This is a genomic window from Chitinophaga sp., from assembly GCF_019236475.1.
Classification (GTDB): domain Bacteria; phylum Bacteroidota; class Bacteroidia; order Chitinophagales; family Chitinophagaceae; genus Chitinophaga.
In genome coordinates, this window is the sequence record NZ_JAFAIX010000004.1 from 403,700 (window position 1) to 519,042 (window position 115,343).

At 45.3% G+C, this 115,343-nt stretch carries 102 protein-coding genes (2 of these 102 running past the window's edge); 60 read left to right on the top strand and 42 right to left on the bottom strand.

What is annotated here, in order from left to right; translation table 11 throughout:
* From JO154_RS05665 to JO154_RS05685, 5 genes are all read left to right on the top strand, one after another.
* Positions 1–1,208, top strand: partial view of a fibronectin type III domain-containing protein gene (locus tag JO154_RS05665; RefSeq protein ID WP_291942706.1) — the final stretch only. It extends 3,667 nt beyond the left edge of the window; the window shows 1,208 of its 4,875 coding nt (coding positions 3,668–4,875); its start codon lies off the left edge, out of view; it ends in the stop codon at positions 1,206–1,208.
* Positions 1,209–1,212: 4 nt separating this feature from the next.
* Positions 1,213–1,971, top strand: a complete 759-nt coding sequence (locus JO154_RS05670; RefSeq protein ID WP_291942707.1) for an Imm49 family immunity protein — start codon at positions 1,213–1,215, stop codon at positions 1,969–1,971.
* A 194-nt stretch (positions 1,972–2,165) separates the two neighbouring features.
* Complete coding sequence (locus JO154_RS05675) at positions 2,166–6,602, top strand: hypothetical protein (protein ID WP_291942708.1); 4,437 nt, start codon at positions 2,166–2,168, stop codon at positions 6,600–6,602.
* Positions 6,603–6,611: 9 nt separating this feature from the next.
* A complete protein-coding gene (locus JO154_RS05680) occupies positions 6,612–8,708 on the top strand; it encodes a hypothetical protein (RefSeq protein WP_291942710.1) in 2,097 nt (698 codons plus the stop codon).
* A gap of 21 nt (positions 8,709–8,729) precedes the next feature.
* Positions 8,730–12,479, top strand: a complete 3,750-nt coding sequence (locus tag JO154_RS05685; RefSeq protein ID WP_291942711.1) for a SprB repeat-containing protein — start codon at positions 8,730–8,732, stop codon at positions 12,477–12,479.
* A 49-nt stretch (positions 12,480–12,528) separates the two neighbouring features.
* On the opposite strand, the gene JO154_RS05690 is transcribed toward JO154_RS05685, so the two are convergent.
* From JO154_RS05690 to JO154_RS05700, 3 genes are all read right to left on the bottom strand, one after another.
* Positions 12,529–14,013, bottom strand: coding sequence for an FAD-binding oxidoreductase (locus tag JO154_RS05690; protein ID WP_291942712.1), 1,485 nt, complete (start codon positions 14,011–14,013; stop codon positions 12,529–12,531).
* Between the two features lie 95 nt (positions 14,014–14,108).
* Positions 14,109–16,385, bottom strand: a complete 2,277-nt coding sequence (katG, locus tag JO154_RS05695) for a catalase/peroxidase HPI (RefSeq protein ID WP_291942713.1) — start codon at positions 16,383–16,385, stop codon at positions 14,109–14,111.
* Between the two features lie 331 nt (positions 16,386–16,716).
* Positions 16,717–17,166 carry a DUF1569 domain-containing protein gene (locus JO154_RS05700; RefSeq protein ID WP_291942715.1) on the bottom strand — a complete coding sequence of 150 codons (450 nt, stop codon included), beginning with the start codon at positions 17,164–17,166 and terminating at the stop codon, positions 16,717–16,719.
* Between the two features lie 205 nt (positions 17,167–17,371).
* On the opposite strand from JO154_RS05700, the gene JO154_RS05705 reads away from it, so the two are divergent.
* Positions 17,372–17,926: an SMI1/KNR4 family protein gene (locus JO154_RS05705; protein ID WP_291942717.1), complete on the top strand. Its 555-nt coding sequence runs from the start codon at positions 17,372–17,374 to the stop codon at positions 17,924–17,926.
* A gap of 70 nt (positions 17,927–17,996) precedes the next feature.
* Here the strand turns inward: JO154_RS05705 and JO154_RS05710 are convergent, their stop codons facing one another.
* From JO154_RS05710 to JO154_RS05720, 3 genes are all read right to left on the bottom strand, one after another.
* Positions 17,997–18,452, bottom strand: coding sequence for a GNAT family N-acetyltransferase (locus JO154_RS05710; protein WP_291942719.1), 456 nt, complete (start codon positions 18,450–18,452; stop codon positions 17,997–17,999).
* A gap of 158 nt (positions 18,453–18,610) precedes the next feature.
* Entirely contained in the window at positions 18,611–19,342 is a 732-nt protein-coding gene (locus tag JO154_RS05715) for a J domain-containing protein (RefSeq protein ID WP_291942721.1), read from the bottom strand.
* Between the two features lie 85 nt (positions 19,343–19,427).
* Complete coding sequence (locus JO154_RS05720) at positions 19,428–20,558, bottom strand: RtcB family protein (protein ID WP_291942722.1); 1,131 nt, start codon at positions 20,556–20,558, stop codon at positions 19,428–19,430.
* 197 nt (positions 20,559–20,755) lie between these two features.
* Here JO154_RS05720 and JO154_RS05725 point away from each other — a divergent pair, with 197 nt between their 5' ends.
* Together JO154_RS05725 and JO154_RS05730 are read left to right on the top strand one after the other, a co-directional pair.
* Positions 20,756–21,667, top strand: a complete 912-nt coding sequence (locus tag JO154_RS05725; RefSeq protein WP_291942723.1) for a DJ-1/PfpI family protein — start codon at positions 20,756–20,758, stop codon at positions 21,665–21,667.
* 12 nt (positions 21,668–21,679) lie between these two features.
* Entirely contained in the window at positions 21,680–22,867 is a 1,188-nt protein-coding gene (locus JO154_RS05730) for a DJ-1/PfpI family protein (protein WP_291942725.1), read from the top strand.
* A 71-nt stretch (positions 22,868–22,938) separates the two neighbouring features.
* Here the strand turns inward: JO154_RS05730 and JO154_RS05735 are convergent, their stop codons facing one another.
* The 3 genes from JO154_RS05735 to JO154_RS05745 form a co-directional block, all read right to left on the bottom strand.
* Entirely contained in the window at positions 22,939–23,547 is a 609-nt protein-coding gene (locus JO154_RS05735) for a hypothetical protein (protein ID WP_291942726.1), read from the bottom strand.
* Between the two features lie 119 nt (positions 23,548–23,666).
* On the bottom strand, positions 23,667–24,392 hold the full coding sequence (locus JO154_RS05740) for a hypothetical protein (RefSeq protein WP_291942727.1): 726 nt from the start codon (positions 24,390–24,392) through the stop codon (positions 23,667–23,669).
* A 166-nt stretch (positions 24,393–24,558) separates the two neighbouring features.
* Positions 24,559–24,816, bottom strand: coding sequence for a hypothetical protein (locus tag JO154_RS05745; protein ID WP_291942728.1), 258 nt, complete (start codon positions 24,814–24,816; stop codon positions 24,559–24,561).
* Between the two features lie 317 nt (positions 24,817–25,133).
* On the opposite strand from JO154_RS05745, the gene JO154_RS05750 reads away from it, so the two are divergent.
* From JO154_RS05750 to JO154_RS05770, 5 genes are all read left to right on the top strand, one after another.
* Positions 25,134–25,772: a PIG-L family deacetylase gene (locus tag JO154_RS05750; protein WP_291942730.1), complete on the top strand. Its 639-nt coding sequence runs from the start codon at positions 25,134–25,136 to the stop codon at positions 25,770–25,772.
* The gene (locus JO154_RS05755) at positions 25,769–26,911 is read left to right on the top strand and encodes a glycosyltransferase family 4 protein (RefSeq protein WP_291942731.1); all 1,143 of its coding nucleotides are present in this window, start codon (positions 25,769–25,771) and stop codon (positions 26,909–26,911) included. The genes JO154_RS05750 and JO154_RS05755 overlap by 4 nt, the downstream gene beginning before the upstream one ends.
* 12 nt (positions 26,912–26,923) lie before the next feature.
* The gene (locus JO154_RS05760; RefSeq protein WP_291942732.1) at positions 26,924–28,111 is read left to right on the top strand and encodes a glycoside hydrolase 100 family protein; all 1,188 of its coding nucleotides are present in this window, start codon (positions 26,924–26,926) and stop codon (positions 28,109–28,111) included.
* A gap of 46 nt (positions 28,112–28,157) precedes the next feature.
* A complete protein-coding gene (locus JO154_RS05765; protein ID WP_291942733.1) occupies positions 28,158–28,535 on the top strand; it encodes a DoxX family protein in 378 nt (125 codons plus the stop codon).
* A 262-nt stretch (positions 28,536–28,797) separates the two neighbouring features.
* Positions 28,798–29,625: a hypothetical protein gene (locus tag JO154_RS05770; protein ID WP_291942735.1), complete on the top strand. Its 828-nt coding sequence runs from the start codon at positions 28,798–28,800 to the stop codon at positions 29,623–29,625.
* Between the two features lie 135 nt (positions 29,626–29,760).
* Here JO154_RS05770 and JO154_RS05775 read toward each other — a convergent pair whose 3' ends face one another.
* On the bottom strand, positions 29,761–30,876 hold the full coding sequence (locus JO154_RS05775) for a TlpA disulfide reductase family protein (protein WP_291942737.1): 1,116 nt from the start codon (positions 30,874–30,876) through the stop codon (positions 29,761–29,763).
* Between the two features lie 116 nt (positions 30,877–30,992).
* Between JO154_RS05775 and JO154_RS05780 the strand changes: the two genes are divergently transcribed.
* The 5 genes from JO154_RS05780 to JO154_RS05800 all read left to right on the top strand — a co-directional run bounded on the left by JO154_RS05780 (position 30,993) and on the right by JO154_RS05800 (position 34,972).
* A complete protein-coding gene (locus JO154_RS05780; RefSeq protein ID WP_291942738.1) occupies positions 30,993–31,616 on the top strand; it encodes a hypothetical protein in 624 nt (207 codons plus the stop codon).
* A 104-nt stretch (positions 31,617–31,720) separates the two neighbouring features.
* Positions 31,721–32,002, top strand: a complete 282-nt coding sequence (locus tag JO154_RS05785) for a hypothetical protein (protein WP_291942740.1) — start codon at positions 31,721–31,723, stop codon at positions 32,000–32,002.
* A 15-nt stretch (positions 32,003–32,017) separates the two neighbouring features.
* On the top strand, positions 32,018–32,956 hold the full coding sequence (locus tag JO154_RS05790) for a hypothetical protein (protein WP_291942741.1): 939 nt from the start codon (positions 32,018–32,020) through the stop codon (positions 32,954–32,956).
* Positions 32,956–33,627, top strand: a complete 672-nt coding sequence (locus tag JO154_RS05795) for a response regulator transcription factor (RefSeq protein WP_291942742.1) — start codon at positions 32,956–32,958, stop codon at positions 33,625–33,627. Before JO154_RS05790 ends, JO154_RS05795 begins: the two co-directional genes overlap by 1 nt.
* A gap of 10 nt (positions 33,628–33,637) precedes the next feature.
* Complete coding sequence (locus tag JO154_RS05800) at positions 33,638–34,972, top strand: HAMP domain-containing sensor histidine kinase (protein ID WP_291942743.1); 1,335 nt, start codon at positions 33,638–33,640, stop codon at positions 34,970–34,972.
* Positions 34,973–35,059: 87 nt separating this feature from the next.
* Here the strand turns inward: JO154_RS05800 and JO154_RS05805 are convergent, their stop codons facing one another.
* Positions 35,060–36,172, bottom strand: coding sequence for an acyltransferase (locus JO154_RS05805; RefSeq protein WP_291942745.1), 1,113 nt, complete (start codon positions 36,170–36,172; stop codon positions 35,060–35,062).
* Positions 36,173–36,312: 140 nt separating this feature from the next.
* Here JO154_RS05805 and JO154_RS05810 point away from each other — a divergent pair, with 140 nt between their 5' ends.
* Complete coding sequence (locus JO154_RS05810; protein ID WP_291942746.1) at positions 36,313–36,846, top strand: hypothetical protein; 534 nt, start codon at positions 36,313–36,315, stop codon at positions 36,844–36,846.
* Positions 36,847–36,925: 79 nt separating this feature from the next.
* On the opposite strand, the gene JO154_RS05815 is transcribed toward JO154_RS05810, so the two are convergent.
* On the bottom strand, positions 36,926–37,684 hold the full coding sequence (locus tag JO154_RS05815) for a M57 family metalloprotease (protein WP_291942748.1): 759 nt from the start codon (positions 37,682–37,684) through the stop codon (positions 36,926–36,928).
* 574 nt (positions 37,685–38,258) lie between these two features.
* Between JO154_RS05815 and JO154_RS05820 the strand changes: the two genes are divergently transcribed.
* Positions 38,259–38,840, top strand: coding sequence for an RNA polymerase sigma factor (locus tag JO154_RS05820; RefSeq protein WP_291942751.1), 582 nt, complete (start codon positions 38,259–38,261; stop codon positions 38,838–38,840).
* 29 nt (positions 38,841–38,869) lie between these two features.
* Here JO154_RS05820 and JO154_RS05825 read toward each other — a convergent pair whose 3' ends face one another.
* Together JO154_RS05825 and JO154_RS05830 are read right to left on the bottom strand one after the other, a co-directional pair.
* A complete protein-coding gene (locus JO154_RS05825) occupies positions 38,870–39,568 on the bottom strand; it encodes a hypothetical protein (protein ID WP_291942753.1) in 699 nt (232 codons plus the stop codon).
* A gap of 103 nt (positions 39,569–39,671) precedes the next feature.
* Positions 39,672–40,490 carry a hypothetical protein gene (locus tag JO154_RS05830; RefSeq protein ID WP_291942754.1) on the bottom strand — a complete coding sequence of 273 codons (819 nt, stop codon included), beginning with the start codon at positions 40,488–40,490 and terminating at the stop codon, positions 39,672–39,674.
* A gap of 180 nt (positions 40,491–40,670) precedes the next feature.
* On the opposite strand from JO154_RS05830, the gene JO154_RS05835 reads away from it, so the two are divergent.
* Together JO154_RS05835 and JO154_RS05840 are read left to right on the top strand one after the other, a co-directional pair.
* Positions 40,671–41,846, top strand: coding sequence for an acyltransferase (locus tag JO154_RS05835; protein WP_291942755.1), 1,176 nt, complete (start codon positions 40,671–40,673; stop codon positions 41,844–41,846).
* 52 nt (positions 41,847–41,898) lie between these two features.
* Positions 41,899–43,080, top strand: coding sequence for an acyltransferase (locus tag JO154_RS05840; protein WP_291942756.1), 1,182 nt, complete (start codon positions 41,899–41,901; stop codon positions 43,078–43,080).
* Here JO154_RS05840 and JO154_RS05845 read toward each other — a convergent pair.
* The gene (locus JO154_RS05845) at positions 43,062–44,030 is read right to left on the bottom strand and encodes an alpha/beta hydrolase (RefSeq protein ID WP_291942757.1); all 969 of its coding nucleotides are present in this window, start codon (positions 44,028–44,030) and stop codon (positions 43,062–43,064) included. The genes JO154_RS05840 and JO154_RS05845 overlap by 19 nt on opposite strands.
* A gap of 120 nt (positions 44,031–44,150) precedes the next feature.
* Between JO154_RS05845 and JO154_RS05850 the strand changes: the two genes are divergently transcribed.
* A complete protein-coding gene (locus tag JO154_RS05850; protein WP_291942759.1) occupies positions 44,151–45,686 on the top strand; it encodes a M20/M25/M40 family metallo-hydrolase in 1,536 nt (511 codons plus the stop codon).
* 2 nt (positions 45,687–45,688) lie between these two features.
* On the opposite strand, the gene JO154_RS05855 is transcribed toward JO154_RS05850, so the two are convergent.
* Positions 45,689–46,450 (bottom strand): DUF2490 domain-containing protein, encoded by a 762-nt coding sequence (locus tag JO154_RS05855; RefSeq protein WP_291942761.1) that lies wholly within the window; start codon positions 46,448–46,450, stop codon positions 45,689–45,691.
* 137 nt (positions 46,451–46,587) lie between these two features.
* Here JO154_RS05855 and JO154_RS05860 point away from each other — a divergent pair, with 137 nt between their 5' ends.
* Positions 46,588–48,117, top strand: a complete 1,530-nt coding sequence (locus JO154_RS05860) for a glycosyltransferase family 39 protein (protein WP_291942763.1) — start codon at positions 46,588–46,590, stop codon at positions 48,115–48,117.
* An 83-nt stretch (positions 48,118–48,200) separates the two neighbouring features.
* Here the strand turns inward: JO154_RS05860 and JO154_RS05865 are convergent, their stop codons facing one another.
* From JO154_RS05865 to JO154_RS05890, 6 genes are all read right to left on the bottom strand, one after another.
* A complete protein-coding gene (locus tag JO154_RS05865) occupies positions 48,201–48,935 on the bottom strand; it encodes an SDR family NAD(P)-dependent oxidoreductase (RefSeq protein ID WP_291942765.1) in 735 nt (244 codons plus the stop codon).
* Positions 48,936–48,969: 34 nt separating this feature from the next.
* A complete protein-coding gene (locus JO154_RS05870) occupies positions 48,970–50,520 on the bottom strand; it encodes a DHA2 family efflux MFS transporter permease subunit (protein ID WP_291942768.1) in 1,551 nt (516 codons plus the stop codon).
* A 72-nt stretch (positions 50,521–50,592) separates the two neighbouring features.
* Complete coding sequence (locus JO154_RS05875) at positions 50,593–51,183, bottom strand: TetR/AcrR family transcriptional regulator (protein ID WP_291942771.1); 591 nt, start codon at positions 51,181–51,183, stop codon at positions 50,593–50,595.
* Positions 51,184–51,486: 303 nt separating this feature from the next.
* Positions 51,487–51,885, bottom strand: coding sequence for a hypothetical protein (locus tag JO154_RS05880; RefSeq protein ID WP_291942773.1), 399 nt, complete (start codon positions 51,883–51,885; stop codon positions 51,487–51,489).
* A gap of 13 nt (positions 51,886–51,898) precedes the next feature.
* Positions 51,899–52,756, bottom strand: coding sequence for a sigma-70 family RNA polymerase sigma factor (locus tag JO154_RS05885; RefSeq protein ID WP_291942775.1), 858 nt, complete (start codon positions 52,754–52,756; stop codon positions 51,899–51,901).
* Positions 52,757–52,779: 23 nt separating this feature from the next.
* The gene (locus tag JO154_RS05890) at positions 52,780–53,232 is read right to left on the bottom strand and encodes a carboxymuconolactone decarboxylase family protein (protein WP_291942777.1); all 453 of its coding nucleotides are present in this window, start codon (positions 53,230–53,232) and stop codon (positions 52,780–52,782) included.
* Positions 53,233–53,553: 321 nt separating this feature from the next.
* On the opposite strand from JO154_RS05890, the gene JO154_RS05895 reads away from it, so the two are divergent.
* Positions 53,554–54,870: a DUF5077 domain-containing protein gene (locus JO154_RS05895; protein ID WP_291942778.1), complete on the top strand. Its 1,317-nt coding sequence runs from the start codon at positions 53,554–53,556 to the stop codon at positions 54,868–54,870.
* A 183-nt stretch (positions 54,871–55,053) separates the two neighbouring features.
* Here the strand turns inward: JO154_RS05895 and pth2 are convergent, their stop codons facing one another.
* The 3 genes from pth2 to JO154_RS05910 are packed head-to-tail and all read right to left on the bottom strand — an operon-like array spanning position 55,054 to position 56,754.
* Entirely contained in the window at positions 55,054–55,449 is a 396-nt protein-coding gene (gene pth2, locus JO154_RS05900; RefSeq protein WP_291942780.1) for an aminoacyl-tRNA hydrolase, read from the bottom strand.
* A gap of 36 nt (positions 55,450–55,485) precedes the next feature.
* Entirely contained in the window at positions 55,486–56,304 is an 819-nt protein-coding gene (locus JO154_RS05905) for an alpha/beta hydrolase-fold protein (protein WP_291942783.1), read from the bottom strand.
* Between the two features lie 6 nt (positions 56,305–56,310).
* Entirely contained in the window at positions 56,311–56,754 is a 444-nt protein-coding gene (locus JO154_RS05910) for a DinB family protein (RefSeq protein WP_291942785.1), read from the bottom strand.
* Positions 56,755–56,867: 113 nt separating this feature from the next.
* Between JO154_RS05910 and JO154_RS05915 the strand changes: the two genes are divergently transcribed.
* Together JO154_RS05915 and JO154_RS05920 are read left to right on the top strand one after the other, a co-directional pair.
* Positions 56,868–57,740 (top strand): hypothetical protein, encoded by an 873-nt coding sequence (locus JO154_RS05915; RefSeq protein ID WP_291942787.1) that lies wholly within the window; start codon positions 56,868–56,870, stop codon positions 57,738–57,740.
* 461 nt (positions 57,741–58,201) lie between these two features.
* Positions 58,202–59,149 carry a hypothetical protein gene (locus JO154_RS05920; protein WP_291942789.1) on the top strand — a complete coding sequence of 316 codons (948 nt, stop codon included), beginning with the start codon at positions 58,202–58,204 and terminating at the stop codon, positions 59,147–59,149.
* Here JO154_RS05920 and JO154_RS05925 read toward each other — a convergent pair.
* The gene (locus JO154_RS05925; protein ID WP_291942791.1) at positions 59,140–60,912 is read right to left on the bottom strand and encodes a hybrid sensor histidine kinase/response regulator; all 1,773 of its coding nucleotides are present in this window, start codon (positions 60,910–60,912) and stop codon (positions 59,140–59,142) included. The two genes, JO154_RS05920 and JO154_RS05925, sit on opposite strands and share 10 nt — an antisense overlap.
* A 316-nt stretch (positions 60,913–61,228) precedes the next feature.
* On the opposite strand from JO154_RS05925, the gene JO154_RS05930 reads away from it, so the two are divergent.
* Positions 61,229–64,456 (top strand): S41 family peptidase, encoded by a 3,228-nt coding sequence (locus JO154_RS05930; protein ID WP_291942793.1) that lies wholly within the window; start codon positions 61,229–61,231, stop codon positions 64,454–64,456.
* A 155-nt stretch (positions 64,457–64,611) separates the two neighbouring features.
* On the opposite strand, the gene JO154_RS05935 is transcribed toward JO154_RS05930, so the two are convergent.
* Positions 64,612–65,343 (bottom strand): DUF92 domain-containing protein, encoded by a 732-nt coding sequence (locus JO154_RS05935; RefSeq protein WP_291942795.1) that lies wholly within the window; start codon positions 65,341–65,343, stop codon positions 64,612–64,614.
* Between the two features lie 185 nt (positions 65,344–65,528).
* Here JO154_RS05935 and JO154_RS05940 point away from each other — a divergent pair, with 185 nt between their 5' ends.
* The 4 genes from JO154_RS05940 to JO154_RS05955 are packed head-to-tail and all read left to right on the top strand — an operon-like array spanning position 65,529 to position 70,122.
* The gene (locus tag JO154_RS05940) at positions 65,529–66,893 is read left to right on the top strand and encodes a TolC family protein (RefSeq protein ID WP_291942797.1); all 1,365 of its coding nucleotides are present in this window, start codon (positions 65,529–65,531) and stop codon (positions 66,891–66,893) included.
* 13 nt (positions 66,894–66,906) lie between these two features.
* Positions 66,907–68,148 carry an efflux RND transporter periplasmic adaptor subunit gene (locus JO154_RS05945; RefSeq protein ID WP_291942800.1) on the top strand — a complete coding sequence of 414 codons (1,242 nt, stop codon included), beginning with the start codon at positions 66,907–66,909 and terminating at the stop codon, positions 68,146–68,148.
* Positions 68,145–68,891 (top strand): ABC transporter ATP-binding protein, encoded by a 747-nt coding sequence (locus JO154_RS05950; RefSeq protein WP_291942802.1) that lies wholly within the window; start codon positions 68,145–68,147, stop codon positions 68,889–68,891. The genes JO154_RS05945 and JO154_RS05950 overlap by 4 nt, the downstream gene beginning before the upstream one ends.
* Before the next feature lie 10 nt (positions 68,892–68,901).
* Positions 68,902–70,122, top strand: coding sequence for an ABC transporter permease (locus JO154_RS05955; RefSeq protein ID WP_291942804.1), 1,221 nt, complete (start codon positions 68,902–68,904; stop codon positions 70,120–70,122).
* 3 nt (positions 70,123–70,125) lie between these two features.
* Here the strand turns inward: JO154_RS05955 and JO154_RS05960 are convergent, their stop codons facing one another.
* Positions 70,126–71,055, bottom strand: a complete 930-nt coding sequence (locus JO154_RS05960; RefSeq protein ID WP_291942806.1) for a DUF6268 family outer membrane beta-barrel protein — start codon at positions 71,053–71,055, stop codon at positions 70,126–70,128.
* A 147-nt stretch (positions 71,056–71,202) separates the two neighbouring features.
* On the opposite strand from JO154_RS05960, the gene JO154_RS05965 reads away from it, so the two are divergent.
* Positions 71,203–71,724, top strand: a complete 522-nt coding sequence (locus JO154_RS05965; protein ID WP_291942807.1) for a hypothetical protein — start codon at positions 71,203–71,205, stop codon at positions 71,722–71,724.
* A 58-nt stretch (positions 71,725–71,782) separates the two neighbouring features.
* On the opposite strand, the gene JO154_RS05970 is transcribed toward JO154_RS05965, so the two are convergent.
* Both JO154_RS05970 and JO154_RS05975 read right to left on the bottom strand, forming a co-directional pair.
* Positions 71,783–72,202 carry a VOC family protein gene (locus JO154_RS05970; protein ID WP_291942809.1) on the bottom strand — a complete coding sequence of 140 codons (420 nt, stop codon included), beginning with the start codon at positions 72,200–72,202 and terminating at the stop codon, positions 71,783–71,785.
* 102 nt (positions 72,203–72,304) lie between these two features.
* The gene (locus JO154_RS05975) at positions 72,305–72,745 is read right to left on the bottom strand and encodes a hypothetical protein (RefSeq protein ID WP_291942811.1); all 441 of its coding nucleotides are present in this window, start codon (positions 72,743–72,745) and stop codon (positions 72,305–72,307) included.
* Positions 72,746–72,767: 22 nt separating this feature from the next.
* On the opposite strand from JO154_RS05975, the gene JO154_RS05980 reads away from it, so the two are divergent.
* The 4 genes from JO154_RS05980 to JO154_RS05995 all read left to right on the top strand — a co-directional run bounded on the left by JO154_RS05980 (position 72,768) and on the right by JO154_RS05995 (position 75,307).
* Positions 72,768–73,259, top strand: coding sequence for a 2'-5' RNA ligase family protein (locus JO154_RS05980; RefSeq protein WP_291942812.1), 492 nt, complete (start codon positions 72,768–72,770; stop codon positions 73,257–73,259).
* Between the two features lie 78 nt (positions 73,260–73,337).
* Positions 73,338–73,925: a Crp/Fnr family transcriptional regulator gene (locus JO154_RS05985; RefSeq protein ID WP_291942813.1), complete on the top strand. Its 588-nt coding sequence runs from the start codon at positions 73,338–73,340 to the stop codon at positions 73,923–73,925.
* 117 nt (positions 73,926–74,042) lie between these two features.
* Positions 74,043–74,825, top strand: coding sequence for an alpha/beta hydrolase (locus tag JO154_RS05990; protein WP_291942815.1), 783 nt, complete (start codon positions 74,043–74,045; stop codon positions 74,823–74,825).
* Positions 74,826–74,827: 2 nt separating this feature from the next.
* Complete coding sequence (locus JO154_RS05995) at positions 74,828–75,307, top strand: DinB family protein (RefSeq protein ID WP_291942816.1); 480 nt, start codon at positions 74,828–74,830, stop codon at positions 75,305–75,307.
* Here the strand turns inward: JO154_RS05995 and JO154_RS06000 are convergent, their stop codons facing one another.
* Both JO154_RS06000 and JO154_RS06005 read right to left on the bottom strand, forming a co-directional pair.
* Positions 75,308–76,051, bottom strand: a complete 744-nt coding sequence (locus JO154_RS06000; protein ID WP_291942818.1) for a LexA family transcriptional regulator — start codon at positions 76,049–76,051, stop codon at positions 75,308–75,310.
* 56 nt (positions 76,052–76,107) lie between these two features.
* Entirely contained in the window at positions 76,108–76,323 is a 216-nt protein-coding gene (locus tag JO154_RS06005; protein ID WP_366935562.1) for a YwbE family protein, read from the bottom strand.
* A 43-nt stretch (positions 76,324–76,366) separates the two neighbouring features.
* On the opposite strand from JO154_RS06005, the gene JO154_RS06010 reads away from it, so the two are divergent.
* The 8 genes from JO154_RS06010 to dinB all read left to right on the top strand — a co-directional run bounded on the left by JO154_RS06010 (position 76,367) and on the right by dinB (position 84,687).
* Entirely contained in the window at positions 76,367–76,972 is a 606-nt protein-coding gene (locus tag JO154_RS06010) for a pseudouridine synthase (protein ID WP_291942820.1), read from the top strand.
* A gap of 24 nt (positions 76,973–76,996) precedes the next feature.
* Entirely contained in the window at positions 76,997–78,355 is a 1,359-nt protein-coding gene (gene xseA, locus JO154_RS06015; protein WP_291942821.1) for an exodeoxyribonuclease VII large subunit, read from the top strand.
* Entirely contained in the window at positions 78,348–78,551 is a 204-nt protein-coding gene (gene xseB, locus JO154_RS06020) for an exodeoxyribonuclease VII small subunit (protein ID WP_291942824.1), read from the top strand. Before xseA ends, xseB begins: the two co-directional genes overlap by 8 nt.
* A gap of 231 nt (positions 78,552–78,782) precedes the next feature.
* Entirely contained in the window at positions 78,783–79,175 is a 393-nt protein-coding gene (locus JO154_RS06025) for a DoxX family membrane protein (protein ID WP_291942826.1), read from the top strand.
* A gap of 179 nt (positions 79,176–79,354) precedes the next feature.
* Positions 79,355–79,705: a hypothetical protein gene (locus tag JO154_RS06030; RefSeq protein WP_291942828.1), complete on the top strand. Its 351-nt coding sequence runs from the start codon at positions 79,355–79,357 to the stop codon at positions 79,703–79,705.
* Between the two features lie 12 nt (positions 79,706–79,717).
* Positions 79,718–80,113 carry a hypothetical protein gene (locus JO154_RS06035; RefSeq protein ID WP_291942830.1) on the top strand — a complete coding sequence of 132 codons (396 nt, stop codon included), beginning with the start codon at positions 79,718–79,720 and terminating at the stop codon, positions 80,111–80,113.
* A 217-nt stretch (positions 80,114–80,330) separates the two neighbouring features.
* Entirely contained in the window at positions 80,331–83,477 is a 3,147-nt protein-coding gene (locus JO154_RS06040) for a glycoside hydrolase family 2 TIM barrel-domain containing protein (RefSeq protein ID WP_291942831.1), read from the top strand.
* An 88-nt stretch (positions 83,478–83,565) separates the two neighbouring features.
* Positions 83,566–84,687, top strand: a complete 1,122-nt coding sequence (gene dinB, locus JO154_RS06045) for a DNA polymerase IV (protein ID WP_291942832.1) — start codon at positions 83,566–83,568, stop codon at positions 84,685–84,687.
* A gap of 43 nt (positions 84,688–84,730) precedes the next feature.
* Here dinB and JO154_RS06050 read toward each other — a convergent pair whose 3' ends face one another.
* Together JO154_RS06050 and JO154_RS06055 are read right to left on the bottom strand one after the other, a co-directional pair.
* On the bottom strand, positions 84,731–85,036 hold the full coding sequence (locus tag JO154_RS06050; protein ID WP_291942833.1) for a hypothetical protein: 306 nt from the start codon (positions 85,034–85,036) through the stop codon (positions 84,731–84,733).
* Positions 85,037–85,114: 78 nt separating this feature from the next.
* Positions 85,115–85,951 (bottom strand): ankyrin repeat domain-containing protein, encoded by an 837-nt coding sequence (locus tag JO154_RS06055; protein ID WP_291942834.1) that lies wholly within the window; start codon positions 85,949–85,951, stop codon positions 85,115–85,117.
* 169 nt (positions 85,952–86,120) lie between these two features.
* On the opposite strand from JO154_RS06055, the gene JO154_RS06060 reads away from it, so the two are divergent.
* Both JO154_RS06060 and JO154_RS06065 read left to right on the top strand, forming a co-directional pair.
* A complete protein-coding gene (locus JO154_RS06060) occupies positions 86,121–86,651 on the top strand; it encodes a DUF4251 domain-containing protein (RefSeq protein WP_291942835.1) in 531 nt (176 codons plus the stop codon).
* A gap of 64 nt (positions 86,652–86,715) precedes the next feature.
* Entirely contained in the window at positions 86,716–87,336 is a 621-nt protein-coding gene (locus JO154_RS06065; protein WP_291942836.1) for an HAD family phosphatase, read from the top strand.
* A 104-nt stretch (positions 87,337–87,440) separates the two neighbouring features.
* On the opposite strand, the gene JO154_RS06070 is transcribed toward JO154_RS06065, so the two are convergent.
* Positions 87,441–87,926 (bottom strand): hypothetical protein, encoded by a 486-nt coding sequence (locus JO154_RS06070; protein WP_291942837.1) that lies wholly within the window; start codon positions 87,924–87,926, stop codon positions 87,441–87,443.
* Positions 87,927–88,143: 217 nt separating this feature from the next.
* Here JO154_RS06070 and JO154_RS06075 point away from each other — a divergent pair, with 217 nt between their 5' ends.
* The 4 genes from JO154_RS06075 to JO154_RS06090 all read left to right on the top strand — a co-directional run bounded on the left by JO154_RS06075 (position 88,144) and on the right by JO154_RS06090 (position 93,048).
* Complete coding sequence (locus tag JO154_RS06075) at positions 88,144–88,776, top strand: TetR family transcriptional regulator (protein ID WP_291942838.1); 633 nt, start codon at positions 88,144–88,146, stop codon at positions 88,774–88,776.
* Complete coding sequence (locus JO154_RS06080) at positions 88,766–90,133, top strand: TolC family protein (RefSeq protein WP_291942839.1); 1,368 nt, start codon at positions 88,766–88,768, stop codon at positions 90,131–90,133. The genes JO154_RS06075 and JO154_RS06080 overlap by 11 nt, the downstream gene beginning before the upstream one ends.
* Before the next feature lie 22 nt (positions 90,134–90,155).
* Positions 90,156–91,289 carry an HlyD family secretion protein gene (locus tag JO154_RS06085; RefSeq protein WP_366935564.1) on the top strand — a complete coding sequence of 378 codons (1,134 nt, stop codon included), beginning with the start codon at positions 90,156–90,158 and terminating at the stop codon, positions 91,287–91,289.
* Positions 91,290–91,464: 175 nt separating this feature from the next.
* A complete protein-coding gene (locus tag JO154_RS06090) occupies positions 91,465–93,048 on the top strand; it encodes a DHA2 family efflux MFS transporter permease subunit (RefSeq protein ID WP_291942840.1) in 1,584 nt (527 codons plus the stop codon).
* Between the two features lie 96 nt (positions 93,049–93,144).
* Here the strand turns inward: JO154_RS06090 and JO154_RS06095 are convergent, their stop codons facing one another.
* Both JO154_RS06095 and JO154_RS06100 read right to left on the bottom strand, forming a co-directional pair.
* Positions 93,145–93,606 carry an Mpo1-like protein gene (locus JO154_RS06095; protein WP_291942841.1) on the bottom strand — a complete coding sequence of 154 codons (462 nt, stop codon included), beginning with the start codon at positions 93,604–93,606 and terminating at the stop codon, positions 93,145–93,147.
* A 223-nt stretch (positions 93,607–93,829) separates the two neighbouring features.
* Positions 93,830–99,604: an alpha-2-macroglobulin family protein gene (locus JO154_RS06100; protein ID WP_291942842.1), complete on the bottom strand. Its 5,775-nt coding sequence runs from the start codon at positions 99,602–99,604 to the stop codon at positions 93,830–93,832.
* A 169-nt stretch (positions 99,605–99,773) separates the two neighbouring features.
* Here JO154_RS06100 and JO154_RS06105 point away from each other — a divergent pair, with 169 nt between their 5' ends.
* Positions 99,774–100,658: an NAD(P)-dependent oxidoreductase gene (locus JO154_RS06105; protein WP_291942843.1), complete on the top strand. Its 885-nt coding sequence runs from the start codon at positions 99,774–99,776 to the stop codon at positions 100,656–100,658.
* Here JO154_RS06105 and JO154_RS06110 read toward each other — a convergent pair whose 3' ends face one another.
* On the bottom strand, positions 100,659–101,030 hold the full coding sequence (locus tag JO154_RS06110; RefSeq protein ID WP_291942845.1) for a helix-turn-helix domain-containing protein: 372 nt from the start codon (positions 101,028–101,030) through the stop codon (positions 100,659–100,661).
* 150 nt (positions 101,031–101,180) lie between these two features.
* On the opposite strand from JO154_RS06110, the gene JO154_RS06115 reads away from it, so the two are divergent.
* The 3 genes from JO154_RS06115 (at position 101,181) to JO154_RS06125 (ending at position 106,952) form a co-directional block, all read left to right on the top strand.
* Entirely contained in the window at positions 101,181–102,062 is an 882-nt protein-coding gene (locus JO154_RS06115) for an ROK family protein (protein WP_291942846.1), read from the top strand.
* A gap of 238 nt (positions 102,063–102,300) precedes the next feature.
* On the top strand, positions 102,301–103,572 hold the full coding sequence (locus JO154_RS06120; protein ID WP_291942847.1) for a Gfo/Idh/MocA family oxidoreductase: 1,272 nt from the start codon (positions 102,301–102,303) through the stop codon (positions 103,570–103,572).
* A gap of 11 nt (positions 103,573–103,583) precedes the next feature.
* Positions 103,584–106,952 (top strand): family 16 glycoside hydrolase, encoded by a 3,369-nt coding sequence (locus JO154_RS06125; RefSeq protein ID WP_291942848.1) that lies wholly within the window; start codon positions 103,584–103,586, stop codon positions 106,950–106,952.
* A gap of 169 nt (positions 106,953–107,121) precedes the next feature.
* On the opposite strand, the gene JO154_RS06130 is transcribed toward JO154_RS06125, so the two are convergent.
* The 3 genes from JO154_RS06130 to JO154_RS06140 all read right to left on the bottom strand — a co-directional run bounded on the left by JO154_RS06130 (position 107,122) and on the right by JO154_RS06140 (position 109,564).
* Positions 107,122–107,922, bottom strand: coding sequence for a M90 family metallopeptidase (locus JO154_RS06130; RefSeq protein WP_291942850.1), 801 nt, complete (start codon positions 107,920–107,922; stop codon positions 107,122–107,124).
* A gap of 22 nt (positions 107,923–107,944) precedes the next feature.
* Positions 107,945–108,865 carry a M28 family metallopeptidase gene (locus JO154_RS06135; RefSeq protein ID WP_291942852.1) on the bottom strand — a complete coding sequence of 307 codons (921 nt, stop codon included), beginning with the start codon at positions 108,863–108,865 and terminating at the stop codon, positions 107,945–107,947.
* A 135-nt stretch (positions 108,866–109,000) separates the two neighbouring features.
* The gene (locus JO154_RS06140; RefSeq protein ID WP_291942853.1) at positions 109,001–109,564 is read right to left on the bottom strand and encodes a hypothetical protein; all 564 of its coding nucleotides are present in this window, start codon (positions 109,562–109,564) and stop codon (positions 109,001–109,003) included.
* A gap of 77 nt (positions 109,565–109,641) precedes the next feature.
* On the opposite strand from JO154_RS06140, the gene rpiA reads away from it, so the two are divergent.
* Entirely contained in the window at positions 109,642–110,325 is a 684-nt protein-coding gene (gene rpiA / locus JO154_RS06145) for a ribose-5-phosphate isomerase RpiA (RefSeq protein WP_291942855.1), read from the top strand.
* Here the strand turns inward: rpiA and JO154_RS06150 are convergent.
* The gene (locus JO154_RS06150) at positions 110,316–111,605 is read right to left on the bottom strand and encodes an MFS transporter (protein WP_291942857.1); all 1,290 of its coding nucleotides are present in this window, start codon (positions 111,603–111,605) and stop codon (positions 110,316–110,318) included. The genes rpiA and JO154_RS06150 overlap by 10 nt on opposite strands.
* Before the next feature lie 247 nt (positions 111,606–111,852).
* Here JO154_RS06150 and JO154_RS06155 point away from each other — a divergent pair, with 247 nt between their 5' ends.
* From JO154_RS06155 to JO154_RS06170, 4 genes are all read left to right on the top strand, one after another.
* The gene (locus tag JO154_RS06155; RefSeq protein ID WP_073086969.1) at positions 111,853–112,044 is read left to right on the top strand and encodes a cold shock domain-containing protein; all 192 of its coding nucleotides are present in this window, start codon (positions 111,853–111,855) and stop codon (positions 112,042–112,044) included.
* 181 nt (positions 112,045–112,225) lie between these two features.
* On the top strand, positions 112,226–113,392 hold the full coding sequence (locus tag JO154_RS06160; protein ID WP_291942859.1) for a sialidase family protein: 1,167 nt from the start codon (positions 112,226–112,228) through the stop codon (positions 113,390–113,392).
* Positions 113,389–114,915 carry a sialate O-acetylesterase gene (locus tag JO154_RS06165; RefSeq protein ID WP_291942861.1) on the top strand — a complete coding sequence of 509 codons (1,527 nt, stop codon included), beginning with the start codon at positions 113,389–113,391 and terminating at the stop codon, positions 114,913–114,915. Before JO154_RS06160 ends, JO154_RS06165 begins: the two co-directional genes overlap by 4 nt.
* A 178-nt stretch (positions 114,916–115,093) precedes the next feature.
* Positions 115,094–115,343 carry the 5' end (the start) of a Na+/H+ antiporter gene (locus JO154_RS06170; RefSeq protein ID WP_291942862.1) on the top strand. 1,328 nt of this gene lie beyond the right edge of the window, so only the first 250 of its 1,578 coding nucleotides appear in the window; it begins with the start codon at positions 115,094–115,096; its stop codon lies off the right edge, out of view.

Genomic DNA, 115,343 nt, shown 5'->3' on the forward strand with positions numbered 1-115,343 from the left:
GCGATCAACTGAGTATCGTTAATGCTTTTGGACGTGTAAACCTTATTCCGCTTACCTATCAAGTAGGGGAGGTGTTGGGCTCCTTCAACTGCGGCCTGTTTGAACCTGTTCGCCTGCACTTCATTAATTCCAGCGAAAGCGTCCTGGCGCCAGGTATATACCTCTATTATTTAGGTGTATCCAAAAACCTGGAAGAAGCAGGGGAGTCCATCATGACGGACCTCAACTTCCTCGGCGCTACCAGTTCCATAAGAATCCTGCTGACGAAAGGCGCGCCTACTTTGTTAAGAGTGGTAGCCGCTATCCAACTGGTGAAAATGCCGGTGGATGCAGCCCTGAATTCGCCTAAAGTGCGCCAGGAACTGATGTCTACGGATGCAGGTAAAAAATTCCTGGATGTATGGCCGGTGATAAGTATCGGAATGGATATCTCCCTGATCTCCACGGATATACTTTATAACTTTGCCAAATCCTCTGCTGCTGCGAAAGCTGCCCTCCGCAACCAAGGCTATGGCGATGCTGCCAATGATCTGGAGCGAGTAGAAGAAGCAGTAACACAACATACCAATACCGTACAGCAGACAGCACAGCAAACTGCCCAACGCGCTATCACGCATATGAATCCAGGAGAGCTGGACAACCTGACGGCAGTGACTTCCGTTGCAAGAGCTGATAGCAGGGCGATTAACAAAGTTCCTTCGCTGGTGAATGAAGGAAAAGCGGTGGTGGTGGCGCCCCAAGCTAATACAGTGCTGAAACAGAAAGTGGATGACTACTTAACGGCCTATACGGCAGGCACCACTGCGCGACAAGGAGAATTGGGTGAGGAAATCGCGGAACTGCTGTCTAGAGAAATGAACCCGAATGCAGGTAGCGTGGTGAATGTAAAAATTAATAACAGCGGCCATGGTTTCGACGTATTATCCCTGGAGCCGGATATAAATAATCCAACAGTAGTCCGGATGTTCGAATGTAAACCAATGACAAATGGATCTGTGGCTTTACCAAGTACGAACAAGGGCATGCAGATGAGCCAAACATGGATCGATGGCAACATAGAGCTAATGGTGAATAGCACAAATACAGAATTGAATACCCTGGGTCATACGCTGGAACGCCTGAGCCTACAAGGACGTATCGAAAAATATGTGGTGACAGTCGACAAAGAACTCGGACAAGTGATTATATTTAAACTGGACAATTTCTAAGCAAATGAAACTAGAACAACTGGAAACTTCGTACAACAGGTTCATGGAGAGCAAACAAATGTGCCTGGATTTCTTTCCCCAGCCAGGGAATGATAAAGAAGCAATCCTGATTAGATTAGGTACTACGGAACTAAACCTGGCGGTATATGAGATGTACGTGAAAAAAGACTTTTCATCTGCAAGATGTCATTTTTATACGGCTGCCCTATTACGCGCCTATCAACATAATCACTTCGAAACAGGCGGCTATACCAGTAGCTATATTTATAGTACCCAACGCAGCTTCTGCTTTGCGGTATTGAGCGATAACAGTAAACTAATCGAATACTATACTAAATACAAAGATACCTTCGATAAGTCCTTCCCAGGCAACTTTTGTACGGCCATTCAAGCAGTGATCACAGGTGATAACGAAGGCCTGAAAACCGCTATAGCAAAGCTGGAAAAGCATGTACAAAAGAAAACCTGGGAAAAAACTTTCGCAGGATGTGTGCCCGCTTTTAAAGGGTTGCTGGAAAATAACAGCACGCTACTACAAACAGGTATCCGCGAATTATTGACGTCCTTTCCTAAACAGGATAACCCGGCGGTATCGCAGGATCTGTTCAGTATAGAAGCAACGGCCCTGGCTAAACTGGGTGTCATTAAAGGCATGACATTGCAGATAGACAGCCCGCTCGTTCCTGCTGAAATGCTGACCACTGTGGCCACCACAGGCTGTGATATACCCGATTTTGTGAAAGAACTGAGCATGTCGATGTAGTAGTCGTCTCCCGAAATCATTACCTGTCGTTGTATGTAGAATAGTTGTTGACCTGTGAAATAGTAATCCCGGAATTGTTTGTGTTGGAGATATAACGAGAGATGAAAGTCAAAATAATCTCGTAGAAATATAAGGCAGATCGGATCAGTGCAACATTCTCACTGGTCTGATCATAGCCTGAAATATATCCGAAAATGAAACGCCTATTTATCCCATTTCTGCTACTACTGTGTAGTCATGCCGCTTTTGGTGTGGTGAAAGACTCTGCTATCCTGAATACGGGGTACGCCCTGAAGGTTTTTGACGACCTGGAAAGCAGCGGCAACTACATCGAAGACCTTACGCCTGAAGGATTAACCCAACTGCCAGTCGGACAGAAAAGAACGCTCAACAACGTACAGTATACCACTGGTATCACTGCGGTTAAATTCACGCCGGAATATGCAGAGTTTACGGCCTTCCTGAGAATTAAAATTCCACAGCAGAGTGGCAAAGTAAAAGACCTGTTCTTTGGGGCCAGTGGTATCAAACTGTCTCGTAGCGGTGGTATCATCGGTGATGTGAAACTGGCCCTGCTAGGCGATTTTCCGATAGATATGGGAAATGGGAAATTGCAGGTAATCCTGAAAGGCTCCTTCGATCAGTCCAATAATATGATCAATGGAGGAGAACCGGTCACCTTTGCTCGCATCGATTGTAAAGGATTTAAAGAACTCAGCATCAATGCGGATGCGGTTTTTTCTCGCGATCTATTACTGCCCACAGATAAAGAAGGCGTGGTGTTGCCACAAGGACAAGTACGCGGGAATTTCAAAACAGTGGCGGGCGATTGGAATGATATTTTGGCTGAAATCAGTCTCCCGGATTTTCAGATCAATGGCGTAAACGATTTCACTTTCAGCGTAGATAAAGCTGTTTTTGATTTTAGTGATATCCGTAATTCTCCCCAGGCGGTATTCCCTTCTAAATACATGGAGCAATACATGCTCCCAGGCAACGATAACCTTTGGAGAGGGGTATATATCAGCAGCGTAAAAGTAACGCTGCCCAAACTGTTCTCTAAAAAATCCGATACCAAAAGAGTCACCCTCGAAGGGCGCAATCTCCTCATCGATAATATGGGATTCTCCGGTCTAGTAACTGCCTCCAATATCATTCCTATCGAGGAGGGAGCTGCCGGTACCTGGCCTATCTCTATCGATCGTTTTTCCTTGGATATAGTGGCTAATAAGTTGACAGGCGCAGGTTTCGGTGGTACGATCAAACTGCCAGTGGATGAAAAAACACAACTGAAATACGATGCACTCATCAGTCCGGGAAATGAATACCTCCTCACGGTACAACCAAAAGATACGGTCAGCTTCAATTTTATTCGTGCTTCTAATGTGACCCTGTATCCTAACTCCAGTATCGAACTGCGAGTAAAGGATGATAAATTCCTGCCGAAAGCAATTCTCCATGGTAAATTGACCATCAATGCGTCCTTGAAGAAAGATGCACCTATGTCGGATGACGGCCTTGGAAAGCTCGCGGATATTGAATTCAGAGGATTAGAATTGCAAACGGTCAGCCCGAAAATTAAGATTGCGAGCTTTGGATATAATGGTGAAATCCGCATTGGTAATTTCCCGGCGAGTATCAACAATATAGAGATCACTGCCAGTAATGATGAAGCGAGATTAAGTTTTGGTATTGATGTGCATTTGTTGGGAGAAGGACAAGGAGGATTTAAGGGAGACGCGCAGCTCGAGATTATTGGTAAGCTCGCTCAAAACAGCGGTTTGGATTCCTGGAAATTTGACAGGATCAAACTGGATAAAATCGGTATCAACTTCGATAAAGGAGGGGTAGAACTGCATGGAAATGTTTTCATCTTCGAAGATGATCCTACCTACGGAAAAGGCTTTGCCGGCGATATTTCCATGAAGCTGAAAAAGCTCAACTTGGAAGTATCCGCGAAAGCATTGTTTGGCCGCACTACTGAATTCAGATATTGGTATGCGGACGCTTTCGCCAAACTAGGTGCGGCGGGCATTCCTATCTTCGCGGGACTGAAAATTAATGGCCTAGGTGGCGGCGCTTATGAAAAGATGAAATTGGCGGGTCGTGTGCCTAAAGGTACAACGGGCATCGGCGTTACACCAACAGGCTATCTCTATGTGCCGGATGCACAAACAAATTTCGCATTCAAAGCGATCGTAGGCTTTGGCTCGCAAGACCCGCAAAGTAAAGTGGTGAATGGCCAGGTTACGCTAGAAATGGCATTTTCAGCGGGTGGCGGATTGCGATACATTCACTTTGAAGGAATGGCGCAATTCATTAAAGAGCTACCCTTGGATAAATTCGATAAGCTGGAGAAAAACCTGGAGAAACTCACCTTCAATGATGAACAAGGTAAAGCGCAGTATGAGGCTGATAGAAAAGCCCTCAGCAATGAATCTGCACTCACTGCTGTTGCCGTACTGGACGTGGATTTTGAAAATAATTCCCTCCATGGGGTGTTCGAACTTTATTTAAGTGCGGGCCCACTGAAAGGGGCCGGACAAGGAAACCTTGCCGGTAGCGTGGTGATGCACTACGAACCAGGCATGTGGTACATCCATATAGGCCGACCGGATTCTCGTATAGGCATTAAGTTTGGTTTAGGTCCTATCCAACTGAAAGTAGGCGCTTACTTGATGGTGGGTAATGAAATCCCTGCGAGTCCGCCGCCACCGGCTATTATCGCTAATATCTTAGGGGTAGAGCTCAGCGAGCTGGATTATATGCGCGACCTCAACGCGCTGGGGAATGGCTCTGGATTTGCCTTTGGGGCAGATTTAAGCTTCACTACCGGTGATCTTACCTTCTTGATTTTCTATGCCCGCTTCGATGCCGGACTTGGTTTTGATATCATGCTGAAAGATTATGGCAAGGATACCCATTGTAAAGGCAGCGATGAACCTATCGGTATCAATGGTTGGTATGCCAACGGTCAGGCGTATGTGTACTTACAAGGGGATGTGGGATTAACGTTTAAATTATTCGGCAAACGCAAGAAGATCAGTATTCTGAAAATAGGAGTGGCGGTATTGATGCAGGCTAAACTGCCAAATCCATTCTGGTTCAGAGGCTACGTAGGCGGCTACTACTCCGTGCTGGGAGGTATGATCAAAGGGCGCTGTAACTTCAAAGTACAGTTAGGCTCTGAATGTGAAATAGTGGATGGCGGTCCCCTGAACGGTCTCAAAGTAATTTCGGATATCGCTCCGGGCGAAGGTAGTACAGAGGTGGATGTGTTTGCGGCGCCACAAGCGGTCTTCAACATGGCGCTGGAAAAAGAAATGGAACTGGACGACGAGTCTGGTAACTATAAAAAATACAGGATCAAACTGGATAAATTCCAAGTATTAAAAGACGGTACTGCGATAGATGGTACGCTGAAGTGGAATGATCGCAAAGATGGCGTGGCATTCTATTCTCACGAAATTCTTCCGCCACACGCTTCCCTCAAAGCAATAGTGGCGGTTACTTTCGAAGAGCTAGTCGGCGGAAGCTGGAGACCTGTCATGGAAAACGGCGCACAAGCAGTGGAAACGAAGGAAATTACCTTTACTACGGGTGTGGCGCCGGAGAGTATCCCATTGTCGAATATACAGTACAGCTATCCGGTGATTGACCAGCAGCATTATTATGTGGATGAATATGCCAATGGCTTCGTGCAATTGAAACGTGGACAATCATACCTCTTCAATGCAAGTACAGGCTGGAAACAGGAACTGCGCTTTAAATCCAACGGACAAACGCAGTTGACAAGTATGAGTTATGATCCTACGAAGAATTTGTTGAGTTGGAAGACGCCAGTCGCCAACCGGAAAGCGTCCTATACGCTGGAACTGGTGAACCTGCCACCAGCGGCTACTGCGGGCGGAAAGGTGAAAGAACAGTATGAAAATACGAATATCGGGGATCAGGATGTACAGGTACGGAATAATAAGGCGGACGGCGTGGCTACCAATGTGGGCGCTGAGGAGAAAATGCTGCTGACATATAACTTCGGTACCAGTGAATTCGGCACTTTCGCCCAGAAAGTGAATGCAGCCACTATCACGAAGATTATCCGCGAACCCATTTATATTCCAGATGTACATGCGTTGCAAGTGTTTACTTCGCCGGTGGAAGTCTACGACCAACAGGAACTGGTAGGTACAGATTATACCGACTCCAAATCCTTGATCCATACGGAAGCTATCCTCGATGGCGAAGCTTACTTCCAGCAGGATGTTAAACCGCTGATATACGATAATTACCCATACAACAATATGGTCACCTTCCAGAGAACGGAAGGACAGCAAACGATACCTGTTTGGGCGATCTATCCGATAGAGTCTTATCTCCTCAATCCAGATGCTAGTCGCTTGCCGTTCAGATATCATCTCCCTAAACAATACAAATCCGATCTGAGCGAGATTCAAAGACAACTGTCGAACGCCGCTATCAGAACGCCTTTGCCAACATCGTATCATACGGTATTGAATGCCTTATTCCCAATCATCCGTCAGGGTACCTATAAAATGAAACTGACGTATGTGTTGCCGAATGGTATGATAGGCAGCAGTGTTACCATTCAAATGTATAATCCAATTCAATAGTTAAAACAGATGAGAGTTAAATGTTTATATAAGATAGGATTGATAGTCGTTTTGCTGGCATGGGTGCTACAGGCCACTGCACAGCAGCGACCTGGCGTGATGATGATCGGTAAGGTGCGTAAAGGTTCCGTGATGTTGCGTTGGGCGCCTACCACTCCGCGTATCTGGAAGCAAGCTAACGTGAATGGATATACGTTAGAGCGATATACGATTATCCGGAATGGAAAGGTACTAGATCATCCGGAGCGAATCGTGTTGACCAACAGTCCTGTCAAACCCTTACCGATGCCTGCCTGGCAAGCGATCTCCGACACCAGTGATTTCGGGGCAATCGTGGCACAGGCGATCTATGGAGAGTCCTTTAAAACAGACTTAAAACAAGGAGATGCGATGAGTGTGGTGAATAGGTCTACAGAATTGGAACAACGCTTCGCCTACTCCTTGTTTGCCTGTGATCGCTCGTTTACAGTAGCTGGATTCGCTGGCCTGGCTTTCACGGATAAAACGATCAAGAAAGAGGAAAAATACCTGTATCGGATTTACGCCAACCTACCAGATAAAATGAAGGCTGATACCGGCTCCGTTTTTATAGGCATGATGGATGAAGCGCCATTGCCCAAACCGCTGGACCTAGGCGCGCTATTCGCAGACAAAGCGGTCATGCTGAGCTGGAACTATGTACTGCTGAAGGAATCCTACAACAGTTATATCCTGGAACGCAGCGAAGGAGAGCATGCGCCGTTCAAACAGATCAATAAAGAGCCTATTGTCAATGCAAACGAAAAAGATTCCAGTATCCCTTCCAGGATTTATTATGTAGATAGCCTCGGTACTAACTTCAAAATGTACTGGTACCGGGTACGCGGACTAGATGCATTCGGTGAAATGGGTCCTCCGTCTGATACGGTAAAAGGAGAGGGACTGCCGTCTCTCCCTTATAATCCTAAAATCACCGCTTCCAACATTAATAAATCAAATAAAGTAGACCTATCCTGGGATTTTCCTGCTGCCGGCGATAGTCTCATTACGGGCTTCAGCATCATCCGTGCTGCTGCGGTAAAAGGGCCTTACGATACACTCCAGCGGAATATACCGGTGCGCACTAGGAAGTGGGAACTGGCCGCCAACCTGCTGCCTAGTAACTATATCGCAGTAGTGGCGGTGGGTAAGAACGGTACGGTTGCGCCATCTTTCCCGGTGTTGGTACAACCGGAAGATACCATTCCCCCAGCAGTGCCTATACAATTGAAAGGTACAGTTGATTCTACTGGCGTGGTACGGATTCACTGGGCCGCCAATACAGAGCCGGATTTGATGGGCTATCGTGTGTTTAGAGGTAGTAAAAAAGAGGCAGAATTTATACAGTTAACTTCCACGCCCATTGCAGATACAATGTTCCGAGATACCATCCAGATGAATAACATCGCAGGTAAGATTTACTATAAAATAACGGCATCGGATAAACGCTATAACCAATCGGATTTTTCTGCCATATTGGAATTACAACGCCCAGACATTATCCCGCCTACTGCACCGGCTTTCAAAAATTATGAAATCAAAGATGGGAAAGTAAAGCTGATATGGGTCAATAGCCAGGATGCCGACGTAGTGAGATACCGACTTTTAAGGAGAGAGAAAGACCCCGGAAACGCCAGTTGGCAACTGGTGAAGGAGTTTATAGGAAAAGGGGCTTTGCTGGATAGTTTACAGGAGACACCGCCTGCTTTTGATAAGTCCTGGCAATATACTCTACAGGCGCAGGACTCGGCCGGATTGAATTCGGATTATGCCACGCCAGTAACGATCCTGATTCCTGCAAATGCGGCCATCATGCCAATTCCACAGTTAAAAGCGCAGGTGGATAGAGAGAACAAACGCATTCAGTTGCATTGGAAACTAGACTACCCCGGCGTTGCACAGTTCTGGATATACAGGGCCGGCGGTAAAACGCCTATGAGTGTATTGCAGGTACTAGATGCTAGTCAACTGGAATTCAATGATACGATCGGTCTTGAAATAAATAATACCTATCAATATACCCTCAAAGCAGTCATGCAAAACGGCCAACAGTCACGTTTCGCGCCTGTATTGATGGTGAACTATTGATGTACATTAAATCCTATGAAAATGAAAAGATTATTACTGCTGATAATCTTACTGGCTGCCCTGGGAACGGTGCATGCACAAACAGGCTCGCCGAATTTATATTTCGTAAAATACCTGATCAAGGTGCCTGTAAGAGCACCAGCGATTAACTATCGGATTGTATTAACCATTGAACCCTATAGCGGCCCTAATACCGTGGTGACGCTGAACAGCAATACCTCCGCGGAAAAAATATTCGATGATGTAATCAATAGCACCTCGTCTATCAGGAACGTATATATCGATGTGTCCAACAATGGCAACAGTCCCTGGCGCTATACCTTTGATGTCAGCGGGTCTTACCTGATTGCATACGATAGAACTGGTACATGGTCCGGCGATAACTTTGGGGGCGATTATACCAAAATACCATATATCAGTCTCCGGGTATATCCCAATATCCTCATTAACAACCAGGATGGAAAAACACCGCCTAATAATATCTATTGTGAAAACGATAAAGTACACTTGGGTGTAAACTATTACGCCGGCAACGGTGGAGGCCCTTGGGTGTATTGGCAATATAGGATTGGCGGTACGGGCAACTTTACGTACCTCCCTAACCCATATGGCTATACGAGTGCATCCGACTTCAGTCTGAAAGATATCTTCGGAGATAATTATAAAGATTACTTGAATACCAGGATAGATTTCCGTGCTGCCTCTTCCAATGGATTGGGCCGGGATATGTACCTGCCCATGTTCCAGCCAGGATACGACCCCAACGTCCCGATTAAGCCCATCCGACCGGATGAGGGCTCGAACTTCTTGACTTACTATTTCTATCCTTCCACCAATATGCCCTCGAATGTAAAAGCCATTCAGCCGGCCTGCTCCAACAGCGCAGGAACGGCCATGACGATCACTTTCCAGCGAGCCATGTTGCCAACAGAACAGATTACTTCCATCACGCTATATAAGGAAGTAAATGGGGTGATGAATGTCTTCGATCAATACCAGACGCCCATCACTACGCTGGATGCCACGAATTGCTTCACCTGGAGTGGTACCAAGCCAATGGATGGCGGTAAATATTCGGTGAAGATAGAAGGTAAGTATGGCGCTACCACGCAATGTAACAATACAGATTATGTGTTCAATGTAGTGCCGCCACCTCCGGTTTCCTTAACAGCTTCCTCCACGAATATCCTTTGTGTAGGGGCCAGTACAGGCACGATCACGGTTACGCCTGGCGGCGGCGCTGGCAACGGAGATATCACCAAATATGATTATTCCATTAACAACGGCGCCACTTGGCAATCTGCGAATAATAGCTTCACGGGCCTACCAAAAGGAACTTATACGGTGCTCGTGCGGGATGGTAATGGTTGTGTAAGTTTATCGCCACAAACGGTTACCTTAACAGAACCTGCAGTGGCCCTCTCTGCGAAAATCAATACAGTAGCTGATCCTAAAGGAGCTACCACCAAAGATGGAAGCATCACTTTAACGATTGCCGGAGGCACGGCGCCTTATACTTACAGTTGGAATAACGGCGCTACTTCCCGTGATATCAGCGGCTTAGATGGAGGTACTTACAGCGTACTGGTAACAGATGCGAATAATTGTACGGCCTCCGTTAGCACCACGCTGGTGGCGCCACCGCCGATCCAGATCCAATTTACGGAAACAGGTATCTCATGTAATGGAGAAAGCGACGGTGGCATCCAAGCAAAAGTAACGGGTGGCGTGCCGCCTTATTCCTATCAATGGTCCACCAACGGCACTTTGGCAAATATCAATAACCTGAAAGCTGGTACTTATTCATTACTGGTAACAGATGATAACGGTATCACGGCTACGCTGTCTTATGTGCTAAAAGAGCCTACAGTATTGACGGCGCAGTTGACGCCTAAAGCAGTTTCCTGCTTCGGTGGCGGTAACGGTACCATCACTACAGTTGTTTCCGGAGGTACTGCGCCTTATTATTACGCCTGGAGTAACGGCGCCTCTACGGCCAATCTTACGGGTTTGTCTGCGGGCAATTTCAATGTAAGTATCACGGATAATAATGGTTGTAATATCAAACAAAGCGCTACTGTCACTACGCCGCAAGCATTGGCAATTACAGGCGCTACTACTCCGCCAACCCGCTATGGTAGCGCCGATGGTAGTATCGATATTACGGTCACCGGTGGCACCACCCCATATACCTACAGTTGGAGCAATGGAAAAAACACGGAAGACCTAACCGCCATTACAGACGGACAATATACCGTTACGGTAATGGATGCTAACGGTTGTTTCAAACAAATGACATTCACTTTAAAACAGCCAGATCCACTAGCTGTAATCCTTTTCCAAACAGGGCAAGTACGCTGTAATAGCGCCGCCACAGGCGCTCTCCAGGTGACGGTTACAGGTGGGGTATGGCCATATACGTTTAACTGGTCTAATGGGGCTACTGACTCTGTCATCACTTCGCTGCAAGCTGGAAATTACACTATAACGGTAACGGATAAATCAGGAGTGACCAGCGTAAAAAGCATGACTATCACAGAGCCACCTGCATTAACCTTATCGCTCTCCGCTACAGAGGTGAGTTGCAGCGGACAATCCGATGGTACCGTCACCGCTACTACTGGTGGTGGTGTAGTACCTTATACTTATCTGTGGAGCAATGGCAGCACGGCAGCAAATCTCCCTGCGGTAAACGGTGGCACCTATTCATTGACGCTGACCGATGCCAACGGCTGTAAAACCAATGCTGCTGCGGTGGTACGTAATCCTAATGCGCTGGATGTACAGGCAGTAGCCAGTGATCCGATTTGTAATAACGGAAGCGATGGTAAGATTGATCTAACGGTTACAGGTGGAAGAACGCCTTATGTGTTTGCCTGGGATAATAATGCTGTTACGGAAGACATTAGCCATCTGCCGGCGGGCGACTATCACGTCTTGATTACAGATAACAGCGGATGTAAAATTGCGCAATCCTGGCATCTCACTAACCCGCCGCCGGTGGTGATCGATCTGGGGCGCGATAGAACACTGTGCAAAGGGCAAACCCTCGTACTAGATGCTACCATTCCAAACGGCGCAAGCTACCAATGGTCTACCGATGCCGGTTTTAAGGCGAGTACACCTATCCTGCAAATAAGTGATCCTGCTGTATATAAACTGATAACTACTAATAACCGCGGATGTACCGGCCAGGGACAGATTAAAGTTTCCTATGAGGATAGGGATATAGCAGCGGACTTCTTAATGAGTACGCAGGTAAATAAAGGAGAACAATTTACGGCAGTAAATATCAGCTATCCTAGCGCAGATAAGATCACCTGGACCTTCCCAGCTAATGCGGTGGTGAAATCTTCCTCTGACCTCCTGGCGGAACTACTCATTAATCAGAGCGGACTATTTCGCGTTATAATGACGGCCTACCGTGGCGGCTGTGAGGCAATTGCGGTGAAAGAAATAATGGTAAATGATGCGGTATCTTTACCCGATCCTGTATCAACGCAGGAAACACTATTCAAGCAAGCAGTACTGCGGCCAAACCCTAATAAAGGCCAGTTCTATGTAGATATAGAAGTCACAGATGATGTAGCTGTCAATTACCGCTTACTGGATATATCCCGCAACCGGATTATATACGAACGCAAAGCGCAGTTGAATAAAGGGGTGAAGCAATCAGAGTATTTCGATGTACCTGGATTACCACCTGGTGTTTATGTATTGCTGATAGAATCGGCTAAAGAGAAGATCATTCTGAAGCTGCTGATCATCTAAATAACGATATAAAAGCACAAAACCTGCGCCCTGCGCAGGTTTTGTGCTTTTAATCTGCCGCCACTATAGACATCGCATGATGAAAAATATTCAACGGGTCCCATTTCGATTTCACCAGTTGGAGTCGCGGGAAATTTTCCTTGTAGTAGAGTAGGGGCCATGCCACACTGGACCGGTTCCACGCTGCATGTGTAAGATCTGTATCTGGGTGATTGATCATACAACCATCTGTTTGTTCATTAGGAACGGGTACGCCGCCTCTATCTTCAAAGAGATCCCCATAAAAATTGCGGATCCATTCCAGGCTGATCCCCTCATCTGCGGGGTCCATCCAGCCGATATTACAGGCCACATCCATGATACTATCCCGCTGCGCGGTGGCGGTAGCATCCGGCGCGATGGCGTTTACCTTCCCGCCATAAGTGGCCATGCCTAACATCCCACCTATAGGCAGGTTCGCCGTGAGATATTGATAGGCGATATCAATTTGATTTTTCGTCAATGGCTGACGGAAATAAGCATCTTTTATTTTAGCTTGTACGTTATCAAATCCAGGCTGAAATAATTCTGGAAATGGATTCAATGCAAAACGTAACCAGGATGTCTGCTCTACTTGTAAGGTTTTGGGCGTATGTAGCCCTTCTTGCATGGCGGCTATATGTGCCATTATTAATCGTGCTGCATTATCTCCAGTACAAAGCCCTTTAAGTTCCACCCTGCCTATGTTCTTGTGGTTCATGAAGAGAATACTGAAGAGAGGCGTATAATCAGAATCAGGACCGCTATGCTGATAACTCCAGTTGCCAAAATTTTGTATCAATCGTGTAAATACGGCCTGGTCGATATCTTTCCAATCCCAGCCTATCCTAAAAGTGGTAATAGTAGCAGGCGCTTTAGGCAATGCCTGAAATGGGTCTGGGGTACTCACATCCGGAGATCGCAGCCAATAACGGGTAACAATGCCAAAATTACCGCCACCAGCGCCAGTATGTGCCCACCATAATTCACGATTTGGATCGGTCGCTTCCCGCGTCGCAACAACGCTGGCCGCTTTGCCGGATGCATCTACTGTCACTACTTCCACGGCATACAGGTAATCCGCCGCTAATCCATATTCCCGACAAAGAAAACCAAAGGCGCCTCCTAATATATGTCCACCTACACCTATCCCTGGATGTTCTCCGGCAGGTAATACCACACCCCATTCTAGAAATAGTCTGCGATACATCTCACCAACCGTCACGCCGGCTTCTACTACAAAGGCGGAGCGCTCGGCATCGAAGGCTACATTCGTCATCAACGACATATCAATGAGTACGCGCACTTTCGGATCTGCTACAAACCCCTCCAAGCAATGTCCGCCACTACGCACCACCACTCGCTTTTTGCTGGAAACGGCTTCCTGTACAGCAGCCACCACTTCCGCCACAGACGTAGGCAAGCAAATATATTCCGGCTGCCCCATGTGACGTTTGTTGAATCGCTTGGATACAAGGTCGGTATAACGTATATCCGTGGATGTGATCTTTTCCATGTACTAAATTTTAAAATTTAAAACACCCCTGTATGTGAAAAACAGAAGATGACGTCGCAGACGTCATCTTCTGTTTTTTATTTTATTCGCCTTTATTAAGCCAGATCAAATCTGTCCAGGTTCATCACTTTTGTCCAAGCGGCAACGAAATCCTGAATGAATTTGCTATGTGCATCCGTGCTAGCGTAAACTTCTGCTACGGCTCTCAACTCAGCATGGGAGCCGAAAACGAGATCTGCACGGGTGGCGGTCCACTTGGCCTTTCCTGTGGCACGGTCTGTACCTTCAAACAGCTCTTTATCTTCCGAAGTAGCTTTCCACGCAGTATTCATATCCAGCAGATTCACAAAGAAGTCGTTAGTCAACTGACCAGGACGATCGGTAAATACACCATGTCTGGAACCATCATAGTTGATATTGATCCCACGCAAACCACCTATCAATACAGTCAGTTCTGGTGCGGTAAGCGTCAGCAAATTGGCTTTATCTATGAGCAGTTCTTCCGTGGAAGCAGGGAAATTAGCCCGACGGTAATTGCGGAAACCATCTCCCAGCGGTTCCAGGTATCCTACTGATTCCACATCGGTTTTTTCCTGGGTGGCATCCATCCTGCCAGCGGTAAACGGAACAGTGATTGTATGTCCTGCATCCTTCGCGGCTTTTTCTACAGCGGCATTACCAGCCAATACAATCAGATCGGCAAGAGAAATTTTCTTGCCATCGGCAGATGCGTCGTTGAATTCTTTTTGAATACCTTCCAGTTTACTCAATACTTTTTGTAACTGTGCTGGATTATTTACTTCCCAGTCTTTTTGTGGAGCTAGGCGGATACGCGCGCCATTGGCGCCTCCGCGCTTGTCTGTTCCACGGAAAGTAGAAGCAGCAGCCCAGGCAGTGGTGGCCAGCTCAGAAACACTCAAACCGGATTTCAATATTTTATTTTTCAGTGATGCTATATCGGTATCATCTACCAATTTATGATTCACTGCTGGAATAGGATCTTGCCAGAGCAGTTCCTCTTTAGGAATATCTGATCCCAAGTAACGGGAACGAGGCCCCATATCACGATGCGTTAATTTGAACCATGCACGTGCAAATGCATCTGCAAACTCATCTGGATGTTCCAAGAATCTCCTGGAAATTTTCTCATACGCAGGGTCCAATCTCAACGAAAGGTCTGTTGTTAACATGGTAGGCAGATGTTTCTTACTACCATCATATGCATCTGGGATGATAGCATCGGTGGTTTTAGCTACCCATTGATGCGCGCCTGCAGGACTCTTCGTCAGTTCCCATTCATATTTAAACAGGTTTTCAAAGAAGTTATGGCTCCATTGCGTAGGCGTTTTGGTCCAGATAACTTCCAGTCCACTGGTGATGGTATCAGCGCCTTTACCGGTGCCATAGCTGTTTTGCCAGCCAAGGCCCTGCATCTCCAGATCGGCGGCTTCTGGTTCTTTGCCTACATGGGAAGCAGGAGCAGCCCCGTGGGTTTTACCGAAGCTGTGACCACCCGCAATGAGTGCCACTGTTTCCTCATCATTCATCGCCATCCTACCGAAGGTATCACGGATATCTTTGGCTGCAGCCACTGGATCAGGATTTCCATCCGGACCTTCCGGATTCACATAGATTAATCCCATCTGTACAGCCGCGAGTGGGTTTTCAAGATCGCGAGAATGTATCGATACATTATTTTTTTCGTCAGCAATGACAACGCCATTTTTCTGTTCTACCCCTGGATCACCATGCGCATAGCGGATATCACCACCGAGCCAGGTTTTTTCTGATCCCCAGTATACGGATTCATCTGCTTCCCAAGCATCCTCACGTCCGCCGGCAAATCCGAATGTTTTAAAGCCCATAGATTCCAATGCCACATTACCTGTAAGAATCAGGAGATCGGCCCAGGAAATCTTACGACCATATTTCTGTTTGATAGGCCAGAGCAATCTGCGCGCTTTATCCAAACTCACATTATCCGGCCAACTGTTCAACGGAGCAAAACGTTGTTGTCCTGCACCTGCGCCACCACGGCCGTCTCCCACGCGATAGGTTCCGGCGCTATGCCATGCCATACGAATAAACAAAGGACCATAATGGCCAAAGTCTGCCGGCCACCAATCCTGTGAATCAGTCATCAATGCGTGCAGGTCTTTTTTCACTGCTTCCAGGTCTAGGCTTTTAAATGCTTCGGCATAATTAAAATCTTCACCCATAGGGTTGGATAAGGGTGAATGCTGGCGCAGGATATTCACTTTTAACTGATTAGGCCACCAATCACGATTCCTGGTGCCACCACCGCCAACATTCTGCTTCATACTGCCATTATGAAAAGGGCATTTACTGATGTCTTTCAATTCTTTTTCCATTAGTTATCAATTTTGGGTATGGAAGGAATATATATGCTTGCACCTGGTTACTGTGCAGGTCAAAATTAAGATTCGATAGATATAATCATAATCAATTGATTCTATAATTTAATAGTTAAAACCTATTGCTATAAAATCCGTTCGGGTTAATCAACTATAGTCTCCCTATAAAAATAGCGGATACACAATATACTAAATTACCGGGAATACAGCCAAAACTCTCCAGCCTGTCGTGCCTGCCCAACGGGCAGGCACGACAAAAAAGAAAAAAGGCTGGAATGGATGTCTGCGTGACGTCCATTCCGGCCTTTTGATACCGCATCTTCAATTCTTATACATTAAATTGCCGCAGATGGTGATCGGCATGTTTGTACATCAAAATACAAACCTCATCTGAAGTCAGCTTCCCGAAAATAGGATGATGCACCTCCGGTGTACCAGCACTCACATGTTCCGCCATGAGTGCAAGCCACTGTTGTTTTTGGGTCTCGACATCCGCTTCTACTACTTCGGTAATTTTCATGGGAGTGATCGTACGAGCATTACGGGGCATAAGGGTTTTTTCTTTCAATAAGCTGCGTAAGGCAAGCCTGCCAAAAATATATCCCAGGAACACACGCGGATAAGTTTTTTTCCCCAACGCCATTTCTTCCCAGAGGATGCAATGCCGTAACATCTGCCGTACATTCATCTGCCCCCATTGGGCAGTGCTGCTTTCCTGGAGTTGATTAATCCGATTAGCCAGTTCATCCCTGGTCGATTTATCAAGAATTGTCTTCATGATGGAACGATTAAATAAAATAAGAGTGTATAGTGATTATTGGAAGTACTACTAATCTTATGGATAGTAAAATTAATATCGGGAAACCAGGTTTAACGGGGTCAAATGCGACTATTCCGGGGTGAAAAACGACGTACCCAGCTCAACAATTGAAAATGAATGGGTTTTTTCTAATTTTGATGTGAATCAATCTTAACCCGAAACCATGACAAACACTATTCTGGAACTGGATCACCATATATCCACATTACGGCCCGACTACTACCCTGATCTCAACAGCGCCTTAACAGATGAAGAAATCGCCAGCTTGGAATTTAAATATAACATATCGCTTCCAACTGATCTAAAGCTGTTATACAAATGGAAAAACGGACAGAAAGAACTCTCTTTCGATTCCTTCGTGAACAATTCCAAATTTATTCCGCTAGATCAGGCACTGGATACCGCCAGCAATAATACCAGCATGATTGGAACCGACTTCGATATCAAAAACTGGTGGAATGAACACTGGATTCCTTTATTTCACAACGGTGCAGGCGACTATATCTGCTATGATGCCGGTGGCTTATTTACTGGCGAAAAAGGCCAACTGATTGAGTTCTGGCATGCAGACAACGACAGGAATGTAATCGCTCCAACCTTGGAGGTGTTCTTATCCCGATTAAACGACTATTATACTTCCACTCCGGAAGACGCATTCGACGAATATTTTGCAGTACCTGCCATCAAAGGTTATCCGAAGAAATTTATAGCCAAATAAAGTTGGAAATTTTTTTTAGGGAGACACGTGTCAAACGACTGGTCATCGTAAACTAAATACCGGTAAGGTTTTACCGGTATTTAGTTTCCTTATGATGTTGCCAATCATCGAAAGTCATTTCAAATTTTATTTCTCCCTTACCATGTGTGCCTATTTCCTTCCATCCAGCTTTACGATAAAAGCTTTCTGCACGTGTATGCGGCGACGTACCTAACCATACCGAGTCTCGTGTCTGCATAAAATACCAGGAAAGCATCACATCATGCAATTTTCTACCAATGCCTTGCTTGTCGAAGTCGGGATGTACAAACAAAGCCCATATGTTTTTGGCTTGCAGATCTACAATAGAAAATCCTGTAATCTGCTCATTGATCTCACAAACCCAGCCTTTCCCTCTCTGCGTGATATACACCTCGCAATCCTTGTCTGTTACTAGCGCAGGATCTGATAGGGTGTTCTCTTTCACGGCATTTCGTACGAATTGAATTTGCGGAATATCTTCCGGCAATGCAGCTCTGATAATCATGGAATTTAATTTTTGGGGTCGAATAAGTAGTTAGTGTTATAAATATAATGAAATAAAAAGACCCGGTAAGCGATCACCAGGACTACTGTTTTATTTGCTGCAAGCATAATACCGCAGCAGAAAAGTATTAAATCCTTTGACTACTTTATGGTAGGAATTTACTTAGAATCTGGCTGCATTTTTTCGAGGTTGGCATAATCTATCACCCAAACTACCTTATGGTGCTGTATCATCACCAATTTATCGCTATAACTCCATAGTTCTATGCCACCACTTTCATATTGCACATTGTCTGGTTTTCCAAACATCTCTGTTACTTGGGAAGCAGGATCGCCAGCAGCAACGCCAGTGGTATTGTCAGGATCGAGATAGTATTTTTCATTATCATGCACCACGCGTATTCTAGTACTTCTAGGATGATATGATTGCTTAGGACCAAAGATGGCTCCCAACAGGATAGTAATGGCAAACGCAGCAACTATCGCCCATCTGATCACAAGATTTCGCTTTCTCTCCTGCGGCGTAAATACCGCTTCTTCCACAGGAGCCGCATTGGACGCATATTGTGTGTAGTATGGAGGAGCCTGATGATAGGTATTCTGGGATTGCGTATGGCTATAGGTATTCTGGGATTGGGAATTGGTATAAGTATTATGCGATTGCGGAGGAGCGTAAAGATTCATCCTCAAAACATCATCATAATAAGATTTCTTGTAAGTATTATTCAACTGCTCATAGGCATGCTGCACCTGCTTAAATTTCTCCTCTGCTACGGGATTGCCAGGATTTAGGTCAGGGTGATATCTCTTAGAAAGCAAACGATGAGCTTTTTTGACTTCCTCACCAGTTGCAAAATTAGAGAGCTCCAAGATGCTATAATAGTTAATCATTCAGTAGACTTACAAATCCAATTCAAGTTAGCAAATATTTTCTATATATGATGAAAAGGGCTGCGTGGTAAACGCAGCCCTGGATTTAAATTTCGGAATACTTGATGGTAACAATAGGCCTGGTAGCCGTTACTTTCCGCAAATATGGCTGATAACGCAAGGTGTCTTCACTGCTTTTGTAAGCAAAATCCATCTCCTGGATATACCCCTGCGGAAATTCTCCTGTTCGGTTCAGCAACTCACTAAACCGATCTTTATACGCCTGGCGCTCTTTGGCTTTCAACACTGTTTTCCAGTGCTTCATGGCATCGAACCGCGACAGTCGCCTGCCCGCACCATGCGCACAGGAATAAAGCGCGTCTGCTGCCTTCGCCTGATCGGCCACTGTTACCAGCAAACTCCCTCTAGACATAGACAGGGGAATAACTACTGTCTTCCCGTACGCCAATGCAGTACTACCTTTTCTATGTACGGTTGTCTGGCCTTCAAATGCCAAATGATTATGCACGGAGTCTTCCAGCAGATAGGGAGTTCCATGCAGTACGCCCTCCTGGGCATAACTGGAGAACTGCTGCCGCAAATAATTCCTGCCTATGGCCGCTTTCTCACAACGGATATAATTGGCCTGCTGTAAAAAGCTCAGCGTTTTAAGGCAGAAATTCTTCCTACGCTGATAGCCATACGAAATGGTCTCTCCGTAATACCTATAGAAATCCGCCGACGCAAAGTCGCGGTGCAGAAAGCTAACATCCGCACCATACTCCCGGGAAAACTCCCGTGTCATATGCAGACATTCCTGGTATAAAGCAATCCCTCTGTCGCGTGTACCGGTATGACAGATAATATAAACGGCTGTCTCATCTTCTTCTAACGATAAAAAATGATTCCCGCCACCAAGACCATCATCCGTCATTTGGGTATGAGCCAGGTACAATGCCCTGTAGTGGGCCGACTTATCAAATGGCTTCAGCCAGTATTCCTTGTTGATTTTCAGATACATGACGCCACAACCTATATCCTTCCCCGTTATTAATGGGTAGAAATAATCGGCAGTAGTAAAGGCGGTGCCTACCGGCAAACCTTTCTCTGAACAGTAATGAATATCAGTAAATGCACAAATTTGCTGTACATACGGCAGTTGTGCATACTGATTTAGTTGCTCCAATGCATTGCTTTCAATGCTGGAAGCATCACAGTAATATGCAATAGTTTGCATGATCCTTAATTGTAGTAAAAAAGCGATTAATTCTGGGGCTTTGGGAAGATCATCCGCCCCTTCAGAGATGCAGCAGCCGATTTTATCGGAAGTGCAAAATTAGACGCTTTTTTCTAATCCAACAATTTTTTCCTGTCCACTAATGTCTGATACATGTCCTTGACTACAAGTATCGGAGCTCCTACCTTTGCACTGTCATGAAAAGGAAAATCGCTTTCTTACTATTGCCACAAGTGGAACTGCTGGACCTCGCCGGACCTGTACAAGTGTTCTCTGAAGCCCAGTACCAAGGACTGGACATCGAGATTGTTTTTTGCAGTTTTCAGCAATCCACGATGAGTGCACCAGGCTTAACACTCAGCGGAGCAATCCCATACACGGATCTGCAACTGACGCAAAATGATTTCCTTTTTATTCCCGGCATCCGGGCTGAAGTGATGGAAAGAGATGCGGCCGCGGAAGTAGATCTCTTCCACTGGCTCCGGCAGCAAGCTGCTGCCGGAGTGGCTCTATGTACCGTCTGCAATGCTGCGTTTATCCTGGGTGAAGCGGGATTGCTGGATGGAAAGGAGTGTACCACTCATTGGCGTTCGGTAGGACTGCTACAACAGCTTTTCCCTACAGCCAAAGTACGCGCTGATGTGCTGTTTGTAAAAAGCGAAAATATCTATACCAGCGCCGGTATAAGTTCTGGTATAGATCTGGCGCTGTTCATCTTGGAAGGACTGAAAGATGCTTATTTTACCCATAAAGTGGCGAGAGGACTAGTACTCTACCATCGTCGGAATCCAGGGCATTCCCAGGAAAGTATCTACCTGAGCTATCGCAATCATATGCGACCGGAAATCCACCAGGTGCAAGACTACCTAATCGAAAATTTAAGTGGCGATTGCAGCATCGATACTTTGGCGGCTATGGCCGCTATGAGCCCTCGTCACCTGAACCGCGTGTTCAGAGAACAAACCGGCATCACTTTACATCAGTATATCAATTCTTTGCGGGTGGAAAAAGCAACATCGCTATTGCATAATCCCGCATATACCATGGAGTATATCGCTGCGCAGTGCGGACTAAAATCTGCCCGCCAACTACAGCGCATTCTCCCCTAAATCACTGTTTTTATGACGATAAATCTGAAAATGACTATCAGCCTCCTGCTGGTAGCGGGTACGCTTGTGTCTATATTGCTGCACGGTTGTAAACCCTTAAAGGAATTCTATCACTTCCCTGGTTACAAGGGCGTGACTATCCTACCAATGAAGCCACCAGCTTATGACCCAGCAAAAAAGACGGTTTTTATTATCGCCGATAATGCGGGTACAGAACTCTTTGATATGATGGCGCCTTTTTACCTTTTTAACCTCACTGGTAAAGCCAACGTATACCTGCTAGCGAAAGACAGTTCGCCCATCATCATGCGGAAAGGAGTGTTTGTGCTTCCTCAACTCACATTTGCGCAGGCTTCCCAGATGCAATTACAACCAGCAGTGGTGATAGTGCCTGCACTATCGCCGATGGATATACGCAAACAGGATCCACAATTGTTGCGCTATATCAGTCATCTCCATACAGATTCTACCTTATTTTTGGCGGTCTGCCAGGGAGCGCTTACTCTCGCGGCTACAGGCCTTTACGACGGGAAACCCATGACTACCCACGCTTCGGAACTAAGCAGTATCCGCAAACAATATCCTAAAACGAATTGGGTCAAGAATGTTACCTATACGACTGCTGGTAATCTGTACAGCACTAGTGGCGTTTCCAATGCAGTGGATGGTAGCCTAATGGTGATAAATAAATTATTCGGCGAGGGCACCATGCAACAAGTGATGTCGGCTATTCATTATCCGCATACAACCGTTCCGCAACACCATGATAGTCGCGTGATCGGCTCGGCCGCCAAATGGAGAATTGCCCGCAAAATCTTCTTTGAAAGCAATAAAAAGATAGGGCTACTACTGGAAAATAACCTGGATGAATTGACGATTGCAGGTATCCTAGATACCTATTACCGCACCTTTCCGGCAGCCGTGAATTCCTATACTATGGACAATCTCCCTATCTGCTCTAAGTTCGGACTTACCATAATACCCACTGGAAATATCGTCAAGGATAAACCAGATGAATTACATATGCCTGGAAACATGCCTGATAGCGTGTTGGCGCAAATTAGAAGTAAAAAGATAACCGTGGTAAGCTACAATAACGGCAACGACTATATTATAAACACTTGCCTGCGAAGAATTCGCTCCCAGTATGGTACCCGGTTTCAAGGCGTAGTAGAGGAGATGTTGGATTATAATAAATAAAAAGGTGGTATCAAAAGTGAATCATGGACGCACTTCGCACGGAACCACTCACTTTTGATACAACCTTTTATCTATTCTGAAATAGTAATCGCAGGTAATTTATAGGCTGCCAATGCATTCAGCAGGTCCATTCTGTGTTCCTTCAATTGTTTCAGAAACGTGGGTACATCTTTGTGGTAAGCCCTTTCACTGACACCCAGTAAGAGTAGGGCAGGCTTCCCGTTTTTGTCCGTAATGGAGGTATACCGATAAATATTCCTTTCTGCAATATTCACCTGTTTGCCATCAGGAGTATTTTCAGTGAGGAGGAAGTCCAGCAACACTTCCCCGTTTTTCTCAAAAACCTGGTAGTTCACCATGGGGTTAGTCGCCTTTAGTTTATTGAGTTCGGCCATTTTTGCGGCAGCAATATCCTTTGGACTATTATTCCCAGTGAGTATTTCCAGCGCCACCAGGTGTTTGAATTGTTGCAGGTTTTCTCCCGGAATAAGGTACTCCTGTTTGTAATAATTGTTGGAAGGATGCGAGGTCCACGCCAGTTGATAGCTTCCTCTCCCAATTTGGAGGGGCCCTGATACGCCAAGTCTGTCTTTCGGAGCGGATGGAGATTGTTGGGCGAATACATTTCCGGTTAACAACATAGCAATCGCTATGGAGGTTAGTCGATGGTTAAATTTCATTTTTCAATATTTCTACTTGAGTTACAATGGTTTCGGGTTGCAAATTAGGATATTTTCATAAAAAAACGGTGATGAGGCTGTATGCCTCATCACCGTTGTAAAATAACGCTATAAATAATTTACTTCACTTCTGTGAGGTTCTGTTGTACTTTGCCATTTTCATCCAGGGTAACAATTTTCGCTTTGTTATCCTTATCGATGTAGATTTTAATCCTCGGTTTACCTTTGTCATCTCTGATAAATAAACCTACTTCATCTTTCGAGGTTTTACCTACAAACATTCTTTCTGTACCCAAATAACCTTTGTTATACAGATCTTCAAATGCTTTGTCGGCCGCTGCTCTGTCTTTCAGTTTCTCCAGGGAATCCGCTGTTGCCAATAATCGGCTAGTGCCGAAATCATCCGGACGATCCCATAATTTCAGACCATAAGTACGTCTTTTAGGGTCGGTAAGCTCTTGGCTATATTGGAGCTGCATAATCTGATCATTGCGGAATTGGTCAACAGAGAATACCATGCCAGCGCCTTCTGCCTTAGTGGCATCGTAAATAAGTCCGCCACATTCGTCGCCAGCACTGTTAAAGAAGATCATACCGGCATTTCTCTTGCGCTTAGGAATCTCTTTGCCTTCCGACAATCCAGAATGCTGGCGCGCTTCATTGGAAATAACCATTTTAAGGGTGCCATCCTTTTCAACAACATTAATGCGTTCTACATCAATTTCTTCAAAACGCTGCTTGCCAAAATCAGTACGAAAGGCCATAAACAGAAATCCTACTAACAGCGTGGTCAGAAATAAAGCGTAAATTTTAAGGAAGCGTACTTCCCGTTGTAACTTTTCCATGGAGCTTTTTATTAAGGGCTTAAAAATTAAAGAAATAAATTAATTTTCATATAGGCGTTCTAGTTATATAGTACTGTGAAACGCTTACTTGGTCAAGCTTTGCTGTACCTGTCCATTTTCATCCAGGGTAACAATCTTCGCTTGGTTGTCTTTGTCTACGCAGATTTTAATTTTTGGTTTGACTTTTACGTGTGGGCAGCATTTTGCCTTCGACTAACCCCGAATGCTGACGTTCGCCATTGGAAATCACCATTTTAAGGGTGCCATCTTTTTCAACTACATTAATTCTCTCTACCACAATCTCTTCAAAACGCTGTTTGCCGAAATCACTGCGGAACCCCATAAACAAAAATACCAGTAGCAGTGGGGAAAGTATCAGGGTATAGATTTTCAGGAAGCATACCTCCCGAGTTAACTTTTCCATGGAGTTATTTATTAAGGGTTTATAATAGATAAAATGAGTCTTGATATAACCATTCCCGTTATTCCCACAGAAAGGGAACCTCCCAGGATGAACTTCTCCTTAAGCATTAGATTTTGATCAGGACGCAAAATTATAAAATGCATGATTTTCAAATAGCCTTCACCGTTATTTTCACCGAAATTTCGCCGAAATTTCACCGACGTTTTTATTTTTTAAGGAGACACGCGTCCGGAGAACTACGTGTCTCCACATAGCAATATTTAGTAAACAATTTACAATTGGCGGCTGTAGTTAATGCGGAAATAAACTCATGAATCATGCTGCCATCAGAAGGCTCAGCCGTAGTGATTGTTGCTCATCCGGATGATGAAACTTTATGGGCTGGGGGCCTGATCCTTGCCAATCCACAACTGGAATGGTATATCGTATCTCTTTGCAGGAAAGAGGATCCAGACAGAGCCCCTAAATTCTTTAAGGTGCTCCATGAATTGGACGCTACCGGCGCCATGGCAAACCTAGACGATGGCCCAAATCAAGATCCACTTCCATCAAATGATTTAAAAAATACGATTCAAGACCTGCTACCCGAAGAACACTTCGATCTCATCCTTACCCATCATCCAAAAGGAGAATATACCCGCCATCGCCGCCACGAAGAAACAGCCCAGGCTGTTATCAACTGTTGGGCCTATGGCAGTATTCAAGCTTCTAATCTATGGACCTTCGCATACGAAGACGGCAATAAAAAATATTTCCCAACGGCCATGGATTCAGCGGATGTCCTATTCCCACTACCGGAAGATATCAAGAACAAAAAATATCAACTGATAACGGAAGTCTATGGTTTTGATAAAAATAGCTGGGAGGCGAAGATTACTCCGCCTGTAGAGGCTTTCTGCACATTCACTGATAAACAAAAAGCGCTCAACTGGCTACAAAAAAATAGCATTTTATGAAAGTTTTGCTGATGTATGAATACCCTGCAAGTCCCGGTGGACTGGCCATGCAGGGCGAACTACTTTACCAAGGACTCCTTGAACTAGGGGTAGATGTATATCCTGTTCACTTTGAATCCTCTATGGAGAAAGAATGGTATTACAGATGGTTTAAACCAGATGTGGCGGTAGGTGTTGGGTATTGGGGATATACGCCTAGTCTGATTTTGCATCCACAACAGTCAGGAGTCCTACCTGTTCCGTGGCTAGTGGCCGATGGTTATATTGCCAATTACCAAGATGTGCTCAATGATTTACCGCTGATACTCGTAACATCCCAGTGGGTAAAGGAAATGTATATACGAGATGGCATCGATGGCAGTAAGATAGAAGTCTTACCTGTTGGATGTAATACCGATAAATTCAAACCCATACCAGCAAATCACCCGGAAGTAATGGCGGTCAGGCAAGCGCTGGGCATTGCTCCGGATGAATTATTAATTTTGACTGCCGGGGGAGACGCGTGTTCCAAGGGAGCGCAAGAGGTAATGAAAGCATTGGCGGAAATCGCTCCTGTAATGCCTCCTTGGAAATATGTATGTAAGGTCTGGCCACAGGCGCGTACTTACAAACAAAATGTACTGGATATGCAATTAGCCACACAACTGGGCATTGCAGACCATGTGAAATTCGCAACCAGTATCATCTCGCGCAATTATATGCCTTATCTCCTCAATGCCTGCGATATTTATGCAGGCCCCTCCCGCATTGAAGGCTTTGGTATGATACAGGTAGAAGCCGGGGCGTGCGAAAAACCTGTCATCGGCCTCAATGCTATGGGTATGCTGGATACGATGGTACACGGGCAAACCGCATTGCTGGCGGGTATCGCAGAGAAAATCACTTTGAGCGAAGTAATGCTGGAAGATGCCTCGTACCCTGATGGCCACCGACTCATTCAATTCGCATCGCCTCGTACCGTCGATTACCGTGCCAGTGTAAACGATATCCGGGATGCCCTCGAACAATTGATATTCAGCAGCGAATACCGCCATCAGCTAGGGACCGCTGCCCGCCAACACGTGATCCAACATTTTAATTATCGAAAAGTGGCGGAAAAATTTGTGCAGATTATGGCAGATAGATTGTCCATCCGATAAAACTCTCCGGTCATGCAAACATTTAATCCATCCTTGATAGCAAAAGCGAAAGCTGCAGCACTGGAAGTGCTACTCAATAATGTCAACGGCCCTTTTGAGCATCTGCCTAGAACTGCTGCCTGGGGCTATCCTGAGCCATATACAAGAGATCTGCTGATTTCTCTATTTGGTATCGGCGTCAGCGGAAATGAAGTGTTGATGCATAGTATCCGACGGGTGCTGGAATCCCTCGCTGAGAACCAGTCGCCGCATGGACATATGCCCTCGCTGGTTCATGATCCGGCAGACCGTGGCGCCAGCGATACCACGCCGCTCTTTCTCCTCGCTACGGGCATTTACCGCCGATTAACCGGAGATACAGCGTTCTTGACCGATGCAGTCAATAAAGCGCTGACCTGGATGGAATATCAAAGTCCAACAGATGAATACCTCGTTGCCCAACAACCTACCAGCGATTGGAGAGATGAACAATGGGTATTGGGTTACGGCCTATTTGTAAATACAATTACGTATAGCTATCTCCGTATACTCGGCCACCACGACGGCGCCAATGGTATGCTGGACAATATGAAACAGTTCACCATCACCAGCGATGTACAACATCGATACGTGCACGAAGGACTATCGCTGGAAAACAAGCCTTATTACGCCCTTTGGTCCTACAAAGTAATGAGCAGCGAAAGATTCGACTTACTGGGCAATAGTTTAGCTATTCTCTCCGGCATTGCTGAACCTGCGAGGGCAAAGGAAATGATCGCCTGGATAGAAGGGGAATGCAGAGTCTTAAAGGAGAAAGGGGATCTGGCGCTGAACCTACCGCCTAATTTCTTTCCGTATATCCGTCCGGGTGACCTGGACTGGCATAAAAGGTACGTACTGTTTAATATGCCAGGAGATTATCATAATGGAGGACTATGGCCGTTTATCTGCGGCTTTTATGTAGCCGCGCTGGTGGCCGCTGAAGAATATAAGTTAGCAGAAGAGAAACTAATGGAATTAACGAAATTAGTGACGCTTGCTGCGCGAGCTGACCTAGAATTTGGTTTCAATGAATGGGTAAAAGCGCAGGACGGTAAACCCAAAGGACAGGATTGGCAAACCTGGAGCGCGGCCATGTACTTGTATGCTGCTGCTTGCGTGGAACAACGTAGCACGCCATTCTTTGAAGCCATGCGCGATGCCAGAATTAAAGTAATCTAATGAGGTATTATATAAAATAATATATATTTACTAGTAAATTAATGCTATGAAAAACAAAATACTGTTTGTACTGAGCCTGCTGTTTGGTCTGATGTTTATCAACGCAGGGCTGAACAAATTCTTCAACTACATGCCTGCTCCCAAAAATATGCCGCCAGAAATGGTAAAAGACATGACCGCCTTAATGGAGATTTCCTGGCTGCTGCCGCTGGTGGGCACTTTTGAGGTGATAGGAGGATTATTATTTATTTTCGGGAAGACACGCGCCCTCGGCGCCATTGTCATTCTTCCAATCATGGTAGGGGTGATACTCACCAACCTGACGGTGGCCCCTTCCGGGTTACCCATTGCCGGTGTGATGTTCCTGATCAACATCTGGGCAATTATCGATAATTGGAAGAAATACCTGCCAATGGTCAGCTAATCAAAAAACTTTCCTTCTTTTCGTCCCTGCCCAGCGGGCAGGGACGACGAAAAATAAAGGAAGGGAATTGAACGTCGCAGACGTTCAATTCCCTTCCTTTATTTTTTGATAAACCTTTTATTTTTGGAAAGATATTTGCAAAGCCTAGCCGTCAAAATATTTTTTTTCATATCATTGCGAAAAATTTTACCCGTATAAATAAAAACGGAACCTTAAGCAACGATAGGAACTACCTATTCCTATTAACCCAATATTCAGCACTATGATAAAAAGTTCACTAGTAGGCAGATCCCTCGCCGCATCCCTGGTAATGATGCTGGCATTCCAAGGTGCAAATGCACAATTGGGCAATATCCTGAAAAAGGCGCAGGACAAAATAGAACAGAAAGCCAACGACGCCATTGATAAATCTGTTTCCGGTACTAACAAAACCACTACAGACGCCACTACGAATACTACCGGCGGTAAAAAGCGTATCACCATGGGCTCGGCCTTCGACTTCAAAGCCGGCGACTCAGTGATTTACGCCAGCGGCTTTGAGAAGTTCAAAATAGGCGCTATGCCCAATACCTGGAAAACCAATGGCAGTGGCCAATTGGTGAAATCCGGAGAAATTGCGGGAACCTGGCTGGAAATGCAAAATAATGCCACCTATAAACTGAACCAGAACTATAAACTGCCAGCGCAATTTACCATCGAGTTTGATCTCCTGACTAGCTGTGATAAAATTACCGATATCAGTCCGGTATTCTTTGGATTTGCAGGTAATAACAGCGTGGGTAGTTGGAATGAAGGAGATATCGCCCATACAGAATTACAGTTCTATAATGCCAATAAAATCAGCAGTTTTGCCAATCCGGTAGATAAATACATCACCACTGATTTCGACCTGACTCGTTTTGCCAACGATAAACTGCATGTATCCATTTCCGTAGAGAATGATCATATGCGTGTTTACCTGGACAAAACCAAGGTCCTGGATTCCAAAATGTTCAAAGATGATGTACGCAAATACTTCTTCATCAGTGCGCCGTTAGACACTAAAAATGATGCAAAAGTATATGTGAGCAATATTGTAATAGCCAAATAACACATAGCCATTAAATTTTCTGGCTGTCGCCCCTGCCCATCGGGCAGGGGCGACGAAAAAAGTAAGAAAAGGGAGAGATGTCGCAGACGTCTCTCCCTTTTCTTACTTTTTGATACAGACGCTTAATGAAATTCACTACTCCGCCACCGCCTTGGCGATGGCCTCTTTGATCGTATCATAACTAAAAGAAGTCAGATGCAGATTGTTGTAAATGATATTCCCTTTTTTATCAATCAGGATATAGGTAGGAGCACCTACAGCACCGAGGGCGTTCGCTAGGCCGTAGCTCTTGAATATATGAGTCCAGCTACCTATATTGTATTTTTGTACTGCATTTTGGAATTTATCCCATTTCCCATCCATATTCACCCCCACTACCACCAGTTGATCTGGACTATAGCCAGCCGTCATTTCCTTAATTTTGGGTAGTCCAGCAATACATCCGCTGCACCAGGTCGCCCAGAAGTCGAACAACACGCATTTTCCTTTTAACCGATCCAGTGTAAGGGTATCGCCATTCGTCGTGACGGTTGTGAATGCGGGCGATGGATAAGGGTGTCCGGCATTTTTGAATTGGGTCAACTGCATCACATATTCTTTGGCTTCCGGACTATCCTGGAATGACTTGGGAAAGGTTTGCTGGAAAAAATCCAGGTATTTCGGCGCCAGTTCTACCGATGGATGAAAATTTGTCCGGAAGAACCAGAAAGAATAGTATTCATCCGCATGTTGCCGTATGTATTCCATTTCCAATTGCTGTTTTTTGGCATGGACTGACCGGAAATGTTGTATAAAGGTATCGGTGATGGGTTGATGATTGGATCTGCGTGCCAGCTCATGCCATTCCTCGTAAATGGGGCCAATATAGGCCAGCATATCCTGCCATGGCTTCCCCCAGGGGCTCGTGGCGTGTTGCCCTTGCCATTGATATTCCCCGGCAGTGCTGGTAAGCGTAATAACCGCCGGCGTATCGGTTACCCAGAATATGGGTAGGGTATCAAGGCCTTGGATCTTCAGCGTTATCGTCCCATATCGCGACAACAAGGTATCTTTCACCTGAAACACGCTGCTATCCGGCGTATATTTCTTCTCCATCAGGTAGCCATTGTCATAATATACCGCAATTTGTCCAAGGTCCATGTCCTTTGGTATTCGGATGGTGACATCCATTTTATGTTGTGCAGCAGTAGGGGAGACACGGATCAGGAAAAAGAATATGCCAACTAAAATACGGGTAATAGCAGATTGCATATGAAGGATTTTGTTACAAAATGATATTTGCCATAGAAATTTAAGCAGCGGATTCCATTTTTCATTTTCGCTTCATCTTCGGCAGGTAGTTTTGTCTTGTAATCAAATCAGCAATTATGAAAACAATCGTATTAGCAGCAGTTGCAGCTTTAATTTCAGGCGTTGCTTTCGCACAGGAAGCGAATGTTAAAACTAACACAAATGTAACGGTAAGCGGTCCGGCAAATAGTCAAGTAAGTGGTAAGGCGGGCGCGAATGTAAAGGCAGACGGAGCTACACCAGCGATGAATGCGTCCGGGAATACCGGGGCTGGGGTTACAACTGGAGTGGCGGCCACCGTCGGGTCTGGGGTTTCGGCGGCCACGGGTACAACGGTACGTGCAGCCCATGCCGTTAAAGCAGAAACGGCACATACAGCAACCGTTTCCCAACAAGCAGCAGTTTCGGCCACCCAGCGCACCGCGGCGGTTACCCAACAAACCGCAGTTACCGCGGCTACCACTGCTGCCAGCGTAAATAGTAGTGTAAATAGTAATGTAAATAGTACTGTAAATAATAGCGTAAACAATAATGTAAACAGTAGTGTGAAGAGTAGTGTAAACGGTAACGTGAATAACAGTGTAGGCAATAGCGTAAATAATAGTATCAGCGGCAGTGTAAACGGTGCGGTAAAGGTAAAACCGGCTCCTATGCAGGTAAATACCCATCTGGGTACAAAAGCAGGACTGAGGGTCTTGTAAATATGCTTTAAAATACAGATTTTTGCCGGCAGCCAGTGGCATTACTGATGGCTTTTCCTTCTATGGTCAGAACATTTCAATTAGTACTATTCCTGCTACCTGCTATGGTTTTCATACAGCCTGCGCGAGGTGAGGGAAAAGTATTGTCCGGGCCGGAATTGCCAAGCATATGTCAGTATATTCACCTGGCTGCCGATAGTGTGCCAGCTACACGCATACCAACTGAAAAACCAGTGGAGAAACCACTTGATCCGGAAGCATTACCGATTATCAAAGAGGTTCCCAAATCCAGAAGGGTAGTAAAACCAATAGCTGTTCCGACTCCATTGCCTGTGAAACCTATCAGGATCATTAAGCCAAATATAATTACCAGAGGATTGATTTAAGGTAATGTTTATGTTATGAGATTAGCACTAATTATCGCATTCCTAACGGGAATGTATACTACAACTGTGTACGCACAAACAAACACTGTAAAAACGGATACATTAAGAGAGGCACAAACGAATAGCACAGCACAAACAACCGAGACGAAACAAGATTCAATAGCCGTAGAAGAACAGAAAAAGAAGGTAACGTTTACAATCGGAGCCCTGTATGCCAGCAATGCCAGCTATTACGGGCAAACCGCCGTTAACAAGCTGCCTTATGTGGCCGCAGCAGCCAGCATACAGTTCAAGTCTGGCTTCTATTTCACCGGCACCGCATTCCGACTGCTGAATGATTCCGTATCCGCCGTATCTGCCGGAAGCGCCGGCGCTGGATTTACATTCCCTCTGGGGAAAAAATTCACGGCAGACCTGTCCTACAGCCATACATTCTATCCAGAAAACTCAGCCTTCCTACAGGCTGCCAACTCGGATAATGCGGCCGCCTCCCTGAAATACAAATACTGGATGACCACCGGGATCAGTGCAGATTATGCCTTCGGCAAACAACAGGACGTATTCATTACCCTCAGTACGGAAAAACTGATTTCCCTGGGGAGCATTAAAAAAAATAAAGACCTGATCACACTGACACCAGCCATAGAAGTGATTGGCGGTACCCAACACTTCTACCAGACCTATATCAGTGAGAAAATTTCCCAACTCTCTAAATTAGGATTACCAATTCCTAATTTACCAGGGTGGCCACGTAATACCAGTACCAGCACAACTACGGAAGAGAACACGAGCTTCGATCTGCTCTCTTATAATCTGAAAGTGCCCCTGGCATATAACCGGGCCCATTATATGCTGCAACTGGAATATCAACTGTCAGTACTCAGCGATAAAGCCCTCAGTGGCGCTAATACCAGCCACTCTTTTTTTAACTGCAGTTTCTATTATCAGTTCTGATGAAAGTACTAATTGTGGAAGATGAGCAAATCATGGCACAGGAAATGACCACTTTCCTGAAAACAGCATATACCTGCGAAGTAGTAGGGAATGCAGTTGCTGCCATCCATATGCTGGAAGATGGCCCGTACGACTTCCTCCTGCTTGACCTAGGCCTACCAGATATGGATGGCCTCCAACTGCTGCGAGAAGCACGCAAAATTAGCCCGGATGCGGCCATCATCATTCTCACCGCCCGCGGACAACTAGAAGATCGCATCAAAGGCCTGGACCTGGGCGCAGATGACTATCTGCCCAAACCCTTCTCCCTGCTGGAACTGCAATCCCGGATGCAAGCCATCGCCAGGCGTAAATTCGGACTGCAAACCGCCACTATACAAGTGGGCGACTTTCACCTGGATATCCAGAAACGTTGCATCTGTTTCAACACCACAGATATAGACCTCTCCCGAAAAGAGTTTGATCTGCTGAGCTATATGGTCCTGCATAAAAACAGACCCCTCACGAGAATGCAACTCAGCGAACATATCTGGGGCGATTTCGGAGATGCAGACTACGACTCCAATTTCATTGATGTACACATAAAAAATATCCGCAAAAAACTCTCTGCCTACGGCACAGTAGAATGGCTCACCACCATCCGTAATGTAGGTTACAAAATAAAACTATGAGGTAAACAATATGCAGCTACAGGCCAAACTAACGCTTTTTGTTACACTGTCGAAAATGGCAGTGGCGGCCCTTTTTATCCTGCTGCTGCCCTTGCTGGTGGAAGATATCGCCTTTAAATACAATGATTATTACCTCCAGGAACAAGAGAAAAAAGTATTGAAGGCCATTCGCAATAATGGTATTGAAACCTACCTCCAAGGAGAAGATACTTACGGCAGTTATACGATGCTGAAAGAGGAATATATTTCCCTGGAACCAGCTTCCCTGCACTTTCCCAACGATACCATCGAAACAGTAAAACGTATCGTAGAAGGAGATACCCTCACCTATAGGGTACTGAGTCATCGCCTCCATACCAACGGAAAAGACTATATGATGGAAATTGGCCGGAAAACCACCACCGTTAGCCAATATAATCGCCCACTACAAAGGATGGCGCTATACGTTCTTGGGGCGCTGATTATTATCACCATCATCACCGATTTAGTATTCACCCGTTACCTCATCAAACCACTGGGGAAAATCATCAAAACCCGACTGCTACATAGTAGCTTTCCGTTTAAAGAACATGCCCCTCCTGTCAAAACCACTACGGCCGATTTTAAATACCTGGACAACTCCCTGGTGGAGCTCATGAACCAGATCAATATCGCCTTCGAAAAGGAAAGGGAATTTACCTCCAATGCATCCCATGAATTGATGACACCTGTGAGCATTCTACAACATAAACTGGAAAACCTCCTGGCTGACGGTGAACTGGAAGGAGAGGTGCAAACAAAAATAATCGGCATGATGAGTACCTTGAACCGACTTAAAAAAATCGTTCATTCATTACTGCTAATATCACGCATTGAAAATGAACAGTTCCCCCGTCAGGATAATGTTCAGCCGAAAGCCTTAATACGCCAGATTATGGAGGAGTTGGAACATCGTATCGAAGCAAAAAATCTTGAGGTGAAAATGGAGCTGTCAGGGGCTGTTATCCTCCGAGAACTCAACCAGGACCTGATCTTTCAAATGATCTATAACCTCCTGAATAATGCCATTAAATTCAATAAAACAAACGGAACCATCCAAATATCAGATTATCTCACTCGCGATACCTATCACCTGATCATTCAAGATACAGGCATCGGAATGGCTCCGGACGATCTGGAGAATATTTTCCACCGATTTAGAAAACATGCCCACCGTAATAATGACGGCTATGGCCTTGGCCTTTCCATCGTTAAAACCATTGCTGGTTTTCATGGTGTTCTGATAAAAGTGGTTTCTACACCAGGGCAGGGGAGCACGTTTACCTTGGTTTTCAACCTGACTCCCCACGAAGTAGCTGCCCGGTAGCCTCTACACCAGAATAGGGGAGCACGTTTACTTTGTTTTCAATCTGTCTCCCCATGCCGTAGCTGCCCAGCAACTAATGTACGTTTGTTATTTAGTGGAACTGGCGCTTCTTTTTTTATTCAACCACTTCCTGACTGGTTCGTCAATGAATACCATAGAGAGCCATCCCAACGTAATCATCGCAATTACGCCAAGTGTAATCACTACAATCAGGGTATGGCTATCTGGCTTTTGCGTTTTCAAATAGTTGACAAATATCCAGATAAACCCAAAATGCACCATGTACAATGGATAGGATATTCTGCCTAAAAAGCGGCATAAAGGGCCTAGCCAGGATTTCAGTTGTGCGCCTGCACCCAGGGATATCAACAGCGGAAAATAAATCAATGCTACCAATAATTCAGCCAGCCAGTTCTTAGGGAAGGTAGGCATGAACAATGCTGCCGACAATAACAGTGCAATGCCTGGAAATCCAAGTCTGTTAGGGATAATCAGCTTGTAACGATAAATAACCATCCCAGCAGAAAAGGAATAGCAAAGACGCGCACCGCCATCCCAGAAATTTTGTGCACCCCATCCGCCGCCTATATTACCAGCACGAAAGGCGACCCATCCCAGCCAACCTGCAGCTACCACAGTAAGCGCCGCCAGAATACGACGATCCAAACGCCACAATACAAATCCATAAACAATATTCGCAATGTACTCCCAGAACAAAGACCAGGCAGGGGCATTTAAAGAAAACAGATTACCAAAACGCTCCGTAATAACCGGGTAGGGAATCATCAAAATGGTGGTCAGAAATAAAAGTGCAATTTTACCGGTTCCATAACCTGGAAGCAGTCCTACAAAAGGGTCCCAGAGGAATGTAACCAACCCCAGTATAGCCCCGAATATAACCATGGGTTGTAACCTGATTAACCTGGCTACCAGGAAATCCTTTATGCTAAGCCGTTCCATTCGTTCATCATAGGCATATGCAATTACAAACCCGGAAAGAACGAAAAAGAAATCTACCGCCAGATATCCATGTCCGGCGAAGTTCTTACTATAATCGGTTATCCATTCCTCCATGAAGTGAAAGATCACCACCACAATGGCAGCAATACCGCGGAGTCCATCCAGTATTTCGTAATGTTGTCTTGTCTTTAATTGGTTCGGCGCCGTGGCTGCCGTTATTGGCATTGTTCCTGTTTCCATGTATTGAGCAGTATCCGTATATAAGTATCCACCCAAGATAGGAGCCTGATATTAAAAATGCAAACATTTTAAGATGATCGGTAAATGGATGGGATAAATCAATATTTTTTATATAAGTTACATGGATTAAATGTCCTCCCATGTACCATAAGTTCCGCCCCTATAGTATCTGGTGGTATACAGTGATTCTCCTGATTTTTTGGATGATTTTTTCTACCCATCAACATCAGGAATACAAAGTTTTTGGATTTCCTTTTCTCATAGATGATAAAGTAGACCTGGTTAAATACCTGGTAGTGCTATTGGTACTATACCAGTTTTACAAATGGTGGGATGCAAAGCTGTATTCTGAACTACTCACCTGGATAACAGTGGGGGCAGTCCTTCTTTCATTGGCGGTAACATTCATATACAACCATGGATATGAAGTAGGAGAATATGTCACGCGAACGACGATACTATTTCGCGGCGAACGTCCATCGAATTACCGCGTATATGTATTGCCGCATACGCCATTTATTGTATCATTCAATGTGGCCTCTTTAGGCCTATATATCTTCAATGTTGCCTGGAAGGGACTGTTACAGGATAGGTTGGCAGAACAAGCATTACAAAGGAAACTGGATGAGCCACTAAAAAGCAAAACGCATAGAAAAAAGCGCCATGGACATTAATATCCATTAAAGCAGTAATATTAATTCCATGAAAAAAACGGGGCCACTATTAACGACCCCGCTCTCAATAAAGTAAATCTTAGTGATACAGTGCTATTGCTGCCTGGATATCTTTAGCAGAAAGTACAGTTGCTCCACTTCCGCACTGACCGCCATTCATAATAGAGCTAGCATCTGTACCAGGCACGCCTGGAACGTCTATTCCTGCAGGTGTTTCACCACGGGCAGCCCAGTTAGTGTGTCTGAAAGATACGTTGTGTCCCATTTCATGACAAATAGTGCGTGCACGTTGTGCAAAGCTGTTACCTGCAATATAGGCTTTGTTGATACGAATCAGATTACCCGCAGTGCCACCGCTTGGGAAGGTACCCTGTCCGCAAACGCCGCTACCGAGATTGTAATCCATAATCAGTACATCATAGGTGCCGCTACTCACAACACTCCAGTGAATAGTACATCCGGAAATACTGTTCCATTGACTGATAGCGCTATTGATTTCGCTGGCCATGGAAGTCATGGATGGGTCAATGTACAAACGGATGTTGGTCACATTGGTAGGGGATACAAGGCTGCCAGTGTAGTACTGTTCTGTACCAGCGGCGCCAGGTACCTGCATGTTTTTAGGGAAGATGATATCTTCTTCCACAATGAATTCATTCTTGTTTTCAACAATGGTGTGTGCAGGGAAACCCAAGCCAATGATGTAGTTATACACCTTTTTTGCTTGGTCGGTTGTCTCCACTTTTGGCGCGGATGCAGGGTCGTTCACAGATTTTTTACAGGATGCAATGGCAATGGTCAACACTACAGCCAGCATGAGGAACATGTTCTTTTTCATGTTGTGAATTTATGTTTAGGTGAATGAAATGCTCATGATATTTGATATGTGCCTTCTCCTCAACTACTGGGAAATACGGGTCAACCATGATACGGGTCATATCATTTATTTAATAGCAATAAAAACTCACTATGCCTATTACAGCATAAATAAACGGAATGTGCTAATGTTTTTTAAATGAATGCTTAAAGTGCTCAAATGGGTCCTTAGTGCTCGTTCAGATTTTGGTTATTACAATTATACAAATATTTATCGAGTAGAAAAATATTTTTTTAGACCTTGCTGAGGCAATGTTTCAGTCTAAAATAATACGCCTGATACCGTTAGGATAACTGCCTAGAACACACTGAGCCGTAGACAAATAAAGGACATGGAATATAGAAGATTTGTTGTTATCTTTATAGACAGTTTGGATCTATTCAAACGATATAGAACTGGAGAGCTACCCGAAAGCATTGAAAAACCTGCTGAATGTTCTCTAAGATGCGCGGTCGAACAATTTCGGGCCCCAGTATGTTAAATGATGCTCACCAGTAGTTAACCGGTATTTTAATACTCCAAATGAGGTCACATCATGAATGAACACGAGTTATGGGAATCTTACAAATCCGGAGAAGTAAACGGATTGGAAGAATTATACGGTAAATATTACCGTGCCCTTGCAAACTATGGGTACAAGTTTACCCATGATCAGTTTTGTATCGAAGAAAGTATCCAGGACCTATTCAGAAAACTCTGGCAAAACAGACGATGGATGGACCAGGCAACAGCAATCAAAGAATATCTGTATTCTTCGTTTAGACGTATTCTCATTGGCAAACTGTATTATAGCCAAGAACGCATTGCAAACGAACAAGCCACAGAACATATTCCTTTCTACCTGCAACTGTCTGACGAACATCCCGTATTCGAAGGGAATAAGCTGGAACACCGTAAAGAACGTGCACAAGCCCTGCTGAGTACCCTAGCAAACAGACAAAGAGAAGCTATCTTCCTCCATTACTATGAAGGCCTTTCCGACGATTCAGTAGCGCAAATCATGAACCTCCAGCACACAGGCGCCTACAGATTGATTCATCGCACCATGGATCACCTACGCACAAAATCCGGTAAATTTTCAATGTTGGTACTGCTATACCTGTTAAAGCAGTCCTGAGGTTTTTAGGAGAAAAGGGGGAGACAAAATTACTTTTCCATTGCTCTTTTCACTGGCGGAGTGATGGCCAGATCTACACTATTCAAAGATTCAAATTTATTGGTCAGTACATTTATATTTCGAAGTAAGGAGTCTTCCCCATTTGATTGCCCTTTCGCATAAGCAATCAACTGATGACAGATTTTTACCAATGCCCCTGTACGTGTAGCCGCTGCAGGTGATACCGTCTGCCCACGCATAAACCCATACTTCTTATTGTAAGCAGTAAAGAAATATTTCACACCATCCAAACCCGGATCTGCAGGGGAACCCGTCTGCCGCAAGGCTACATTAAACAACTGTTGTATCCGCATGGCCAGCTCCCGGTTAATCCGCCGACTCACCATCATCGGTTTATCCACGATCACCCGCTTTTGCGCCGCCACATCATAATAGGCTACCCGAATATTAGACTTCAATAGGTAACCACCCGCATCTTCCTCCACAGATAAGGCGTATTCCGGACTGAAAGGAGGTACCACCACCACCCGCGCAAGCGGCCTGTCCGCAAATCGCCAGAGTAATTGCTGATAAAGATGGTTGTAATAACTGTCTATCGCATTCCGGCTAGGTTCAAATGGATCTAACCTGTCCGCAGACGACTGCCCCGCCGCCTGCCAGGGAAGGTAACATACCATACCCGCAATAAACAGCAACATCCTTGCTGTAGTCGTAGTTAGTTTTAGCATGACAATCTTTCTTTCCTTTTTGGTTGAAATTTGCCTTGGGTATCATTCACACATCTCATCCTCACATGACATATCGACAATCAAACTTGCATTCATCTGCTATCTACCTGGAACCCCGGTTATTCCTGTTGTTCAGCTTCCAGACCAGCTTCTCGAAATCAGACAGTGAAATAGTATCGATCATTTCACTGCCGGAATAAATCCCGATAAGAGGCCTATAACTGCCGGATGGACCAGTATTCATTACACTGTTGGGTTGCATTCTTGGTGCATCATAAACATAGCCCAAAATAAATTCAAAACGCCCCAGTTTTTTGATGGTATCAGCTCCTGATGGAAAAGCATTGCCTGGCCTCAGTACCTGATCAAATTCATCTTTCATCAACGGATGCGTATGTACTGCCAAGAGAATGGAATCATTCCTTTCCTTTAACTGGTTCCTTACACCTGCAATCAAACCCGCAGGTATATACTCCCGATCACCCGATATAACAGCAGAAATCCATCCATCATGACCAGTCGCGAAAAAGTACTCCCGTTGTAATCGATCACTTTCCCGATAGGCCTTACGAATACTATCTAATAAGTCGATTCCTGGATTGACCAAGTAATATCCTTTATCCAAACAGCGATCGCAATTCCTGCTATGTGTCAGTAATAAAATGTTGTTATTATTCCCTTCTGTTGTATGCTTAATTTCCGAACCGTAAAGATTGTAGTATGTAGTCCGGTTACTGTCTGATTCCAGGCATGACTCCCGGGTAAGACGAGCTAAAGATAAGCTTTCTTTATTATACAAATTCAACTCTTTTTTTGTTGATACGTCTGGGGTTGCTAGCGTGTTAATCTGATGCAAATCAATTGTTAATCTAAACACCTGCATCAGTACTATGACGGAAGCCCATAAGATATTCCTGTTCATTACTTGAGGGTGTTGGCTCGGGGTTACAAAATTGTATTTCGACAGGCAAAGCCTGATTATCAATTTAATAAAAAAAATTTAATTCTGGTGAGTCAATGTTAGGAATGCGAATATTTCGCAGTAGACTGCCGCCGGAAATGCAGTGACTATACGGATATTAGGAACTTAATCTTCCTAACCATGACCCCTGTAAGTCTGCTACCTATAATCCCTATACTTATCTTGATAGGGTTAGTTGTTCTGCCTGTTAGCCACCTGCTAGGAATACAGGCGCCCCAAGGCAGGTACCGCACGATAGATGGATTAAGAGGATACCTCGCCTTTTTTGTATTCTTACATCATTCCGTAGTCTGGTATTTCTTTTTGCATACTGGCAGATGGAGTTTTCCTCCTTCCCCGCTTTACCATCACCTAGGACCGGGTAGCGTGTCTTTCTTTTTTATGATCACCGCATTCCTATTTTTCTCTAAACTAATGGAGGCCCAAGAGAAAGGAATGGACTGGCGAAAATTATATGTATCCCGCTTTCTGCGTATCCTTCCGCTATATTTTTTCCTACTCACTATGTTGTTGCTAATTACAGGGGTAGTAACGGGTTGGAAACTCCATGAATCACCGGCACAGTTGCTCCAACATCTTCTGGGCTGGCTGCTCTTTATGGAGCCGGATCTTAACGGCGTCACCCTGCGATTGGTAGTAGCGGGCGTCATCTGGAGCCTCGCTTTTGAATGGTTGTTTTATTTCTCCTTGCCCTTCTGGGGCCTCTTGCTATTCCGACTAAAGCCATCCCTGAATGTGAGCCTTTTTGCTGGAATGGGCCTGGCATTATTTGCATGGGTGATCTATAGCTTTTATCCAGCGATGGCCTGGGAGAGAATGAGCGCCTTTCTGGGTGGGATGCTCGCTGCGTATGTAATTAAACAGCCAGGTTTTAGGGAGACAGCCAGTCATTGGATCACCACCATCTTTATCATAGGCATGTTGTATATCGGCATATTTGTAGTTCCTCCTTTTAGTTATCCTTTTTCGCTGTTGTGCTTTGGGGCCTGCTTCTTAGCTATCGCTGGTGGCAATACGCTATTTGGATTGCTGTCTTTGAAATCTTCCCGATTATTAGGCCAAATCTCTTATTCTATTTATCTGCTCCACGGTATGCTGCTGTTCATTACTTTCAACTTCGTGCTAACGTTCCCGGTCGTGCAGCAGTTGTCTCCCCAATACTACTGGTTAATGATTGCAGGTATTGCGGTTGTACTCATTATCCTCTGTTGTATTACTTATCGCTTCATTGAGAAACCATGTCTCGAAGCTGCCGATAAAGCCACAAAAAGAATTAAACAATTGCTTCCATCATGAGGCAGTATTGTAGTGAGAATGAGAATATTGAAACTGTGATTAAACTTCAGCCATGAGTCCTGTCAGCCTGCTCCCTATGTTCCTGATTCTCTTGCTGGTGCTCTTATGGGTGACGGTTGTGAGCCGCTTTCTGGACCTCCGACCACAGGAAGGGCGGTTCAAATCTATTGATGGGCTACGCGGATACCTGGCCATTTATGTATTTTTGTATCATTCTATTCTCTGGTATTTTTTTCTTCAAACAGGGAAGTGGATTTCTCCACCACCTTCGGTGCTACATGCTAACCTAGGTGCGATCTGTATATCCTTGTTCTTCATGATTACGGCATTTCTTTTTTTCTCTAAACTGGTCAATGCCCGTATGAAACAAGTGGACTGGGTAAAACTATACATCTCCCGTATCCTACGCATATATCCCGTATATACGCTAGTGGTGATCGGGATGTTGTTGGTAGTAGGCATCGTTACGCAATGGCACCGACAAGAGCCCATTGGACAACTGATCCTCCATAGTAGCGAATGGATGCTGTCTATTGCAGCAGATGTGAATGGGGTAACTGGTACAAAACTGATTATCGCAGGGGTGGTATGGAGCCTGGCCTTCGAATGGCTGTATTATGCCGCACTGCCATTATTAGGACTGCTAATGGGGGTGAAATCGCCCTGGTATATCTGGCTGATGGCGGTTTTCTTCTTTTGTCTGTTTGTCTGGATTATCTGGACCTGGTATCCCGCCAATGCCTTGAATAAAGCCCTGGCATTTACTGGTGGAATGCTGCCTGCCTTTTTTGCAAGGAATAACCAGGTTCGCAGGGTGGCCTCGCATTGGCTAGTATCCCTGCTAATGGCCGCTGTATTAGTACTAGCGGCATTATATTCAGCCTATATCTATTCTCCACTGACCTATGTTTGTACCACTTTCATTTTTGTCTGTATCACCTGCGGCAATACTTTCTTCGGTATACTTACCTGGAAGCCTTCTTGCTTGCTGGGACAAATTGCTTTCTCCCTTTACATTGTACACGGATTAGTATATTTCATCACCTTTATGCTGATCATGGGAATGCCGGCTGCCAGGGCACAACAACCGCTGGCTCACTGGCTGACCACCGGCTTATGCAGTCTGGTATTGGTAACCATATGTACGCTTTCCTATAAATATGTGGAACGCCCCTGCGTATCAGGAGCGGATCGTATAACAGCCAAGACTAAACGTTATTTGGACTTGGAGTAACGGGCGGTATCTGTTGCCGTTTGCGCTGCGGTATCTTTAATCCAGATCAGGCAAGGATCTATCCATTGCGCAGTGGCGGTGCGATTGTCTACGCCAAATCCATGGCCCCCATTTGTATAAAGGAATAGTTTCACGGGAATATGATGTTGTTCCAGTGCAGCCGTGAAATACAAGCTGTTCGCTACTTTCACTTCTCGGTCGTCCATGGCATGTACAATAAAAACAGGAGGGGTGTTATCGCTTACCTGTAGCTCATTGGAGTATTCGTGGATTTTTTCAGGGGTAATATCCGGACCAATGAGATTTTCTCGACTTCTAGTATGGGTCAAACTATCGGCGAAACTGATGACTGGGTAAATGAGTACCATGAAATCAGGGCGCAGATTGGTACCTCGAGGATTTTCGATATATGTTTTATTGAAATGTGTGCCAGTAGTTGCTGCGAGATGACCGCCAGCGGAAAAACCCATGATCCCCACTTCATTGGAGTGGATCTTAAATTCCGCCGCATGTTCCCGAATATATTGAATAGCCCGCTGGGCATCCATGACAGGTACTATTTCCTTATGGGTCATCAGGTCAGCTCTGGGCACGCGATAGCGCAAAAGGAAGGCAGTAATGCCGGAGGCAGCCAGCTTCTGAGCGGCAGGAATGCCTTCCACCGGATCAGCCAGGCCACGATAGGAGCCACCAGAACAAACCACTACGGCAATACCAGTCGCTTTATCTGCAGCCGGTTGAAATACAGTAAGCGTCGGCATGATGTTCTTTGGACGAATAACAAGGGTATCCTGACCGGTGAACCAACTCTGAGTATGTATAGTGTCGTTCAACGCAGTAGGTGCAATGGCATTGGGTACTTTACCTTTTTCGTACAGCGGAATGGGGGCCTGCTGTGCATGAACAACTACACTGGATAACAAGAAAAATATAATGCCGAAGGTTTTCATAACAGTTTTTTGTTTTCATGGTAAGACATCTAAACACACCTGATAGTACTAATTTACGGACGTTTTTTTTCAGAACAATTCCTGGATGTAGGTCGTTATCCAATAAAACGACTAACCCGCATGAAAAAAATCTTCCTAGGAATCCTCTTTTTATTAGTACTGCTGGCGATTTTAATCGTATTGAGAACAATGATCTATCCCTTTAGTCAACCCCAGGTTACTACCAGTCTACCGGAAAAATTCCCCATCAGCGACACCTCCTTGATGCGATTTGCAGGGGGAATTCGTATTCCTTCCGTTTCCAACGCTGATTACAATCACTTCAATTACGGTCCCATCATGGAGTTTGATACCTATCTGCGTCATCAATATCCTCGCGTATATGCTGGTACTGAAAATGATACGATCAATCAATATGGCCTTGTATTTCATTGGAAAGGCCGGAATGCTGCCCTGAAACCAATTATCTTCCTCTCTCACTACGATGTGGTGCCTCCAGGAGAATATACGGGCACCGACAGCGGCCAAGTGGTATTTTCTCCCCGCGATCAAGCTTTGCCGCCCATTACGCAAGTACCCACTCGTTGGGAACTATATCCCTTCAGTGGCGCCGTTATGAATGGCAGAATTTACGGGAGAGGGACCCTGGATATGAAAAGTATGTTATTCGCCGTGATGGAGTCAGTGGATCATTTAATAGCGCAAGGATTTGTACCGGAAAGGGATATATACCTGGCTTTTGGCTTCGATGAAGAAGTAGGCGGTACGGAAGGGGCCCTGAAAATAGCAACCTACTTCAAAGAAAAAGGCATCACTTTCGATGCGGTATATGATGAAGGTGGTATTGTATCCGCTGCTGGTAGTCTGCCTGGCATCAATGCGCCGGTAGCTCTCATCGGCTGCGCAGAGAAAGGGTTTTGGTCCGCAAGGGTACGTGTAAAAGGACTGGGAGGCCACTCGTCCATGCCGCCCCTGCAAAGCGCCATCGGGAAAGCGGCTGTCATCATGCAGCGATTGGAAACTGAACAAATGAAACCTATGCTGATTCCCCTCATTGACCAATTCTTTACCAATGTGGGTGGCATGATGGATTTCAAAAGCAAAATGGCCATCGCCAACCGATGGTTGTTTAAAGGTGTGCTACTGAATACATTACAAGACAACAATACCACCAATGCGCTGATACGTACCACCACCGCCCTGACGATGATGAAAGGTAGCGATGCCTCCAATGTATTATCTCCGGTAGTGGAATTTACGGTGAACTTCCGTATCCTGCCCGGTAACACAGTGGAAGATGTGAAATTACACTTGGAACGTGCTTGTAGAGGCTTCGATGTAGAAATAGTAAATGTGGGCGCACCCAGAGAACCATCTCATGTGTCTAGTACAGATGCACAGGGATATCGGGTGATGGAACGCACTATCCGCCAGTATTTCCCTGGCGCCATCGTGACGCCTTATCTCACCATTGGAGGGACAGATGCTTACAAGTATGAAATAGTGAGCGATCATGTTTATCGGTTCTTACCGGTCATGATCAATAACTATGAGCAGCAGTCTATTCATAACGACAACGAATATATTAGCATCGATAATTTCAGCCGAATGATCCAGTACTTCGAAACCATGATGAAAGACTACGATAAGCAGTAAATTTATTCGTCTTCGTATTGGAGGGCTGGTTCTTTTTCTTGTTTGCCATGCTTACGCATCCAGGTATAGTAGAAAAACAGCCGGATAGTGTGGTTGTAGTCGTACTGATACCCACTGGCTTTCTGTTGGGATACAAACATATACCCGAAGTCGTAAGACCAGCCACGGCCCATGCTTTGGCGTATACCGGCAAACGCCCGAAACTGGTCAAAGGTATTGTTCACAATCTTTTTTCCGAATTGCACGGCTACCTCATTGGCTAAGGAAATCTGTGGTACAAAAGGATTGCTACTTAATGGAATGCCAATGCTGATCAGATAACGAAATCGGTTGGAGAAGTAGTAGTCTCCCGTAGACATATCATTTGTCAATATTTCCCGCCAACGTTGTTCGCTACGGAACCTGTTTTGCAAGGAGACTTTCCCCACTTTGGAGGCGTAGGCGATTTGCTCATACCACCGATTTTCGTCCGCAAAGGTTTTATATCCAGGGGTACTTGGGGCCAGCCACAGATGCGCATAACCGGTGATGAATGATAGCTGTTCATTCAGCCAGTAGCCTACGCCTCCTCGAACAAAGTAAAAACTATTGTCGGCCACAAAGTTATTCCTACGTATATGCAGGTCTCCCACAAATCCCCAATGGTCCGAAACCCGAAAGGTACTATTAAGACTCACCCAGGTTTGCAACTGAGACTTGATTTCTTTCTGCTGCTGTGCGGCAACAAATAAAGGTAACAAGAGAAAAAGGAAAAAATATTTCATACGCGATGGCTGTTGGAAATGGACATGAGAAGAATACAATCAGGTAGCCGCTTATGTTCAATTTATCACCGGTCAACCAATTGGAACTTCCATGTATTAGGTGATTCGCCTATATTGATGCATTATTTCGCTGTACTATGCCCATGAAATCTTCCAAGTTCCTCCTCCTGTTTTTCTGCCTGATTAAACTAACATTGCACCTCATAGCTGATGTCCACAGTGGCTTCCAGGGGGATGAACTGCTGCATATATCCACTGGTAATCATCCTGCATTCGGCTATATGGAGTTTCCGCCATTGATAGCCTTGTTGGCAGGTGTACAAAACTTATTCCATTCAGATACGGTATGGGTACATCACCTCTTGCCGCATATTGCCAGCCTGATAATCATGATAACAGTGGCGCGGATCACTATTGCATTGGGAGGTGGGAATAAAGCCGTTTTTCTCACATTACTGGCTTTCCTGATTATGCCGGCTACCGGTAGATCCCAGCAGTTGCTGCAACCGGTGGTTTTCAGCCAGCTCTTTTGGGTATTGAGTTTTTATCAGTTGCTGCGATATATGCAAACAACCGAAAGGAAATACCTACTGCGTTTGTTCGTTTGCGTTACACTGGGCTTCTTGACGAAATATGATATGTTGTTCTTTGCTGTTGGCTTAGTGGCGCTGTTTACAACAACGCCCGTACGTAAAGCACTGATGGAACAACGTTGGTGGCGATATGTTATACTATTCCTATTGATCCTGCTACCGAATATCATCTGGCAATATCTCCACGATTGGCCAGTGTACCAGATGTTTCATCAGCTAAAGAAAACGCAACTGGATCAGTTGTCTTATCTCCATATAATTATCGGTATAATATTGGGATCAAATATTTATAACTTGGTATTATTGCTGCCTGCTATCGTATTTATTTTCATCCGAAAACCGCAACGTATATACTTGCCCGTAGGATTGTCTATACTGACTTCATTCCTGTTATTACTCTTTAACAACGGGAAATCCTACTACTTTTTCCCAATTGTCTTTACCTTAATTCCTTTTGGAGCGGTATGCTTGGAGGAAACCATTTTCAGTCGATGGAGGTGGATATTTTGGCCAGTGAGTTTACTCTTGCTATATGGTGCATGGATGATTCCTTTTGGCATGCCTGTGCTCAATATGGATAACTACATTAAGTACTACTACAAGTACCAGCAGAAAGATGTTCCCGGAACAACATACGCCCTGCAATATGAAGAATATTACACCAATGACATGTGGAAGGAAACCCTGCAATCCTTACGTCAGGTGTATGATAATCTGCCTCAGCAGGAGAGGGCTAACTGTATGATCTGGGGTAAACATTACAGCCAGACAGGTCTCTTGGAACTAATGGGCGCTAAATACGGACTGCCGGCAGGATTTGGCTACCATGGTAGCTTTTACAGTTGGGCGCCCGAAAAGGGACCCATGCCCCAAACCGTTATTGCTGTGGCTTTCAGGGATACGCCTATTGAATTTTTTACGCCTTTCTTTGAAAAAGTAGACGTAGTAAAGGTATTACCCAATTACTATGCGGAGTATGAAGGCAGGGTAGATCAAACGATTTATATCTGTCGCCAACCGAGATATGATTTCAGCCAAATGAAAGAGAACTTCCGGCTACGCATATTTGAATAATCCCTCTTAAAATGCCGTCATTGTTCATAATTTTCGGGGAAGGATATACGAAAAAAGTGCCTCCTTTACGAGACACTTTTTTATTATTCATTCAATACGCTTAATGCATCAACAGGAGAGGCCAACGATAAATGGTAAAAGGCTTCCGTATTGGCTACCCTGATTTCGTATACATCATTTTCCAGGGCCTCTATAAATGCCGTTGCTACCTCTGCAGGAGGAATACCTTTGTGCCCACCAATGCCAGCAGAAAATGCTGTATTCACCAATGGCGGCATCAACTCAAATACTTTAATCGTGGAGGGGGCCAGCCACAGGCGAAGGGATTGCGTGTAAGAATGCAGAGCTGCTTTGGTGGCGGCATAGGAAGCCAGTTTTTTTCCGGGGGCAAATGCGAAAATACTGGATACATTGACAATAGCGGAGGCCGACTGCTTTTCCAAGAGGGGAATGAGTAGTTCATTGAGTCGGATCACAGACAAATAATTCGTCAGCATCTCATGGCTGGCTTTGGCAAATGTATCCGTGTCTGCCCTTAAATCATTCAACGATGCAGCACCAGCATTGTTAATCACCATATTCAGGTCAGGAAAATCGTGCTTTATCCATGCCACGAGCCTGTTAACATCTGTTGCATTGGTGATATCGCCATTAAAGGTATGTACCGATGGCAATGCAGTGGCAGCATGGGCCAGTCGTGCTGCATCCCGACCAGTAATAATAACCGTATTACCTGCATCTGCTAATAACGTAGCCAGTTGAAATCCAATACCAGCGCTGCCACCGGTGATGAGTACTGTGTTCTGAGTTGTTTTCATTTTTATATTTTTTTAGAGAGACGAATAGCCATCATTAATGATCCTGTATTTGTTGCATGGCCAGGGTAGCACTTGATTTTCGGCGTACCATCAACAACAGCGGCAAACAAATGAGGAATAGGAATCCTATCATCGCATAAGCATCCAAGTAACTGAGCAGATTTGATTGCCTGCTAACACCATATTCCATTAAGCCTATCGCTTGTTGTCGGGCATGATCGACCGCAGCGCCATGTTGCTGGAAATATTGCGTATACTGATGTAATCTGCCCGCTACTTCTGGATTGTCTGGATTCAAGTAAGACACAAGGTCGGAGCGGTGGGCTGCGGCCCGTCTGGCAGTATAGGTATTCACCATGGCAATCCCGAAAGAACCGCCCAATTGCCGCATCATGTTATTCAATGCCGCACCTTGGGGAATATCCTTCGCTTCCAGCGAGGAAACAGCTAGCATCGTCAAAGGCACGGTGAGTAAGGCAATGCCCACGGCGCGGTAAATCAGTTGCCTACTGATCAATTCCGCAGATACATCCAAACTCATGCGCGACATAGTCCAGGAGAAATAGATAAACAAGCCATAGCCGAGGATAATCATCACCACAGGAGAGAGCCCTCTCTGCAAGAGTTTACCGGATATAATCAGCGATAACAAGGCAAAGAAAGATCCTGGCAATAATAGCAAACCGGTTTCTACGGGCGTGAAGTACAGTAGCCGTTGTGCAAATACCGGCGTAAGATATACGGAAGTAAACATGCCGATGCCTGTAATAAAAGTGAGGATAGCCGCTACTGTCAATGTTCTGCTGCGAAACACTCTTAAGTTGACCACGGGGTCGGATACACGTAATTCCCAGATGATGAAGGCAATCAAACTGAGTATAGCCATTACCGTGAATACCGTGATGTAAGTAGTGTCGAACCAATCTTCCTCTTGGCCTCTTTCCAGTACTGTCTGTAGTGTGCTGACGCCGATTATCAGCAAGAGAATACCCACCCAGTCGGTTTTCTTAATCGTTTGTTGGATGGTCGCTTCTTGTAAAAGGAAAAAACAGGATATGGTAACAGCGATACCTACCGGGATATTGATATAGAATATCCAAGGCCAAGAATAATGTTCTGTGATGAAACCGCCCAGGGTTGGACCGATGGTAGGTCCAATGAATACACCTAGACCGAAGAGGGCGCTGGCAATGCCTTGCTTTTCTCTAGGAAATAACTCAAACATAATCGCCTGGGAAACAGAGAGCAATGCCCCTCCTCCAAGTCCCTGTAAAAACCGGAAAAACACCAGCACCCATATATTGGAGGCATTTCCACACATGAAAGAACAAATCGTAAACAAGATGACCGAGCCGATATAATAAGTACGTCTGCCCAGAGAGACACTGAGAAAACTAGACATGGGGATTACAATCACGTTGGCGATGGCATAGGAGGTAACTACCCAGCTAGTATCCGCCAGGGTTGAACCCAGGTTGCCGCTCATGTGGGAGAGTGCCACATTTACAATGGAAATATCTATCAGTTCCATAATGGCGGCAGCGATGACCGTAAAAATTAAAATCTGTCGTTTGGCAGGATGCATAGTGAATTATTTTAGACCGATCGGTCTTTTTTGAGAGAAAAAAATAAGCCGTTGCCGGCTTGTTGAGTGTCATTACAAGGAGAATGACTCAATTTCTTCTTTTAGCAGTTTGATAATGATTTTCATTTGGCTGTTGTTGTCAAAGACTTTAGATACGAGCACAGCCCCTTCAAACATGGTAAACATCTTCACGGCAAAGGTTTGCGGATGGACCGTATCCACGAATTCTCCTGCGGCAATACCTGCACTCACCAGGCGTGCAATACGAGCCTGAGAGGCTTTGATAGCACCTGCCACTTTCTCTTTCATCACCGGATCGGTATCGTCGGATTCTGTACCAAAATTCAGCATCGGACATCCGCCCGCATTGGATATGAACGTCACATCGTTGTAATGATCCAATATGGCGAGCAGCTTTTCTTTGTTGGTGGCTTTGTCAGCCAATCGGCCTTCAATACGGGCATTCAAACGTTCCATCAGGTAATCAAACACAGCACCGCATATTTCCTCCTTATTTTCGAAATTGCCGTAAATCCCTCCCTTCGCCAGTTTGGTGGCTTCCATGATATCGCTGATACTGGTACCTGCCATCCCTTTTTTATTCAGCAGAGCGGCACTCTGCGCTATGATAAACTCCCTGGTTTTTTCCCCTTTCGTTTTCATGATACAAAAATAAGACCGTTCGGTCTAAATTTCCAAATTTATTTTTTGGGGAAGATGGAATGAGGACTGATGGCAGTAAGGAATATGCTTATTTTGCGTTTACGATATTTAATGCATATGATGAGGGAGGAAAGTAGAAGACCTTTAACAGCACTCTATTACAAGAACTTGGTATAGGATAATAACCTTCTATAACAGCATCATATACATGGTATTTCCCCTATAGTATTCATCTCTACTCAGCTATTACAAAAGCTGGGTAGAAATGAATATGTCTCTATAACATCATTGTATATACGGCCATTATCCTTTATCTTTTTTGGCTTTATTCAGTTTCATGAGGAGCGTATAGGAGATACTGTTACCCTGCTTATTAGCCAGCAGGTATTCATATATCCAGGTGGCTTTTTCCTGTAACGCGGTATTCTGCTGCCAATTGGCTTTAAATTGAAAGGTATCTGCAATGAGTTCCAATACATCTGCATTAACCGGGTGTTGTTGCAGGAGAGACGCCAAGTCGGGGAGAGGAGCGGTTTCTAATTGCGCCAATGTTAGGCCTGGTTCCCGTAACAGCTCATCCAGGCGGTTTTCCAGGTTTTGCAAAGCGGGAGGATTGCTGTTGCCCACGAGGCGGTTAAACGCCTCAAATGCTTCCGCTATTAGTCGCTCGAAATAGTCTTCTTTTCTGTGTTGTATCGCCATGTCTGGAATGGTTTTATGCCTGGATCTGTTGGGTCAGTAAAGATAACTTATCCGGATCAACCACGCTACTGAGACTTTGTATGGTCTTATCCGCTCCGATATCAAATACCAGACAGGAGAAAACTTTCCCCTTCATGCTATACAGCAATGCAGGCTGATGGTTGATCCAATGGAACGAGACATCCGTATGTTTCAGGTAGCGGTCGAATACAAGTGCCAATACACCTGCCACGTCTGCGGCTCCTTGACATTCTTTTCTTACCACATTCACTTTACCACCTCCATCTACGGTGAGGGTCACTTCAGCAGAAAGCATTTTTTCTAATCGCGCTACGTCCCCTTTCCGAATGGTTTCCATGTAATCCATTAACAGCGACTTCGTTTCTGCCTCCAACGTTTTAGTGCGAACTGCCGCATCCGGCTTGAATAACCTGGTTTTGGCCCTACTGAGCAGTTTCCGGGAATATTCTTCCGTAATAGACAATACCGCTGCGATATCCTGATGAGAATAATCAAAACTCTCTTTCAGAATGAACACTGCCCTTTCGATAGCTGGCAGTCTCTCCATCAATACCATCAATGAATAGGAAAGAATATCCTTTAAGTATACATTCTTATCGGCGGCATCATCCGTGGCAATAGGTTCCGGCAGCCACTCTGCAGGCTGCCGGCTTATTCTTTTATTCCTATTTTTATTATTGATGGCCAAATTAATCACACTCCTGATCAGGTAGTTTTTTTCATCCTGTATACCTTCTCTTGAACTGGTATAATACTTCGATAAAACTTCCTGTACAGTGTCTTTTGCGTCTTCTGCCGATCCTAAAATGTTATAGGCGTATGGGAAGAGCAGTTGATGATATTGGGTCATAAATACGATTACCGTTATCAAAATTAACCTAAAGTTCCCACAACATAGCCGCCAGGTACCGTATGGAACGCGATGTTCAGCCTATTCCAGGTATTGATCATAGAAATAGCCAGTGTGATATCCGCAATTTGCGCTTTAGTGAAATGTTTCGTCAGGTTGGCATACGTCTCCTCCTGGATATTCAATTTTGTTACCTCTTCTGTATAAGCCAATGCTGCCCTTTCTGCATCTGAATAATATGGACACTCTCTCCATGCTGCCAAAGAATATAAACGCTTTGGATCTTCTCCCATATGTATCGCATCTTTATAATGCATATCCAAACAAAAAGCACAACCATTGATAGTGGATACCCTGAAATTAATCAGCTCCAATAATACGGGATCAATTCCTGAATGCTTAATATACCCGCCGGTTTTGTAAAGACCGTCCATAAATCCTTTGTTAACTTCCTGAAAAGTGATTCTTGCTTTCATATTAGTAGTATTTAGTAGTGATTTGTTACAGGAATAAGACCACTATCAAAATAAAAACGTGACAACAAATCGAAGAAATTTCAAAAATTATTTTTAATAAATTTTAAATGATTATAAATGAATTGTTTATAGAGATTTGAATCGGGAGAAATTAAAAGTCACTTGAAAAAAATCTGATTATTTATTTCCCAAGATGTATATTCGAGAGATACGAGCCACCGAAATCTGTGCGCCCATTTTGCAGTGAACATTAAGCGAACATTCCTCAAAACCGTCTATAAGCATATCTGTCCCAAAAACTAACATCAAAAATTACCATTCATGAGAATGAACATCCGGTTTATTTTTACCCTTCTTTTGGCTGTAGGTCTACTGTCTTGCAATAAAAGTGAACAGTTACTAGCCACCGCCAACGCAAATGCTAAAGCGGAAACAGTACCTCCCGCTGCTAGCTACCTGGTGGCCCTCGCCGGCAACGGCTTCGTTACCACCCTGCCATCCGGCGCTCCGGAGGTAATTACCTCCAATGGCCTGGGCAACTGGACCAACGCCAATAGCGTTACCAGTACGTATTTCCGACTCGGACTCACCGGTACCCTCACGATTGGTGTCAGAGTAAAAGTACCTTCCGGTACCAGCGTTATTAAAGTAACAGTGAACGGCACTTCTTTTAATCAGACAATAACAGGTACCGCCTATACAGATTATACGGTGGGTACTGTAAATGTTACCAGTACCGGCTATGTGAAAGTGGATCTGCAAGGGGTGAGCAAAACAGGCGGCTACTTCGGAGATGTGTCTAATATCATTATCAGCGGCACCGCCACAGCTAATAACGTGGTATATGCCAACGATGCAACGAATTATTACTGGTCCAGACGCGGCCCTTCTGTACACCTGGGCTATTCCATTCCTTCCGGTACCACGGCAGAATGGTTCTATAATGAGGTAACTGTACCAACCGGCCAAGATAAAATCGGTTCCTATTTTATGAGCAATGGTTTCAATGGCGGATATTTTGGCATGCAGGTAAACAGCGCTACGGAAAGACGTATACTGTTTTCCATCTGGGACCCAAGCGTCGGTAAAACAACACTGGTACGCAAAGGTACAGATGTGGTAGATAATACTTTCAGCGGAGAAGGTACCGGCGGACAAAGCTACCTGCTGTTCAACTGGCAGGCAGGAACGACTTATAAATTCCTCACTCACGTATTGCCCGATGGCGCAGGTGGAACAGATTTCTCTTCCTGGATATATACGCCTGAAACCAGTTCCTGGCGCTTTATCGCTACCTGGAAACAACCGAATACGACCACTTATCTCGGTGGACTCTATTCCTTCCTGGAAAATTTCACGGATACAAATGGTTACCTCGGCAGAAGCGGTCAGTATAGTAATGCCTGGATTCGCTCCACAACGGGTGTATGGACAGAGCTAACCAGCGCTAAATTTACCGCAGATGCTACGGCTACTAATGATCAACGCCGCGATTATGCGGGTGGAGTAGATAGTACTACGGGCAGGTTCTTCCTGCAAAACGGGGGCTTCTTCTCCAACTATGTTAATTACAACACTACATTTACCCGCCCCGCTTCCGGCGTGGCGCCAACTGTAGACCTTACCACACTTCCCTGATTAACCTTTCATCCGACAGTTGCTTATAGATGAGTGAGGGTGTATCAAAAAAACGAAATTGACGTCAACGTCAATTTCGTTTTTTTTATTTTTTTCGTTGTCCCTGCCCGCAGGGCAGGGACAACAGGTAGAAGGCTATATTGATTAATATCTGTCCTATGGTGAACTTTTGTTATCCTCTTTTTATAATAATTTTAAATCTTTTGTAATGCGGTCTATATCCTCATTCCGGTTAGGCCCAATGGCACAACAGGTTTTGGTAGGAATGCCGCCAAACTCTGTTAGGCCGGAATCCGTGATCAGAGAGACATTTAGTCCGTCTTCCACGGCTTGTTCGTATATGCGTACCAGTTCTTCCTCCGAATCCACACTTAAACATATTTTCGTAAATCCCAATGTCATCCACTCTTGCACTTCTTCCGGATTACGCAACTGTGTTTGTAGGGTATGTCCTGTTACGGTAGCATGCCTGGTAAGAAAGGCCATGGCGGCATGCGCCCCTTGTGCAATCATTTTACCCTTTCGCATATTCAGATCCTTGCGCATGACAATGACCTGCTTGATATTCCTGGACGACATATACTCGACTGTTTCCGCGAATGTAAGGAGATTCCTTTACTTGGCAGCACTGGTGTCCGACAGCCAGGATAATGATTTATAGGCGGCATTATGCAGGATGGTCAAGTGATTTTCTGCATCCATCGGTGTAAAACTAACAGTAATACGCTTATTGCCTGCCGCGCTGATGTTCTGATACAAACTTTTTGCATCTTCTTCCATTACCTTACCTTCCTTCCCAACGCTAATGGATATACGAAGTGGTGTCCCCACATATTTGCTGATAACCGGTGTCACCTTCTTCAACAGGGATTCATCATCCCACCAAAGACTTGGACTTACGATCATATAATTGTTGAACATTTCTGGAAAGCGGGTAAGTATCTCCACGGCTACAAGTCCGCCGAGGGATTGCCCCATCACTGTCCGTTGCGTATTCACAGCATAATGTTTCTTTACATAAGGCATGAGTTCCTGTTGGAGGAAGCTAATAAAAGCGGCAGAACCTCCGGTGGTAGGATAGGCTTTTTTGTCTTTCGCATTATTGGTAGGGAAGGTGAAATCTTTCTTCCGGTCTTTATTACAGATACCTACTACAATGCTGGCAGGCATCTGATTGGTCATTCCCAGGAATTGTACCAGTCCGGTGATATGATGGAAATCTTCCTGCATCCCACCATCCAGCAAGTACACCACGGGATAACTGATGCTATCCGGCTGATAGCCGGCCGGCAGCCAGATATTGATGTCCCTGTCTTCCCGCAGGAAGGCAGAATGAAGGGTGACAGTAGTGCCAATTTGAAGGGGCTTCTCCTTTTGTGCTTGGGACAGTAAGCCAGAAAATACCAGGATCGCCAGTAATATCGTTTTTTTCATGGATAATTAATATTCGATAATTTGATTTAGATGATGTTCCATATGATCCACATAGTCGTCCACAATATAAGCGAGGGTGAAAGGTTGGCCTTCGCCGCCAATACCAGTCCTTTCTAGCGCCGATTCAGGAATTTGGCGCAGCAGGGCCAACAAAAATACATTATACTGTTTCCAGGTGGCTACCAACATTTCGCCATCCTGTTGAGTATGATAACTATATGTGTTCCAGTCATTCTGTGCATAACGGATAACCGGCGTATCCTCAAATTGTATCCTTACAAAGCGCTGGTGATTATTGGTAGCACTGTCAATCAAATGGCCAAGCACCTGTTTTTTGGTCCATTTTCCTGGAGCATAGGGAGTGTTCCATTCTGCTTCGGTCCATCTTTCAAGTCGCCATGCAACTGTGTTAAGTAGCCATTCTAGGCGGTCTACAGCGGGTCTGTCCATATTTTTGGGTTAATTGATTATCTGGTAAAGGTAAGCGGTTTTTGTAATTGACATATAACAAAAAAGTTATTCGTATCTTTAGAAACGAACCATCCTGATAAAACCTGTTTATCATGAGAAAGCAAACTATTCTATTGATTTTAATACCCCTGTTTTGCATTGTTTGTTACAGTTGTCACATGACAATGCCGGGAAAACATCCTGCCAGTCCGATGGAGGTAGCAAAACTGATTTTTGGCCCCGATTCCGTTCCGGATATGTATCGCTACATGACCGGAGAGTACGACGGTTCTCCTAACGGCCAGGATTTGAAACATGCTAAGCTACACTTCCGAATATTAGACCAGCAAGATTCCTTGGCGTTGATTAATATGACCGTAACAGATTCCTCCGGAAGAGGGGAAGACTGGTACCTGCAAATGTTGAAAGATACCACCTGGAAATTACAGACCATCAGTTCATTGGCCATGACCGGCATGATGCAGGCGGAATTAGAAGAACTGGAACAAATGCCGCAAGGGTACCTGGATACCTTGATTACCGCTGCCCAACACGATAGGGAAGGGAACGCGCTTAAAATGCTTACCTCCATGGATGATTATCATTTCCTGGTAGGGAACTTACGCCTGGTACTGGCCTTAGACGATACCATCGTACAACATTTCAAGGATAAGCGGGCAGCATTCGACTCTTTAAAAAATGAAGCACTAAAAGAAGTAACGGCCATGGGTACCCGCAATGTGGACTTGCCGGTTAAATTGCTAAAAAAACAAACTACTGCCTGTAAAAACTTGCTGATTGAATATGTATCTGCCGGAGAATGGGATGATTCGCAATGCATCACATTTGTGATTGGCGGTATGATGGACAATATGGTAGGATACCTATACGTTCCAGATAAATCGCATCTCCCTAATTTATACGATTCTTCCATCATTATGCTACGGGATATGGGCAATGGATGGTATCTCTATAAGACAACTTAAATATCTGAAAGCAAAACTCTCCTGGCTGTCGTTCATGCCCACAGGGCATGAACGACGAAAAAGATCAAAACAAAGGGATTGACGTCGCAGACGTCAATCCCTTTGTTTTGATACAACATCATTTTTTATACCTGTTATAAACGTAAACCTACCGTTTAGAAAATTTAATCCCGATAATTTGTTAATGATGAGGATAATTTGTCTTATTTAGTTAAATTATCGTACAAATTAGCAATTGCCTTCTCTGGCTTAGTGGCACCCTCAATGCCCCAAATTTTAACCTTTCTTTCCCTCAATCTGCCCTGACACAGGATGGAAAACCTGTTTTCTCTTATTAATAACTATTAAACCTAATCTTATGTCAATCCTAATCCGCGGTTCCCCCATGGCCGTACTGTTCCCCGGTAGCAATAGCCGTATTCTTTTATTATTGATTCACTTAATTAAAAGCGTCAACTCTTATGGAAAACATCCTGAACCTTGAGTTCCCCACCGTATCTTTAATTAGTCCGTTTGCATCTCAAATTCAAGAACACACCACAGAATGGGCGAAACAATTTAGCTTAATCAACGAAGACAAAACAAGGTTTTTTAACAAAGCCAAATTTGGGTTTTATGCTGCCCGTGAATACCCTGAAGCCGGATATGATGACCTGTGCATTGTTGGGGACTTGATAGCCTGGCTCTTTACTGTGGATGATCAGTGCGACCGTGCTTCCTCCAACAGTATGGAAGCTGCTGTCTTGAGAGAAATGCTCACTGGCTTTATTTCCATCATCCGAAAAGGAGGCCTCACGTTTACTTCCTCTTTACATCAAGTGTTGAATGAGAGTTTGCAGGATATTATGTTTAGATTTAAATCTGTTAGTACTCCTTACCTGTACCAACAGTTTGGAGATTATATGGTAATGTATTTCGAAGAGTGTTTATGGGAGATAGACATGCAAGTGAATGGCTATGAGCCCTCTATCCGTGAATACCTGGAACAGCGCCCCAAAACAGGTTTTTATATCATGTTCCCGCTAATTAGCATCTTCAAGGGCGTTCAGCTACCGGAAGAAGTATATAATCATCCTGTGCTGAAGGAAATAGAGTTACTCTTGAATCTGACCGCGAACTTGGCGAATGATCTGCATTCGCTGGAAAGAGAAAAAGCCCTGAAGACCAAAGGGCTCAACCTCGTATTTATTTATCAGCGTGAATTACAAATCTCCCTCGATGATGCCATTACGGAAATCCGGGAACAGTATCACCGCAACTTGTCTACCATGGATGATTTGCGCCTGCAATTTCCCCATTGGAGCAGCACGGTGAACAGACAGTTAGAAGAATATATAGACGGCTTGTACACGGTGATTAAAGCCTATTTCGATTGGGCAATAGTAGATACCGCCAGATATCAATCCTGATTCTCTGGTACAGGTGATTTTTTCGGGAGATGCAACTTCATGACATTATACAGTTCCCTAAACGATACAGGTTTTTTCAGATAGGCATTAGCCCCAGCCTTCAGCATTATTTCTGACTCATCGGCATTATAATTATTGAATGCATCTCCCGAAACTATTATAATCGGCACCTCCTGCAATCCTGGTATTTGCCTGATTTGTTCCAACATCTGCTTGCCATCCATGATCGGCATATGGGCATCTGATATGATAATATCGGGTTTCCCAGAGATAGTGGCGTCCAAACCTTCTTGTCCATTGGCACAAACAACGGTGTTGGCACCTGTTCTGGATACAAACTTCTGTAGGATATGTTGGTTCATCTCATTATCGTCCACAATAACCGCACGGATGCCTGCAAACTCTGTGGGATTAACTCCCATTGCTTCCACTTTCGAACGATTAATCTGACAGCTTTCAAAAGGTAGGTGAAAAGTGAAAATGGTATCCTTGCCATCGCAGGATACAATGATACGTCCGTTCAATAGCTCGATGAGTTGTTGGGTAAGATGTAGGCCGATACCAGTTCCTTCCATGAAGTTGTTGCGCTCTGATTCAAAAGGCAGAAACATGGTGTTGATCTTATCTTGACTGACCGTTCCCTGGTTTTGAATGCTGAAAGAGCCACCATTGGACGTAGGAGTAGCCGTGATTAAGATCTCTGATTTATCGGCCGCAAATTTTACGGCATTCGACAACAGGTTATTGAATATTTTCTTGAAGATAATTTCATCACATATGCCTCCCGCTGATGGCAATTGATAATCCAGGCGAATACTAATGCCTCGCAAATTGGCCACGTACTGATTCATCCGGATACACTGCTCCATACTTTGTTGGAGATTCATCTTTTCGGCCTTGATCTCATAAAATTTCCCCGCTTCAATTTTTTTGAAGTCCAACACATTGTCTATTATCTCTTTCGCCAATAGCCCAGACCCCAATACATTCCGGATTTCAGGCGCAATATCCTTTACTACGGGATTATCTGCCCGCTCTTGAATTTGGATGTCCAACAACTGAGCCGCCCCGAAAATACTGTTCAATGGCGTCCGTAACTCATGGAAAGTTTCCCTTAGAAAGGCCGCATTGGCTATCAATACACTGTTAGATTGTCGCAGGCTGTGTAAGAGGATGTCTATCTCTCTAACAAAAGCATAGATGACAAAAAGTATAAATGACAACATTCCTCCCGTAGTACATAGCCGCATCGTGAAAGCCGCCTGTGGTTCCAACGGGATAGGCGCTATCCACCTGAAATAAGTATTACATTGAATGGCAATTAATAGCACTCCTATGGACAGGAGTGAATAAACTCTTATCCGTTTGGCAGTATATACTAGGAAAGATCCACAAGTGAGAAAGATCAACAGGAAAGAAATAACCACTTCAATAGGAATAGCATTTCCTAATAATGTAGTCCAATAACCGGCTGCTATATAGTGAATAGCAAACATGAGAAAATTTGCCTTATTGTACTCCCTACGCCAATTACAAGCGATTACCGCCAACATACCAAACCCCTCCAGTACCAGCGGCATCAAAATGTATATACTTTTTACCAGCCCGTAAAAGACTCCTCCCAGTATGAATACCAACATACTCCCTAAAAATGCCAGTGTATTGATATATTGAATGGGTCTTCTTCCAGGTTGATTAGGATCTACTACGCCAGCATTCCTGATTTTATTCAGCAAGCTGAGAGCAGGGGAGAACAATTGCATAAAGATCTTTTTTGAGGGTTCCGTGTCGTTGCTTTAGATTCTTTCTCAATTTAATTACGTCTGAATCAGCAATCCTTTATCAGATGTTAATGCACTGGTATTATTTTGATGGTTTCGGATTAGGATATGACTCTGGCGGTTAAAATATTGCCTATTGTGTATTTTAGTCGGATGGTACATCGAATGTACGGGTTTTCAGCAACAGGTACGACTACACTTTCCCTCCATTGCCTGTTGCGACCGTTTATAAAATTAACCCTTGAATTAGCTATGACATTTTGTTACATTAGACCTTCTTACAACTCAAGCACCGCTTATGAAGAAAATTATATTTGGTTGTGCAGTTCTTTTAATGGCTGCCAGTTCCTATGCCCAGGATAACGCCCTATGGCTTAGGAACCCCTCAATATCCCCCGATGGAAGCACCATTGCCTTTGGTTACAAAGGTGATATCTATCGCGTAGACGCCAAAGGTGGCGTGGCTGTTCCCCTCACCATCCACGAGGCACATGACATGATGCCTGTCTGGAGCCACGACGGTAAATACATCGCTTTCGCCAGCGATCGCTACGGCAACTTCGATGTATTCGTGATGCCAGCCACTGGCGGAACTCCTGTACGTCTCACCAACAACAGCGCGGCAGATTATCCGTACGATTTCAGCCCCGACAACAAACAAGTACTGTTCGGTAGCTCGAGAAACGCTCCTGCTTCCAGTGCCCGATTCCCCAGCACCCGCATTTTCCGTAACATGTACACCGTACCTGTTACCGGCGGAAAACCTTTCCTGGTGAGCGCTGCGGGCATCGATGCAGCCACTTACAACAAAGATGGTAGCAAAATCATTTTCCAAGATCGTAAAGGATACGAAGATCCATTACGTAAACACCATACCTCCGCTGTTACCCGCGATATCTGGGTAATGGATGTAGCAAAAGGTACCTACGATCAAATCTCTACCTACGAAGGGGAAGATCGCGAGCCTGTTTTTGGAAACAATAATGATGTATACTACCTGAGCGAAAAAGGTGGTATCTCTCAAAACCTCTTCAAAAGCTCACTGTCTGATAAATCCAAAATGGAGCAACTGACCAGCTTTACGAACCATCCGGTACGTAACCTGACCAGAGCGCAAGACAATACTTTTTGCTTTACCTATAACGGCGAAGTATACACGATGAAGGAAGGAGAGAAGCCTCGCAAAGTGGCTGTCCAGATCTTCAACGATGGCCGTGAAGGGGTGGTGAAAAACGTCCCAGTGGCGGGTAACATCACTGAATTTGCGATGAGCCCTGACGGGAAAGAAATGGCTTTCGTGGCGAGAGGTGAGGTGTATGTGACCAGCGTGGAAGGTAATATGACCAAACGTATTACCAATACGCCTCAACAAGAAAGAATGGTGGAATGGTCTCCAGATGGCAAACGCCTGATCTATGCTGCTGAACGTAATGGTAACTGGGATATCTACCAAACTACCCGCGTTCGCAAAGAGGAACCTTTCTTCTTCAATGCTACCCTGCTGAAAGAAGAACCACTGATCGCTACGGCGGCGGAAGAATTCCAGCCTAAATTCTCTCCAGACGGTAAAGAAATTGCTTACGTGGAGAATCGTAATATCCTCAAAGTATTCAACCTTGCCAGCGGTAAAAGCAGAACCATTATGCCAGAAGGGCATAACCATTCTTACGCGGATGGCGACTGGTCCTTTGCATGGAGCCCTGATAGCAAATGGTTACTGATGGACGATGAAAGAAATGGTTTCTTCGGTAGTAACATGGCAGTAATGCCTGTTAACGGCAATGGAACGCCTTTCTATCCGGTGAACAGTGGCTTCGGTGAAGGGAATGGTAAATGGGCAGCAGAAGGCAAACTCATGACCTGGACCAACGATCGTGATGGACGTAAATCTCTCGCTAAACAAGGTAGCCGCGAATCGGATATCTACGGTGTTTTCCTGGATCAGGAAGCTTACGATAAATTCAAATTGTCCAAAGATGAATTTGCCCTCCTGAAAGATGCCGGCGATGCTAAACCAAAAGATACCAGCAAAACAAAAGAAAAAGATAGCACTGCTGCTAAAAAAGCATTCCAGCCAAACTTCGAAAACCTGGAAGGTCGCAGAGTACGTCTGACTATCAACTCTGCTTCCATTGCTGATTATGCAGTGAATAAGGATGTCAGCAAAGTGTTTTACATGGCTGCGTTTGAAAAAGGCTACGACCTGTGGGTAACGGAACCAAGAACCGGGGAAACCAAAATCCTCGCTAAAATGGGCGGATCTCCAGGCGGTATGGAACTCAGCAAAGATGGTAACACGCTGTTTGTAAGTAACCGCGGTAGCGTTGTAAAGGTAGATGTCAATTCCGGTAAAGTAACCCCTGTGGGCATCAGCACAGAAATGGCGCTCAACCAGGCGAAAGAACGCGAATACATCTACTGGCACGCATGGAAACAGGTGAAAGAGAAATTCTACGATCCTAAACTCCACGGCGTTGACTGGAAAATGTATGGCGATAACTACGCACGTTTCCTCCCTTATATCAGCAATAACTACGATTTCCAGGAATTACTGAGTGAACTTCTGGGTGAATTGAATGGTTCCCATACTGGTGGCCGTTATAGTGCCATGATTCCAAATGGCGATGTAACGCCTGCCCTGGGTCTGCTCTACGATGAAACCTTCAAAGCGGATGGTTTGAAAGTAGATGAAGTGATCAAAGGTGGACCATTGGATAAATCCACTTCCAAACTGAAGAAAGGCGATATCATCGAAAAAATTGATGGTGTGGCTGTTACCAACGATATCGACTGGGCTTCTTTGTTGAACCGTAAAATGGGCGTCAACGTGCTGCTCAGCATTTACAGTCCTGATACCAAACAACGTTGGGACGAAACCGTTAAGCCTATCTCTGTGGGTGAAGAATCTGGCCTGATGTACAAACGTTGGGTGAACAAAATGTCTGACCTGGTAGATAAACTGTCTGATGGAAAAGTAGGCTACGTTCACGTAGAAGGTATGAACGACGGCGCATTCCGCTCTGTATATGATGTGGTAATGGGTAAAAACAGAGGCAAAAAAGCCCTCATCGTGGATACGCGTTTCAACGGTGGAGGATGGCTGCATGATGACCTGATGCAGTTCCTGAGTGGTAAGAAATACCTGGACTTCGCGCCGCAGGGTAATCGCCTGGATGGTGGCGAACCGCTGGGAATCTGGCAGGCCCCTAGCTGCGTGGTGATGAGTGAAGGTAACTACAGTGATGCTTTCATCTTCCCATATGTCTACAAACAAGGCAAGGTAGGTAAACTGGTAGGTATGCCTGTAGCGGGTACTGGTACTGCCGTATGGTGGGAAACACAGATCGATCCTTCTATCGTATTCGGTATTCCAATGATTGCTACTATCGGTAAGGAAAATCGTCCTACTGAAAACTTGCAGGTAGAACCAGATATTCGCGTACCATTGCGTTACGAGGAATTCCTCGCAGGTAAAGATGCACAAATGGAAGCTGCGGTGAAGGAAATGCTGAAAGAAGTAAAGTAATGTAACTTTCCTGTCTGTCGTCCCTGCCCACTGGATAGAGACGATAAGGAAGCTTAACTTTCCTACTTGTTGTCCCTGCCCGCAGAGCAGGGACAACGAAAAAATTAAAAGATCGAAATTGACGTCGCAGACGTCAATTTCGATCTTTTAATTTTTTATATAATTTGTAGAAAGACCCAGGCAATCAATGCCGCAAAAGCTGTATTCAGAAAGTTAACCATATCATTCCCCAATTGGTGTTTCCGTTCAAAGGCAGCCCCCAACAGCGAGTCGGTCAGGTTACCGAGTATACCGGCTATCAGTATAGCCCACACCGCTCCAGAAAAGCCTTGTAGCCATCCATATACGAGGGCAATCATCCCCGCACCCAACGCGCCAATTAAAGTGCCTTCCAAACTGATCACACCATCCAGCCCTTTCTGATCTTCTTTAAGAGTGAGCACATTAATAAATCTTTTGCCATATACCGTCCCCAATTCGGAGGAAAGTGTATCTGCTGTGGCGGAAGCAAAACTGGCAGCAATAAGCACCAGGTAATCCACGGAGGATATAGGGTACAAGAAAGCCACTAATCCCAACAACCCGGCTACACCGCCATTGGCCAAAACCTGTGAGGCGTTTCGTTTTTCTGAATGAGGTTCGGTGCCACTGATACCTGCTTTCACTTGCTTTTTATGTCGGGTAGCCCAGGTAGCGGAGCCAAAAAAGATGGCCAAATAAAGTAAGCCCTGCCAGCCCACACCCATCAAAATGCAAACTGATATCAGTACGCCAGTAGCTCCGGCAGTTGGAGTGAGCTTGGATTTTAGCACCGCTACCACTGCGGCAGCTATGACGAGCACTATAAGTATTAGGATCAGGCCATGGCCTGTGATAGGAAAGTTCATAATGGCGACAAAAATAATAGCTTCCGACAGCACGGCAAAATTCACATGGTCAACCATAATGCGGTTCTGTTGTTATCATTTTGTAACAACCGGGACCTCTGTTATTTAGTGTTAAAAACGGATTCCCGGCCTGATGTTTGGCGTTGATTCACTAACCCTGAAGTATTTCCTAATAAAGATAGGTTATGATACCATCTAACTGGAACGAATATATTCGGCACCCGTTGTTAAATGCGGTAATTGTTTGGCTGATGTTGCTGCCTGCCATCGCAGTTGTTGCCCAGAATGCCATCACTCCGCAGGATTCCATTACGCCCGTTGTGTGGAATTTGCAGCAATGCCTGGATTATGCCATGAAGTATAATATTCAGCTCAACACCCTCCGACTCACCCAATTAAACACAGAGCAGGATTTGATCCTCTCCAAAGCCGCGAAGCTGCCCAACCTGAGTGCGTCCGCTACGCAGAATGTAACCGGAGGCAAGAATCTCAATAACGCCTATACGACAACCGCAAGTGGTAATTATGGAATTAATTCCAATGTCACGCTCTACAATGGCGGTATCCTCAATAAAGATATTCAACAGAAACAGTTGCTCACCAAAGTAGCAGGACTGAATGTGGATCAGCAGATGAACAATATCACCCTCTTGATTACACAGGATTATTTAAGCATCCTATTGGCAAAAGAGAATATTGTATACTTGAAAGATCTGCTTACTACTGCGGAAGCCCAGGTAACACAGGCCCAGCAACAGTATGATGTAGGTTCTATTGCACTGGTGGCCCTCGTTGAGCTGAAAGCGCAACTGGCCAACGACAAATACCTCCTCGTAACGGCAGAGAATACACGCCGTCAGAATTTGCTGAACCTCAAACAAGTATTACTGCTGCCTACCAGCAAACCTTTCGATATCGTTTCGCCGGATACCTTGATGGGAGTGGGGCTGCTGACACCTGTAGAAATGGCGCAGAAAGAAGCCCTGGATACCAGGCCAGAAGTGAAAAGTAGTAGTATGAGTGTAGACGTGTCTCACCTAGATCTTGCCAAAGCCCGCGCTGGCTTCCTGCCTATACTCACGGCCGGTGGATCGCTGGCCAGCAATTATTCTACCGTTAATGATATCGGCTATTTCAAACAATTGGACAATAACTTTTACCAACAATTAGGCGTAACGCTTTCTGTGCCCATCTTCACGCGCAGACAGAATAAAACCAACGTGGAGAAAGCAAAGCTAGAAGTACAGCAATCCGAACTAAACTTACAGAATACCAAAACGGTATTGTCTCAACAAGTGGAACAGGCTTATATCGCGGTGTTGAACGCACAAGGCCAATATGATGCGGCGGCAGAACAGTTTAAATTTACACAGGAAGCTTTTCGTATTGCTTCTGAACAACTGAAGATAGGCGCTACTAACGTGGTGGAATTCCTCCAGCAGAAGACCCTTTATATACAGGCCATGCAGGCTTACATACAGGCTAAATACAGTGCCGCATTGAATATCAGGATATATGACTTCTACAGGGGCATCCCTGTACAACTATAAACGCATGCAGCTTATGGGAAAATATAAACGACCGATTATTATAGGGACGATAATATTGGTGTTGCTGGTGTTGATCTGGTATTTCTTTTTCAGAAAAACAACGCCCCCCATCACCTTTGTGACGGAGTATCCTACCTATGGTCATATAGCCACTACCGTTACTGCTACTGGTAGAATCCAACCAGTGGATACGGTGGCGGTGGGTACGCAGGTTTCCGGCACACTGAAATACCTGTATGTAGATTTTAACACCCAAGTGAAACAAGGGCAACTGCTCGCCCAGTTAGACCAGTCGCTCTTCCTGGCGTCCGTAAATCAGTTTAAAGGGAGCCTGGAAAATGCTAAAAGTCAACTTACGTATCAGCAGGCGCAATACGGCCGACAGGAACAACTGTATAAAGTAGGCGCGATCAGCAGGGCAGACTACGATAACTCGACCTACCTGCTCAATTCGGCGAAAGCGAGTGTGGCCAGCATTGCCGCCCAGCTCGCGTCTGCCGAAAAAAATCTCTCTTTTACCAATATCTATTCGCCTATCAACGGCGTAGTACTGAATAGGAATGTAAGCGTAGGACAAACAGTGGCGGCCAGTTTCAGTACGCCTACTTTGTTCGTTATTGCTAAGGATATTACTAAGATGCAGGTGGAAGCAAGTGTGGATGAAGCCGATATCGGCAATGTGCGCGATAGTCTTCGTGTAACCTTCACCGTTGATGCTTACTTGGATGATGTGTTCAGCGGTCGTGTGCAGGAAATCAGGCTGCAACCCAGCGTTTCTTCCAATGTGGTGACTTACAACACGATCATCAATGCACCTAATGAGGATAGGAAGCTGAAACCTGGTATGACGGCCAATGTGACGATCTATACGGCGGAAAAAGACAATGCGCTACTGATCCCCGTGAGAGCATTGAAATTCCGCCCCGACTCTGCCGCACTGGGTAAAAAATACAAGATATTAACCGCTGTTAAAAAACACGAAAATGTACCGCGTGATACAAATAAAATAGACTTGGAGAAAAAGAAACGCGAAGGTACCATGAGTTACGTGTGGGTGCTACATGGCGATACCTTGCAACAGGTGCGCATACGGACAGGGCTAAACGATAATACGCACTTAGAAGTATTATATGGGCTTACCATCAATGACAAAGTGATCACCAGTATGGATGGAGGCGGAGGCGGAGGCCCGGCTTCCACGGCGCAAGGCGGTACGAATAGTCCTTTCCTCCCTAAATTCGGACGAAGACGATGAGCAAAAAGATTCTTGAAGTAGACAACATTCGCAGGGAGTTCCACATGGGAACAGAAACAGTGCGCGCACTGAAAGGCGTTTCCTTTTCCGTGAATGCCGGCGAATTTGTGACGATCATGGGAAGCAGTGGTAGTGGTAAAACAACCCTCCTAAATTTATTGGGCTGCCTGGACAGGCCCACTGCTGGCGATTATCTGCTGGATGGTACCAACGTAGGAAAGCTTACCCGCAATGAATTGGCGAAAGTACGTAACCTGAAAATTGGGTTCGTTTTCCAGGCCTATAACTTGCTGCCACGTACGTCGGCATTGGAGAATGTGGAACTGCCATTGTTTTATAATAAAACGATCAGCACCCATCAACGCAGAGAAAAAGCTGTTCGCGCACTAGAGGCGGTTCGATTGGAAGATCGGCTGGAACATACGCCCAGTCAGCTTTCCGGTGGGCAGCAACAAAGAGTGGCGATTGCCAGAGCATTGGTGAATGAACCAGTGATGATTTTGGCAGACGAGGCTACAGGTAACCTCGATACCCGCACATCGTATGAAATCATGGCCCTGATGCAAGAACTGAACCAGCAAGGAAAAACAATCGTGTTCGTGACCCATGAACCCGATATAGCTGCCTTCAGTAGTCGCACTATCATGCTCCGCGATGGAAAAGTGCAACGGGATGCCATCAACGAAAATGTTCGCTCTGCAAAAGAAGCCTTGGCGTCATTACCGGCTGCAGACGATTACTAATGAGTGTCACATGAGTATATTCAATCTGATACGACTGGCGCTGCGGGCGCTTCAACGCAATAAACTGCGTGCTTTCCTGACCATGCTCGGGATTATCATCGGCGTGGCCGCTGTGATCGCGATGGTGGCCATAGGGCAGGGATCTAAAGAAAGCATTCAGACACAGTTGGGAAATATGGGCTCCAATATGGTGACCATCCTGCCTAGCAGTAATGTGGCCGGTGGTGCTCGTATGGATGCTTCCTCTTTTCAATCCTTGACGTTGGTAGATGTGACTGCATTGCAGAAACAAGCCACCCTCTTAACGGCCGTTTCTCCAGTGGCTTCCATAAAAGGGCAGTCTATTTCAGGTCCGTTCAACTGGCCCACTTCTTTGCAGGGCGGAAATACAGATTATTTCGATATCCGCAAACTCACCGTACAAGATGGCATCGCTTATTCAGAATCAGATGTAGCCTCCGCTGCAAAGGTTTGTCTGCTGGGAAAAACGGTGGTAGATAATTTATTCCCCAATGGGGAAAGTCCTATTGGTAAGGTGATTCGTTTCAATAAGATTCCCTTACAAGTAATCGGTACGCTAGTGCCTAAAGGCGTGAGCTCATTTGGGCAAGACCAGGACGATATCATTGTGGCACCTTATACCACCATTCAGAAACGTATGTTGGCCACGATTTATTTACAGAGCATTATAGGCTCTGCTGTTAGTGAAGGACAATCAGATGCTGCTGTGGACCAGATTACTAGTATACTCCGGCAAACGCATCGTTTACGGCAAAGCGATGATAATAATTTCACCGTGAGAACGATGGCGGAACTGATTAAAACCCTCAGTTCCACCAGCAGTTTGCTCACGATATTGCTGACTGCTATCGCAGGTATATCCCTTGTCATTGGCGGTATCGGTATCATGAATATCATGTATGTTTCCGTTACAGAACGTACGCGGGAAATAGGTTTGCGTATGTCCATCGGTGCAAGAGGCTTAGATATCCTCTTGCAATTCCTGGTAGAAGCCATTATTATCAGTATCACCGGCGGGGTAATTGGCGTAATACTGGGCGTATCCGCTTCTACCATCATTACCATGACATTGGGATGGCCTACCTTGGTATCTCGCAGTTCTATTATTTTATCCTTTATGGTGTGTGCCCTAACCGGTGTTTTCTTTGGGTATTATCCGGCGTTAAAGGCCAGCAGACTCGATCCTATAGAGGCGCTGCGATATGAATAATCCTTATTTTCGTGGCATAAAATTCCAGCGCAGTCCTGCACTGAGATAATAGTTTGTTCCCAGGCGATGCCGTGGTTTCTCACTGAAAATATCTGATAATTTTTTATCGGAGAAGGTGACAGCACTGGTAAGTAAGCTACCGCCGGCGAGAATGAAATCAGCATGTTTTCCCAAATGCCAAGTGTTTTCCAAGCCTGCTGTAATTTCAGAATATCCCATTAAGCGTTTATCATTGGGAGAGTGGGTAACATCATAAGACGCGCCCCGCATGCGAATGGCGAGTGCCAGATCTGTATATTTATTAAGTTTGGTAGACACGGAGGCCTTTTCCGGAAAGTTGATATCTATGCTGTATTTGCTATCCGTTTGCCAGCGGCAGAACAAAGCTGGCAAGATCATGGGTGTACCAAAAGCATTGGTCAGCATACCTCCCAAGCCATAAGAGAAATGGCGATTATGTTGTTTGATGAAGATAATGCCGCCTTGGAGAAAGAAATCATCGCTGGTGATCTCTTCCAGATCTGTGCCGAGAGAGGCCGCTGCAACGGCCACCATACTCCAGCGGTTACGCATACTGCGCATGTATTTTAGTGCAATAGTGGTTTCTAATAATTCCTTTGGGAATATTGTTTTCGTATAATCTTTATTGTCGAGTGTGGTATAACTCCCGCCAATGCCGAGTGACCAGGCGCGCATTTTTCCCGTGGCGGTATCTATGGTGGAAGCTAATTGGAAGGCTGCACCAAAGTTATAACGGCGCTGACTGGTGGTAGACGCGGTTTTTACGCTGTCTTCCGGCCGTATATAATGAGATGCTGGCAGGTAATCCGTGCTGATACCAATACCTGGGCCATTGAGGGAAGTGGCGCCCAACTGGGCTATTGCATGATTGGCAGTGCCTAATAAAAATAATAAGGGAAGTTTCTTAATCATAATTTTGTTGCAGGTTTAGAGATCGACACGAACCTATCCTACTTACCCCTACGCGATTGCAGATTATATTTTGAAAATCCTGATTTAAACAATTGATAGGAATGCGTGTTAAATCTCTTCGAAAAATGAGCCTGCAAATTCCTTGATATGAGATATATATTGCCCCTGTTGTTGGTATGCCTTGTTCATACGGTTAATGTTCATGCACAGGTTAATGATGATGATCAAAAAACGATTCAGCATATTTTCGGGAAAGAGAAAAAAGAAATCGTAGCGGAATACATGGATTTTAAGAACAATACGAATGATCCTTTCTGGTCTTTATATGATCAGTATGAACAGAACCGGCGAACATTAAGTAGGGAACGGTTGGACATTCTACAGGATTATACGCGTCTTTACACTACCCTGGATGATGAATCCGCTACGTCCTTAATAAAGAGAACATTGGAAAATGATGTGGCATATGATAGATTTTACGAGCGATATTTTAAGAAGTTCTCGAAGGTAATGGGCGGTAAGAATGCTGCTAAATTCATACAACTGGAATTGTATTTCCAGAATGCCATAAAATCTTCTATCCTAAATTCGATACCCTTCCTTGGTGAGTTGAAAAGAACCGCGATGTCTTTAAGCCCAAACATGGGGCCTAAGCATGGATTGGATTAATAAAAAAGTCTGCACTGTAGATAGTGCAGACTTTTTTATTGCAATATGGATTGAACAGTTATTTGTTGCCATAGTTCACCATCCAGCTAATGCCATATTTATCGATCAGCATGCCGAACGCTTCCGCCCAGAAAGTAGGGCCGATAGGCATTGTAATGTTGCCGCCTTCCGCGAGGCCGCTGAAGATACGATTAGCTTCCTCTTTGCTTTCAGGAGCAACAGCTACTGCGAAATTGCTGCCGGTGGTTGGGTTGGGATATGATTTAGGAATATCGCTACCCATCAGTACGGTGTTGTTGCCAATAGGCAGCATCACGTGCATGATTTTATCTTTTTCATCTGGTTCGCAGGGGTGTTCAGGAGGCATTTCGCTGAAACGAGAAACCATGGCGAATTCGCCGCCGAACACTTTTTTGTAATGATTGAATGCAGCTTCGCAATTGCCCTGAAAGTTCAGGTATGGATTTACACTTGCCATATAAGGTGATTTTATTATGGTGGATAATTACAACACAAATGTAACTGCAATATTAATGCAGTAGACAGGGCAAATAAGACAAAAAGAGGGGCAAATAAGACATTACAGTTCCTCGCGCGTGAGGGCGTGAAAAAAGTTTTGTAACTGGTGCACATGAACGAGTGGCCTGCCATAAGGGACCATGCCGGTAGGGCTTTCCGCCATTGGTTGGAAGCATTCATTCCTGGCGCATATATGAATACTGTTTAACCTGTTATACTTCAGTGAATATACGGCAGGATCTTCCCCATGCGCAGGATCGCCAGGAATAAATCCAAAATTTTCCAGCCAAGTGATATCTAACACTACAGGATTGGCTTTCTGACAGGGTATTTTGCTGAGAGGGAGCCCTGTGTTATAGATATAGCCCTGCCATACGCCCTCCACAGTAAAGATCGTTTCCTGCATATTGCGGTCGTAATAAGCGACCAAGTTGCCAGTTCGTATATCTGTTTCTTCAATCACGGGGCTATTCCTTTGCTGCAAATATAAATAACAAGGCATTAAATTTATATTGCAATGGAATATGATTATAACTTTACAATTAGACGAGGTATCACAACAGTATTTCAACACTTTGCGCAATGCCCATTTCCCTGCACATGCCAATTACTTGGATGCGCATCTCTCCCTATTTTATAAACTTCCTGATGCAAATCTCGCTATAGATACTGATTTGCAAAACTTTGCGCAACGGGCGCCCATGGAACTGCAAGTAACAGGATTGTTTCAATTTGGGCAGGGAGTGGCCTTTACCCTGGCATCCGACGAACTGACGGCCTTGCATGCCGCCATGCAGCAACGCTGGGAACCCTGGCTGATCCGGCAAGACAAGCAACCGCTACATCCACATATTACTATTCAAAATAAAGTTACTGCACATAAAGCCACACAGTTATATCATTCCCTCATGGAGCGCTTTACACCATTTACCGTACAGGCGTTGGGGTTACATACCTGGCGCTACCTAAAAGGCCCCTGGAAGCCCTTGGTTTACTACCCCTTTGGGATGGTCTAAATAGATGTTATCCCATCCTTCGTCATTGGCCGAAAAAAATTGCTTATCTTAGGTTATTGTCATGCTATCGGCCCCTTTATGAATAGATTTTACGAGTACATTCGCCACTATACAGCACATCCAGTTACATCACAGGAACAAGATGTGCTGCAACACGCTTTTCGTCCAAAGAAATTACGCAAACGCCAATACCTCCTGCAAGAAGGAGACATTTGCAGGCACCTGTCACTGATTACGAAAGGCGCCATGCGCCAGTATTCTGTAGATGAAAAAGGCGGAGAACATACGGTGCAATTTGGCATAGAAAACTGGTGGATGTCTGACAGAGAAAGCTTTGAACTAGGGTCGCCTTCTAAGTACAATATAGATGCCTGGGAAGATACAGAACTCTTGCAGATCGGATATGATGATTGGTGGCGATTACGCAGTGAAATCCCCGCTATGCGTATCCTCACTGCCGAAATGGACAAACGACATGCCGTAGCCTCACAGAAACGCATACACGCAGCTATCACCCTCACTGCGGAAGAAAGATACCTGGAAATGATGAAATCCCAACCTGCATTTATCCAGCGTTTTCCCCAGAATATGATTGCCTCCTACTTAGGTATATCCCCTGAAACCCTTAGCCGTATACGGAAACAGGCCTTCCTGCGCGGTGATTGATCCCTCCTCTTGACAAAAATCAATGCCCGGCTTGATAAATGTCAAGCTGCTTTTTTGCCTATTATCATTTTTATGCTGCTGGTTGTATAGGACCTTTGAATCGTACAAATTCATTGTATGAGAGAAGTGAATACTCGCACCATCATGATGATACACGGCGCTTTCGTGTGTGCTGCTACCTGGGATAACTGGAAACAGTACTTCGAAAACCACGGCTACAAAGTTGTTGTGCCACCATGGCCACACAAAACGGCGTCTGCGGTGGACTTGCGCAAACGTCATCCGGATCACCTGATCGCTTCACTCCAACTCCAGGACCTGGTACAATATTACACCGACATCGCCAGCGTTCTTCCCGAACCCCCAGTGATCATGGGGCATTCTACAGGAGGGCTTGTAACACAACTATTATTGCAGAAAAATGTAGGGGCAGCCGGCATTGCTATTCATTCAACACCACCTCCCGGTGTGTTCTCACTGAAATCTACGCTTGTACAAATGAGGTATAGGCCACTGGGGTACTACGTGTCTCCCGCAAATCCTTATCTCATGACCTTTCCAGAATGGCAACAAGCCATTGCTAATGGCATGAACGAGCAAGAACAGTTACGGACGTACGAAAAATTTGCAGTGCCGGAATCCAGACGAATTCTGAGAGGCGGCGCAACCAGCATGGCACGGATTGATTTCTCACGGCCACATGCGCCACTACTGATGATAGCTGGTAGTGAAGATCGCATCGCACCAGCTTCTTTAGTCTTTTCAAACTTTAAAAAATATAAACAAAACGGGTATGTAACGCAATTCCGGGAAGCGCCAGGACGCAATCATTTTGTACTGGGACAGCCAACCTGGGAAGAAGACGCCGCGTATATACTCAAATGGATCAGAACTTACTGACTATGGAAACTACTGCATTCTTAGATCTAACCCTATTCAACTGGGAGACCCAGGTAAAACGGATGACCATGACTTTCGACAGCTTCACGGATGAAGAGCTGTATTTGCCAGTAGCGCCACAACGGAACCGCGTGATTTACATCCTCGGACATATGACAGCAGTACATGATATGCTGCTGCCCCTATTGGGCCTGGGAGAACGCCAATATCCGGAACTGGATGCCTATTTCATCACCCATCCGGATGATCCGCAAGAAGAGCTGCCTGCTCCCGCTAAGCTGAGAGCTTGTTGGAAGGATGTCAACGCCATCGTGTTACAACAATTCCGCACATTGCCTCCTGCTGCTTGGCTGCAAAAGCATACCATGGTTACACAAGAGGAGTTCGAAAAAGAACCCCACCGCAATCGGTATAATGTATTGCTGTCAAGATTAACGCATCTGTCCTACCACCTGGGGCAGTTGGTATTGGTGAATCGTTGATTAGCTGGCAATAGGCATTTCACGGCTCACATAACCGATAAATTTCCAGATTTCTAACACTTCGTTCGCATTTACCCGGAAAGGCTTGTATGCCGGATTAAGGGAGTGCAGACGTAGTGTGCCGTCTAGTTTCATCGCGTTATCTACCATTTTGAAGAGAATATCGTCTTCCTCCTTCAAAATGACTACACATGGCGTATCCTGCTTGATCAGACTCCAATCATCCACATACTGTGCAATCACGTGACTGCCATCAGGAATCGGCAGCATACTATCGCCACTCACAGGGAACATACGAATAGTTTTTTCCCGTGGAAGTCCTGGTAAGGTGAACTTTGGCAGATTAGCAATGAATTCAGGATCGTTGAAACCGCGGCGGTAGCCAGCCTGCGCTTTTACCGGAACAAATTCCATATTCTCCTCATTGTCCGTATTTACCGTGATAGGAAGCACACGTATATGCTTGCCCGTTATATCCAGGGTAGACGTGGTTTCCACTTCGTACAGTTGTTCGGCAGTAAGATCGGAGAGCGCTGTTTTAATCAGGTGATCGATGGAGATATTGAAATAGGTAGATATCCGTACCTGATCTTCCATGCGGGGATTCTTCGTTTTCCCGCTTTCCTGTGCTGCCAGTCGTCCTTTCTTAATGCCGGTAGCATCAGATAACTGTTGTTGCGTTAGATTTTTCCTTTTCCTTAAGAACCTGAGATTTCCTGCCCAGTGAAATAAAGACTGATCCATTTCGTTTTAGTAAGCTGTTGAGTTAGTAAGTTGGGTATGGGCAAATGTAATGACAATTATCCTATAATCTCTACCACACGCCCTATCTGGCCGTCTTCCAGGCGCACTTTAATACCACGGGAATGGTAAGCAGCGGAGGTCAGCAGGTCTTTTACGATGCCATAAGTTTTCTTCCCGCTACGTTGATCTTTCTTCAGGATGATGGCCACTTCCAGGCCAGGGTAAACATCTTTTCTATATTGTCCGTCCATATTATTGATTCTCTGCAACAAAGGTAGGCTTTTCAACGCCCAATTCTTTACATTTGCGCCTATTATGCATAACAGTGGTCATCGGTACTTCATCATACACAAGCCTTACAACATGGTTTCCCAGTTTATCAGTCCTCATAACGTGCGCCTGCTCGGGGATCTGGACTTCGATTTTCCGGAAGGAACTCATGCCATAGGGCGCCTGGACAATGAATCAGAAGGATTGTTGATATTAACGACCAATAAAAAAGTAACCAAGCTGCTGTTTGAAAGCGTAATCCCACATAAGCGAACTTACGTTGTAAAAGCCAAGTATTATGTGACAGAGGAAGAAGTGCAAAGACTGCGCGATGGCGTGTCCATGCCAGTAGGGATACACGAAACCTACACTACTAAGCCTTGCGAAGTAAGGATCGTACCACAGCCCCAAGGGCTGGAAGTACGCCCTGGCGATTATAACGACAATCCCCATACCTGGCTGGAAATCACCCTCACAGAAGGGAAATACCACCAGGTGCGCAAAATGCTGGGCGCTATTCATCACCGCTGTCAGCGCCTGATCCGTACCTCCATTGAATCCCTCGAACTGGGGGACCTGAAATCAGGCCAGGTGAGGGAAATTCCCGAAGCCGAATTCTTTGCCCAACTGGGCATTACTGACTACCAGTAAGTCCTGGTTTCTTATCTTCGTATCATGAGTATTCACCAAGCCATCCGCCTTTCTGATCTGACCACCAGTATCAGGAATACCCTGCAGCAAACCTTTGCAGGGCAAACCTACTGGGTAAAGGCCGATGTGACCAGCTATTCCTGGTACGGGCAAAGGGGAGTACATTATTTCGATCTCGTAGAAAAAGATGAGCAGGGTACCGGTATTATTGCCCGTGTATCCGCAGTGGCATGGGGCAGTGGCGCTCAGCAAATACGGGCCTTTGAGCTGATTACCGGGCAACAGTTTCGCAATAATATCCATGTGCTGGTATTGGTGGCCGTGTCTTATCACCAGGTACATGGGCTGCAAGTGAATGTGCTGGATGTAGACATCAACTACACCATCGGGCAACTGGAACAGCAGAAGCAGCAAATATTACAACGTTTACTCCAAGAAAATCCGGATGCCATCCGGATGGAAGGAGAAAGATATATCACCCGCAACCAGGAGCTGGCATTATCTCCCGTCATTCAGCAGATCGCAGTAGTGACCTCCGGGAATAGCGCGGGCTACCAGGATTTCCATCATACGCTGGTAAATAACAGTTTCGGATATACGTTTAAGTTAGACACGTACTTCACTGTTGTGCAAGGGGAAGCCAATGCAGAGTTGGTGCAACAGCGAATGGTGGAAGTATTCAGCGCTGGCAAAGCATATGATGCTGTGGTGATTATCCGCGGTGGTGGCGCGCAAACCGACTTCCTGCTGTTCGATAGCTATCAGTTGGGAAGGGTAGTGGCCAGGTTTCCTATTCCTGTGATTACCGGCATTGGGCACCAGAAAAATGAAACCGTTGCGGATATGATGGCGCATACTGCGACCAAAACCCCCACCAAAGCCGCTGAATTTATCATCGCGCATAACCGCCAGTATGAAGATCAGATCATACAAATGCAGCAACAGATCTTGATTCGCAGCCAGCAGATTATTGCGGCAGACAATAGAGAACTGCATGTTTTGCAAAGCAATATCGCCCATAATGTACGATCCATACTGGAAAGGAATAAAGAAGAACTACTGCATGCCAGGCATAGCATATCCGCAGGGGCACAGCAGGTATTACAGGAGCAGAAACAGCAATTGCAGTATTTTGTAAGTGGACTTACATCCAGGCCCAGAGCGATCTTGCAGCATGAAGAAAATAAATTACAGCAACAACAATTGTTGTTCCGCATGCTGGACCCTGAAAGTATTATCAGGAGAGGGTTTGCATTGATATATAAGGAAGACAGCCTGCTAAAGCGGGCGGAAGACGCCACTCCAGGCGATCCTATCACTATCCGGATGCAGGATGCTACACTCCGGGCCATTGTACAATCTAAAATCACGAAAGATGAGTGAAGAACTGACATATGAAAATGCCTATCGGGAATTACAGGAAATAGCGGAAGAAATAGAAATGGAAAGCGTTTCCGTAGACCTGTTGGCAGAAAAAGTAAAACGGGCTGCTATGTTGATTAGCTTCTGTCAGCAAAAGCTGCGGGCTACTGAAACAGAAGTGAATAATATTATCAAGCAGATGGACAACGGAAAATAGAGGCTTTCATATCATGGTGGCAAATACTATTTGGTAGTGAGTCCTGTGGGCAGCGGTGTAGCTATTATGTTACTGATTGCCGTGATTGTCAATAATATGACCTCCATTCGCGCGTATCCTGCCAATAAACATTGGTGGTACGATCGCAAAATTGTACAGGAAAATAGTCTAATTATACCATTTCGAAGCAAATCAGGGTGCCCATCTTTGTGTCATCAAAACAACTGACATATGAACACCACTGTTTATTTGCTATTACGATGGGCCATTGCCGCCAGTATGATTGGTCATGGACTGGTACGACTTCCAAAACTGAATGGGTTCAGTGGCTGGATGGTGCAATCTTTTGAGAAATCCATGCTTCCGCAAGCCCTGGTGCTGCCTTTCAGCTATGTGCTCCCTATTGCGGAATTTATCATAGGCATCCTGTTATTGATAGGATTGGGTACAAGAATCGCCCTGATTGGAGGAGGTATCCTGATGGCCTTCCTCGTGTTGGGAAGTACCCTCATCGAAAGCTGGGACTTCATTACAGGTCAACTGGTCCATGCTGCTTTCTTCGCTGTACTGCTGCAATTTATCAGCAGTAATACCTTTGCCGTAGATAATTTGTTGAAGAAGTAAGGAAAGGCAAAACGCTCCTGTCTGTTGTGCCTGCCCGCTGGGCAGGCACAACGAAAAGACATAAAATGGAATTGACGCAGTCAATTCCATTTTTTTTGAGTTTGTAAATATTAAACTTTCAGAATATTTTGAAAATTCAAAAAATATAATGTAGCTTTGTTTCATCAAACAGCAACAGCATGAATCTCCTGGCCTACATCATTTACCTGCTGATAACATGGGTGATTACCGTACAGGTAGGGTGGTTGTTCTACCGGAATGGGCGGGTATTTATCCTGCATGTGATGCATGGAGATGTAGCCACCACAGATGCCATTAATAGGATATTGCTGATCGGGTATTACCTGCTGAACTTGGGATATGCGACCTTGATGATTAGTACCTGGGCGCCGCTGCACACTTGGAAAGAAGTGATAGATAGTGTCTCGCAAATGATAGGATTTATTATGCTGACACTGGGCATTATTCACTGTTGTAACATGCTGGTGATATATCTACTAGGAAAGAGAAACTTTCATCTCCACTCATAAAATTATATCTGTATGCACACCACCTTCAACTACATTGCTTACCTGATTTACCTGCCTGTGGTGATTATAGTCACCTGGAGAGTAGCCTACACCCTTTTCAAAAATAGTAAAGTATTTATGATGGATATTTTCCATGGCAAGGATGACATCGCCCTCTCTACCAACAAACTATTTGAAACCGGCTTTTACTTGCTGAACCTGGGTTTTGCCTTCTGGATCATGCAGATCGCGACGATAGGTAGTGCACAAGAAATGCTGGAAAGACTCAGTGCTAAAATCGGAGGATTCTTCATTTATCTGGGTGTAATGGTCTTTTTTAACCTGTATTTATTTTTCAGGGGAAGGCGGATCTCTAAAGATAAAGGACGGTTGGCCCCGGTTCCGGATCCGCTTTTTCCCAAAGCTTAATGCCCCATTCTAAAGCCCGAATATTGATGTACAAGGTGGTAAGTCCCGCTGGCGTAATGCTGGCGGGCTTACTATTTTCAGTACTATCCGGTACTACAAGCGTATAATTTACGCTCATCACATTTTTTGACATCTTTCATAAATAAATCTTTTCTTAGCGCCCGTGCTGAAGGAATGGATGCTGTAGCTACAGACGCTGTAAATATTATCTGGAACAATGAAAGGAAAACTAATTTTGGCCTCCTGCATGGCGCTCGCCATGGCAGGTAAGGCACAACAACTGCCTTCCGAATTACAAACGCCGGAAGTCGTGTCCGTAAACAGGATGCCGATGCGGGCATCTGCGTTTGCATTTGAAAGTCAGCCCCTGGCACAACAGGGCGAAAAAGAAAAATCAGCCTGGTTTATTTCCCTGAACGGTCCCTGGAAATTCAACTGGGTAGAGGACCCGCGCAAACGCCCGATGGACTTCTATCTGCCAGACTATAACGATAGCGGATGGAGTACTTTCAAAGTGCCTGCGAACTGGGAATTAAATGGTTATGGCCTGCCTATTTATGTCAATCATCCGTATGAATTTACTGGACATGCGAAAAAAGGTGCGGCACTGAATCCTCCATTTGATATTCCGGAAGATAATAACCCAGTGGGTTCTTATCGCCGTAAATTTACACTGCCTGAAAATTGGAATGGTCGCCAGGTATTCATTCACCTGGGTGCTGTGAAATCCGCTTTCTTTATCTGGATCAACGGTAAGAAAGTAGGTTATAGTGAAGACAGCAAACTCTCCGCAGAATTTGATATCACAAAATATTTGCAACCAGGCGAGAACCTGGTAGCACTGCAGGTATACCGCTGGAGTGACGGCTCTTACCTGGAATGCCAGGATATGTGGCGCATTTCAGGTATTGAAAGAGAAGTATATCTCTATTCCACTCCTAAATTGGATATCAGGGATTTCAAAGTGGCTTCTTCTTTGGATCCCACCTACACCAACGGCCAGTTCAAACTGGACCTGGAAGTTAGCAACTATCGTATAGATCAGCATACCAACCACAGTAAGCCAGATACCTTTGCGGTGAGCATTGACCTGGTGGATGCTGCGGGCAAATCTGTTTATAAAGATGAAACTACCAGTGTTCAACGGGTGCTGGGGAATTATAAATCGAATGTTTCTTTCAGTAAAGAAATTCCGAAAGTAAAAATTTGGTCTGCCGAGATACCGTATCTCTATACCCTCTACATTACCCTGAAAGATAAAGAAGGGAAAATTATGGAGGTAATACCGCAGCGAGTGGGCTTCCGCTCCATTGAGCTGAAAGACCGTAACTTCCTGGTAAACGGCAAACGCGTATTCCTAAAGGGTGTCAACAGGCACGAACACAATGCCACACAAGGGCATACCCTTACCCATGAAGATATGCGCAAGGATATGGAAATGATGAAAAAACTGAACGTCAATGCGGTGCGTCATTCCCACTATCCTCCAGATCCATACTGGATGCAGCTTTGTGATGAGTATGGTTTGTATGTAATAGATGAAGCGAATATTGAATCACATGGTCGTTATTACGATCTCGGCTATACGCTGGCAAATGATAAGCAATGGCGTATGCCGCACCTGGAACGTGTTTACAGGATGTATGAGCGAGATAAAAACCATCCTGCGGTTATTACTTGGTCCTTGGGAAATGAGGCTGGTAATGGATGTAACTTCTATGAGGCATATGATTACCTGAAGGCGCATGATACCCGCCCTGTGCAGTATGAACGCGCAGAGCATGACTATAACACTGATATCATTGTACCGCAATATCCTAGTCCTAATGGCCTGATTCGCTATTCACAGCACAATCCAGACCGCCCAATGATCATGAGCGAATACGCACATATCATGGGCAACAGCTTAGGTAACTTCCAAGAGTATTGGTCTGCCATTGAAAATAATCCTTACCTCCAAGGTGGATTTATCTGGGAGTGGATTGATCAGGGTATCGATACCGTGAAAAACGGCAAGCGTATCTTGGCCTATGGTGGCGATTTCCCGCTGAGTGGCCCTGTAAACGAAAACTTCAGCGATAACAACTTCTGCGTGAAAGGTGTGGTAACTGCACATCGCGATTTAACGCCGATGGCGATCGAAGTGAAGAAAGTGTACCAACATATCAAAACTACGGTAAAGGATAAACGAATTATCGTACGCAATGGTTATTTCTTCCGCGACCTGTCCAATTACCAACTGAACTGGGAATTAGCAGAAGACGGCAAAATCGTGGAACGCGGTACTATCCGCGATCTGAAGATTGCGCCACAAGATTCCGTGACATTCGATATTTCACCTAAAGCAAAAATTTCTGGTAATAAAGAATATTTCCTGAATGTGCGCTATACGTTGAAACAGGAGGAACCTTTCCTGGCAGCAGGTTATGAAATAGCAGCAGAACAATTTGCCTGGAATCAGCCTGTACGCAATGATAATAGCGTCATCGGCTCCGGTAAACTGGCTGTAGTAAAGAATGGCGATAACCTGCAAGTAAAAGGCGGCAATTTCGATATCAATTTTGATATGCAGAAAGGCAAGCTAGTATCTTACCGCGTAAACGGAGACGCCGTTATCCAAAATGGCCCTCAGCCTGCCTTCTGGCGTGCTCCTACAGATAATGATATCGGAGCAAATTACAATCATTCCCTCCGCAATTGGAGAGATGCTTATGATAAAGCCAATATTGCTGCCACTGTGAAGGAAGAATCTAATACAGTAGTAGTTACTTTCAAAGCTACGCTACTGAATGGAGATGCAGTATCCGAACAGTCTTTTGATGTTCGCCCAGATGGTACCGTGAATGTACACAACAGCTTTGAGGGTATTAAAGGCGATCATAAAATGCTGTTGCGTTATGGTACCGATTTACAGCTCGCCAAACAATTTGATCAAATTGACTGGTATGGCCGTGGACCATGGGAAAACTATTGGGATAGAAAAACCGCTTCCCTCGTAGGCTTGTACCATGGCGAAGTATCCGGACAATATTTCCCGTATGCACGTCCGCAGGAATCTGGCAACAAATCAGATGTTCGCTGGGTAACCATGACCAATAAAAAAGGTAAGGGTATCCGCATAGAGGCAGATAAAGTATTCTGTTTCTCCGCACTGCCTTACAGTTTGGATGATCTGGATCCAGCGGCAGATAAGAAGCAATTTCACAGCGGTGAGCTGGTAGCAAAAGGTAACATCTTTATGCATGTAGACCTGTTGCAGTCGGGTGTACAAGGTATTGATAGCTGGGGTTCCCAGCCACTGGAGCAATACCGCATACCATTTGCGAAATTGGATTACAGCTTTACTATAAAGCCGATTAAATAATTTTGTGGCAAGCAAAAAGCGAAAGGGGCTGTCTCGTAAGAGGCGGCCTTTTTTCATTTCTGTGTATCTTTGTTCTTAGCTTGTATTCATGGAGAATAGTAATCCAATCGTTCGCAGAAAGATCATCCATATAGACATGGATGCTTTTTATGCTTCTGTAGAGCAGCGGGACAATCCGTTGTACAGAGGTAAAGCGATTGCTGTGGGAGGAAGTCCAGAAGGGAGAGGGGGAGTAGTAGCTACTGCCAGTTATGAAGCGAGGAAATTTGGAGTACGCTCCGCGATGCCTAGTAAACGTGCCCAGCAACTATGTCCGCATTTGATTTTTGTACGTCCGCGGTTTGATGTGTACAAGGATGTGAGCAGGAAAATCCGGGAGATATTTGCTCGTTATACGGACCTGATAGAGCCTTTGTCGTTGGACGAAGCTTACTTAGATGTTACGGAAGACAAGCTGGGAATCGGCTCTGCGATTGAAATAGCGCAGCAGATCAAGCAGGCTATCAGAGATGAGTTGCATTTGACTGCATCTGCGGGAGTATCCACCAGTAAGTTTGTGGCCAAGGTAGCTTCCGATTTGCAGAAGCCAGATGGATTGACATTTATCGGACCTTCCGCCATAGAGGGATTTATGGAAAAATTACCAGTAGAGAAATTCCATGGCGTGGGCCGGGTAACGGCGGAGAAGATGAAAAAGATGGGATTGTTTACCGGCGCCGATTTGAAGAAACTTACAGAGTCGCAGTTGATGCAGTATTTCGGGAAAGTGGGATCCTTCTATTATCGGATTGTCCGCGGGATAGACGACAGAGCAGTACAGCCGCATCGGGAAACCAAATCTGCCGGTGCAGAAGATACCTTTCCGCACGATTTGACAGATGTTGCTGAAATGCATGAAGAGCTAGCGAAGATTGCAGCAACAGTGGCGAAGCGTTTAGAGAGACACCAGCTAAAGGGGCGGACAGTCACCTTGAAAATAAAATACAGTGATTTCCGTCAGATCACGAGAAACCTGTCCTTTCCTTATCCTATCAATGATTACCAGACGATATTAGATGCCGCCAAACAGTTGTTGGCTGGAACGGCGCCAGGAGTGCAGCCTATTAGGTTGTTGGGGATTACACTGTCTAATTTTGGGGAGACGACTGTGCCACTGGGCAAAGAGGGACCCTCGCCGCAGTTGTCATTGTTCAACTTTGATGAGGAGTAAAACAAAAGCGCCCATCTGTTGATGAGCGCCATGTTGGAATCAATTACTTTGCATACCTCGGCAGCACCAGCTTGCGTACAACCGTGTGCGCAATGAGGGACAAAACAAACGCTAATACTACCAACAATAACGATTTCGCTGGCGTATTAAATACATCCACCACAGGAGATACCTGTTTGCCGGCAAACAGTATGGTAATCAGACAGGCCAAACCTCCAGCGATCCACAAGGTAATGTGAGACCAGAGATACTGGGTTTTCTTCATACCATTTTTGCCAAATGCAGTGAATAATAATAATACATGTGCAACGAAAAACAGTAGGCACAGTGTAGTCAGTGTGGTCAACATGTGTGGTTCTCTTTTAAGGTTAGGATATTTGGTTGTTCTCTCAAAATACTAATTCCTCCGCATATTCCCAATTATCAATTACAAGCCCGTTCCCGTCCTTTCCCAGATTTGCGCAATATGTTCTGCCACCATATGTAGGCGATAGTAATATTTTTCGAATATCTCTTCCAACATCAAATGTCTATTGTGAAGAAAGGCATTGAGCGAGATGTAAATGAATTCTTCAAAAGTGGTATCCGCCTCCACTTTGATCACGCAGTTGGGCACGGGCTCCATGGTGGTGGCGTATTGGGTGGTGATCAAAACATCTTCCACCGTTGTTACCAGTAGTTTATAAAGATGTGGCGCTTTCGCGAAAGGAGCGTAATGAATAGCCGTAAAGCCATCTTCATCATAAACATATTTATCTACGTTTTCAGACAGCAGGAAATGCACCACTTCTGGGTGAGGATTATACCTGACCGCCAGTAGTAATGGTGTCTCCCTACTTTCTAACACAAAATTAAAATGGATATTATGTTGGATGAGTAGCATGAGCACTTCTGCAATCTCATTGAGTCGGTATTGGCGGAAGAGGTAGGCCACTGCAAAAAGATAGTCTGGATTATCAATGCGCAAACTAGCTCCTTTTGCAAGGGCATATTCCACTGCCAATGGTTTGTTGGCACCTACTGCACAGAATACAATAGGAATCATGTCTTCCTTTTTGTAATGGATATTGGCGCCGCCTGTTTCTATCAGTAGTTCAGCGGCTTCGATGAATATATCCTGATATTCCAGCAGTTCGCACAACAGCATGGAATTTTCAGTAGGCGTATAGGAAGGAATGTTATAGCTGATATAGGTAATGATCTCATCTGGATCTTGGCTGTTTCTTATTTTACGTTTTAACTCCAGAGGAGGTAATTGCTGCATAGACCGTGTTAAGGTGAATCTTTGGACGGGATTGCGGATGAAATATATGCGCAATTTAATTAATTTGTTTTAAGTCGGCTACTATTTAAGCAGAAATCATTTTTTTAGCAGGATTTTTGCGAAATTTAGTAGAGACATCACAGAGATGTTCCCCATAAAATTTCCAAACATGAAACGTCTGATTCTGCATGTAATGTTGTCTGGCGTACTGCTGACCGCAGCAACAATGCAATTGTCCGCACAGAAGAAAGAAACCAGGGCTGAAAAGCAGGCCGTCAGGCAGGCCCAGGTAGCAGGCTGGGTGAATAGTCAGCAATTTGTATATGTTCCACAAACAGCTATTCCTATGGGAGGGAGAGTGGTACAGCTTACACCAGATTTCTCCTTTGAGGTAACAAAAGATTCTATTGTTAGTTATCTTCCTTACTACGGTCGCGCCTATACGGCGCCGATAGATCCTACAAAAAATGCCATGAATTTCAAAACGAAGGACTTCACTTATGAGAAAACAGTTCGGAAGAAAGGTGGCTGGGATATTACGATAAAGCCGAAAGATAACAGCGATATCAACTCCATTAATTTATCAATAGGGCCAGAGGGTTATGGTTCTTTGCAGGTAACCAGTTATAATACGCAGCCGATTAGTTTTAATGGTGTTATCCAGGAAAATAAGGAAAGAAAAGCGAAGAAAAACAAATAATCATTACCGCCTTCCTGGTGAAAGCTGTTGCCAGGAAGGTGTTTAAAACAAGCAGGTAAAGTGTATGGCATCTCCACATAAAATCACGACATTATTCTTGGATATTGGCGGCGTATTGCTCACCAATGGGTGGGATAGGCAAGCCCGTAAACGAGCCATGGAAAAGTTTCAGTTAGATCCGGCTGAAACGGAAGAACGGCATCACTTGACTTTTGATACTTATGAAGAGGGAAAGTTAACGCTGGATGAATACCTGCAAAGAGTGGTGTTTTATACCGACAGGAAATTTACAAAAGAAGCGTTCCGGGAATTTATGTTTGCACAATCAGCGCCTTATCCGGAGATGCTGGAGCTAATCAGGATTCTGAAAAGCAAGTATCGTTTGAAAGTGGCCATTGTAAATAATGAAGGTCGGGAGTTGAATACCCATCGGATACATCAGTTTGGGATCGGCAATATTGCTGATTTTTTTGTGTCCAGTTGTTTTGTGCATTTTCGGAAGCCGGATGCGGATATCTACCGCATTGCTTTGGATATCGCGCAGGTGAAGCCACAAGAAGTAATTTATATAGAAGACCGCAGTATGTTTGTGGATGTAGCTCGAGGACTAGGACTGAACAGTATTTGTCATGCTAATTATACAGATACCGTAGCAGAGCTGGGGAAGTATGGTCTAACGATATAAACGGGAGACCGCCTGTCGTCCCTGCCCGCTGGGCAGGGACGACGAAAAATCAAAAATGGGAATGGACGTCGCAGACGTCCATTCCCATTTTTGATAAAACCCAATTATTGATTAGCCGAGGCACTTACTCTGTCTGCCACTACTGCGAGGGGCAGTCCTATCATAATAATCAGGATGATTGCCCCTACGCTTACCCCGAAGGCTGTATAAGGCACCATTTTTACATGAGAGATCGGCAATACCAAGAGGTTCATGACTATCCATATAAAGATGCCATATAAGATGGCGATCAGGAAGGTATTGCGGATACCTTTCCGGATGAGTGGATAGAGCAAGAAGAACAGGGTAGTGAAGATAAATGCGATGGCATAATGGAAGATGACGCCCCACCAGGGCATCATGGGCTGTCCGACGAAGGCTGCCGGCCCGAAGACGGCGCTGGCAATATAATTCAATAGATCTGTTACGGGGCGTCCACTGCGCTTAACGAAGAGGATGCAGGAGGTCAACAGATCCAGGGACCCTACTAGCAGAGCCGTGAGGGCTATGGTGCCGGAAGTAAATTTTCCATAACGGCGGGTTGATTCCATAGATGATGAAATTTTATATCTATTAAGTTAAAATATTTCTCCCGGATTCTCGTCTTCTGTTAATAAATAATGAATTCAAAATATACCTTTTATTGATTTATGATGATTTACAATATTTTATACAGTAGTAAAATAAAAATTTAAACAAACGATTAATTAATTGATTGTTTAAATCAAACGTTTGTTTAACTTTGCTTCGTCAAATCAATCAAAGGACATGGAAGGATACAGTGAAAAACAGCTCGGGATCATATTAGTTGCTGAGCGGCTGTTTGCCGATAAGGGCTTTCATGGCACATCGGTAAGGGACATTGCCCAGGAGGCAGATGTTAACATCGCCATGATCTCCTATTATTTTGGTTCTAAGGAGAAATTATTAGAGGCCGTATTCAGATATAGAATGACTGCGTCCCGCGACTTTATAAAGGAACTGGTGGAGAATGACACCATGGGGCCGTTGGAAAAAATTTATTCCCTGATAGATAGGTTTGTGAACAAGATGCTCAGTGAACAACATTTTCAGTGCATCATGAATAGGGAACAAATGAACAGCGAACCTAGTCCGGTGAAAGACCTGATATGGGGCCTGAAAACGGAAATGATGGGGTTAATGGTGCCTATTGTAACCCAGGCACAGGAACAAGGCGTCTTTTACAAGGATGTAGATATTGTGCTGTTGATGTCAACGCTCTTCGGTACGATTCATCAGGTGGTTCCGGCTAAATCTTATATCAGATCAGATCCAGAATTCGCAAGTCTTCCTGAGGATGAGTTTATAGCATATCTTAAAATCAGGGTGAGTGCTCATTTAAAAAAATTGTTTAAAGCAATCCTTACACATGAATTCTAAAAGCATATACGCACGATTATATGCGCTTTCAACGGGAATCCTGCTGTCGCTCGTATTCCAGGCAGCATCAGCACAGCAGAGTAACACAACGAAGCAGCTGTCTTTAAGTGAAGCCATATCGCTGAGTATTCAAAACAGCAAGCAATTAAAAGTTAGCCAGGCGAAGATCGATGAGGCGAGTGCAAAGATGAAGGAAGCAAATGAGCGCCAATTACCAGACCTCAGCGTTAGCGGCGCTTACATGCGCTTAACCCAGCCCAACATTGACCTCAAATTTGGTGGCGGTGGTTCTGGCTCCGGAGGAGGAGCAGCAGCGCCTAAAGTAAACAGCGCGGCTTATGGTATGGCGAATCTCTCTATCCCAGTATTTGCCGGCATGATGATCCAAAACGGTAAACAAGCGGCCAAATACCTGGCAACAGCCTCCAAATTGGACGCAGAAAAGGATAAGGAAGATGTGATGCAAAACACGATCGCTGCTTATTCCAACCTGTACAAGGCACAACAGAGCGTGTACCTCATGCAGGAAAATCTGAAACAATCAGAACAGCGTGTTAAAGACTTTACTAACCTGGAAAAAAATGGGCTGCTCGCTAGAAATGACCTCTTAAAAGCAGAACTCCAGCAATCCAATTATGAACTCCTACTGATGGATGCACAAAACAGCCTGAAAGTAGCGAATCTGAACATGAATATTATGCTGGGCTTACCAGATAATACGCAACTGGAACTGGATTCCGTGATCTTCAAGGATGTAAAATCTACAGATGCACGTGGTTATGCTGAGTTCGAACAACTGGCTTATCAGAACAGAAAGGATGCACAGTCGCTCCAAGCGCATGAAGGTGCTGCTAATGCGAATGTGAAAATGGTAAAAGGGGAGATGTATCCGCAACTGGCACTCACCGGAGGTTACATAGCTGCTTACATCCCGAATTTCATTACCATTACCAATGCAGTAACTGCAGGTGTTGGACTGAAATATAACGTTCATTCCCTCTGGAAAAATAAAACCAAAGTGGCCGAAGCAAATGCCCAACTGGCACAGATTCGCGCCAACGAATCTAGGGTGAATGATGCTATTCATATGGATGTATTCCAATCATACGAAAACTATCTGCTGAGTCATAAGAAAATGGACACTTACATAAAGGCCATAGAACAGTCAGAAGAGAATTATCGTATTACAAAGAACAAGCATGCTAATGCGCTGGCAACAACTACAGATCTGTTAGATGCTGATGTTGCCAATCTCCAGGCTCACCTCAACTACGCCTTTGCAAAAGCGGATGCACTGGTGGCCTACAACAAACTGCTCCAGGCAGCGGGTATCCTGGACCAAACTGTAACTAAATAATCATCACACAAACTAATAAGCTGTGGAAACGCAAACTAAAGCTTCGAATAATACTAATAATACAACCATGCAGGAAACATCCGCGCCAAAAAAGCGCAGCAAAGGCTTCGTAATTGTCCTGGCAGCGCTGGTAATCGGTGGTGGCGCATTCGGTATCACCAAATATATTCACGGTCAGCACCATGAAGAGACAGACAATGCTCAGATTGATGCAAACGTGAGCCCAGTTATCCCACGAGTTTCCGGTTATGTGAAAGAGGTACGTGTGAAAGATAACCAGCATGTGAAAAAAGGCGATACCCTGGTGATCCTGGACGATCGTGATCTGGCCCTGAAAGTACAAGGTGCACAAGCTGCATTGCTCACTGCTGAAGCCAACAAAAATGCGGCACAAGCAAGTACACAAGCTGCTGCAGCCGGTATCTCTACCGCAGAAGCACAAATCGGTACTATTGACGCTCAAATTGAAGCGGCGAAAGTAAACGTTTGGAGAGCCAATCAGGACTACGAGCGTTATGCTAACCTGATCAAAGATCACTCTATCACCCAACAACAATACGAACAAGCCCTGGCTGCTAAACAATCTGCTGAACGTCAGTTGGATGTACTGCAACGCCAGAAAACAGCCGCTGCTCGCCAGACGAACGTTGTTTCTTCTCAGAGCACTGCTACTTCCAAACAAATCAGCCTCGCGGATGCTGCTATCAAACAGCGTGAAACAGATGTAGCGGATGCACAACTGATCCAAAGCTATGCAGTGATCCTCGCTCCTGAAGATGGCGTACTGTCAAAAATCTACGTACAGCCAGGTCAGTATGTAAATGCTGGTCAATCTCTCTTCAGCGTGGTATTAAATAATACACCTTGGGTAGTGGCTAACTTCAAAGAAACACAGTTGGGTAAAATGAAACTGGGCCAGAAAGTAAGCGTGACAGTAGACGCATTCCCTGGTAAAGAACTGGATGCTACCATCACTTCTTTCGCACCAGCTACCGGCGCTAAATTCGCCCTGCTGCCTCCAGACAATGCTTCTGGTAACTTCGTAAAAGTAGTACAACGTCTGCCGGTGAAAATTGAATTCGCAAACCCGAACGACGAAGCTGTACAAAGACTCCGCCCAGGTATGAACGTACTGGTGGATGTACATCTGAACTAATATTTCTGATGAAAGTGCAATGACCCGGAATTAATAATTAATGGGAACCATGAACCAAATAAAAGGCGGAAACCATTAGCAAATTAGAAAGATTCATTAATCGGCCATGCTCCGGCATTAGTTATTAGTTCCTGGTCATGCTGCTTTCATTACCCTCCATATAATAAAGTACTACATGCTGCAACAAGAATCATTGATTGAATACGGCTCGCGCAGGGTGATCATCACGATCACCGCTATATTCTGTGCGCTGCTGGAAATCGTGGATACCACGATCGTGAATGTGGCATTGAATGATATGCGTGGTAATATGGGGGCAACCATGAGTGAAATCGGATGGGTGATTACGGCTTACGCTATCGGTAACGTAATCATCGTTCCAATGACTAGCTGGTTGTCTCAGCAATTTGGTCGCCGTAACTATTTCGCGGCCTCCATCATCATATTTACAGTGTCTTCCTTCCTTTGCGGTAACGCAACGGCCATGTGGGAACTTGTTTTGTTCCGTTTCATCCAAGGTCTTGGTGGTGGTGCACTCCTGGTAACTTCCCAAACCATTATTACTGAAAGCTATCCGCCGGAAAAACGCGGTATTGCACAGGCAATCTATGGTTTAGGGGTCATCATCGGCCCTACGCTCGGTCCTCCATTGGGTGGTTTTATCACGGACAACTATTCCTGGCCTTATATCTTCTATATTAATATACCCATTGGCGTTATCGCTACCCTGCTGACACTCCAGTTTGTACGCAGTCCGAAATATGGGGAGAAAAAGTCCATGAGTGAAGTCGATTTCCTCGGCATCATACTACTAGCGCTCTGTGTAGGTTCCCTACAATATGTATTGGAACGTGGTCAGGAAGACGATTGGTTCAATGATCCGATTATCACAGCCCTCGCTACCACTAGTGCCATGGCACTGTTCTTATTCATCTGGCGCGAGCTGACCTATAAGAACCCCATTGTAGAATTGAGGGTATTGAAGAACGGAAATCTAAGAGTAGGTACTATTCTCTCGTTTATCCTGGGCTTCGGTTTGTATGGGTCTACCTTCATCATTCCGCTGTATACACAAGGTTTGCTGGGATGGACCGCTACACAGTCCGGTTTGCTCATGGTACCTGCAGCATTAACGACGGCATTCATGATGCCGATTATCGGTAAGATGCTGGAAAAAGGAATACCGCAACAGTATCTCGTAGCGGCAGGTATGTTCCTCTTCTTCGTGTATAGCTTCTGGGGATATAAAATTATTACACCATCCGATACCGGTTCAGAGTCCTTCTTCTGGATGCTGATTGTGCGCGGGGTAGGTATGGGGCTGCTCTTCATTCCTATCACCACACTGGCACTTTCTTCTCTGAAAGGACAGCAGATTGGCCAGGGCGCCGCCTTTACCGGTATGATGCGTCAGTTGGGAGGTTCCTTTGGTGTGGCGTTGATCACTACTTTCATGACACGCCGTACCCAAATGCACCGCAACGACTTAATACCTTACCTGAATACGAATAACCCGGATGTGATCAACCGTATCAACAACATGACGGCCAACTTCATGTCTAAAGGGTACGATCCAAAAGTGGCGAAAGGAATGGCTTATCAAATGATGGATTTCAGTGTTACCAAACAGGCTTCCGTTCAGTCTTACATGGATGTGTTCCTGTACTTGGGGCTGATGTTCCTGATCTGTATTCCATTCGTATTAATGGTAAAAGCTAAGAAACAGCAAGGAAAACTGGATGCTAGTGCGATGCACTAAGTGGACAGTTCACTATAAAAATATTGTTGCAATAACAGTGTAACAGTTGTAGGTTTAGGTAAATAAGCCCCGATATTCATCGGGGCTTTATTATTTTCAGATGGGAATACCTGCTTTTTTGTAGAGGAAACTTAGTAACCAGGCGGGGCCTATCAGCAGGAACTGTAAATCCTTGAAGAAAGAAGGCTTGGCCCCCTCAATTTTATGACCTATAAACTGCCCTATCCAGGCCAACACGAAAATAACCAGGGATAATATCCAAGGGGTTACCCCGAAGTTCTCCAATATCCGCCAGACCCACAGGCATAGTATGCAAAAGATGAGCATACCCGCACTCAGACTCGGCGATAATCGCACATAATACACCAATACCAGTGCCAAAGCAATATGCGCCACCGTCAATTGTAATCCCCCTACGTCATAAGGCAGCGGTATGCTATAAAGCAAACCGACAATACTGAAAAATATAGCAGGTACACAAATCCAGTGAATGGTTTTGTTGACTGGGTTACGGTGGCTGGTACCATATTCATCCAGCCAAGACTGTACTGTTCTCATGAATAGATCTGGTTGTTAGTTACTATTAATATACAAAAAAAGAGTTTAAAATCCTCCTTTCTGTTGCCCCTGCCCAACGGGCAGGGACGATGAAAAAAAGACCAAACCTGACGTCGCAGACGTCAGGTTCGGTCTTTTGATATTTAAATCGACATCGAAGATGTCGATTTGGTCTGTTCCGCCCAAAGGGCGGTGACGCTGCGCTGAGCTTTTGAATTAAATCTTATCTGATTTGTATAGATTTCATCCCTTCATGGCCATAAAAGACAGGGAAATACATCAATTCCGCCCTCGCCGGATTCAACTGGAAAGTCCCACTGTATCTCGGCATCAGTTCTATACTGAACACATGTTGTCCTTTACGCAGTTGCTGACAGAAAATACTCACTTTGTGATAGTTATATTCTCTATGTACTTCAGAACCCCAGTAGGATTGCGGTTTTCCGTTATAGGAACATCCAGCAGGAATAGGCACTTCTATCATGACATATTCTGCATCTGCTGTCACCTCCACATTTACTTTCAGGGTAACTGGTTCGCCGCCATGAAGGGTTTTAACAGTATCGCCTTTTTGTTGGAACCAGGAACGCAATAGGAATGCGCCATCTTTCACTGTTGGTTGCGGGTTATGATGTTGCTGCCAGGCGTTAAAGTAGATGGTTCTACCACCAGACCTGTTTACCGCCAACGCCGTATTACCAGGGAATTCCGCTTTATAAGGGAAATTGGTGATATCGGTGTTATTGATACGCAGTTTTGGTGGAGTTGTTTCGTTTTCGCGGGCTACGTCGTCCCAGATGGATTCCAGGATGGTGGCTGATTCGTAGGTGTTGCGCCAGCAGCGAATGCCACGCTGTTCGAGTATCCAGGCGCGCGTACTGCGGAGCAACTCTTCGTGGCCGCCTTCAGCTTTCAGAATGCGATAGGCCCGCAACGTCGTCTGCATGCGATCACCGAGGAAAAACAGACCCTCGTCTCCCCAAAACGTATTTCCCAACATCGTATGTTGCACATGTGTGGTCAGGAAACTGGTGTTTACTTTCATACCCGCGCGCTGCTTGAGTTCCATCAATTGCAGCGACTGGTAGGGTTTCAACTTAGTAAGTGAAATTGTATCTAAGTAAGGCACCAAGTTGAACGCTGGATCGATGTCTTTATACATCTCTAACACAAACAATTTGGCATCAAAATCATTATTGTACTTGTCTGTGCGAGGTACTAGCAGTCGCAGTAAATCTTTATTATAAGAACTACTTTTGAACTTAGCATCGTCTGCCATTTTCAGGGCTTTCAGCACATGTGCGCTGATCCACTCTGAACTCTGGCCTCCTGACCACCAACCCCATAAACCATCGTTGTTTCTTCTATTATCCAGTAATTCTATCAATTTCCGGATATCATTGTCGTAGTTGAAGGCGGAGTCAAATCGTTCTGCCCATTTTTTCTGCAACAGGAACGCCATCAGTTTAGATGCCGTTTGTTCATTACAGAGATATTCATATTTCCGCAGGTGCTGTACTTCTTCCAGTAATACCGGCATAGCGGAAGTGCTGGCAAATACGTGGAGGGCGCTAGTATCGCCGGATGGAGGAATGACAAAATTGGTGTCGCCACGCAGCAGGAAGAATTTACCCGTTGTTTCTGTAGTGCCGGCAGGCATTACAGGAATGGCTTTATATTCGCCGTCGTCCATGGTAACGCGGTTAGTAACCTGGAAAGTAGCGCGTAAGCTATCTGCTGCAGGAACAGCAACGGGTGTTACTTCAATGCGGGAATTACGCAGTTGGATATCGCCTTCTTTTATCACCTGTTTATTGATGAGCAGACTGCGGTCCAGCGCAATGCTGTCTCCCTTATAATTCATCACTTTTGTCAATACGCCCAGCGTATCACCCGCAATCACAAACTGTGGAAGTGCAAGGCTGGCGCTCAAAGTGCGGAAAGCTTTGGTAACAGTGGTGGCGCTGCCAGACATTTTATTATCTGTCATCGCCAGGGCATATGTTTTCCAACTAGTGAGATCATCTGGGTAGGTCACGTCAAAGTGGGCCTCGCCATTTTCGTTGGTGCGTAACCGTGGTTGCCAGAAAGCATCATCTCGGAAGTTATGACGCAGGGCAATTTTCCTTTCTGACTCGGAACCATCAATGGTATTCTTCTTTTTACCGATTACTTTCTTACCGTTGGATGTAATGACAACAGCACCATCTGCTGCACGACTGCCATATAACGCAGTGGCCTGCACAGTTTTCAATACTACGATGTTTGCCACTGCATCCGGATCAAGGTCTTCCAGTTTGCCCGTGTAGGGAACACCATCAATGACGATGAGCGGCGTGCCCGACATGCCGAGCGAGCTTGTTCCTCGGATAGCAATGCCAGCGGCCTTACCTGACATTAAACTATAGGTTTCTATTTTTACCGTTGAAACGCTATAACTCAGGTTTGCCTTTTTTTGAATGCCGTAGCCTGTCACTACTACTTCCTGCAGTGCTTTAGATACTTCGCTCATGGTAACATTGTAAATATTGGAAGCAGTAATGGATACCTGTCGCGTTTCATAACCCACAAAACTAAAGACCAGTGTGCCCGTTGGGGTTACTGCCATTTTATACATACCGTTGGCATCTGTCTGTGCACCATTTTGATATCCCAGTATATGGATAGTAACACCAGGAATCCCTACGCCTTTATCATCCGTTACTTTGCCCTGAATGATTTTGGTCAGTTTACTATCGGATAGCCTGATATCGGCAGGGGAGGAATAGTTGTTATGAGCCGGTATTGATTTCAGCACAGGGATTTGCAGGAAGGGAGCCCCTTTAGATTCTTCAATAAGAGATAAATCTAGTAGGCTGCGCATTTTCCTGATGCTGTCTGTTTCTGGATTAATGATAGGAGAGACAAAGTTATATATGCTTTGGCAACCTTTTTTCACTTCCAGGTTTTCCAGTTTTACATAGCCACTGTTATGCATTAGGATCAATATCTTATACTGTCCTTCTGAGGTGCCGGAGATCGATTCCACATTGCCATCCGTGAGTGTGAGCCAGGTAGAATCGTTTGTCTTGTAAATGAATACCTGACGGATACTATCGCGGAACGAACGGTTTAGTAACAGCTTCAGATTGGATGTACCAATTTCCTGGCGCCTTATGGCAGTATATTCTAGGTTTACTTTATACAGGCTGTCAATATCCGCTGGCCGCCGTACCATATCTTTCAGGGAAGGGAACTCCAGTTCTGATTTCAATTTTCCCCGCAAATAAGTACCACTAATATGTGCTTCTCTTTGCTTAATGAGTCCGTTCGAAATGATAAACAGGTTATTAGCTTCTGGCTGGAACCATTGATTCACTGTGCCAGCAGCATAATACAAAGATAAACTATTGGCAACCGGACCAATGATGGCGGGTGTCATATAGTCTGGCTCTATCTGCAAAGCTTTATTGTTGTTAAAAAGATATTGAGGGGTGCTTTTCCCTGTAGGCTGCAGTAATATCAGTTTATTATCGATCAGGTACTTTTCACTGAGGGAGAAGGTATCTTTTTTAGGGGTGATATGCACGCCTTCAGATGGCTGATCCAAATTTATGCTGATAAAAGTCTTTTTACCATAAGGCACAAAAACAGAATCTACAAGCACTTCCTCATGCGCGGTGCGTATGCGTACTGTGTGCCGGCGAGGTATTACTTGGAAGCTATAATCGCCAATGGTAGTAGTCCCATGAACATATACCAGGTCGTCGTCTATCCATATGAGGTGCGGGATCTGTGGCACGCCGTTTTTCACGGCAAAGGGGGCCAGTTGCGTAACATTGTTTAACGATGGTTCAAAGTTATACAGCACTTTTTCCGGGTGGAAGAAGTGGAAGAAGGGCATCGTGTCTAGCCCCAATACGTCTTTCCATTTACTCCAGTTTAAAGGTCCCTTATCATTGTAAGATATTTCTTCAGGGGTAATGTATCCAAGCTTGGCTTTCCTGAATTTGGCGGTGCTTTTACCCAAATAAGGAATGACGGGGTCCATACTTTTAAACTTGGAGGTAAAGGCATAAGCTGTCACGTCTGCATCTTTTATGGGTCTGTCCTGATAATCTCTCACTTGCACCGTGAGGGCTGCTTTGCCTCCAGGCTGTACAACATCCGGCGCATTGATAGTTACCGACAGGTTGTTGGGGGTATAATAAGCAGTGGCGGATTCTTTGAATGATTTGCCGCCGTAGACATATTGTGCCTGTACAATATAATGCCGGTTGCTCCATGCTTTGTCAGACCACTGGAGACTGGTTCCATATCCGCCATGTACCTTTTTATTTCCCGCATACACCTGGTACCATACAGGAATCTGCGATGGATTGAACATTTTAACAAATACAGAGTCTTTAATCAATTGGGCATTGAGGCTGATACCACTTTCTTTTTCATTCAATTCAAAGTTTTCCGTAGCATCCGCCGTCTCCGCATCATAACTGGCAACATATGGATTGATGGGTATTTTGGTAGGTAATTGCACCTGCATATGTCCGATGCTATCGTCTTCGGTATCATTCATTATAATTTCTGCCGGCATGGGAACGGATTTTCCGTTCTTCTCATAGGTGATTTGGAGCGAATCTGCTATTTTTTCCATGCGGATAAAACTATCGTCTTTGGTATGCTGCAACGACAGCGATGCGGACTTCGTATCATTACTGGACGATTTGAGAAAACACCTGACCGTGAAGGAAATATCCGCTTTCGGGAAAATGCTGTCTGGTAAGGTAAGAATGGTTTCGCCCACAGGTTCTAGCGGAATTTCGGTAGCATATAATTTCTCCGGAATGAATGTGGCTCCCAAGTTATAGTTAGAGGTGTAATTCGTTGTAACCTCAACGGATACACGTCCATCCAGGATAGGGAGTTCATTTTCATCCGTTCCTTTCATAAATATTTTTACGGGAGTACCGGTGTGATAATTTTCTTCATCACTGCGGATTTTAAAAGTCAGTTGGCTGAGCTCATAAGCTTCATATTTGAATGACCTTCCAAATCCAGTATTATAGCGCTTTTTGTCTGTTGGGGCCAGTAGCATGGAGTAAGTATAATCCAGCTTCATATGTAAACTATCGTTCTGTCGGAAGGCGAATTCATAAGCTCCCGGGCGATAGGGGGATATGCGGGTCAGTATGGTATCCTCATCACGCCCTTGTAGGTGAAGGTCTAATGTTTCGTTTACTGGTTGGTTGTTATGGTCCAGCAGGAAAGCCTTCATCCGAATAGTATCTCCGGGCTTGAACATCGGCTTATTGAAAACCATGTAGCCACTGAATCTATCCTGCCTACCCGAATGATGTTTAAAACGGAAAAATCGCTTCAGTTGTTTGTATTTTCTGCCAAAGTAAGAAGTAGCGCTATAGCTGCGATACCTGTCTTTTTTGCGTTTAGCGTAAAAGTAATTCGTTACGCCATTGTATTGTACCTTGATGACACCTCCTTTATGGGTACCTTTCAGGATGTATTGATGGGCAGCGGTGTTATAGGGTATTTTTTTGTTGTTAAAGGAGACACGGGCATCACTTACCGGCCGCTGTTGCATGTCGGAAAAAGTAAGGAGCAGATCATGCTGGTTTTCCAGTAGATGCATGCGCACATTATTCACTGGCGTATAGTCATAGATCAGCTTGGTGCCATCCCCGTAAACAGTAATGTAATTGCCGGTAGGAATATCAACTGGCCTACGCTTTTTATCGTTCCAAGAGGTGATAAAGGTATGGAGGAGGGTTTCATCGCAATCAAATTCCCGCGCCATCGGCGGATCATTCTCATCATCATAGTTATCCTCTTCAAAATTCACGTCTAGCAGGGCTGCGCGGAATATCTTCAGTGCTTCTGCATCAGTGATGCGGTAGAGTGCTTTCGTATGCCCGGTTCTGTCGCTGGTAGACAGCGGCATTTGCGCATAGACGGTGGTAGACAGCAACAGGAATAATAGGATAAATGTTGGCCGTATATTCATAGTCAAGGGAGTTGGATGCAAACTTAATGTACTTTTTTTTAGCCAGAAATGATCAAGATGGGTGTGAAATCGTATATAGGTCGCCGTTAGGCGTAATTTCAATAGTTTTTGCTAACTTTCCATGTACGTTTGTAAAACCTTGTAGACTTTCACTTAAAGCAGATTTATTATGCAAAAAATTGGATTTATTGGATTGGGAAACCTCGGGTTGCCTATAGCGGCGAATTTATTGAAGGCAGGCCATCAGTTGAAGGTGTATAATCGTACACGGGAAAAGGCAAAACCCTTGGAGCAGTTGGGCGCCGTGTTGGTAGACAGTCCTGCGGATGCGGTGGAGAAAGGAGGCATTGTATGCACCCTGGTATCGGATGATGCTGCTGTCAGGGAGATAGCGAATGAAAAATTCTTGCAAGCGTTGGGGCAGGGTGGTATACACGTATCTATGAGTACCATATCTCCGGAGACCGCCAATGACCTAGCTTCTGGGCATAAGGAATATGGTGTGCATTATGTGGCTGCTCCTGTATTTGCAAGGCCAGAGGCGGCAGCAGCGAAAGTAGGAAATGCAGTGATTAGTGGAGACGCGGTTGCAAAGGAACGCATCAAGTCCTTGTTGCAGGATGGTTTTGCAAAAAATGTCTTCGATGTAGGCCCAAAGGCAGGGAGTGCCAATGTACTGAAGCTAATAGGCAACTTTATGATTGGCGGCGCTATGGAGCTCATGGCAGAATCCTTTGTGCTGGCGGAGAAAAACGGACTGGATGTAAATGCAGCCTATGAAATGCTGACCACTACCTTGTTTACCGGCCCCGTTTTCCGTAACTACGGTGCGATGATCCTAAACCGGGAATTTACGGGCAATCCTGCTTTTAAAGCTTCCCTTGGATTAAAGGATATAGACCTGGTGCTGGAAACAGCCCGCAAGTCCTATACGCCCATGCCGATAGCGAATTTAGTGCATCAGCGACTACTTACAGTGCTCAGCAAGGGGAGAAGAGATGCAGATTGGGTAGCACTGGCTACTGGCGCTATCAATGATGCCGGACTAAAATAATCAGCCTGCCGCTTGCATCTCAGCTTGCGCTGGCATATGCTCCAGGCCCCAGGAAGACATGACCTCCAGGATGGGTTCCATGGAATAGCCCAATGGGGTTAGCTCATATTCAACACGTGGCGGCACTTCCGGGTAGATGATACGCTGTATTAGTCCGTCGTTTTCCATTTCCCGCAACTGCAATACCAGTACGCGTTCGGAGATACCATTGATAGACTTCTTCAACTCAGTATAACGCATCTTCCCGTCAAGTAGCCGCCATATTATTGCAGGTTTCCATCTGTTGCCGATGAGCGACAGCGTGAACACCGTACCACAGTCGCCTCTCAACTGGCGCGCATTGATCGCATTAGTGGAGTTTTCCTTTTTCATATAGCCATAAAAGTAGGATTTTTTTAACAACGGACAGTTCCCACAGCGGCCTGAACCCCGTTCCAGAAAAATCTAACAGAAGAAAAAAAATATATTATATTTGTCCTCATCGCTAAAACGATTTAGCGATTAACCTGCATTTTTTAACATATGAAAAATTCCATGGCGGTAGGAGTGGATATAGGAGGGTCGCATATAACAGCGGCATTGGTAGATCTAGAAGACAGATCAATTATAGAAGGCACATGGCATCGGGAGCGCGTCAATGGAAAAGGGACTGCTGAAGAAATTATCGATGCTTGGGCGGCTGTTATCAAAGACGTGGCAGTAGGACTAGATGCAGCAAATCTTGTAATCGGCATAGGAGTGCCCGGACCATTCAACTATGAAGAAGGCATCAGCCTGATGAAAAACCAGGATAAATACGATACGCTTTATGGTCTGAATGTAAAAGAGCTGCTGGCAGCCCGTTTGAACACATCACCCAAAAATATCCAGTTTATCAACGATGCAGGATGCTTCCTGCAAGGGGAAGGCTTTAGCGGCGCCGCCCGGGATTTTAAAAGTGCGATTGGCCTGACACTGGGAACAGGACTAGGCTCCGCCATCTACGACGGTCACCAGTCTAAAGATGCAGATCGTTGGTGTGCACCATTTAAAGACAGTATTGCAGAAGATTATATTTCTACCCGCTGGTTTATTAAGCGCTATGCTGCTATCAGTGGAAGAACAGTGAAAGATGTAAAGGCATTAACGGAAATGATGGGGGAAGATGCCCGCATCGCCGGTATATTCGAGGAATTCGGTACCAACCTGGGTGAATTCCTAGTGCCATTTATCCAGCAGGAAAAACCAGAAGTAGTGGTATTAGGTGGTAACATCGCTAATGCGGCTGCATTATTCACGCCTGCTGTCTACAAAGTACTTGATTCAAATAATATACACGTCCCATTGCGCGTAGCCATGCTGGGTGAATCAGCCGCCGTTATCGGTGCTGCCAGCTTATGGTTTGGCGAAATCGTCAGTGCATAAAAGCATTAACGTCTCAACAACTATGTTTCAATAACGCCCGGCATCTGCCGGGCGTTTGACGTTTTAGACGCCATTCATCACAATTATACAGCAGATACGCTGTTCTCCTGCTATCTTACGACAACAACCCGTGACCACGCACGCTTTGCGTTATTACCCAGTGAACATCTGACAGGTGCGCTATCACTATGTTGTACTGTATGACCCACTTATAATCCATCTGCTCAATAAATTCCTTATGACTAAACAGAACAGTAATTCCAGGCGCTCCTTTATCCGGAATTCCCTTGGCGCACTGGCTGCTTTCACAATTGTTCCCCGGCACGTACTGGGCCGTGGATTCATTGCGCCCAGCGATCAGCTCACCAAAGCGGTAATCGGTGTGGGTGGCATGGGACGCGGACATTTCGGTTATGCGGGCACCCGCGTGGTAGCCATCTGCGATGTAGACCGCAGTCACCTCACAATGGCCATGGATCAACTGAAAGACAATTCCATAAAAACGTTTACGGATTACCGTGAGGTGATCACCTTGCCGGAAGTAGACATCGTACATATCGCTACTCCTCCACACTGGCATGGTATCATCGCGGCAGATGCTGCCCGCGCAGGAAAAGATATTTGGTGCGAAAAACCAATGACAGCCACCATCGGAGAAGGTAAACGCCTGGTGGAAGCGGTACAACAACATGGCCGCATCTTCCGCCTCAATACCTGGTTCCGTTTTGAAGATAACTTCTATGGTATGGGTACCACCGTGAAGCCGATCAAAAAACTGGTGGACAGCGGTATGCTAGGCTGGCCACTGAAAGTAACCGTGAGTAAACATACCGGGTTCGATTGGAAATTCTATTGGGTAGGAAAAACCAACTTGACCGAAATGGCAGTACCAGCTACGCTAGACTATGACATGTGGCTAGGCCCCGCGCCCTATAAGCCTTACAACCCACATCGCGTACACCAAACTTTCCGCGGCTATTGGGATTATGATGGGGGAGGCCTCGGCGATATGGGACAACATTACCTAGACCCTATCCAATATTTCCTGGGAAAAGATAATACCAGTCCGGTGAAAGTGGAAGTGGATGCGCCTCAGCAACACCCAGATGCAGTAGGCACCTGGCGTAGGATCATCTATACCTATGCTGATGGTTGCCAAATCATTTTGGATGGAGAAGGAAAAGATACGCAGGCGGCCTACATTGAAGGGCCTAATGGTAAATTATATCCTGGCTTCCGGTCCACGATTCCCGATTTGGAGAAGAAATTGGCAGCATTCCCAGACCCTGCACCACAGCAGACCGACTTCGTAGAAGCGGTGAAATTGCGTCGCAAATTTGCGCTGAATGAGGAGAACGGACATCGTTCTTGTACGCTGGTGAATATGGGTAAGATTGCCTTACAATTGAACCGCAGCCTGGAATTTGATCCTGTGAAACAGGAGTTTATCAACGATGCGGGCGCCAATAGCCTGATTTTTCACCCCATGCGTGGCCCATGGACTATTTAAAAGCATCAAGTATGAAAAAATTTACTTCGATCATAACGGCGTTGCTGGTGAGTGGTTGCCTGTATGCACAATCAGGCCCCGATCAGCGCACCACTACTACTAAAATTGCGGATATCCTTGCCCGTTTCCCGGCTAATGGCCAGGCGGAACTGCAAAAGTATTGCAGCGAAATCGCGGCATTGGGAGCGGATGGTGTCTCCCAAATGACAGATATGCTGGTGGCTCCCGGTAAAGGAGATAATACCAAAACAGAATATGCCCTGGCAGGTTATACTTTCTACGTTACCGGTAAAGGTCTCGATATGCAGCGCCAGGCGGCAGCCCGCGCTTTCACGGCATCTTTAGGGCGCGCCTCTGCTACAGAAACAAAAGCGTTCATCATCCGCCAACTGCAAACCCTGGCAGATCCTGTGGCTATACCTGCGTTGCAGCCATTGTTAACAGATCCGTTTCTGGCCGATCCCACTGCCCGCGCATTAGTAAAAATCAATACTCCTGAAAGTAAGCAGGCAATATATAATGCACTGAGTAAATCTAAAGGATTAGTACAACAGACGCTGGTGCAGGCTTTGGGAGACGCGAGCTACTCGCCTGCAAATGCTGCCATCATGCAATTGGCGGCAACTGGGAGTCCTGATCTGCAAAAAGTAGCCCATTATGCGCTGTCAAGAATAGCGGATCCAGCGGCAGGACCACTCCTGAAATCAGCCGCAGCCCGCACTGGCTGGAACTACGACCGCACAAATGCCACCGCGTCTTACTTTACCTGGCTGTCGCTACTCGCTGATAAAAAACAAGTAGCCACACTGGCTACTGCTATCTTAAATGATACCAAAACGCCTGCCCGCGAAAACGCTTACATCGCGGCTTTGCAGCTATTGGCTGATAATAAAGGCACGACGGCCTTTCCGCAGTTCCTCGCTGCTACCTCGGATCCTCGTACCCGTGTAAAAGATGCGGGATGGAAATTGATTGGCAGGTATGCAAACGATCTGCAAGCGCCACAACAAGCCCTGGTATTAAAACAATTGCGCGCTACGGATAATACCACGAAAGCCGCTGCCCTGCGGATTTTGGCAGATAACAAAGTACAGTTTGCACTGCCTGTGGCTACGGAAATGCTCCAAGATAAGAACCCCGCTGTGAAGGCTGCGGCAGCAGATGCGGCTGGTCGTATAGGCGGCGCTGTTAGCTTACCCGGACTCATGGCGGCCCTCCATTCTTCCGATACTATCACGGTATCGGCTGTACGTAATACGTTATTATTATTGCCAGGTTCCGTAGTGACAAATGCCCTCGCAACTGCTTATCCAAGTCTTACAAATACGGGAAAAGCCGCCGCCATCAGCGTTTTGGCTGCCCGTAGGGATGTGGATCATGCTAACCTCATCCTAGATGCGGTGGCTAGTTCAGATGCTGGAGTGCACCGCGCAGGTATGAATGCACTGCGATTTACGGCTACTGAAAAGGATATCCCCGCACTGGTGCAGTTGTTGAATACTGCCAATAGTGAGGAGGAAATCAAAGCGGCACAACAGGGCATTATCAGCGCTGGCATTAATGCTAGTTCCCTCCAGCAATATATGCAACAGGCCGGACCCGATAAACAATCGCGGTACCTGGGCATACTAGCTGGACTAGGCAGCAAAGAAGCCGTGGAGCAAACGGTAAATGCCTTTAATAACGGTAATGAACAAACGAAAGCAGCGGCTTTATCTGCATTAACAGAATGGTCCAATGCGAACGCAGCGCCGGCACTCTTAGCGATTGCCCGCAACAAATCTTTGCCTAGTTACCAGGAACAAGCCCAATTGGGATACCTCGCCATCACGGCTAAAAGTCAACAACCCGCAGACCAAAAGGTACTGATGGTGCGGAATATCCTGGACTTGGCTCCAGGAACCAAAGTGAAGCTGAAAGCATTGGAAGTTCTGGATAAATCTAAGTCCTATAACAGTTTGCTGTTAGCTTCCCGATACATGGACGATCCGACTACCACCGCGGAAGCTGCCCTCGTGAGCATGGATATTGCCCTCGCAGATAAATCGTTGGCAGGCCCTGAGGTGAAAGCTATCCTGGAAAAGGCCGCAGCAGGACTGAAAGGAGGAGACGCCGATTATCAGCGGCAGTCGATCCGCAAATTCTTGGCAGAAATGCCTACTGGAGAAGGTTTCGTGACGATGTTCAACGGAAAAGATTTGAGTGGCTGGAAAGGCCTAGTGGAAAACCCACTGAAAAGGGCACAAATGAATGAAAAAGTCCTGAAAGCCGCCCAAAGTAAAGCGGATGATATCATGCGCAAAGGCTGGTCAGTACAGGATGGTATGCTGGTGTTCAATGGGGAAGGGGATAATCTCTGTACAGAAAAGAAGTACAGCGATTTTGAAATGTTGGTCGATTGGAAGATCACCAGTAAAGGAGACGCAGGTATCTATTTGCGTGGCTCCCCGCAGGTGCAGATTTGGGACACTTCCCGCGTAGATGTAGGCGCACAGGTAGGCTCCGGTGGACTATACAACAACCAACAGCATGAAAGCAAACCGCTGAAACTGGCAGATAATGCCATTGGCGAATGGAACCACTTCCGCATCATCATGAAAGGCGATCGCGTGACGGTATATCTCAATGGACAACTGGTGACCAACAATATTATCCTCGAAAACTACTGGGATCGCGGCTTGCCAATCTTCCCAGCCGAACAAATTGAGCTACAAGCACATGGCACCAATGTTACTTACAGGGATTTGTACATCCGTGAAATTCCCCGTCCACAGCCAGTTGTACTAAGTAATGAAGAACAAAAGGCGGGTTATAAATTGCTCTTCGACGGCACAAATATGCATGCCTGGACCGGTAATACCACGGATTATATCATGGAAAATGGCGACATGGTGATTTACCCTAAAATGGGTGGTCACGGGAACCTATATACGAAAGAGGAGTACAAAAACTTTTCCTTCCGTTTTGAATTCCAACTGACGCCAGGCGCCAATAATGGGGTGGGTATCCGTGCCCCATTGGAAGGGGATGCAGCCTATAAAGGCATGGAAATACAAATATTGGACAATGATGCGGAGATCTATAAAAAACTTCATGAATACCAATATCATGGTTCTGTGTATGGCGTAATCCCTGCCAAACGCGGTTTCCTGAAACCAGTAGGAGAGTGGAACCAAGAAGAAATTATTGCCAATGGCACCCGTATCAAAGTAATCCTGAATGGGGAAGTGATTGTAGATGGCGACATCGCCGATGCCAGAGATCACGGCACGATGGATCAGAAAGATCATCCAGGATTAAAGAATGAAACTGGGCACATCGGATTCCTCGGACATGGCGATGTGGTGCGGTTCCGAAATATCAGAGTGAAGACATTATAATAAAAGAAAAAATCTCCTGCCTGTCGCCCCTGTCCAAAAGGAACAGAAGACAAGATTCTCCTGTCTGTTGTCCCTGCCCGCAGGGCAGGAACAACGAAAAAAACAACAAGGGAAATGACGTCGCAGACGTCATTTCCCTTGTTGTTTTTATTGCTATTTACAATACTATTTACAATGCTGTTTCCGGATGCTGATGATTCGCCGCCGGATCCTGTTGGAATATGCGCGACAGCATCTGATATAACTCCGGATGTTTCTCCGCCAATAAATCTGGGCGTTCGAAGAAATATTCTGAGATCACCGCAAAGAATTCCCCTTCATTAGTAGCCCCGTAAGGATTAATATCCGTATGGCCTTCCATCATCTGTTGAATGGTTTGGTGTACCAGTTTCAACCATGGAATACTGTAACTGTGCTCAATCAGCGCACGTGGTACGCCATCTACAAAGCCATCCGATTTATCCAGCAGGTGCACAAATTCATGAATAGCAGTATTGCTTTTGTCGGAGGTATTGGAGAAGCCTTCCCGTAAGGCTGTACGGGAGAGCATCATCTGTCCATTTAAAGGACCGCTGCCCACCATCCCCATGATATTCCTGCGATTGCCTTCGTACTGGTAGCTTTCATTGAAAGTATCCGGGTAGAGAATCACATTGGTCAGGTTAAAATATTCCCAGTCTTTAAACCCGAAGATGGGAATGATGGCGCTGGCAGCCACGAGTACCCTGTCGAGCGGTTCTACAGGAATGCCAACGCCTTCGATGGTAGTGCGTTTCAGGAAGCGGGTTACTTTATCCCGGAAGCGTTGTTTGTCCTGATCATCCAACTGCTGGTAGTATCTTACATGTTGTTCTAACAATGTATCATAGCTATCCGGTACATTGCCATGCAGTACGCGGCGGCGGATAAATATATTTCTGATATAGAGAAATAATATCAGTCCCATCATAATCAGTCCAAACAATACCATCTTACAGTCTCCTTTTAAACTTTTATTTTCTAAGTGATTTAAATTCCGATCCAGGCTTCCATTTAGGGAAAGTGTGCTCATTGCTGAGGGTTAGGCCAATATCAAACAGTAGGCGGGTATCTTCCACCATACCATCGAGTTTCCAGGTATTGGGATCAAACTCGTCTTTTGGAGAGTGATAACGTTCGCGGTTATACGTTGCGATTTGTTCTGCTGCCCATCCTGGTTCATGACCGATAGCATCTGTTCCAGGGCCGATATACAGGCCGGGAACTCCCTTCTTTGCAAAGTTAAAGTGATCTGAGCGAAAGAACCAGCCGCCTTCCGGATGATTATCAGGAGCGGTTACCCTGCCTTGTTTGGCAGCGGCTCTGGCTGCATATTCATCCAGCTCAGATTGTCCCATACCATATATGATCACATCTTTGGTACGTCCATAATAATTCATCACATCTAAGTTGATATCTGCTACTGTTTTAGCAGGTGGGAAAACTGGGTGAGACGCGTAGTATTCTGACCCGAGCAGTCCCTGCTCCTCCCCAGTCACAGCGAGGAATAATATGGACCGTTCTGGCTTTTGCTTCAATTTTGAAAAGGCGGTCGCCAGTTCTATTACACCAGCCGTTCCACTGGCGTCATCAACTGCGCCGTTGTAGATGGAATCTCCCTTAATCGCTTCTCCTATACCAAAATGGTCCCAGTGAGCGGAATATACAACACATTCCTGCGGCCGTTTTGTACCTGGGAGAATACCCAATACGTTATGGGAAGTAGACTTTTTGATGGTATTATTAATTACCATGGATGTCTGCAGATGCAAGTCAACCGGCTTGAAACCTTTTTTCTTAGCTTGGTTCATGATATCCGGGGAGATGCCTGCCAATGCAAACATTTTGCGGGCGGATTCTTGGGAAATCCAGCCTTCCAAAATGGTGCGCGACATATTATTATCCGGTGTCTGTAGATACAGTTTGGAATTAGACCAGCTACTGCGTACCACTTTCCATGGATAGCTGGCGGCAGCCGTTTCATGGATAATGATACAACCTGCTGCTCCCTGGCGGGCGGCTTCTTCAAATTAGTAGGTCCATCTGCCGTAATAGGTCATGGTTTTACCTTTGAAGAGGGTACTATCTGCAAAGCCTGGATCATTGACCAACACTACTACTGTCTTACCTTTCACATTCAATCCCGCATAATCGTTCCAGTTATACTCTGGCGCCACGATGCCATATCCTGCAAATACCAGTTCTGAATTTTTCAACTGTACTTGGTTTTGCACGCGCCTGGTGGCCGCCACAAAATCCTCCAGGTATTGGAGGGAAATACTGTCATTTTTCCCTTTGATCACCAGCTTGTCGGCCGGTCTGGAGGCAATGTTTACCATAGGCACCTCCTGGTAATAGCTGTTGCCATTACCGGGTTTGAGTCCCAGTTCTTTGAATTGCGCCGCTATATATTGTATGGCGCTGTCTTCTCCACGAGTGAATGGTCGGCGGCCTTCGAAGGCGTCTGAGGCCAGTTTGCTGATATGTTTGGTAAATCCTTCAGCATTAATGGCCTGGGCAGCAGGGTTCTCCTGTGCGTGCGCAGGAAACTGGCCAATAGTGGCTGCCAGCAGGAGTAGTGGTAGTGTTCTCAAAGCAAAAATATTTGGTCAAAAATTAGTTAGGTTAGGCAAGATTTCCAAATCAGTTAGTGTGACTTATATTTGTTGCCATGCAGGTAAATATCGCAAAAAAAGTGGCGGCCGACAAAGCCGCGACTTTTATACAACCAGGAATGACGATAGGGCTGGGAACAGGCAGCACCGCTTATTATGTCATCATGCGTATCGGGGAAATGGTAAAGGATGGCCTGGAAATACGTGCAGTGGCCACTTCTGTAGAATCGGAGCAACTGGCCAAAGCACAAGGCATTCCTATTGTCCCTTTCAGTGAGATCTCCGGAATAGACATCGACATTGATGGTGCTGATGAAACAGATGAACAACTGCGACTCATCAAAGGAGGAGGAGGGGCGTTGCTACGGGAAAAGATTGTAGCAGCGGCTTCCGGCCGAATGATCGTGATTGCAGATGAAAGCAAGCTAGTACAGCAGTTAGGTAAATTTCCGCTGCCCGTAGAAATCATTCCTTTTGCCCATGAGCTGACCATGCGTAAGCTGGAACAGTTGCAAGCCGCACCGGCATTGAGAACCCGCGATGGAAAATTGTTTGTAACAGATAACGGCAATTACATTGCTGATTGTCATTTCGGGGAGATAGCTGCTCCGGAAAAGCTCCATGCGCAGTTGAATGATATTCCGGGAGTAGTAGAGAATGGGCTGTTTATAGGCCTCGCCAGCACCCTGATTATAGGGACGGATGCCGGCGAAGTGCGTATGTACGGGCGTCAGGACTGAGTATCCTTATCCAGCCAAGACGTTTTCCGCGTATCTTTCGAAAACACATATACCAATAGGGAAATGAAGATACATGCGGTGACATACCAATAATAACCGGATTCAACTCCCTGTTTTTTAAAGTAAAGGGCCAGTGGTTCCGCGGTTCCCCCGAAAATCGCCACGGTGATCGCGTAGGGGAAACCCACTCCCAGCGCACGTATCTCCGCAGGAAACAATTCCGCTTTCACCACCGCATTGATAGAAGTATAACCCGTTACAATCAGCAGGGCTGCCAGGATTAGCCAGAAGGCTTCCCAGGCAGAAGTAGCATGACTCAGCGCGGTAAGAATAGGCACGGTAAAGAGTGTGCCTGCTATGCCGAATGCCGTCAGTATTGGTTTTCTGCCGATTTTGTCAGACAACAGTCCAGCGAGGGGCTGTATACATGCGTAGATCAGCATCAGGAAGAAAGTAAGCGTAGTGGCACTTTCAATGCTCATTTTTACGGTGTTGACCAGGAATTTCTGCATGTAGGTGGTATACGTATAGAAGGCCACTGTACCGCCCAGCGTAAGGCCTGCCACTATCAATACTGCTTTAGGATGCTTGGTAAATAGTGCGCGTACCGAGCCTTGCTCTTTGGACTGTTGCTCCTTTTCAAAGGAAGTAGATTCCTGCATGCCTCTCCGAAGATATAATACCGTAATCGCCAGCAATGCCCCAATAAAGAAAGGAATGCGCCATCCCCAGGTATGTAATTCCTCGGGCGTGAGAAACACCTTTTGTAATAATATCTGTACCCCAAGCGCCAATAACTGGCCACCGATGAGGGTTACATACTGAAAGCTGGAATAGAAGCCCCTGCGATTGGAAGTAGCTACTTCACTCAAATAGGTAGCGGAAGTGCCATATTCCCCGCCTACGCTGAGTCCTTGGAGCAAACGGGCCAGGGTCAGTAATACCGGCGCCAACATCCCAACTTGGGCAAAAGAAGGTGCACAGCAGATCAAAAGGGAGCCGAAAGACATCAATAGTACGGATAATGTCATCGCTGTTTTACGGCCTTGTCTGTCGGCAATACGGCCAAATAACCAGCCGCCAATGGGTCGCATGAGGAAGCCTACAGCAAAGATGGCGGCGGTATTAAGGAGCTGAGCCGTGTAGCTGCCTTTCGGGAAAAATACAGGTGCAAAGTACAGGGAAAAGGTAGAGTAGATGTACCAATCGTACCACTCCACCATGTTTCCGGCAGAACCGGTAAGTATGGCTTTAATGCGCCAGGAATCAGGATGCTTCATATATCCCGCTAAAATATATTTTAAACCGCATAAATAATTGGATCAAACAGGGGATGTTAAAAAAGAAAAAAATTAGGATGGTAATTAGATATGACCTATCTTCGTCAGGCTTCTTAAGAATATGGTATTTCAATTCTGTTCGTAATCTTCACTTTTTACATTCAGCTTTCTTACTTTTTTCTTCTAGGTGCACAGCGAGCCGGCTGTAACATGGCGAGAATATATTAACTTTTTAAAAATTTATTAAATGCAAACAGGTGTTGTAAAATTTTTTAATGAAACTAAAGGTTTTGGCTTCATTAAAATCGAAGGTACGAATCAAGAAATCTTTGTTCACGTATCTGGTATTAAAGAAAGCATCGGCGAGAATGACCGCGTAGTATTCGACGTGGAAGAAGGCAGAAAAGGCCCGAATGCTGTTAACGTAAGATTAGCATAACATTATTTCAGATAATAGTTTTGTCACTTAAGAAAAAGACCTGCTGAAAAGCGGGTCTTTTTTTATGCCTATACTGGATGTTTCCTAGATTCCCGGAAAAATAATCCCGCTTTTATTAACTTGGCAGGATATGAAATGCTAGTCTCCACAAGATCAAAATAAGACCCAATTATCACCACGTATGAACAGGCGCAACCTGATTACATTATTACTGCTCTGCTGCCATCTGCTAACGTTTGCACAGCAGCCTTCGGCCATCGTCTATAAAAGTGACACGGAAGGATTTAAGAGTTTTCGTATACCCGCCATCGTAAGTATGCCAGATGGCACTTTGCTGGCTTTCGCAGAAGGAAGGGTACAACATGCCGGGGATTTCGGGGATATTAAAATCGTTCTGAAAACCAGCAAGGATAACGGCGCTACCTGGTCTTCTCTGCAGGTAGTGGCGGAAAATGATTCCCTTCAGGCAGGGAATCCAGCCCCTGTAGTGGATCTCACAGATCCAGCATATCCGAAAGGACGCATATTCCTGTTTTACAATACAGGCAATAATCAAGAAGGGGAAATTCGCAAAGGACACGGACTGCGGGAAGTATGGTACGTTACCAGTACAGATGGCGGCACTTCCTGGTCGGCACCAGTGAATATCACCACGCAAGTACATCGGCCTAAGCAGCCCCAGGTAAATCCAGCCTATCATTTCCCGGAAGACTGGCGCAGCTATGCTAATACACCCGGTCATGCCATGCAGTTCAGCAAAGGGAAATATCGCGGACGCATATACGTTGCGGCCAATCACTCTGTCGGTAATCCGCAAGTAGACTTTACAGATTATGCAGCACACGGCTTCTATACCGATGATCATGGGAAAACTTTCCAGTTGAGCGCAACCGTACCAGTACCCGGTTCTAATGAATGTACCGCGGCAGAACTCAGTGGAGGCCGACTCCTATTGAATGCCCGCAATCAGCAAGGAGATAAACGTATGCGCATTGTGGCCATCAGTAACGACGGTGGCGCCACCTGGAACAGTACCACCTATGACAATCGTTTGCCGGATCCAGTATGCGAAGGAAGTATCCTGAACATCGGTTGGAAAAAAGGGAAAGCCATACTGGCATTTTCCAATGCGGCAGACACCGTTCAGAGAAATCATCTCACTATTCGTATCAGCAGTCCCGACGCAAAAGATTGGCCAGTGGCTATTCCAGTAGCTGCTACAGATAAGAAAGGGGATTACACAGCTTACTCCGATTTAGTGTTGACGATGAATAAGCGTATAGGCATATTGTATGAGAAAAATGGATATAATGAAATTGTATTCGAAGCTGTAAATATTCCACGATGAAATGGTCGTTATTAATCTGTTTATTGTTGCCATGCCAAGCATTAAAGGCAACCACATTTTCAGACAGTACAATTTCCCCAAAGCTGCAACTATCGCACTTCTTCACGGATCATATGGTGCTTCAGCGCAACCAGCCCATATCGGTGTTTGGTAGGGCAGAAGCGGATAAAGGCATCCGTGTCTCCCTGGGAAATAAAACAGTACATACTACCGCCGGAGCAGATGGCAACTGGAAAGCGATCTTGCCACCTATGAAAGCAGATACTATTCCACAAATATTGATCGTGCAAACGAAGGCTGAAAAAATCAGTTGTAATGATGTATTAGTAGGAGATGTATGGGTTTGCGCAGGTCAGTCCAATATGGAATTTTCTTTATGGGGAGATGACCATGCCACGGAAGCCTATGCCACCGCACAACGACCGTATCTGCGCTTATTACAGGAAAACAGACAAGTATCTGCCTTTAACCCTGGGGATACGATTTATCTGCATCCAGAAAATTATTTCCGCGGCAACTGGCAGCGATCTGATAGTAACAGCGCACGCGTTTTTTCAGCGGTAGGTTATTATTTCGGGGCACGTATTCAACAGGAAACAGGTGTACCAATCGGTCTTATTAATGTGGCGGTGGGCGGTAGTCCTACGGAAGCATGGATTAGGCCAGATGTAGGGCGAAAAGTGGCTGCAGTGGCTTCCCTCTTTCATGGCGACTGGCTACAAAATCCAGGCATGGAGCCCTGGTGCGTCGAACAAGGCCACAATAATCTCGATCCTTTGCTGAAACAGGGAATAAAACCGCCATCCAATGAACTGGGCTACCGGCATCCTTTTCAGCCGGGATTCCTCTACGATGCAGCCATAGCAAGCCTTTCACAACTGGCAATAAAAGGAATTATTTGGTATCAGGGAGAAAGTAATGCCCTCAATAAAAAAAGGATGGAGCAGCATGAACAACTGTTCCCTTTACTGGTGGCCGACTGGCGTCGGCAGTGGCATTCGCCAGAACTACCTTTTTATTTCTGCCAGATATCATCCATCAGTACAGAAAAAGGCTACAAATCAGAGAACTGGCCTGCCTTTCGGGATGGCCAACGCAGAATGGCAGATAGTATTCCTTTCTCTGGAATGGCCGTGACTTCTGATGTAGGACATCTTACAGATGTGCATCCCCGCGATAAACGTACAGTAGGAGAGCGGTTGGCAAAAGTGGCATTGCATAAAACGTATCATTTGCCAGTGGATTATAAAGGACCTGCGCCTGTAAAATCATTCCTACAGGGAGATACAGCGGTTTTGCAGTATGATGCAAAAGAGAAAATTGCAACCGCCGGAAATCAATCACTGCATGGATTTTCTTTGGAAGATGGAAAAGAAATTCCTGCGGTGATAGATGGTAATGTTATTAAAGTAAGGATTCCTTCCGGTGCGCATTTTGTGTATTATGGCTGGCAGCCGTATTCAGTGGGTAACTTGGTAAATGGCGCAGGATTACCAGCATCGAGTATGCGTATTGCCTTGTAGATTGTCATCTTAAATAAATGCAAAAAAGAGACTGTTTTCAACGTAATGGAGGCAGTCTCTTTCTATTTAGAGGAAAATCAAATCTATAATCGAAATATGTAATCTTTTTATATTGCATTTCGGGATGGCTTGCAATTGATAGCTTCCCGGTGTAATTTTATATTTTAATTCACTATCCATGCTCGAACATTTCCCCTTTTATCTGGCGATCATTGTACTCATTGTATTACTCATCATGCTGAGTAATCGTATAAAGGTGGCCTATCCTGTATTGCTGGTGCTGGCGGGACTAGCCGTCAGTTTTATCCCTGGTATACCCGTTCTCAAAATTGATCCGGAACTCATTTTTATCATATTTCTTCCACCATTGCTCTATGAAGCAGCATGGGCTAACTCCTGGAAAGAAATCTGGCACTGGAGAAGGATTA

Coding starts and splice junctions, on each gene's coding strand:
- JO154_RS06160 (WP_291942859.1), top strand. CDS start 112,226: ATGAACAGGCGCAACCTGATTACATTATTACTGCTCTGCTGCCATCTG.
- JO154_RS05865 (WP_291942765.1), bottom strand. CDS start 48,935: ATGAAAACAACTCAGAACACAGTACTCATCACCGGTGGCAGCGCTGGT.
- JO154_RS05815 (WP_291942748.1), bottom strand. CDS start 37,684: ATGAAAAAGAACATGTTCCTCATGCTGGCTGTAGTGTTGACCATTGCC.
- JO154_RS05775 (WP_291942737.1), bottom strand. CDS start 30,876: ATGCAATCTGCTATTACCCGTATTTTAGTTGGCATATTCTTTTTCCTG.
- JO154_RS05700 (WP_291942715.1), bottom strand. CDS start 17,166: ATGAAGACAATTCTTGATAAATCGACCAGGGATGAACTGGCTAATCGG.
- JO154_RS06040 (WP_291942831.1), top strand. CDS start 80,331: ATGAAAGGAAAACTAATTTTGGCCTCCTGCATGGCGCTCGCCATGGCA.
- JO154_RS06050 (WP_291942833.1), bottom strand. CDS start 85,036: ATGTTGACCACACTGACTACACTGTGCCTACTGTTTTTCGTTGCACAT.
- JO154_RS06025 (WP_291942826.1), top strand. CDS start 78,783: ATGAACACCACTGTTTATTTGCTATTACGATGGGCCATTGCCGCCAGT.
- JO154_RS05970 (WP_291942809.1), bottom strand. CDS start 72,202: ATGGCAAGTGTAAATCCATACCTGAACTTTCAGGGCAATTGCGAAGCT.
- JO154_RS05735 (WP_291942726.1), bottom strand. CDS start 23,547: ATGAAATTTAACCATCGACTAACCTCCATAGCGATTGCTATGTTGTTA.
- JO154_RS06135 (WP_291942852.1), bottom strand. CDS start 108,865: ATGTCGCGCACCATTTTGGAAGGCTGGATTTCCCAAGAATCCGCCCGC.
- pth2 (WP_291942780.1), bottom strand. CDS start 55,449: ATGTCGTCCAGGAATATCAAGCAGGTCATTGTCATGCGCAAGGATCTG.
- JO154_RS05955 (WP_291942804.1), top strand. CDS start 68,902: ATGAGTATATTCAATCTGATACGACTGGCGCTGCGGGCGCTTCAACGC.
- JO154_RS05705 (WP_291942717.1), top strand. CDS start 17,372: ATGACAAACACTATTCTGGAACTGGATCACCATATATCCACATTACGG.
- JO154_RS05975 (WP_291942811.1), bottom strand. CDS start 72,745: ATGCCTTGTTATTTATATTTGCAGCAAAGGAATAGCCCCGTGATTGAA.
- JO154_RS05980 (WP_291942812.1), top strand. CDS start 72,768: ATGATTATAACTTTACAATTAGACGAGGTATCACAACAGTATTTCAAC.
- JO154_RS05740 (WP_291942727.1), bottom strand. CDS start 24,392: ATGGAAAAGTTACAACGGGAAGTACGCTTCCTTAAAATTTACGCTTTA.
- JO154_RS05855 (WP_291942761.1), bottom strand. CDS start 46,450: ATGAAATATTTTTTCCTTTTTCTCTTGTTACCTTTATTTGTTGCCGCA.
- JO154_RS05995 (WP_291942816.1), top strand. CDS start 74,828: ATGGAAACTACTGCATTCTTAGATCTAACCCTATTCAACTGGGAGACC.
- JO154_RS05805 (WP_291942745.1), bottom strand. CDS start 36,172: ATGGAAACAGGAACAATGCCAATAACGGCAGCCACGGCGCCGAACCAA.
- JO154_RS05935 (WP_291942795.1), bottom strand. CDS start 65,343: ATGAACTTTCCTATCACAGGCCATGGCCTGATCCTAATACTTATAGTG.
- JO154_RS05885 (WP_291942775.1), bottom strand. CDS start 52,756: ATGACCCAATATCATCAACTGCTCTTCCCATACGCCTATAACATTTTA.
- JO154_RS05730 (WP_291942725.1), top strand. CDS start 21,680: ATGACGATAAATCTGAAAATGACTATCAGCCTCCTGCTGGTAGCGGGT.
- JO154_RS05770 (WP_291942735.1), top strand. CDS start 28,798: ATGATAAAAAGTTCACTAGTAGGCAGATCCCTCGCCGCATCCCTGGTA.
- JO154_RS05910 (WP_291942785.1), bottom strand. CDS start 56,754: ATGGACAGACCCGCTGTAGACCGCCTAGAATGGCTACTTAACACAGTT.
- JO154_RS06060 (WP_291942835.1), top strand. CDS start 86,121: ATGAAACGTCTGATTCTGCATGTAATGTTGTCTGGCGTACTGCTGACC.
- katG (WP_291942713.1), bottom strand. CDS start 16,385: ATGGAAAAAGAATTGAAAGACATCAGTAAATGCCCTTTTCATAATGGC.
- JO154_RS05720 (WP_291942722.1), bottom strand. CDS start 20,558: ATGCAAACTATTGCATATTACTGTGATGCTTCCAGCATTGAAAGCAAT.
- JO154_RS05950 (WP_291942802.1), top strand. CDS start 68,145: ATGAGCAAAAAGATTCTTGAAGTAGACAACATTCGCAGGGAGTTCCAC.
- JO154_RS06105 (WP_291942843.1), top strand. CDS start 99,774: ATGCAAAAAATTGGATTTATTGGATTGGGAAACCTCGGGTTGCCTATA.
- JO154_RS06010 (WP_291942820.1), top strand. CDS start 76,367: ATGCATAACAGTGGTCATCGGTACTTCATCATACACAAGCCTTACAAC.
- JO154_RS05875 (WP_291942771.1), bottom strand. CDS start 51,183: ATGAAAACGAAAGGGGAAAAAACCAGGGAGTTTATCATAGCGCAGAGT.
- JO154_RS06120 (WP_291942847.1), top strand. CDS start 102,301: ATGACTAAACAGAACAGTAATTCCAGGCGCTCCTTTATCCGGAATTCC.
- JO154_RS06075 (WP_291942838.1), top strand. CDS start 88,144: ATGGAAGGATACAGTGAAAAACAGCTCGGGATCATATTAGTTGCTGAG.
- JO154_RS05725 (WP_291942723.1), top strand. CDS start 20,756: ATGAAAAGGAAAATCGCTTTCTTACTATTGCCACAAGTGGAACTGCTG.
- JO154_RS05985 (WP_291942813.1), top strand. CDS start 73,338: ATGAATAGATTTTACGAGTACATTCGCCACTATACAGCACATCCAGTT.
- JO154_RS05675 (WP_291942708.1), top strand. CDS start 2,166: ATGAAACGCCTATTTATCCCATTTCTGCTACTACTGTGTAGTCATGCC.
- JO154_RS06150 (WP_291942857.1), bottom strand. CDS start 111,605: ATGAAGCATCCTGATTCCTGGCGCATTAAAGCCATACTTACCGGTTCT.
- JO154_RS05680 (WP_291942710.1), top strand. CDS start 6,612: ATGAGAGTTAAATGTTTATATAAGATAGGATTGATAGTCGTTTTGCTG.
- JO154_RS06165 (WP_291942861.1), top strand. CDS start 113,389: ATGAAATGGTCGTTATTAATCTGTTTATTGTTGCCATGCCAAGCATTA.
- JO154_RS06100 (WP_291942842.1), bottom strand. CDS start 99,604: ATGAATATACGGCCAACATTTATCCTATTATTCCTGTTGCTGTCTACC.
- JO154_RS05795 (WP_291942742.1), top strand. CDS start 32,956: ATGAAAGTACTAATTGTGGAAGATGAGCAAATCATGGCACAGGAAATG.
- dinB (WP_291942832.1), top strand. CDS start 83,566: ATGGAGAATAGTAATCCAATCGTTCGCAGAAAGATCATCCATATAGAC.
- JO154_RS05835 (WP_291942755.1), top strand. CDS start 40,671: ATGACCCCTGTAAGTCTGCTACCTATAATCCCTATACTTATCTTGATA.
- JO154_RS05925 (WP_291942791.1), bottom strand. CDS start 60,912: ATGCAATTGTTCTCCCCTGCTCTCAGCTTGCTGAATAAAATCAGGAAT.
- JO154_RS05750 (WP_291942730.1), top strand. CDS start 25,134: ATGCTGCCATCAGAAGGCTCAGCCGTAGTGATTGTTGCTCATCCGGAT.
- JO154_RS05960 (WP_291942806.1), bottom strand. CDS start 71,055: ATGATTAAGAAACTTCCCTTATTATTTTTATTAGGCACTGCCAATCAT.
- JO154_RS05760 (WP_291942732.1), top strand. CDS start 26,924: ATGCAAACATTTAATCCATCCTTGATAGCAAAAGCGAAAGCTGCAGCA.
- JO154_RS05920 (WP_291942789.1), top strand. CDS start 58,202: ATGGAAAACATCCTGAACCTTGAGTTCCCCACCGTATCTTTAATTAGT.
- xseA (WP_291942821.1), top strand. CDS start 76,997: ATGAGTATTCACCAAGCCATCCGCCTTTCTGATCTGACCACCAGTATC.
- JO154_RS05830 (WP_291942754.1), bottom strand. CDS start 40,490: ATGAACAGGAATATCTTATGGGCTTCCGTCATAGTACTGATGCAGGTG.
- JO154_RS05840 (WP_291942756.1), top strand. CDS start 41,899: ATGAGTCCTGTCAGCCTGCTCCCTATGTTCCTGATTCTCTTGCTGGTG.
- JO154_RS06070 (WP_291942837.1), bottom strand. CDS start 87,926: ATGGAATCAACCCGCCGTTATGGAAAATTTACTTCCGGCACCATAGCC.
- JO154_RS05845 (WP_291942757.1), bottom strand. CDS start 44,030: ATGAAAACCTTCGGCATTATATTTTTCTTGTTATCCAGTGTAGTTGTT.
- JO154_RS05755 (WP_291942731.1), top strand. CDS start 25,769: ATGAAAGTTTTGCTGATGTATGAATACCCTGCAAGTCCCGGTGGACTG.
- JO154_RS05710 (WP_291942719.1), bottom strand. CDS start 18,452: ATGATTATCAGAGCTGCATTGCCGGAAGATATTCCGCAAATTCAATTC.
- JO154_RS06090 (WP_291942840.1), top strand. CDS start 91,465: ATGCTGCAACAAGAATCATTGATTGAATACGGCTCGCGCAGGGTGATC.
- JO154_RS06115 (WP_291942846.1), top strand. CDS start 101,181: ATGAAAAATTCCATGGCGGTAGGAGTGGATATAGGAGGGTCGCATATA.
- JO154_RS05860 (WP_291942763.1), top strand. CDS start 46,588: ATGCCCATGAAATCTTCCAAGTTCCTCCTCCTGTTTTTCTGCCTGATT.
- JO154_RS05890 (WP_291942777.1), bottom strand. CDS start 53,232: ATGAAAGCAAGAATCACTTTTCAGGAAGTTAACAAAGGATTTATGGAC.
- JO154_RS06125 (WP_291942848.1), top strand. CDS start 103,584: ATGAAAAAATTTACTTCGATCATAACGGCGTTGCTGGTGAGTGGTTGC.
- JO154_RS05780 (WP_291942738.1), top strand. CDS start 30,993: ATGAAAACAATCGTATTAGCAGCAGTTGCAGCTTTAATTTCAGGCGTT.
- JO154_RS06155 (WP_073086969.1), top strand. CDS start 111,853: ATGCAAACAGGTGTTGTAAAATTTTTTAATGAAACTAAAGGTTTTGGC.
- JO154_RS06035 (WP_291942830.1), top strand. CDS start 79,718: ATGCACACCACCTTCAACTACATTGCTTACCTGATTTACCTGCCTGTG.
- JO154_RS05905 (WP_291942783.1), bottom strand. CDS start 56,304: ATGAAAAAAACGATATTACTGGCGATCCTGGTATTTTCTGGCTTACTG.
- JO154_RS06110 (WP_291942845.1), bottom strand. CDS start 101,030: ATGAAAAAGGAAAACTCCACTAATGCGATCAATGCGCGCCAGTTGAGA.
- xseB (WP_291942824.1), top strand. CDS start 78,348: ATGAGTGAAGAACTGACATATGAAAATGCCTATCGGGAATTACAGGAA.
- JO154_RS05690 (WP_291942712.1), bottom strand. CDS start 14,013: ATGGAAAAGATCACATCCACGGATATACGTTATACCGACCTTGTATCC.
- JO154_RS06000 (WP_291942818.1), bottom strand. CDS start 76,051: ATGGATCAGTCTTTATTTCACTGGGCAGGAAATCTCAGGTTCTTAAGG.
- JO154_RS05915 (WP_291942787.1), top strand. CDS start 56,868: ATGAGAAAGCAAACTATTCTATTGATTTTAATACCCCTGTTTTGCATT.
- JO154_RS05790 (WP_291942741.1), top strand. CDS start 32,018: ATGAGATTAGCACTAATTATCGCATTCCTAACGGGAATGTATACTACA.
- JO154_RS06095 (WP_291942841.1), bottom strand. CDS start 93,606: ATGAGAACAGTACAGTCTTGGCTGGATGAATATGGTACCAGCCACCGT.
- JO154_RS05820 (WP_291942751.1), top strand. CDS start 38,259: ATGAATGAACACGAGTTATGGGAATCTTACAAATCCGGAGAAGTAAAC.
- JO154_RS05940 (WP_291942797.1), top strand. CDS start 65,529: ATGATACCATCTAACTGGAACGAATATATTCGGCACCCGTTGTTAAAT.
- JO154_RS06030 (WP_291942828.1), top strand. CDS start 79,355: ATGAATCTCCTGGCCTACATCATTTACCTGCTGATAACATGGGTGATT.
- JO154_RS05945 (WP_291942800.1), top strand. CDS start 66,907: ATGGGAAAATATAAACGACCGATTATTATAGGGACGATAATATTGGTG.
- rpiA (WP_291942855.1), top strand. CDS start 109,642: ATGCAGGTAAATATCGCAAAAAAAGTGGCGGCCGACAAAGCCGCGACT.
- JO154_RS05785 (WP_291942740.1), top strand. CDS start 31,721: ATGGTTTTCATACAGCCTGCGCGAGGTGAGGGAAAAGTATTGTCCGGG.
- JO154_RS06080 (WP_291942839.1), top strand. CDS start 88,766: ATGAATTCTAAAAGCATATACGCACGATTATATGCGCTTTCAACGGGA.
- JO154_RS05670 (WP_291942707.1), top strand. CDS start 1,213: ATGAAACTAGAACAACTGGAAACTTCGTACAACAGGTTCATGGAGAGC.
- JO154_RS05745 (WP_291942728.1), bottom strand. CDS start 24,816: ATGGAAAAGTTAACTCGGGAGGTATGCTTCCTGAAAATCTATACCCTG.
- JO154_RS05825 (WP_291942753.1), bottom strand. CDS start 39,568: ATGCTAAAACTAACTACGACTACAGCAAGGATGTTGCTGTTTATTGCG.
- JO154_RS05685 (WP_291942711.1), top strand. CDS start 8,730: ATGAAAAGATTATTACTGCTGATAATCTTACTGGCTGCCCTGGGAACG.
- JO154_RS06055 (WP_291942834.1), bottom strand. CDS start 85,951: ATGCAGCAATTACCTCCTCTGGAGTTAAAACGTAAAATAAGAAACAGC.
- JO154_RS05930 (WP_291942793.1), top strand. CDS start 61,229: ATGAAGAAAATTATATTTGGTTGTGCAGTTCTTTTAATGGCTGCCAGT.
- JO154_RS05895 (WP_291942778.1), top strand. CDS start 53,554: ATGAGAATGAACATCCGGTTTATTTTTACCCTTCTTTTGGCTGTAGGT.
- JO154_RS05965 (WP_291942807.1), top strand. CDS start 71,203: ATGAGATATATATTGCCCCTGTTGTTGGTATGCCTTGTTCATACGGTT.
- JO154_RS05810 (WP_291942746.1), top strand. CDS start 36,313: ATGTACCATAAGTTCCGCCCCTATAGTATCTGGTGGTATACAGTGATT.
- JO154_RS05880 (WP_291942773.1), bottom strand. CDS start 51,885: ATGGCGATACAACACAGAAAAGAAGACTATTTCGAGCGACTAATAGCG.
- JO154_RS05800 (WP_291942743.1), top strand. CDS start 33,638: ATGCAGCTACAGGCCAAACTAACGCTTTTTGTTACACTGTCGAAAATG.
- JO154_RS05990 (WP_291942815.1), top strand. CDS start 74,043: ATGAGAGAAGTGAATACTCGCACCATCATGATGATACACGGCGCTTTC.
- JO154_RS05765 (WP_291942733.1), top strand. CDS start 28,158: ATGAAAAACAAAATACTGTTTGTACTGAGCCTGCTGTTTGGTCTGATG.
- JO154_RS06130 (WP_291942850.1), bottom strand. CDS start 107,922: ATGGTATTGTTTGGACTGATTATGATGGGACTGATATTATTTCTCTAT.
- JO154_RS05850 (WP_291942759.1), top strand. CDS start 44,151: ATGAAAAAAATCTTCCTAGGAATCCTCTTTTTATTAGTACTGCTGGCG.
- JO154_RS06065 (WP_291942836.1), top strand. CDS start 86,716: ATGGCATCTCCACATAAAATCACGACATTATTCTTGGATATTGGCGGC.
- JO154_RS05715 (WP_291942721.1), bottom strand. CDS start 19,342: ATGATTAACTATTATAGCATCTTGGAGCTCTCTAATTTTGCAACTGGT.
- JO154_RS05870 (WP_291942768.1), bottom strand. CDS start 50,520: ATGCATCCTGCCAAACGACAGATTTTAATTTTTACGGTCATCGCTGCC.